General features: G+C 67.4%; 104 protein-coding genes and 2 pseudogenes (2 of these 106 running past the window's edge). 68 read left to right on the top strand and 38 right to left on the bottom strand.

Annotated elements, in window-relative coordinates; all coding sequences use genetic code 11:
• The 27 genes from AACL56_RS21750 to AACL56_RS21620 all read left to right on the top strand — a co-directional run.
• Positions 1 to 305 carry the 3' end of a phage portal protein gene (locus AACL56_RS21750; protein ID WP_339091880.1) on the top strand. 1,132 nt of this gene lie to the left of the window's left edge, so only the last 305 of its 1,437 coding nucleotides appear in the window; its start codon lies off the left edge, out of view; it ends in the stop codon at positions 303 to 305.
• The gene (locus AACL56_RS21745; protein WP_339091879.1) at positions 298 to 1,062 is read left to right on the top strand and encodes a hypothetical protein; all 765 of its coding nucleotides are present in this window, start codon (positions 298 to 300) and stop codon (positions 1,060 to 1,062) included. Before AACL56_RS21750 ends, AACL56_RS21745 begins: the two co-directional genes overlap by 8 nt.
• 1 nt (position 1,063) lies before the next feature.
• Entirely contained in the window at positions 1,064 to 1,459 is a 396-nt protein-coding gene (locus AACL56_RS21740) for a hypothetical protein (RefSeq protein WP_339091878.1), read from the top strand.
• Positions 1,456 to 1,839: a phage head closure protein gene (locus tag AACL56_RS21735; RefSeq protein ID WP_339091877.1), complete on the top strand. Its 384-nt coding sequence runs from the start codon at positions 1,456 to 1,458 to the stop codon at positions 1,837 to 1,839. The genes AACL56_RS21740 and AACL56_RS21735 overlap by 4 nt, the downstream gene beginning before the upstream one ends.
• On the top strand, positions 1,836 to 2,375 hold the full coding sequence (locus AACL56_RS21730; protein WP_339091876.1) for a hypothetical protein: 540 nt from the start codon (positions 1,836 to 1,838) through the stop codon (positions 2,373 to 2,375). The genes AACL56_RS21735 and AACL56_RS21730 overlap by 4 nt, the downstream gene beginning before the upstream one ends.
• Positions 2,338 to 3,015: a hypothetical protein gene (locus AACL56_RS21725; protein ID WP_339091875.1), complete on the top strand. Its 678-nt coding sequence runs from the start codon at positions 2,338 to 2,340 to the stop codon at positions 3,013 to 3,015. Before AACL56_RS21730 ends, AACL56_RS21725 begins: the two co-directional genes overlap by 38 nt.
• Positions 3,003 to 3,836, top strand: coding sequence for a hypothetical protein (locus AACL56_RS21720; RefSeq protein ID WP_339091874.1), 834 nt, complete (start codon positions 3,003 to 3,005; stop codon positions 3,834 to 3,836). Before AACL56_RS21725 ends, AACL56_RS21720 begins: the two co-directional genes overlap by 13 nt.
• Positions 3,815 to 4,606, top strand: a complete 792-nt coding sequence (locus AACL56_RS21715; protein WP_339091873.1) for a hypothetical protein — start codon at positions 3,815 to 3,817, stop codon at positions 4,604 to 4,606. Before AACL56_RS21720 ends, AACL56_RS21715 begins: the two co-directional genes overlap by 22 nt.
• The gene (locus AACL56_RS21710) at positions 4,603 to 5,106 is read left to right on the top strand and encodes a class I SAM-dependent methyltransferase (RefSeq protein ID WP_339091872.1); all 504 of its coding nucleotides are present in this window, start codon (positions 4,603 to 4,605) and stop codon (positions 5,104 to 5,106) included. Before AACL56_RS21715 ends, AACL56_RS21710 begins: the two co-directional genes overlap by 4 nt.
• Before the next feature lies 1 nt (position 5,107).
• Positions 5,108 to 5,773, top strand: a complete 666-nt coding sequence (locus tag AACL56_RS21705) for a glycosyltransferase (protein WP_339091871.1) — start codon at positions 5,108 to 5,110, stop codon at positions 5,771 to 5,773.
• A 25-nt stretch (positions 5,774 to 5,798) separates the two neighbouring features.
• Positions 5,799 to 6,017, top strand: coding sequence for a hypothetical protein (locus AACL56_RS21700; protein ID WP_339091870.1), 219 nt, complete (start codon positions 5,799 to 5,801; stop codon positions 6,015 to 6,017).
• On the top strand, positions 6,010 to 6,510 hold the full coding sequence (locus AACL56_RS21695; protein ID WP_339091869.1) for an HK97-gp10 family putative phage morphogenesis protein: 501 nt from the start codon (positions 6,010 to 6,012) through the stop codon (positions 6,508 to 6,510). Before AACL56_RS21700 ends, AACL56_RS21695 begins: the two co-directional genes overlap by 8 nt.
• The gene (locus AACL56_RS21690; protein ID WP_339091868.1) at positions 6,510 to 6,872 is read left to right on the top strand and encodes a DUF3168 domain-containing protein; all 363 of its coding nucleotides are present in this window, start codon (positions 6,510 to 6,512) and stop codon (positions 6,870 to 6,872) included. Before AACL56_RS21695 ends, AACL56_RS21690 begins: the two co-directional genes overlap by 1 nt.
• 69 nt (positions 6,873 to 6,941) lie before the next feature.
• Positions 6,942 to 7,415 (top strand): phage tail tube protein, encoded by a 474-nt coding sequence (locus tag AACL56_RS21685; RefSeq protein ID WP_339091867.1) that lies wholly within the window; start codon positions 6,942 to 6,944, stop codon positions 7,413 to 7,415.
• The gene (locus AACL56_RS21680) at positions 7,412 to 7,792 is read left to right on the top strand and encodes a phage tail assembly chaperone family protein, TAC (protein WP_339091866.1); all 381 of its coding nucleotides are present in this window, start codon (positions 7,412 to 7,414) and stop codon (positions 7,790 to 7,792) included. Before AACL56_RS21685 ends, AACL56_RS21680 begins: the two co-directional genes overlap by 4 nt.
• Positions 7,793 to 8,036: 244 nt before the next feature.
• Positions 8,037 to 10,439, top strand: a complete 2,403-nt coding sequence (locus AACL56_RS21675; protein ID WP_339091865.1) for a phage tail tape measure protein — start codon at positions 8,037 to 8,039, stop codon at positions 10,437 to 10,439.
• Positions 10,436 to 11,035 carry a hypothetical protein gene (locus AACL56_RS21670; RefSeq protein WP_339091864.1) on the top strand — a complete coding sequence of 200 codons (600 nt, stop codon included), beginning with the start codon at positions 10,436 to 10,438 and terminating at the stop codon, positions 11,033 to 11,035. Before AACL56_RS21675 ends, AACL56_RS21670 begins: the two co-directional genes overlap by 4 nt.
• The gene (locus tag AACL56_RS21665; protein ID WP_339091863.1) at positions 11,032 to 11,607 is read left to right on the top strand and encodes a hypothetical protein; all 576 of its coding nucleotides are present in this window, start codon (positions 11,032 to 11,034) and stop codon (positions 11,605 to 11,607) included. Before AACL56_RS21670 ends, AACL56_RS21665 begins: the two co-directional genes overlap by 4 nt.
• Positions 11,607 to 12,002, top strand: a complete 396-nt coding sequence (locus AACL56_RS21660) for a DUF6950 family protein (protein WP_339091862.1) — start codon at positions 11,607 to 11,609, stop codon at positions 12,000 to 12,002. Before AACL56_RS21665 ends, AACL56_RS21660 begins: the two co-directional genes overlap by 1 nt.
• Before the next feature lie 62 nt (positions 12,003 to 12,064).
• On the top strand, positions 12,065 to 15,049 hold the full coding sequence (locus tag AACL56_RS21655; protein WP_339091861.1) for a phage tail protein: 2,985 nt from the start codon (positions 12,065 to 12,067) through the stop codon (positions 15,047 to 15,049).
• 90 nt (positions 15,050 to 15,139) lie between these two features.
• Positions 15,140 to 15,970 carry a hypothetical protein gene (locus AACL56_RS21650; RefSeq protein ID WP_339091860.1) on the top strand — a complete coding sequence of 277 codons (831 nt, stop codon included), beginning with the start codon at positions 15,140 to 15,142 and terminating at the stop codon, positions 15,968 to 15,970.
• 3 nt (positions 15,971 to 15,973) lie between these two features.
• Positions 15,974 to 16,387 carry a hypothetical protein gene (locus AACL56_RS21645; protein ID WP_339091859.1) on the top strand — a complete coding sequence of 138 codons (414 nt, stop codon included), beginning with the start codon at positions 15,974 to 15,976 and terminating at the stop codon, positions 16,385 to 16,387.
• A 10-nt stretch (positions 16,388 to 16,397) separates the two neighbouring features.
• On the top strand, positions 16,398 to 16,898 hold the full coding sequence (locus tag AACL56_RS21640) for a hypothetical protein (protein ID WP_339091857.1): 501 nt from the start codon (positions 16,398 to 16,400) through the stop codon (positions 16,896 to 16,898).
• Complete coding sequence (locus AACL56_RS21635; protein ID WP_339091856.1) at positions 16,879 to 17,370, top strand: hypothetical protein; 492 nt, start codon at positions 16,879 to 16,881, stop codon at positions 17,368 to 17,370. The genes AACL56_RS21640 and AACL56_RS21635 overlap by 20 nt, the downstream gene beginning before the upstream one ends.
• On the top strand, positions 17,370 to 17,921 hold the full coding sequence (locus AACL56_RS21630; protein ID WP_339091855.1) for a glycoside hydrolase family 19 protein: 552 nt from the start codon (positions 17,370 to 17,372) through the stop codon (positions 17,919 to 17,921). Before AACL56_RS21635 ends, AACL56_RS21630 begins: the two co-directional genes overlap by 1 nt.
• Before the next feature lie 58 nt (positions 17,922 to 17,979).
• Complete coding sequence (locus AACL56_RS21625; protein WP_339091854.1) at positions 17,980 to 18,504, top strand: DUF2514 family protein; 525 nt, start codon at positions 17,980 to 17,982, stop codon at positions 18,502 to 18,504.
• A 78-nt stretch (positions 18,505 to 18,582) separates the two neighbouring features.
• Positions 18,583 to 20,094, top strand: coding sequence for an acyltransferase (locus AACL56_RS21620; protein WP_339091853.1), 1,512 nt, complete (start codon positions 18,583 to 18,585; stop codon positions 20,092 to 20,094).
• Between the two features lie 28 nt (positions 20,095 to 20,122).
• On the opposite strand, the gene AACL56_RS21615 is transcribed toward AACL56_RS21620, so the two are convergent.
• Both AACL56_RS21615 and AACL56_RS21610 read right to left on the bottom strand, forming a co-directional pair.
• Positions 20,123 to 20,467 (bottom strand): hypothetical protein, encoded by a 345-nt coding sequence (locus AACL56_RS21615; protein ID WP_339091852.1) that lies wholly within the window; start codon positions 20,465 to 20,467, stop codon positions 20,123 to 20,125.
• Between the two features lie 151 nt (positions 20,468 to 20,618).
• The gene (locus AACL56_RS21610) at positions 20,619 to 20,951 is read right to left on the bottom strand and encodes a phage protein NinX family protein (protein ID WP_339091851.1); all 333 of its coding nucleotides are present in this window, start codon (positions 20,949 to 20,951) and stop codon (positions 20,619 to 20,621) included.
• A gap of 847 nt (positions 20,952 to 21,798) precedes the next feature.
• Between AACL56_RS21610 and AACL56_RS21605 the strand changes: the two are divergent.
• Positions 21,799 to 22,176: pseudogene (locus AACL56_RS21605) on the top strand (HU family DNA-binding protein); the annotation flags it as partial.
• Between the two features lie 115 nt (positions 22,177 to 22,291).
• Here AACL56_RS21605 and AACL56_RS21600 read toward each other — a convergent pair.
• The 6 genes from AACL56_RS21600 to AACL56_RS21575 all read right to left on the bottom strand — a co-directional run bounded on the left by AACL56_RS21600 (position 22,292) and on the right by AACL56_RS21575 (position 26,493).
• A complete protein-coding gene (locus tag AACL56_RS21600; protein ID WP_339091850.1) occupies positions 22,292 to 22,501 on the bottom strand; it encodes a hypothetical protein in 210 nt (69 codons plus the stop codon).
• A gap of 384 nt (positions 22,502 to 22,885) precedes the next feature.
• Positions 22,886 to 24,136, bottom strand: a complete 1,251-nt coding sequence (locus tag AACL56_RS21595; RefSeq protein WP_339091849.1) for a DUF418 domain-containing protein — start codon at positions 24,134 to 24,136, stop codon at positions 22,886 to 22,888.
• Positions 24,137 to 24,335: 199 nt separating this feature from the next.
• Entirely contained in the window at positions 24,336 to 24,695 is a 360-nt protein-coding gene (locus AACL56_RS21590) for a hypothetical protein (RefSeq protein ID WP_339091848.1), read from the bottom strand.
• Between the two features lie 103 nt (positions 24,696 to 24,798).
• Positions 24,799 to 25,182, bottom strand: coding sequence for a roadblock/LC7 domain-containing protein (locus tag AACL56_RS21585; protein ID WP_339091847.1), 384 nt, complete (start codon positions 25,180 to 25,182; stop codon positions 24,799 to 24,801).
• Between the two features lie 25 nt (positions 25,183 to 25,207).
• The gene (locus AACL56_RS21580) at positions 25,208 to 25,732 is read right to left on the bottom strand and encodes a GTP-binding protein (RefSeq protein ID WP_339091846.1); all 525 of its coding nucleotides are present in this window, start codon (positions 25,730 to 25,732) and stop codon (positions 25,208 to 25,210) included.
• Positions 25,729 to 26,493 carry a hypothetical protein gene (locus tag AACL56_RS21575; protein WP_339091845.1) on the bottom strand — a complete coding sequence of 255 codons (765 nt, stop codon included), beginning with the start codon at positions 26,491 to 26,493 and terminating at the stop codon, positions 25,729 to 25,731. The genes AACL56_RS21580 and AACL56_RS21575 overlap by 4 nt, the downstream gene beginning before the upstream one ends.
• Positions 26,494 to 26,836: 343 nt before the next feature.
• Here AACL56_RS21575 and AACL56_RS21570 point away from each other — a divergent pair, with 343 nt between their 5' ends.
• Complete coding sequence (locus tag AACL56_RS21570) at positions 26,837 to 27,421, top strand: BPSL1445 family SYLF domain-containing lipoprotein (protein ID WP_339091844.1); 585 nt, start codon at positions 26,837 to 26,839, stop codon at positions 27,419 to 27,421.
• Between the two features lie 18 nt (positions 27,422 to 27,439).
• Here AACL56_RS21570 and AACL56_RS21565 read toward each other — a convergent pair whose 3' ends face one another.
• Complete coding sequence (locus tag AACL56_RS21565) at positions 27,440 to 28,273, bottom strand: plasmid replication/partition related protein (RefSeq protein WP_339091843.1); 834 nt, start codon at positions 28,271 to 28,273, stop codon at positions 27,440 to 27,442.
• A 291-nt stretch (positions 28,274 to 28,564) separates the two neighbouring features.
• On the opposite strand from AACL56_RS21565, the gene AACL56_RS21560 reads away from it, so the two are divergent.
• The 7 genes and pseudogenes from AACL56_RS21560 (at position 28,565) to AACL56_RS21530 (ending at position 46,964) form a co-directional block, all read left to right on the top strand.
• Positions 28,565 to 29,089: a sigma-70 family RNA polymerase sigma factor gene (locus AACL56_RS21560; RefSeq protein WP_339091842.1), complete on the top strand. Its 525-nt coding sequence runs from the start codon at positions 28,565 to 28,567 to the stop codon at positions 29,087 to 29,089.
• A 53-nt stretch (positions 29,090 to 29,142) separates the two neighbouring features.
• On the top strand, positions 29,143 to 29,394 hold the full coding sequence (locus AACL56_RS21555) for a DUF4880 domain-containing protein (RefSeq protein ID WP_339091841.1): 252 nt from the start codon (positions 29,143 to 29,145) through the stop codon (positions 29,392 to 29,394).
• 141 nt (positions 29,395 to 29,535) lie between these two features.
• Entirely contained in the window at positions 29,536 to 29,787 is a 252-nt protein-coding gene (locus AACL56_RS21550; protein ID WP_339091840.1) for an MbtH family protein, read from the top strand.
• Positions 29,787 to 30,545: a thioesterase II family protein gene (locus AACL56_RS21545; protein WP_339091839.1), complete on the top strand. Its 759-nt coding sequence runs from the start codon at positions 29,787 to 29,789 to the stop codon at positions 30,543 to 30,545. Before AACL56_RS21550 ends, AACL56_RS21545 begins: the two co-directional genes overlap by 1 nt.
• Positions 30,523 to 31,218, top strand: a complete 696-nt coding sequence (locus tag AACL56_RS21540) for a 4'-phosphopantetheinyl transferase family protein (protein ID WP_339091838.1) — start codon at positions 30,523 to 30,525, stop codon at positions 31,216 to 31,218. The genes AACL56_RS21545 and AACL56_RS21540 overlap by 23 nt, the downstream gene beginning before the upstream one ends.
• 58 nt (positions 31,219 to 31,276) lie before the next feature.
• A pseudogene (locus AACL56_RS21535) lies at positions 31,277 to 45,400 on the top strand (non-ribosomal peptide synthase/polyketide synthase); the annotation flags it as partial.
• 40 nt (positions 45,401 to 45,440) lie between these two features.
• Positions 45,441 to 46,964, top strand: a complete 1,524-nt coding sequence (locus tag AACL56_RS21530; protein ID WP_339092917.1) for a thioesterase domain-containing protein — start codon at positions 45,441 to 45,443, stop codon at positions 46,962 to 46,964.
• Between the two features lie 137 nt (positions 46,965 to 47,101).
• On the opposite strand, the gene AACL56_RS21525 is transcribed toward AACL56_RS21530, so the two are convergent.
• From AACL56_RS21525 to fhuF, 4 genes are all read right to left on the bottom strand, one after another.
• Positions 47,102 to 49,537: a TonB-dependent siderophore receptor gene (locus AACL56_RS21525; protein WP_339091837.1), complete on the bottom strand. Its 2,436-nt coding sequence runs from the start codon at positions 49,535 to 49,537 to the stop codon at positions 47,102 to 47,104.
• A gap of 235 nt (positions 49,538 to 49,772) precedes the next feature.
• Positions 49,773 to 51,077, bottom strand: a complete 1,305-nt coding sequence (locus AACL56_RS21520) for a lysine N(6)-hydroxylase/L-ornithine N(5)-oxygenase family protein (RefSeq protein ID WP_339091836.1) — start codon at positions 51,075 to 51,077, stop codon at positions 49,773 to 49,775.
• 100 nt (positions 51,078 to 51,177) lie between these two features.
• Positions 51,178 to 52,011, bottom strand: a complete 834-nt coding sequence (locus AACL56_RS21515) for a N(5)-hydroxyornithine transformylase PvdF (protein WP_339091835.1) — start codon at positions 52,009 to 52,011, stop codon at positions 51,178 to 51,180.
• 89 nt (positions 52,012 to 52,100) lie between these two features.
• Entirely contained in the window at positions 52,101 to 52,886 is a 786-nt protein-coding gene (gene fhuF / locus AACL56_RS21510; protein ID WP_339091834.1) for a siderophore-iron reductase FhuF, read from the bottom strand.
• A gap of 246 nt (positions 52,887 to 53,132) precedes the next feature.
• Between fhuF and AACL56_RS21505 the strand changes: the two genes are divergently transcribed.
• The 8 genes from AACL56_RS21505 (at position 53,133) to AACL56_RS21470 (ending at position 61,968) form a co-directional block, all read left to right on the top strand.
• The gene (locus AACL56_RS21505; protein ID WP_339091833.1) at positions 53,133 to 54,812 is read left to right on the top strand and encodes a cyclic peptide export ABC transporter; all 1,680 of its coding nucleotides are present in this window, start codon (positions 53,133 to 53,135) and stop codon (positions 54,810 to 54,812) included.
• A complete protein-coding gene (locus AACL56_RS21500; RefSeq protein ID WP_339091832.1) occupies positions 54,809 to 55,405 on the top strand; it encodes a Fur family transcriptional regulator in 597 nt (198 codons plus the stop codon). Before AACL56_RS21505 ends, AACL56_RS21500 begins: the two co-directional genes overlap by 4 nt.
• A 15-nt stretch (positions 55,406 to 55,420) precedes the next feature.
• Entirely contained in the window at positions 55,421 to 56,590 is a 1,170-nt protein-coding gene (locus tag AACL56_RS21495) for an efflux RND transporter periplasmic adaptor subunit (protein WP_339091830.1), read from the top strand.
• Positions 56,587 to 58,608 carry an ABC transporter permease gene (locus tag AACL56_RS21490; protein ID WP_339091829.1) on the top strand — a complete coding sequence of 674 codons (2,022 nt, stop codon included), beginning with the start codon at positions 56,587 to 56,589 and terminating at the stop codon, positions 58,606 to 58,608. Before AACL56_RS21495 ends, AACL56_RS21490 begins: the two co-directional genes overlap by 4 nt.
• Before the next feature lie 2 nt (positions 58,609 to 58,610).
• Positions 58,611 to 60,068 (top strand): efflux transporter outer membrane subunit, encoded by a 1,458-nt coding sequence (locus tag AACL56_RS21485; RefSeq protein ID WP_339091828.1) that lies wholly within the window; start codon positions 58,611 to 58,613, stop codon positions 60,066 to 60,068.
• Positions 60,059 to 61,390 carry a PepSY-associated TM helix domain-containing protein gene (locus tag AACL56_RS21480; RefSeq protein WP_339091827.1) on the top strand — a complete coding sequence of 444 codons (1,332 nt, stop codon included), beginning with the start codon at positions 60,059 to 60,061 and terminating at the stop codon, positions 61,388 to 61,390. The genes AACL56_RS21485 and AACL56_RS21480 overlap by 10 nt, the downstream gene beginning before the upstream one ends.
• Before the next feature lie 111 nt (positions 61,391 to 61,501).
• Positions 61,502 to 61,744, top strand: coding sequence for a hypothetical protein (locus AACL56_RS21475; RefSeq protein ID WP_339091825.1), 243 nt, complete (start codon positions 61,502 to 61,504; stop codon positions 61,742 to 61,744).
• A gap of 11 nt (positions 61,745 to 61,755) precedes the next feature.
• Positions 61,756 to 61,968: a hypothetical protein gene (locus tag AACL56_RS21470; protein WP_339091824.1), complete on the top strand. Its 213-nt coding sequence runs from the start codon at positions 61,756 to 61,758 to the stop codon at positions 61,966 to 61,968.
• A 31-nt stretch (positions 61,969 to 61,999) separates the two neighbouring features.
• Here the strand turns inward: AACL56_RS21470 and AACL56_RS21465 are convergent, their stop codons facing one another.
• Both AACL56_RS21465 and AACL56_RS21460 read right to left on the bottom strand, forming a co-directional pair.
• Positions 62,000 to 63,061: a FecR family protein gene (locus tag AACL56_RS21465; RefSeq protein ID WP_339091823.1), complete on the bottom strand. Its 1,062-nt coding sequence runs from the start codon at positions 63,059 to 63,061 to the stop codon at positions 62,000 to 62,002.
• Positions 63,058 to 63,669: an RNA polymerase sigma factor gene (locus AACL56_RS21460; protein ID WP_339091822.1), complete on the bottom strand. Its 612-nt coding sequence runs from the start codon at positions 63,667 to 63,669 to the stop codon at positions 63,058 to 63,060. Before AACL56_RS21460 ends, AACL56_RS21465 begins: the two co-directional genes overlap by 4 nt.
• A gap of 281 nt (positions 63,670 to 63,950) precedes the next feature.
• Here AACL56_RS21460 and AACL56_RS21455 point away from each other — a divergent pair, with 281 nt between their 5' ends.
• Positions 63,951 to 64,712 (top strand): siderophore-interacting protein, encoded by a 762-nt coding sequence (locus AACL56_RS21455; RefSeq protein ID WP_339091821.1) that lies wholly within the window; start codon positions 63,951 to 63,953, stop codon positions 64,710 to 64,712.
• Positions 64,713 to 64,743: 31 nt separating this feature from the next.
• Here the strand turns inward: AACL56_RS21455 and AACL56_RS21450 are convergent, their stop codons facing one another.
• Entirely contained in the window at positions 64,744 to 65,382 is a 639-nt protein-coding gene (locus AACL56_RS21450) for a TetR/AcrR family transcriptional regulator C-terminal domain-containing protein (RefSeq protein ID WP_339091820.1), read from the bottom strand.
• Between the two features lie 239 nt (positions 65,383 to 65,621).
• Between AACL56_RS21450 and AACL56_RS21445 the strand changes: the two genes are divergently transcribed.
• The gene (locus AACL56_RS21445) at positions 65,622 to 66,803 is read left to right on the top strand and encodes a glutamate carboxypeptidase (protein ID WP_339092916.1); all 1,182 of its coding nucleotides are present in this window, start codon (positions 65,622 to 65,624) and stop codon (positions 66,801 to 66,803) included.
• Positions 66,804 to 66,909: 106 nt separating this feature from the next.
• Here the strand turns inward: AACL56_RS21445 and AACL56_RS21440 are convergent, their stop codons facing one another.
• Both AACL56_RS21440 and AACL56_RS21435 read right to left on the bottom strand, forming a co-directional pair.
• Entirely contained in the window at positions 66,910 to 67,614 is a 705-nt protein-coding gene (locus AACL56_RS21440; protein ID WP_339091819.1) for a glutathione S-transferase N-terminal domain-containing protein, read from the bottom strand.
• 50 nt (positions 67,615 to 67,664) lie between these two features.
• Positions 67,665 to 68,624, bottom strand: a complete 960-nt coding sequence (locus AACL56_RS21435) for a TIGR03571 family LLM class oxidoreductase (RefSeq protein WP_339091818.1) — start codon at positions 68,622 to 68,624, stop codon at positions 67,665 to 67,667.
• 149 nt (positions 68,625 to 68,773) lie between these two features.
• On the opposite strand from AACL56_RS21435, the gene AACL56_RS21430 reads away from it, so the two are divergent.
• The 4 genes from AACL56_RS21430 (at position 68,774) to AACL56_RS21415 (ending at position 74,388) form a co-directional block, all read left to right on the top strand.
• The gene (locus AACL56_RS21430) at positions 68,774 to 70,093 is read left to right on the top strand and encodes an MFS transporter (protein WP_339091817.1); all 1,320 of its coding nucleotides are present in this window, start codon (positions 68,774 to 68,776) and stop codon (positions 70,091 to 70,093) included.
• Between the two features lie 95 nt (positions 70,094 to 70,188).
• A complete protein-coding gene (locus AACL56_RS21425) occupies positions 70,189 to 71,628 on the top strand; it encodes an FAD-binding oxidoreductase (RefSeq protein WP_339091816.1) in 1,440 nt (479 codons plus the stop codon).
• A 48-nt stretch (positions 71,629 to 71,676) separates the two neighbouring features.
• Positions 71,677 to 73,317 (top strand): tannase/feruloyl esterase family alpha/beta hydrolase, encoded by a 1,641-nt coding sequence (locus AACL56_RS21420; RefSeq protein WP_339091815.1) that lies wholly within the window; start codon positions 71,677 to 71,679, stop codon positions 73,315 to 73,317.
• A gap of 108 nt (positions 73,318 to 73,425) precedes the next feature.
• The gene (locus AACL56_RS21415; RefSeq protein WP_339091813.1) at positions 73,426 to 74,388 is read left to right on the top strand and encodes a LysR substrate-binding domain-containing protein; all 963 of its coding nucleotides are present in this window, start codon (positions 73,426 to 73,428) and stop codon (positions 74,386 to 74,388) included.
• Here the strand turns inward: AACL56_RS21415 and AACL56_RS21410 are convergent.
• Entirely contained in the window at positions 74,385 to 75,062 is a 678-nt protein-coding gene (locus AACL56_RS21410; protein WP_339091812.1) for a TetR/AcrR family transcriptional regulator, read from the bottom strand. The genes AACL56_RS21415 and AACL56_RS21410 overlap by 4 nt on opposite strands.
• A gap of 202 nt (positions 75,063 to 75,264) precedes the next feature.
• Here AACL56_RS21410 and AACL56_RS21405 point away from each other — a divergent pair, with 202 nt between their 5' ends.
• The 3 genes from AACL56_RS21405 to AACL56_RS21395 are packed head-to-tail and all read left to right on the top strand — an operon-like array spanning position 75,265 to position 78,775.
• Positions 75,265 to 76,068, top strand: a complete 804-nt coding sequence (locus tag AACL56_RS21405) for an SDR family NAD(P)-dependent oxidoreductase (protein ID WP_339091811.1) — start codon at positions 75,265 to 75,267, stop codon at positions 76,066 to 76,068.
• A 26-nt stretch (positions 76,069 to 76,094) separates the two neighbouring features.
• On the top strand, positions 76,095 to 77,228 hold the full coding sequence (locus AACL56_RS21400) for a DUF5938 domain-containing protein (RefSeq protein ID WP_339091810.1): 1,134 nt from the start codon (positions 76,095 to 76,097) through the stop codon (positions 77,226 to 77,228).
• A 14-nt stretch (positions 77,229 to 77,242) separates the two neighbouring features.
• Positions 77,243 to 78,775: an AMP-binding protein gene (locus tag AACL56_RS21395; protein ID WP_339091809.1), complete on the top strand. Its 1,533-nt coding sequence runs from the start codon at positions 77,243 to 77,245 to the stop codon at positions 78,773 to 78,775.
• Positions 78,776 to 78,790: 15 nt separating this feature from the next.
• On the opposite strand, the gene AACL56_RS21390 is transcribed toward AACL56_RS21395, so the two are convergent.
• Together AACL56_RS21390 and AACL56_RS21385 are read right to left on the bottom strand one after the other, a co-directional pair.
• On the bottom strand, positions 78,791 to 80,440 hold the full coding sequence (locus tag AACL56_RS21390) for a class I adenylate-forming enzyme family protein (RefSeq protein ID WP_339091808.1): 1,650 nt from the start codon (positions 80,438 to 80,440) through the stop codon (positions 78,791 to 78,793).
• Between the two features lie 139 nt (positions 80,441 to 80,579).
• Positions 80,580 to 81,416: a hypothetical protein gene (locus AACL56_RS21385; RefSeq protein WP_339091807.1), complete on the bottom strand. Its 837-nt coding sequence runs from the start codon at positions 81,414 to 81,416 to the stop codon at positions 80,580 to 80,582.
• 161 nt (positions 81,417 to 81,577) lie between these two features.
• Between AACL56_RS21385 and AACL56_RS21380 the strand changes: the two genes are divergently transcribed.
• Positions 81,578 to 82,240, top strand: a complete 663-nt coding sequence (locus AACL56_RS21380; RefSeq protein WP_339091806.1) for a DUF1345 domain-containing protein — start codon at positions 81,578 to 81,580, stop codon at positions 82,238 to 82,240.
• A 39-nt stretch (positions 82,241 to 82,279) separates the two neighbouring features.
• Here the strand turns inward: AACL56_RS21380 and AACL56_RS21375 are convergent, their stop codons facing one another.
• From AACL56_RS21375 to AACL56_RS21365, 3 genes are read right to left on the bottom strand one after another with little or no spacing between them, the layout of a single operon-like run.
• Entirely contained in the window at positions 82,280 to 83,254 is a 975-nt protein-coding gene (locus tag AACL56_RS21375; RefSeq protein WP_339091805.1) for a DMT family transporter, read from the bottom strand.
• A gap of 32 nt (positions 83,255 to 83,286) precedes the next feature.
• Positions 83,287 to 83,784 (bottom strand): methylated-DNA--[protein]-cysteine S-methyltransferase, encoded by a 498-nt coding sequence (locus AACL56_RS21370; RefSeq protein WP_339091804.1) that lies wholly within the window; start codon positions 83,782 to 83,784, stop codon positions 83,287 to 83,289.
• A 6-nt stretch (positions 83,785 to 83,790) separates the two neighbouring features.
• Positions 83,791 to 85,404: a DNA-3-methyladenine glycosylase 2 family protein gene (locus tag AACL56_RS21365; RefSeq protein WP_339091803.1), complete on the bottom strand. Its 1,614-nt coding sequence runs from the start codon at positions 85,402 to 85,404 to the stop codon at positions 83,791 to 83,793.
• Positions 85,405 to 85,517: 113 nt separating this feature from the next.
• Here AACL56_RS21365 and AACL56_RS21360 point away from each other — a divergent pair, with 113 nt between their 5' ends.
• Both AACL56_RS21360 and AACL56_RS21355 read left to right on the top strand, forming a co-directional pair.
• A complete protein-coding gene (locus tag AACL56_RS21360) occupies positions 85,518 to 86,900 on the top strand; it encodes a phosphomannomutase/phosphoglucomutase (protein WP_339091802.1) in 1,383 nt (460 codons plus the stop codon).
• Between the two features lie 162 nt (positions 86,901 to 87,062).
• Entirely contained in the window at positions 87,063 to 88,445 is a 1,383-nt protein-coding gene (locus tag AACL56_RS21355; RefSeq protein WP_339091801.1) for a 3-deoxy-D-manno-octulosonic acid transferase, read from the top strand.
• Between the two features lie 131 nt (positions 88,446 to 88,576).
• On the opposite strand, the gene AACL56_RS21350 is transcribed toward AACL56_RS21355, so the two are convergent.
• The 4 genes from AACL56_RS21350 to AACL56_RS21335 form a co-directional block, all read right to left on the bottom strand.
• Positions 88,577 to 90,121, bottom strand: a complete 1,545-nt coding sequence (locus AACL56_RS21350; RefSeq protein WP_339091800.1) for a TolC family outer membrane protein — start codon at positions 90,119 to 90,121, stop codon at positions 88,577 to 88,579.
• Positions 90,122 to 90,309: 188 nt separating this feature from the next.
• Positions 90,310 to 90,645 (bottom strand): rhodanese-like domain-containing protein, encoded by a 336-nt coding sequence (locus AACL56_RS21345; protein WP_339091799.1) that lies wholly within the window; start codon positions 90,643 to 90,645, stop codon positions 90,310 to 90,312.
• A 15-nt stretch (positions 90,646 to 90,660) separates the two neighbouring features.
• On the bottom strand, positions 90,661 to 91,338 hold the full coding sequence (locus AACL56_RS21340) for a protein-L-isoaspartate O-methyltransferase family protein (RefSeq protein WP_339091798.1): 678 nt from the start codon (positions 91,336 to 91,338) through the stop codon (positions 90,661 to 90,663).
• A 21-nt stretch (positions 91,339 to 91,359) separates the two neighbouring features.
• Positions 91,360 to 92,082 (bottom strand): TetR/AcrR family transcriptional regulator, encoded by a 723-nt coding sequence (locus tag AACL56_RS21335; protein WP_339091797.1) that lies wholly within the window; start codon positions 92,080 to 92,082, stop codon positions 91,360 to 91,362.
• 148 nt (positions 92,083 to 92,230) lie between these two features.
• Between AACL56_RS21335 and AACL56_RS21330 the strand changes: the two genes are divergently transcribed.
• The 3 genes from AACL56_RS21330 to AACL56_RS21320 all read left to right on the top strand — a co-directional run bounded on the left by AACL56_RS21330 (position 92,231) and on the right by AACL56_RS21320 (position 95,896).
• Positions 92,231 to 92,611, top strand: a complete 381-nt coding sequence (locus AACL56_RS21330) for a hypothetical protein (RefSeq protein WP_339091796.1) — start codon at positions 92,231 to 92,233, stop codon at positions 92,609 to 92,611.
• Between the two features lie 78 nt (positions 92,612 to 92,689).
• Positions 92,690 to 94,783 carry a TonB-dependent receptor gene (locus AACL56_RS21325; RefSeq protein ID WP_339091795.1) on the top strand — a complete coding sequence of 698 codons (2,094 nt, stop codon included), beginning with the start codon at positions 92,690 to 92,692 and terminating at the stop codon, positions 94,781 to 94,783.
• A gap of 162 nt (positions 94,784 to 94,945) precedes the next feature.
• Positions 94,946 to 95,896: an AEC family transporter gene (locus AACL56_RS21320; RefSeq protein WP_339091794.1), complete on the top strand. Its 951-nt coding sequence runs from the start codon at positions 94,946 to 94,948 to the stop codon at positions 95,894 to 95,896.
• A gap of 12 nt (positions 95,897 to 95,908) precedes the next feature.
• Here AACL56_RS21320 and pdxH read toward each other — a convergent pair whose 3' ends face one another.
• The gene (gene pdxH / locus AACL56_RS21315) at positions 95,909 to 96,562 is read right to left on the bottom strand and encodes a pyridoxamine 5'-phosphate oxidase (protein ID WP_339091793.1); all 654 of its coding nucleotides are present in this window, start codon (positions 96,560 to 96,562) and stop codon (positions 95,909 to 95,911) included.
• Positions 96,563 to 96,591: 29 nt separating this feature from the next.
• Here pdxH and AACL56_RS21310 point away from each other — a divergent pair, with 29 nt between their 5' ends.
• Entirely contained in the window at positions 96,592 to 97,179 is a 588-nt protein-coding gene (locus AACL56_RS21310) for a nucleotidyltransferase family protein (protein WP_339091792.1), read from the top strand.
• Positions 97,180 to 97,196: 17 nt separating this feature from the next.
• On the opposite strand, the gene AACL56_RS21305 is transcribed toward AACL56_RS21310, so the two are convergent.
• Both AACL56_RS21305 and AACL56_RS21300 read right to left on the bottom strand, forming a co-directional pair.
• Positions 97,197 to 97,736, bottom strand: coding sequence for a superoxide dismutase family protein (locus tag AACL56_RS21305; protein WP_339091791.1), 540 nt, complete (start codon positions 97,734 to 97,736; stop codon positions 97,197 to 97,199).
• Positions 97,733 to 98,455, bottom strand: coding sequence for a gamma-glutamylcyclotransferase (locus AACL56_RS21300; RefSeq protein ID WP_339091790.1), 723 nt, complete (start codon positions 98,453 to 98,455; stop codon positions 97,733 to 97,735). Before AACL56_RS21300 ends, AACL56_RS21305 begins: the two co-directional genes overlap by 4 nt.
• Positions 98,456 to 98,590: 135 nt before the next feature.
• Between AACL56_RS21300 and AACL56_RS21295 the strand changes: the two genes are divergently transcribed.
• From AACL56_RS21295 to AACL56_RS21280, 4 genes are all read left to right on the top strand, one after another.
• Positions 98,591 to 99,154, top strand: a complete 564-nt coding sequence (locus tag AACL56_RS21295) for an OmpA family protein (RefSeq protein WP_339091789.1) — start codon at positions 98,591 to 98,593, stop codon at positions 99,152 to 99,154.
• Positions 99,155 to 99,351: 197 nt separating this feature from the next.
• Positions 99,352 to 101,283, top strand: coding sequence for a dihydroxy-acid dehydratase (locus AACL56_RS21290; RefSeq protein WP_339091788.1), 1,932 nt, complete (start codon positions 99,352 to 99,354; stop codon positions 101,281 to 101,283).
• A gap of 163 nt (positions 101,284 to 101,446) precedes the next feature.
• Positions 101,447 to 102,082, top strand: a complete 636-nt coding sequence (eda, locus tag AACL56_RS21285) for a bifunctional 4-hydroxy-2-oxoglutarate aldolase/2-dehydro-3-deoxy-phosphogluconate aldolase (RefSeq protein ID WP_339091787.1) — start codon at positions 101,447 to 101,449, stop codon at positions 102,080 to 102,082.
• Positions 102,083 to 102,084: 2 nt separating this feature from the next.
• Positions 102,085 to 102,813 carry a haloacid dehalogenase type II gene (locus AACL56_RS21280; RefSeq protein ID WP_339091786.1) on the top strand — a complete coding sequence of 243 codons (729 nt, stop codon included), beginning with the start codon at positions 102,085 to 102,087 and terminating at the stop codon, positions 102,811 to 102,813.
• Here the strand turns inward: AACL56_RS21280 and AACL56_RS21275 are convergent, their stop codons facing one another.
• The 7 genes from AACL56_RS21275 to AACL56_RS21245 form a co-directional block, all read right to left on the bottom strand.
• Positions 102,814 to 103,347, bottom strand: coding sequence for a DUF1697 domain-containing protein (locus tag AACL56_RS21275; protein WP_339091785.1), 534 nt, complete (start codon positions 103,345 to 103,347; stop codon positions 102,814 to 102,816).
• Position 103,348: 1 nt separating this feature from the next.
• Positions 103,349 to 103,762 (bottom strand): lactoylglutathione lyase, encoded by a 414-nt coding sequence (gloA, locus tag AACL56_RS21270; RefSeq protein WP_339091784.1) that lies wholly within the window; start codon positions 103,760 to 103,762, stop codon positions 103,349 to 103,351.
• Positions 103,763 to 103,824: 62 nt separating this feature from the next.
• Positions 103,825 to 104,514, bottom strand: coding sequence for a glutathione S-transferase family protein (locus AACL56_RS21265; protein WP_339091783.1), 690 nt, complete (start codon positions 104,512 to 104,514; stop codon positions 103,825 to 103,827).
• 109 nt (positions 104,515 to 104,623) lie between these two features.
• Positions 104,624 to 105,307 carry an ABC transporter ATP-binding protein gene (locus tag AACL56_RS21260; protein ID WP_339091782.1) on the bottom strand — a complete coding sequence of 228 codons (684 nt, stop codon included), beginning with the start codon at positions 105,305 to 105,307 and terminating at the stop codon, positions 104,624 to 104,626.
• Positions 105,304 to 106,965 carry an iron ABC transporter permease gene (locus tag AACL56_RS21255; protein WP_339091781.1) on the bottom strand — a complete coding sequence of 554 codons (1,662 nt, stop codon included), beginning with the start codon at positions 106,963 to 106,965 and terminating at the stop codon, positions 105,304 to 105,306. Before AACL56_RS21255 ends, AACL56_RS21260 begins: the two co-directional genes overlap by 4 nt.
• 140 nt (positions 106,966 to 107,105) lie before the next feature.
• On the bottom strand, positions 107,106 to 108,179 hold the full coding sequence (locus tag AACL56_RS21250; RefSeq protein WP_339091780.1) for a Fe(3+) ABC transporter substrate-binding protein: 1,074 nt from the start codon (positions 108,177 to 108,179) through the stop codon (positions 107,106 to 107,108).
• A gap of 144 nt (positions 108,180 to 108,323) precedes the next feature.
• Positions 108,324 to 108,869 carry a PaaI family thioesterase gene (locus AACL56_RS21245; protein ID WP_339091779.1) on the bottom strand — a complete coding sequence of 182 codons (546 nt, stop codon included), beginning with the start codon at positions 108,867 to 108,869 and terminating at the stop codon, positions 108,324 to 108,326.
• Positions 108,870 to 108,944: 75 nt separating this feature from the next.
• On the opposite strand from AACL56_RS21245, the gene AACL56_RS21240 reads away from it, so the two are divergent.
• From AACL56_RS21240 to AACL56_RS21225, 4 genes are all read left to right on the top strand, one after another.
• Positions 108,945 to 109,400: a MarR family winged helix-turn-helix transcriptional regulator gene (locus AACL56_RS21240; RefSeq protein ID WP_339091778.1), complete on the top strand. Its 456-nt coding sequence runs from the start codon at positions 108,945 to 108,947 to the stop codon at positions 109,398 to 109,400.
• Between the two features lie 123 nt (positions 109,401 to 109,523).
• Positions 109,524 to 110,837, top strand: coding sequence for an MFS transporter (locus AACL56_RS21235; RefSeq protein ID WP_339091777.1), 1,314 nt, complete (start codon positions 109,524 to 109,526; stop codon positions 110,835 to 110,837).
• A gap of 21 nt (positions 110,838 to 110,858) precedes the next feature.
• Positions 110,859 to 112,277 carry an MATE family efflux transporter gene (locus tag AACL56_RS21230; protein ID WP_339091776.1) on the top strand — a complete coding sequence of 473 codons (1,419 nt, stop codon included), beginning with the start codon at positions 110,859 to 110,861 and terminating at the stop codon, positions 112,275 to 112,277.
• 37 nt (positions 112,278 to 112,314) lie between these two features.
• Positions 112,315 to 112,733, top strand: the 5' portion of a protein-coding gene (locus AACL56_RS21225; RefSeq protein WP_339091775.1) for an SDR family oxidoreductase. It continues 295 nt past the right edge of the window; 419 of the gene's 714 nt are visible here — the first part of the coding sequence; the start codon lies at positions 112,315 to 112,317; its stop codon lies off the right edge, out of view.

Here is a 112,733-nt window from a genome sequence, read left to right as displayed (position 1 = left end):
AGCTGCCGGACGAAAGCCGCCAGCGCTTCAACCTGGCTCCGACACCAGGCGGAGACACGTTGTGGGGTCAGCAGCAGGATTACCCGCTGGGCATGCTGAAGGATCGCAAGGACTGGGACCCGAACATGCAACCGCCGGCTCCACCGCCTCCGAATCCTCCTGCGCCGGCTCCTGCCCCCGATGCGCCGCCTCCGGACCAAGCCAGTGAGGCCGAGAAAAAGCTGAAGTCCGAGATCGAGATGCACCGGGCGATCCGCGCCGCACAGCAACGGCGCAAGCACCACGAAAGGAACGCCCATGTTTGACCCGGAAGCCTTTGGTGCGGCAATGGCCGACCTCATCGAAGAGGCAGTAGCGCCACTGCAGAAGCGCATCAGCGAGCTCGAGGCACAGATTGCCAAACCTGTCGACGTCTCTGCACAGGTCGAGCGCGCTGTTGCTTTGGCTGTCGCTTCGCTTCCGCCGCCAAGAGACGGAAGAGACGGGTTAGACGCCACCCCAGTCGTTGTCGACGACGTTGTCGCCGAGGTTTTGCGTCAAATGCCCGTTCCGGCCAATGGCACTGACGGTCGCGATGGAATTGATGGAGCCGATGGCGTCAATGGCGCTGACGGCCTCGGTCTCGCTGGCGCCATGATCGATCGCACTGGCGCTCTCCTGATCACGCTGACGAATGGCGATGTGAAGAACCTCGGCCCGGTGGTGGGTAAGGACGGAGTCGACGGGAAAGATGGCCTGAGCCTGGATGGTTTCGAACTCGAATACGTCCCGGAGACCCACGAGATCGCTCTGAAGGCAACTGCTGCCGGCCGGGTGAAGGAATTGCGCTATCCCGCCGGCGGCATCCGTCCTGCTGGCTACTGGCGCGAAGGCACCAAGGCCAAGGCTGGGGAGGCATGGGTTCACGATGGCTCGACCTTCTATGCCAAGACCGACACAGCCGCGAAGCCTGAATCGAAGTCCGACGACTGGATCATCGGCGCGCGCCGCGGTCGCGATGGCGAGACCACGTTCAAAACCGTGAACGCCGGTCCGGCGCCGGCAATCAAGTTGGGGTCGTGAGATGGAAGGCCTGGTCACCCTTGACGAGGTGAAGTCGCAGCTGATGATGGACAACGATGCAGCCGACGGCTGGATCAACCTGATGATTCAGGCCATCAGCGGCGCGGTGATGACCTGGCTGAAGGAAGAGTGGCGTGCCTACGTGGTAGTGCTCGGTGCCGACGGCAAGCCAGTGCTCGACAGCAACGGTGATCCGATCGTGTCGCTGGATTCGAACGGCGATCCGATCGTCAAGCCGGTGGTCAAGGCTGCAACGCTGGTCGAGATCGCTTCGCAGTTCCGTTTCAGGGACGGCGACGGTGCGGCTGCGGTGCCTTCCACATCCGGCCACGGCTACGTGCTGGGCGCCGGCGCAACGAATCTGCTTTCGGGGCTTCGCCGCTCCACCTTGAAATGACGCTCGCAGCCGGTCGCCTCCGCCATAGGGTGCTGATCGAACGCAAGGATCTGGCGCGCGACAGCAGCGGGGAAGTGATTCAAGATCCGGAGACTGGCGATACACAAGAGGTCTGGGTTTCTGTGGCGGAGGTCTATGCAGCGATCGAGCCGCTCAGCGCGCGCGAGTTTCTGGCAGCGCAGGCAGTTCAATCCCAGGTGACGGCGCGAATCGTCATCCGGCATCGGCCGGGCATGGTCGGTGCGCTGCGACTGGTGCACATGGTGAATGGAGCTCGAGGCACGGTCTACAACCCGGCCGGGTTTTTGCCGGACAAGGAATCTGGCCTCGAATATTTGACTTCGCCGGTGAGCGCCGGCGTGAGCGATACCGGCCAATGATCTTTGCGGTGCTGGCGACGGGGCCGAGCATGTGCCAGTCGTTCGCCGACCAGGTGCTCGGCCGCGCTAGGGTGATTGCGGTCTCAGATTCCTACCGCCTCGCGCCGTGGGCTGATGCTCTGGCGTCGACGGATTTTTCGTGGTGGCGTCAGCATCCAGAGGCTGCGCGCTTCAGAGGTCGCAAGTTCAGCGGCATGGTTGACTACCAGAACGTGGAGGGAGTGGAGAAACTCGCCGGCGAGAGCGCTACGAACTCCGGCCTACTGGGAGTCAAGGTGGCAGTACTCATGGGCGCTACGACGGTCCTTTTGTGCGGATTCGACCTGCACAGCCCGGGCGAGCATTTCTTTGGCCGACACGGCGGTTCGCTGAGGTCGACGACGGCGCAACGTATGGAAGCCTTCAAGCGCCAGTTCGAGCGGTATCAGCCGCGTGGCGTGGAGATCATCAACTGCACGCCCGGGTCAGCGCTGCGCGTGTACCCGACGGCAAGTCTCAATGCGTGCCTTGCTGAACCTGCGCTACACGGTTCCTGAGCGCCGGGCGGCCTTTGAGAAAGGTCTGAAGAGGATCGGCGATCCGGAGGTGTTCTGCACCTGGAATCGAATTGGCGCCGCTGACCAGGTCGCCAAACAATACGAGGCGCGCGGACTTCCGGTCATCGTGGCCGAAAACGCGGCATGGGGGAATGAGTTTGCTGGGCGGCAGTGGTACTCGTTGGCTCGAGGGATGCACAACACGGCGGGGCGCTTCCCGATCGGCGGGCCTGAGCGGTTCGACAGTCTGAATGTGCGGCTTGATGCATGGAGAACTGCAGGCGAGCGGGTCGTACTCCCGCAGCGCGGCATCGGCCCTGCTGGTGTGGCGATGCCCAGAGACTGGGCGGCGCACCAAGCCGGTCGTGTTCGGGCGCATCCCGGCGCACGATCATGCGTGCCGCTCGAGCAGGACTTGTCCGCGGCTGGCGAAGTGGTGACATGGGGCAGCGGTGCGGCAATCAAGGCGCTGATGTGGGGCATCCGGGTTGAATCACACATGCCCGGCTGGATCGGCGAGCAGGACAACACAGACCCCGGGCGGCTGGCAATGTTCCACCGGTTGGCTTGGGCTCAATGGACTCTCAAGGAAATCGAGAGCGGCGAGCCATTCGAGAGGCTGATTCGATGCGATTGCTGATGACGGGGCGCGGCACCAGCGGAAGCTGGCAGATCCGCGGCATCCAACTGGCACAGGCCATGGGAGCGACCGCTGAACCTCACGCGCGCACCTTCGACGGTTACGACATGGCGGTGCTGGTGAAGCGTCCGACGGAGGACCTACTGCAGCGCCTGCGCCGGGCAAACGTGCCGTTGATCTGGGATGTGGTCGATGCGTGGCCCCAGCCAGCAGGGAATGAATGGAACCGGGAGCGCTGCCTTGAATGGCTGAAGGAGATGGTTCGAACGGTACGGCCTGCAGGGATCGTCGCAGCGACGCACGAGATGGCTGCTGACTGCGCCCACGTCGGCGTTCCAGTGCTGGTGCTGCCGCACCATGCGCGACCTGGTCTTCGGGTGAATCCCATTCGGCCGCTCAAGGTGGTGGGCTACGAGGGTGCGCTTCACTACCTGGGGCGCTGGTTGCCGGTCATAGAACAAGAGTGCGCGGCGCGCGGTTGGTCTTTCGTGGTCAACCCGGCGGAGCTTGCCGACGTCGACGTCGTGCTGGCGCTCAGGGATTGCGATGGCTACGCGCCGAGGAACTGGAAGAGCAATGTGAAGCTGGCGAATGCCCAGGGGAGCGGAACGCCAGTGATCTGCAATAGGGAGGCGGGGTATCTGGAGACGCAATCCGGCGCAGAGCACTGGGCCGACAGTGCAGACGAACTGGCCGCGGCCTTCGACGCGCTGACGCCGACGGCTGAACGGCTCGCAGCCTCTCGACGCTTGGTGAAGGCCGCGCCGGCCGTCGACTCTGTGGCTGCGACATACCTGCAATGGCTTCGGTCGAGCTTCTGAGCGCGGCGCGGCCGACGAGTACCGCCAGACGGTTGCTCAAGCGCTTCGCCTGCGCAGTCAGGGCCGCCGGCGATTCGCTCATTGAGACAAGTCGCTACCGCGGTGGGTGCGATTGGCTGGTGCTCTTCGGGATCGGTGATTCGCGGCACGACGCAGCAAGGCGGCATCAGATCGCTCAAGGCGGAAGGGTTCTGCACTGGGATCTCGGATACACAGGACTGCGAAAGGGCGAGGGTCATCTGCGGATGTGCATAGACAGCGATCACCCGCAGGATTGGCTCAACCGGACGCCACTGGAGCCGAGCCGGTGGGATGCCTTAGGCCTTTCGATGAGGGATGACGGAGACGCAAGCGGCCCGGTCATCCTGGTTGGGCTCGGAAAGAAGTCGCGCAGCTACTTGAACGCTGCGCAGTGGGAAGCACGAAAGCTCAAGGCGCTGCAGAAGCGGTTCCCCAGCCGGCGGATCGTGTTCCGTCCGAAGGGCGACGAAAAGCTGCAACTGCCATGCGAGAGCGATTCGCGGGAGCTGATTGCAGAGGTGCTTCAGGGCGCATCGCTTGTGGTCTGCCGACACAGCAATGTCGCGGTCGACGCAACGATTGCCGGAGTTCCGTTCGAAGCGGAGGACGGCGCTGCGATGTGGCTGCAGGCTCGAGAGTTCAGCGCAGCCAACAGACTGGAATTTCTACAGCGTCTTGCCTGGTGGCAGTGGCGCGCGGATGAGGCTGCGGAGGCGTGGGCCTTCGCTAAAAGGATGGCGAGTACATGAAGCTGAACATCGGATGCGGCGGCCGGCGGATCGAGGGCTATACGGGCGTCGATGCTGTCGAGCGGACGGCGGCTGACATCGTGGCGCGCGCTGACTCGATCCCGCTGGAGGATGACAGTGTCGACGAGATCATGGCGATCCATCTTTGGGAGCATTTCTACAGGTGGGAGTGCGACGAGGTCATAGCCGAGTGGTCACGCCTGCTGAAGCCGGGCGGCGTCCTGGTGCTCGAGCTGCCCAACCTGCGCAAATGCTGCGAGAACATCCTAAGCATCCGGATGCGCGGCGGCAAGGAGCCCGACCAGCTGAGCTACTGGGGGTTGTACGGCGATCCGCGCCAGGGCGACCAGTTCATGGCTCACCGGTGGGGATGGATGCCCGAGACCCTCAAGCCATTCCTGGAGGCGCACGGTTTCGTCAAGGTGGTGGAGCGACCGACGAAGTTTCACCCGGCCGGCCGGGACCATCGAGACTTCCGTCTCGAGGCTAGAAAGGCCTGACGTGATCGATCTGTTCTGCGGGTTCGATGAAAGAGAGGCTGCTGGGTATCACACCTTCTGCGCCAGCGTCATCAAGCGTGCATCCAAGCCGGTCCGAATCACGCCGTTGGCCGCGATGGGACTGCCGCAGGGCTCGAATACCTTCACCCTGTCTAGGTTCCTGGTGCCTTACCTCATGGGCTTCAAAGGGCGGGCCATCTTCATGGATGCGTGCGACATGCTCATGCTGGCCGACGTGGCGGAGCTCGACGCGCTATTCGACAAGCGGTTCGCCGTGCAAGTTGTGAAGCATGGCGACTACGAAAGCGAGCACCAACGCAAGTACGTCGGGACCGAAATGGAGTGTTTTCAGAGCAACTACAGCAGGAAGAACTGGGCGAGCGCCATGCTGATCAACTGCGAGCACGCGGCATGGTTCGCGATGACGCCAAAGATGCTTTCGCTGGCCGAGCCGATCGACCTGCTGCAGTTCAAGCACTTCGAAAACAAGGAAATTGGGGCGTTGCCCGCAGAGTGGAACGTCCTGATCGACGAGGGCCAGGCGCGGGAAGGAGCGAAAGTCCTGCATTGGACCGCCGGTCTGCCCACCTTCCGGCACTACCGGAACGCGCGCGGCTCGGCCGACTGGTTCGCCGAGCACGAAATCATGAACAGGGGAATGCAATGACGCACTCCCAAACTCGGTCACGAACATGCTGAAAATCTCGATGCATCGCGGTACTGGCGCAGATCTACGTGACCTGCTCATCAGAGAATTGAGCATCCCCAATGGTGCGAAGTGGTTCGAGGTGAAATTCCATGCTGACGGGCAGGTGACCGTCGCCTGTGAGTACTTCCCTGACGAACTTCCGCAAGTCGCCGACGAGCCTGATCAGCCCGACCCACCCAGCTATGGGGGTCTGAATGGCTGACACCAGGACCTTGCACGGCCTCGACGGCGTGCTTGCTGCCTTGAAGGCTCTGCCGCCCGAGATCGTCAGCAAGAACGGCGGCCCTGTGAAGGCTGCGCTGCGCAAGGGCGGCGTGGTGATCCAGAAGGCCGCGCAGGAGAACGTCCGGCGAGTGGTGGCCAACACTCAGGCCAACGGCTACGCGAGCACCAAGACGCTCGAGAAGGCTGTAGTGGTACGGCGCGACCCCAACCCACAGCGCAGCAATGCAAGCGAGCGCTACCGTGTTCTGATCGCGCGCGGCCGCAAGTATGAGGAGCGCACCAACAAGGGCAAGCCGCTGACCGCGGTCATGACCGGACGGTGGCTTGAGTTTGGCGATGAGCATCAGCCCGCCGAACCCTGGATGACACCGGCGTTCATGAGCAGCAAGGAGCGCGCGCTGTCTACAGTCGTCGATGAACTGCGCAAGGGTGTCGAACGGGCAATCCGGAAGGTTTCGAAGGGATTGTGATGCTGCCTGCCGTCTACCCGTTGCTCGCTGCCTCGCCAGCGGTGCTCGCGCTTATCGGCGACGACCCGGCGCGGGTCTACCGCCATGGCAGCGCGCCGCAGGACGTGCTGAAGCCCTATGTCACCTGGAGCGTGCCTGGCGGCTCTGCCGAGATCACGCTTGAGCAACCAGATGCGGACACGTTCCGCGTGCAGGTCGACTGCTGGTCCGAAGACAAGGACCAGATCGACGTATTGGCCGGCGCCGTTCGCGCTGCGGTTGAGAAGGGATCGCAGCTGGTCGCATACATCGCCGACGAACGCGACTTCGAGACGAAGCGCTTTCGCATCGGCTTCACGTTCGATTTCATAAAGCCGCGCTGAGCGGTTCTCTTTTCCTCCACCAGGCCGCCTTCCGCGGCCTTTTTTTCGTACCAAAGAAAGGCCATCACCATGGGCACCGTCATCAAATCGCAGGGCACCGACCTGTACTGGGCATCGCTGAATGGCGACGTCAACCGCGTGGTTTGCGCCACCAACATCTCCGGCCTGGGTGGCGCGCGGGACCAGATCGAGACCTCGTGCCTCGACAACACGACCGACAAAACCTTCGTTGGCGGTCTCGGCACTCCGGGGCAGGTCACGGTGGGCTTCAACGTCCACAAGAACGAGATCAGCCACGAGGAGCTTCTGGCGCTGAAGGAATCGGGCGATGTCGTTTCGTGGGGCATCTACTCCTCGGACGGCACGACTGTTCCTGTTGCTGACAGCAACGCGGTACTTCAGCCCGTGCCGGATCGCGCCTCGGCGATCTTCCAGGGCTACGTGTCCGACATCAACATCGACATCGCCGGCAACGACATCTGGAAGGGCACGATCACCATCCAGCGCAGCGGCAGCGTCGACTTCGACATGACCACGGCATGAGCAAGTACGACGCCTTCCTCGTGTCGCCGGAGGTGCACGAGCGCACGGTGGAGCTCGCCGATGGCAGCACACATATCCTGCACTTCCGCGAGCTCCCCGTGTCGGTTTACCGCAAGTTTCAGATCGCAGAGCAGTCGGCCGACGAGGATGTGCGCGCGGGCAGCATGGCAAGACTGATCGCGGCAAGCCTGTGCGAGCCCGACGGGAAGCCGGCTTTGACCTACGACCAGGCGCTGCAGCTCAAGCCCGGCCCTTGCAATGCGCTCTTCGCCGCGATCCTTTCGCTGCATGGAGTCGGCGACAAGGGAAAAGCCTCGCCGAGCGCGGAGACGAATGGTTCTGGCACGTCCTCGCCCTCGCCCTCGGCAAAACAGTAGGCGAGCTGCAGAGCACGATCACCATCAGCGAGTACGAACGATGGATCGAGTTCTACAGGCTCAACCCCTTCGATGACATGCACCGATTCCACAGGCCTGCTGTCCTGATCGCCAAGAGCATGGCGGGCGGAGACGAGAGGGCAATGCTGGATTGGCTCCAGCCTCCGCCCATCACTGGCCACACCAGCGCCGACCTTGACTTGTTCCGCGCCGCCGGCGTGCAACCGCCTCCGAAAAGAACCTCATGACCATCGGCACCATCACAGTCGACCTGCTCGCGCGCACCGGCTCGTTCGAAGCGGACATGAACCGTTCGGCGAAGCTGGCGGAGAAGCGCGCCAAGGAGATTGAAGCCGCTGTCACGAAGGCAGGAGCCGCTGTCGGGGCGGCGCTTGGCTTGCTGGCTGTCGGGACGGCAGCGGTGGTCAGTAGAAACGTAGAAGCGATCGCCAGCTTCAAGGACCTGTCCGACAAGATTGGCGATTCGGCCGAGCAGATCGCCACCTTGCAGATGGCGCTGACGCTGTCTGGCACCAGCGCAGACACCTTCGCCGCGGCATCCATCAAGCTCACGTCGTCGCTCGCCAAGACCGACGACGAATCGAAGGCGGTGGGGACGGCACTGAAGGACATTGGCCTCGAGTTCGACTCGTTCAAGAAGCTGTCCCCGGTGGAGCAGATGGACGCCGTGGCCAAAGCCCTGGACAACTTCGCTGACGGCGCTGGGAAGACGGCAATCGCTGTCTCCCTGTTCGGCAAGGCCGGTGCGGAACTGCTTCCGTTCCTCCACGACCTGGCGGAAGGCGGCGAGCGGCAAGTCAAACTGACTGCTGACCAAATCGCCGCTGCCGACGACTTCTCGAAGGCGACAGCGCGTCTCCGAGGAGAGTTCACTGCGTTCACGCAACAACAGGTCGCAGGGCTGATCCCTTCTTTGCAGGCCGCTCTAGAACTCTTCTCGGACCTCGCGAAGAATCAAGCAACGGTGGAAGTGGTGACCGATGTTCTGAGCGGCACAGTGAAGGCTGCGACCGTCGTGTTTCAGACGCTCGCTGTCGTTGGCTCTGATGTGGGCTTCGTTTTCCTAGGTGTAGCACGAGAAATCGCATCTGTGATTGCTCAGCTTGATGCGCTGATTCGAATGGATTTCAGCGGCTATACGGCCATCAGCGAAGCGGTAAAGGAGGACGGGAAGAGAGCTCGGAAAGAACTCGACGCGTTTCAGGCGAGAGTGATGTCAGTAGGGCAGAACGTGGCGGCCGTGGACCCGGCTGGACTTGGCGGGATGCTCAATTTTGCCGGCGCCATCACCGGCATCAAGCCTGTGCTGACCGCCACGGCGCCTCCGAAAACCGGTTCCGGAAAGAAGGACAACAGCGCCGAGCAAGAGGCCAAGGCTCAACTTGCCGCTGACCTCGAGGACATCAAGAAGGGCACGGCTGCGCTCACGAATGCCTACGACAACCGCGAGAAGATCCTTTCGGCGCAGCGCTCGGCAAACCTGATCAGCGAGGCTGACTACTTCGAGGAGCGGCGCAAGCTGCAGGTCGAAGGCGACCGGCTAGAGCAGGAGAGCTTGCAGAAGGCCGTCGACCGACTCCAACAAGAGCAGGGCCGGCTGACCGGCAAGGACGCGATCGACAACCAGCGAAAGCTGAAGGACGCCATCGCAGACCTCGACAAGGCCCGCGCGAATTCCGCGGCGAACCTGAAGGTGTTGGACATCCAGGCGACCGATTCGGCAAGCAAGATCGCCAAGGCCTTCGTCGATGCGCGAGAGGCGGCACAGTCGTTCCTCGACGTGACGAACCGGGCGCGCGAACTCGAGGTCACTGGTATGGGGCAGGGCACGAAGAGCCGTGACCTGGCATCCGCGCTGAACCAGATCGAACAGACCTACGACCAGAAGCGCCAGGACCTCGAGCGGGACAACAGGAACGGGAAGTTTGCCGGCCGCCAGGCCGACTACGAGCGTGAGCTTGCGCTGATTCAGGAGTTCCAGAAAAAGTCGATCGACAGCTACAAGGACTACTACGCTCAAATCGAACTGAGACAGAAGTCGTTCGCGCTAGGGATCTCGGAGGGCGCACGCAACTACTTCGACGAGTCGCAGAATGTTTTCAAGCAGACCGAGGAGGCCGTCACGCGCGCTTTCGGCGGGATGGAAGATGCACTGGTCAATTTCGTGAAGACCGGCAAACTGGACTTCAAGAGCCTGGTGGATTCGATCCTGAGCGACATAGCCCGCATCGTCATCAAGCAGCAGATCACCGGCCCGCTGGCCGGCTTGCTCAGCAGCCGGCTCGGCGGCGGCAGCAGCGGACCGAGTTCCGCGGAAATGGGCGTCTTCGACACATTCATCCAGGGGCTTGCAGGCACTCGCGCCACTGGCGGCCCTGTTGGTGCCGGCGGCACGTACCTTGTGGGTGAGCGAGGGCCTGAACTCTTCACGCCGAACACGGCGGGAAAGATCATCCCGAACCATGCGCTCGGTGATCCATCCTCCGGCGGCACCACCGTCTACAACTTCACTGTCGGCGACGTGGCCAGCGTCAGCATGGTCAAGCAAGCCATTGCCGCGTCACAAGCACAGACCGCATCGCGGATCGGCCGCAGCCAGCGATTCGCAGGGAGTCTGTCGCAATGAGCCTGATTGCACTCCCGGCCGGCTTCTGCCCGAACTCGTTCAGCATGCGCCTGCAGACGAATCAGCGCGCCTTCGCATCTCCATTCGGCGGCAGTGAGCAGGTCATCGACATGGGGAACGACCGGTGGTTGGTCTCTCTGAGCCTGCCGAACCGTAAGTTTGCTGATGCGGCGCGAGTCGAGGCATTCATTGCGTCGCTTCGAGGCATGACGAACACGGTGGCGCTTTTCCACTGGATCCGCAAGGTGCCGCGGGGAACGATGCGTGGCAGTCCAGTCGTTGCAGTAGGGGCACCCTTGTTCGTCGGCGATCCGAACATCCAAGTGACGACGACGGCGGGGGCGACGCTGCTTGCCGGTGACATGGTTGGCGTTGGTGGCCAGCTATTCCAAGTGGCGAAAGACGTAGTCGCCAATGGCTCTGGAGCAATGAACATCGACGTGGTCAACCGTTCAAGAGTAGCGGCAGCCAGTGGCTCGCAGGTTGTCTGGGACAAGCCGACAGCGCTTTTTCGCCAGTCCTCGCAATCTGCTGTGCAGTACATCCCGGGGTACGCGACCGAAGTGTCAATTGATTTCGTGGAGGCGGTCTCGTGAGAATCATCGCGGGACCGGCGCTGGCGGCTATGAGTGCTGCCCAGTTGGCCATTGCGCAGCTGGTTTACATGGGGTTCCCAGGTCTGCCCATTGCTCTCAACAACTGGAATTTGCCGCTTGTTTATGGCGGGGTGACCTACATGGGCGCGGCGGGGCTCGGCTCGATCAGCCCCATCGAAGACTCCCCTGGGGAGATCAAGGGGCTGCAGTTCGAGATGTCGGGCGTTCCGATAGAGAACCTTGCTCTCGCCCTTGCAGATTCCACCATCGTTCAGGGCACCCCGATTTCGATTCGCCTCGCCATCGTCTCGGGCGCCCAGGTGCTCGATGCACCGCTCGATTGGACCGGACTTATCGACACGATGAGCATTCAGGAAGACGGGAATACGTGCTCCATTGCGGTGACGGCAGAGAGCACGGCTGTTGATCTTCTGCGCGGGACCTCGCTGACCACCAGCGATGCTGACCAGCGGTTTCTCTACCCCGGTGACAGGGCCTTCGAATACATCGTCTCTCAGGCGAACGTGCCCATCGTCTGGCCCACCAAGCAGTACTACATCGATAGCCGCTGATGAAGCTACCCGACTGGCAAAAGCGCTTTTCCGAGTTCGGCAAGGCGCGCGCAAGGATGCCCTTTGCATGGGGCTCGAACGACTGCTGCACCTTCGCCGCAGCCGGTGTTGAGGCGATCACGGGCGTGAACCCCATGGCATCGGTTGAGCCCTACGACAGCGAGTTCGGGGCGATGCGGAGGGTTGCTGAGGCCGGCGGCCTGCAGGCGCTGGCGTCCGAATACCTTGGCACATCCGTTTCCCCTTTGCTGGCAAGCGTCGGGGATGTCGTTCTGGTGCTGAACGAAGACCGGGAAATGCTGGGCATCTGCAATGGCGTGAACGTCATGGCGCCGGGAGAACTTGGCATGGTCGCCTTGGGCATGGAAGCCGCACTTGCGGCCTGGAAGATCTAATGCCACAAGCAATTGCATACGGGTTGGCAGCGGTTTTCACTGGCGGAACGATTACGGCCGCAGTGACTTTCGCTGCCTATGCCATCTCGATCGTAGGTACGTTGGCGCTGAGCAGCTACCAGAAGCGCAAGGCAGAGCGCGTGGCAAGGGCTCAGTTCGATGCGGCTCAGGTCGACCGCCTGGCCAACGTGCCGGGCACCGTGGTGCAGCGCGAACTGGTGCTGGGCCGGGTTCGGAAAGGTGGTCACGTCTTCTTCAAGACCAGCGTCGGTCAGTACAAAGAGCTGTTCATCATGTGCATCGCCGTGGCCGAGCACGAGATCGACGGCATCGAGCAGGTCTATCTGAACGACCAGCCAGTCGACATCAACAGCGGCGGGCAGGTGACGACGGCGCCCTACGGCCGGGCAGCCACGCTGAGTGCGGACAAGGACGTGCCATTCGGCATGCTGACCGTGACGCTCGACTACGATCCAGTTCCCGGCTCCGTCTCGGCCAGCGAAGTTGCTCCTGGCGGAGTCGGCAGCCACGCACTGGATTGCACGGTCAGCGGACGTGTCGTGACCATCAAGGAGCCACTGCCAGGCTGGACCGCCCGCGTTCACTACCAGTACTCGGGGTTCAATTCCTTCGTCAACATCCGCTGGCACCTCGGCGCTCCGGGGCAGCAGGCAGATCCTGCGCTGGTGGCAATGCTGCCGGGAGTGTGGACGCCAGACCACCGTGTGTCCGGCGTCGCCTACCTGGTTTGCCAGTTCGCATACAACGACACGGCTTTGCCGTCTGGTATTCCGACGGTGACGGTTCAGCTTCGCGGCGCAAAGGTGCTCGACACCCGCACGGGTCTGACGGAGTTCTCGGAGAATCCCGCGCTCCTGATGCGGCATGTGCTGCAGCATCCCCAATTCGGCAAGCGCACTGGGTTCACGCCAGCAGAGGACACGCGCATCATCGCCGCGGCCAACGCATGCGACGACACGATCGACTACATCCCTGGCACCGTGGTCCGCTTGTACCGGGGCGCCTCAGTGTTTCCGTTTGGCACCGCCACGCGCGACGTGCTCGACGACCTGGCGCAGGCCATGGGCGGGGAATGGGCCTACGCTGCCGGCGAGTTCTTCGTGCGTGCCGGGGTGTACCAGCTGCCGGTGATGAGCCTGACCGACCGAGACTTGGCCGTCGTGCAGCGAAGCAATGACGGTTCGGAAAGCCAAAGCGGCATCACGATCAGCCCCCACCAGCCGCGCAACGAGAAGTTCAATACGGTGGCGATCCGGATCTGGGACCAGGCGGCCAACTACGTCGAAACTCCGATCACGCCATTCCGCGCTGATGCACTGGTCGCGGCCGACGGCGCAGAGCTGTCGCAGGAAGTCACGATGCCTGCGGTGTTCTATGCCGGGCAGGCGTATCACATCGCCGGGATCATGCTGCGCGACAGCCGGGACCCGCTGACGGTTTCGCTGCCTTTCAAGATGTCGGCCTACCCGCTCGAGCTCTTCGACGGCGTGACGTTGACTCTTGCCCGATATGGCTGGGTGAACAAAGAGTTTCGCGTCATGGCTCGCACGTTCTCGCCCGAGGGCTTGGTGCAGTTGACGCTGAAGGAAACCACGGCGGCGATCTTCACCTGGGGCGCAGGCTTCCTGCCGGGTGGCTATGCGCCCAACACCGGCTTGCCCAAGCCGTGGGACATCAATCCCCCGACGCTGCTGTCGATCAGCAGCGGCGAAGGTGAGCTGGTCATTCAGAGCGACGGGACGATCGTCAATGGCGTGCGCGTGACCTGGGCGCCCATCGCCGACCAGTCGATCGTGCAGGGCGGCCAGGTCGAACTGCAATACCGTGTTCTGCCTGATGGCGGCTGGATCAGCGTGCTTGCACCGGGGGAAGCGACCGAGGTGAAGTTCACTGGCGTGGAGGACTTGGCGCTGATCCTCGTTCGCCTGCGCACGCGCAACAGCCTCGCGGTGAGCGACTGGGGACAGCAGGTTCAGCACCAGGTCATCGGCAAGACCGAGCCGCCGCCCAACATCGAGAACCTCACGGTCTCAGGCAGCGTGCTCTCTTGGACGATGCCGCGGCGTGTGCCTGACCTGGCCGGCTTCGTCTTCAGATTTCAGTACGGCAACAACACCGACTGGAACAGCGCAGCCCTGCTGCACAACGGGCTGATCACCGAAAGTCCTTACGACTTGGTGACGCGGCCGGGCGGCGTGGTGACCATCATGGGCAAGGCCCAGGACACCAGCGGGAACCAGTCTGCGGCTACGGCCAACATCGTGATGAACCTGGGCGACCCGCCGATCGCCAACATCATCGAGCAGTGGGACTTCGACGCCCTCGGGTGGCCGGCGCAACCGGGAGAGCAAAGCGGATGGACCCTGGTGGGCGGGAAGCCATCGGCCGATGCGCTCGACTCGCTCTACGGCACGGACGACCAGAGCTTCTATGGCGCCGACCTCGATCCCTTCTACGACATCGGCGCGTATGGGCAGATGGTCTACGTGACCACGGAGATTTCGATCTCTTCTGCGCTGGCTGGGTCGATCATGACCCTGAACACGCAGACGCAGGGCACGGACTTGCACATCGATTTCCGGTTGTCAGGCCCGGGCTCTCTCTACGGTGCCGACAACGATCCGATGTACGGGCCGGATGCAGACCCGTTCTACGACGGTCCCGGTGCATGGCAGCCGTGGCCGGGCCAGCTCATTGCTGCGAACGAGGTCTACCAATTCCGCGTGACCATCGGCGCCGGCGTTGACCGCGGCATCCTGGAAGAGATGGTGCTGACGATCGATGCGCCCGATCTGGAAGAAGAGATCCCGGACCTGGCGGTTTCCTCAGGGGGGACAACCATCCCCTACACGAAGAACTTCACTTCGATCAAGACCGTGCAGGCAACCATCCAAGCCAACGGCAGCGGGGCGCGCACCCCAGAGATCACGAAGACTTTGCCGCTGGCGCCAGTCATCCGGCTATTGAATGCGGCCGGCGTCGCCGTATCGGGCGCCACCGCAGATATCACCCTCAAGGGCTACTAGTCCTCATCGCTTCGACCTTCGGGCCGCCTTCGGGCGGCCTTTTTCATTTCCGAAAGGCAAATCATGGCAGCACCTCCCGCAAGAACCGGCTTGGCCGACACCTACCCGAACCCGTCGAATGCCACGTTCCGCACGGCCATCGGTGCACTGTGGGACTACGTCACCGGGCTGTTGGGCGCGACCGGAAACGCAGCGGAGGCGCGCGTCGCCCTCGGCATCGGTCCGGTGATCAGCTTCCGAAATCTGCTGATCAATGGGAATTTCGCCATCAACCAGCGGGCCTACGTTTCGGGTGCGAACACGACTGGCGCGAACCAGTACACGCTGGATCGTTGGCGCATCCCTACGTCGGGGCAAAACGCGACATTCGGGGCGGCCTCGCCTGATCGCACTGTCACCTTCCCAGCAAGCGGGGGTGAGCAGGTCATCGAGGGTGCCAACATTGTGGGCGGCGTCTACACCCTGAGCTGGACCGGCGCCGCAACCGCTACGGTCAATGGCGCTGCCATCACCAATGGCGGGAATACCGCTTCGTTGCCAGCGAACACGAACGTGACCGTGAAATTCGTTGGCGCAGTCGGCCAGGCGCAGTTCGAACTCGGCACTGTTCCCACGCCCTTCGAGCGCCGGCCGGTGTCTTTCGAAGAGTTGCTGTGCCGCCGGTACTTCCAGCTGGTCTACACGGGCGTGCGTTTCTTTGCGACGGGTGCTGGCCAAGGTGCATCGGCTCAAGTGAACCTTCCGGTCGTGATGCGAGCTACACCGACCGTTGCGACGTTCACGGCGGGTTCTGCTGGAAACGCGGCGACGTTTTCATATGTCGCCGCGACTATCCGGGGATTCCGGCTCGAGCTTTCGAGTTCCTCGGCGGGTGACTCTTTCGCCTTTGACTTTCTTACTTCTGCCTCTGCGGAGCTCTGAGCCATGTACATCCTCTACCCCGACTATGTCCTGCGCCAATCCGACGACGCGCGCATTCCGCTGGACCCCGAGAACGCCGACTACTTGGCCTTCGTCGAGTGGGCGGCCGACAACGAACCGGCGTTGCCCGCCGGGCCCACCCTCGAGCAGCGCGCGGCGGTGCTGCTGGCCGGCGTCGATGCGCACCTGAACGCTGCCGCGCGTGCCAAGGGCTACGACAGCATCCTGAGCGCATCGGTGCGCGCAGCGCTACCGGAGAGCCCTTTCCACGCGGACGGAGTCGCATTCGGAACCTGGATGGATCAGGTCTATGCAGCCTGCTACCAGCTGATGGCGGCGGTGCAGGCCGGCAACACCGAGGAACCGACGCTCGAGCAGTTGATCGCGATGCTGCCGGCCGCGCCGGTGTTCGACTGAGGGCCTGCCCATGATTCACACCATCGACGAAGCGCGTGAGTACGCACGGCGGGCCTTCAGCCTTCCTCGTGATCAGGATCGCACCGAGGTGCGCATCTACGCCACCATGCTCACGGTCGGGCTCGCATTGATGCTGTGCGAGCCGATCTTCTACCTGCTGACGGTCCCGGATTCGCTGATCTCGACGGTGTCGAAGCTGGTGCAGCCGTCGCACTGGATCGTCGTCGGTGTCTACGGCTTCTCGCTTCTCGCTGTGTTGCCACACCTGTTCATGCTGTGTGTGATGCCTGGCCGACTTTCGCTTCGCTGGCCGCGCCAGTGCGCAGGGTGGGCGGCATATGCCGCGTGCTGCATGTGGATCTTCCTCGCCTACAAGGCCTACCCGCTCGACTACGGCCTGTTGTGGGCCGCCTACCTCGTGCGCGCACTTTGCTCCGTGTCGCTCGCTTTCGCGTTCGGCTTCTCCGTCAACGCCCAGGACCTCCGCGACTATGCTGCAAAAGAACCCTGAACGCTTCTTCATCGCCTGGCTGTGCTGCTGGAGCGCCATCTGCTATGCGAACACCTCGCTGACGCAGGACATGCTCGCCTACGATTTCGTGTCGTTGGGCATCTCGGCCTTGGCGGGACTCGCCGGCGGCTCCGCGCGCACGCTGCTCTACTTGATGGGCCGCGCGAACTTGGTCGGCAACACGCGGCTTCTGCTGCTGAAGGACCTTGGCGTCTCGCTGATCTGCGGCGTCATCGGTTATGTGGTCGTGCAGGGCTGGAACGAGTTCGCCAGCGTCGAGCGGTTCGGCATCGAGCTCCCGGCCGTGACCAAAGATCTGCGCCTGCTGGTGCTGCTCGTGTGCGGCTACGCGCCGAAGTGGGCCTTCTCGAAGGTCCACAGCCTGGCCGAGGCCGCAGCGAACCGTGCGCAGAAAACCATCCAGGGAAATCCTGACCCGATTACGGACGTCGCTCCGCTGGGAGACAAATGATGGATGCACAGACACTCGCGCGCTGCACCGGCGCGCAACTCGGCCGCGCCCAGATTTTCGCCGACTTTCTGTCGGCCGGCATGGCCTTCTACATGATCGACACGCCGCTGCGCCAGGCGATGTTTCTGGCGAATGTGGGGCACGAGTCCGCCCGGCTGCAGTACACGACCGAGCTCTGGGGGCCGACGGCGGCGCAGAAGGGCTACGAGGGCCGGAAGGATCTCGGCAACACCCAGGCCGGTGATGGCTCGCGCTTCCGCGGTCATGGCCTCATCCAGACCACGGGCCGGGCCAACCATGCTGCGGCTCGGGATCGCCTGCGCGCCCGCTTCCCGATCGTGCCCGACTTCGTGGAGCACCCAGAGCAGCTGGCAGACCCGCAGTGGGCGGCGCTCTCAGCCTGCGACTACATCGACATGCGAGGCCTCAATGCGGTGGCCGACTCGGGCAACTTCCGTGAGTATGTGCGCCGAATCAATGGTGGCTTCAACGGCATGGAAGACCGGGAAGCGCTCTACGCTGGCGCACGCGCCGCGCTGGGGCTCGCATGAACGCCGGCCGCTGGTGTTGCTACTGCGGCGCAGAGGGCCACACCGCGAAGGAATGCCCATGGCTGCAGCGCTGACCTGGGCTGTCGGAAATTGGCGGTTGATCGCTGTCGCCGGCCTGCTGGCGCTGCTGGGCCTGCAGACCGTGCGCCTCGCAGAGCAGCGCAGCGACTCCGCCGCGGCGCGCACTGAGCTGGCCGAATACCGCGCCACTGCGGCCGAGTCCGGCCGCTTGGCCGAGCGCGCGCAGCGCACCCTCGAACATACATGGCGCACTCGCGTCGATGGAGTGATTCAAGATGGTCAAAAACAGATTGCCGCTGCCCGTGTTGATGCTGATCGCGCTGGGGATGCTGCTCGCCAGCTGCAGCAGCAACTCGCCGCCTATCGCGCCGCCGTCCGTGCAGCCAGCGCAGCGCCCGCCGCTGCCGCCGGAGGGCCGCCAGCCGCCGACCCCCTCGATCTGCTTGCCGACCTGTTCGGCCGCGCTGACGCTCGAGCGGGAGAGATGGCGCGAATCGCTGATGAACGCGGGGCCGCCGGCACCATCTGCGAGCGGCACGCCGACGCGGTGACGAGTCCATAAGACCCGCCACGGGTCATTTCTCGTCGTGCTGTTAGATTCCCTCCCAGCCCGCACCAATATGGGCATGGAGGAAGGACATTGACCAGCACGCAAAGCCCGCGAACTCTCGGGGACATGATCGCGAGCAGCGACAACAATTTCAACCTGATCCGACTAATCGCCGCCGCTGCCGTGGTGTTCGGCCATTCGTTTTGGATCTCACGCGCGTGGCAGGGGTTCGCAGACCCCGTCTCACTTGCCTTTCCGTTCCGGGAACTCTCGGGCAATCTCGGCGTGCATGCCTTCTTCCTCATCAGCGGCATTCTCATCGCGCAGAGCTGGTGCCGCACTGAGAACCCAGTGCAGTTCGTGACTCAACGCGTCGCGCGCATCTTCCCTGCGCTGATCGTCTGCCTTGTGTTCTCCGCATACGTTGTTGGTGCCCTCGGCACCACGGCCCCACTGCGCAACTACTTTGCCAGCAAGCCAGTGCACGACTATGTGCTCAACAACCTGTCGCTGACAAACGTGCAGTGGAACATTCCCACGGTCTTCGGCGACGGCCCCTACGTGCAGGGAATGAACGGCTCGCTGTGGTCGCTGATCATCGAGATCCGGATGTACATCTTGGTCCTCGGGTTCGGTCTGCTGGGGTTGATCAGCGTGCAGAAACGCGTGGCAGCGGCGGTGACTGCTGCAATGCTCTTTGCTCTGTTTCTGCTGTACCGCCCGCTTTTCGGCCACCACTTGAGCACCATGTCTGACGGCTTCGTGCCGGTCTTCTACTTCCTGGGGGGCGTTTTCGTGTATGCGCTCCGCGACGTGGTCGCAGTGAGATTGAAGCATGTGGCGTTGTTGTTTCTGGCGATCTTCTTGGTGCCCGCACCGAGTGCTCACATCGTCTTCCATTTCTTCTTCGGAGCCCTGGTGCTCTGGGTTGGCGGTCTTCGTTCGCTCGCCGCGCGGGTGAAGGTTCAGAACGACTTCTCTTACGGGATCTTCCTGTACGGGTTCCCAGTTCAACAACTGCTCGCATTGCGCTTCCCGAGCTTGAACCCCTATGGCCTGTTCGTGGTGGCCATGGCCGTTGTGACAGTGCTGGCCGCGCTGAGCTGGTTCTTCATCGAGCGGCCATTGCTGCGCGCTCCGCGGCTGATATTCGGCAGTGGCCGAAAGCTCGCAGGGGACGACCAAGTGGGGAAAGGCCCGGCCCGGCGGCATGCTGTTGCCGCATTGGCGGTAGTCCTGCTTTGCGTGGCGGTGCCGTTCGGTGCGTCGAAGTTGGCCGAGTCGCGCCAGCGGGCGCGCGTCGATGCGCCCACCTTCACGATCTTCAGGTACGGGCCCACTGCCACGCCCCGTGGCGCGACGTTCAATGTGCAGCCCGACGGTCGGTCGGCGCTCTGGATCGAGGTCGACGCGCCCGTAGACCCGTCGGCTTACGTTGTGCTCAACGGCAGAAAGCTGGAAAGCTCGCCCGGGAAAATGGGTATATCGGCTTTCGTGCCGGCGGACATGGTGAAAGACCCAGGCGTTCTGAAGTTGTCCGTCGAGTGGTTCGAGATCGGCCGCTTTATGAAGAGCAACACAGTGGAAATTCTCGTCCAATAGCTATGGCAGCCCGCCACGCGGCTCGGCCTCAGTCGGGCATGTCGTCATCGTTCACGTCGAAACCGGTGCTGCTGCGCACCTCCATGCGCTGTAGCACCGCATAGCCCGGTTCGGGGTCGACCACACACCACCAGGTCTGCAGCGTCCGGATCGACTTGCTCTTCGCCCCGCGCGAGGTGATCTCGTAGCCCGAGATCAAGATGCCGCCCTCCTTGACCGTCAGCAGTCGCGCGTACTGCAAGGGCAGCAGGATGTCGCGCACCGGGCCATCCAACGGCAACAGCCGGGCCTGCATCGTCCGGCCCCAATAGTTCGGGTCTGCCCTGCGGAACTCGAGGACGCCAGGGGCGCCGGCCTTCCCGATCAGGCGCACGCGCGGCAGCCATTGGCCGTGTGATCGAAGGGTGAGGACATGGCAGAACACTGTATGAATATACAGCTTTCAGCTCCTCGCGCCTTGAATAGATACTTTCCGGCTCTCTCCCTCTGGCGCAGGCCAGGAGGAATGGATTCGTGAATAGATACTAGGCCACCTTGGGCCCGAACTTCGAGTCTACGAAAGCCCGCATGGCGGCAATCAGCGGCGTCGAGCCGCTATGCCAGCACTCGGCGGCGACCCGGCGAAACCCGTCTAGGTTTTCGTCTCCGGCGTCAGACGATGCCTGCCACCCTGCAAACCAGACAGTGGTCGCATCGCCTCGGGTCACCGCTATTCCTTCTCGTTCGATGATCTTCCCGCCGTCCGCCCAGTCGGTGGACGGCATGTAGCGCATCTGCGATTCTTGGCTGGGCGACATTCCCTCGGCTCGTGCAACCCAGTAGTCGAGCATCGCCCCTTCCAGCTTCGATACTTCCATTTTCGGCTCCTGTTTTGTTGGAATGCTACCTCTGAGGTCCGCATAAACACTGGGGCTCGGATTCGCGCTTTGGAATATGCAGAGTAGCTGAAACCCGCGTCTTTGCTGGCTTCTGGTTCCGGCCTGTCACGCCGGGGGTCGCGGGTTCGAGTCCCGTCCACTCCGCCAGTCAGAAGCCCTTGCAGCTCAAACGAGTTGCAAGGGCTTTTCACTTTCTGGTTCAGTCCTTTCTGGCTTGGACACTCTTCCCCTTTCTTTCTTCCCGCCCAGATATTTGTTCGCAGTTGCGCGTGCTTGCGTGCGAGCGTTGAGGTCGTGAGTTCGCAAATAGGTGTTCGATGAAGACATGCAAGGTCTCATCGTCGAGAGCCGTTCCTGCATCCGGGGGTCAAGTTGCTTACGACAGGAAAGATCGAGCGGTACTCGGTGCTTTTGTCAGGAGGCCTTGAGTGCATAGACATGGCGCCTGTTGTCGTGCACACGTGAAATCCGACTTCCTGCGAAGTTCTGGTCGCCGCGCTGAACCAATGAGCGCAGCAGCCGTGGATAGCACCGTCCGCGGCACTTGGACTGACCTCGACGAGCGCCATCTCTGACTGCTATCGAACTTCATCCGTTGAAAGTCGCACGTTGAGGACCGACTTGCGCCGCGCCAAAAAGCTTGCGGCGCAAAGCTGCAACCAACGCAAAAGACTTCCTGGCATGCAACTCGAGCGCATCTCGCTGTAGCTGCGAAGCGACCGCGTTACATCCGGGCTCTCGCAGTCGAATACACTCCGGGCCGCTTGCAGCTTGTATTTGTGCTGCGCCGCCATAGGCAACATGGCGAAATCAAACCTATCAGGAAACTCAGTTGAACCGCATCGAACTCGTCGAAAAAATCGTCACCGCTCACAACCTCAGCAAGGCAGAAGCCGCGCGCATCCTCGAGACTGTCACCAGCTCGATCGTCGCTGCAGTGAAGAAGGGTGACCCCGTGCAGATCGTCGGCTTCGGCACCTTCAAGCAAGTTGCTCGCGCCGCACGTTCGGGCTTTAACCCCAGCGCTGGTACCAAGATCAAGATCGCTGCACAGAAAGTGCCGAAGTTCGTGCCGGGCGCTGCCTTCAAGGCGGCTGTGGACCCCAAGGCTGCGAAGCGCAAGGCCGACAGCAAGGCTGTTGCAGCCAAGCCCGCAGCGAAGAAGGCCGCCCCCGCCAAGAAGGCGGCTGCCAAGAAGAAGTAATAGCTGACAGTGACGACACGTGCCGCGGCCTCGCCGGCCGCGCGTGCACCAAAGCAGAAACGGCCCCTCGGGGCCGTTTTTCTTTGGAGCTGCCGTGACACAGCAGCCGGCAAGCTCAATCGGGTTCGATCACGCCTTCGCTGAGAAAACGCTGGTACTCGGCAATCGGTATCGCCGTCGTCTGTGCGCTGCCGCCGTCACCCCAGCTCAGTACGGCGCTGTCGGGCGCAAGCTGGATCTCGATCGGTCCTCTGGGGATAAGAATCAGGGGGCCGTCGCCGGCTCTGTACTCGACGTCTCCGGTCACTTTCGCATTGGCTGGCATAGGCGTTCCTCGGGGTTCGATGGTCGGGGTGCTGGAATATCGCTCGGTGCCCAGCTTACACGGCCTGCGGCGATGCCGGGTCATCGGGCCGCGACGATGTGTGTAGGTCTGTTTGCTGCTAAGGCCATGAAGACGCATCGGGTCACCCGCGCCCCGGGGGCGCCTTGTGTGATGAGGCTCCAGAGTCCTTGGTAGGCAACGACGCGAGCGTCAACGAAGCGCGGCGACAAGCGACTCCCTGAACAAGCGCAGCGACAACTTCACCCCGACCAGCAGCGCTGTCAGGCGTTCCGCGGCGATGAGAGGACGATGTCAGCACCCGTCGTGCCACACGGCCCACACCTTTCCCTGCGCTTCCCCGATGTCGTCGAGTGCGCGGTCGCCTCAAGCGACCGACACCAGGCGCATCGGCTGCGCCTTGCCGTAAGCCAGGCTGCGCCATACCCACTCTGCTGGCCCGAAGCGAAAGCGCCCCAGCCACCAGCAGCTGAACAGCGCCTGCAGCACGAACATCGCGACTCCGAACAGCAAGACGCCGACAAGTCCGAACTGCGGCCCGAGGCCCAGGCCGACGCCATAGAACAGGCCGAGTCCGAAGAGTGTCTGTGCGATGTAGTTGGTGAGTGCCATGCGGCCCATGGGCGCCAACCTGCGCAGCCAATGGCGCCAGGCGGCTTGCTGGAACAGCAGCACGAAGGCCGACATGTAGAACAGGCCTTGCGCCAGCGGCGCCGCCTCCTGCAGCAGTCGGGCCAGCGGCACGCCTGCACCTTCGCGCAGCCATTCGGCCACCGCGCCGGTGCCGTTGTGGTCCCGGAGCACGAGCAGCACGGCAGCGGCCACGCCCGTGCCGACGCTCGCGCGCAGCATCCGAATCCAGAAGCGCCGATGCACGATCGATTCCTGCAGCACTCCGGCGCGCCCGATCGCCATGCCGATCAGCAGCCCACCGAGCACGAGCAGCGGCAGCGACCACACGGCGACGCGCATGTGCCTGTCGCGCGCCAGATTGCCTTGCAGCATCGTCGCCCAGTCGCCGCTGACGAAGGCGCTCCATGCCGCTGCAGAGGCTTGCATCCGGGTAGCCTGCGTGGGCAGCAGCCCCGGCAGCCACGGCTGAAGCAGCACCGGGAGCACCACGGCAGTGCCGATGCCAAGCACGGCCAGCGTGCGCGGCGACAGCTTCGTGAACGCCAGCAGCATCAGGCCGAGCAACGCGTAGCAGCGCAGGGTGTCGCCCCACCAGAAGAGATAGGCGTGCACCAGGCCGATCGCGAGCAGCACCAGCATGCGTCGGGCGTGCAGGCGCATGACATGAGTGCGTGAACCGAAAGTCGCGTCGCGCCGATTCAGTTGCATAGCGAAGCCGGCCCCGAAGAGCAGGGTGAAGAGGGTGATCGACTTTGCGTCGACCAGCAGTTCCATTGCCAGCGCGATCACGCGGTCCCAAGCCGCGGTGGGCAGCGCGTCGCGCTGCGACGGAGAAATGAACTCGTACAGGGAGAAGCTGCGCAGGTTGACCAGCAGTACGCCGAGCAGTGCGAAACCACGCAACGCGTCGAGCAGTTCAAGGCGCCGTGCGGCGGGCGCTGGCGACGCGATCGCAACGTGCGCAATGGTGTTCAAGGAATTCAACGAGCCGCCTGCAGTCGAATAGCGGGGCAGCCTTGCGGGATCGAGTGTCATCAGGGTGCGCAGGGTCGGGTGCCGAAGGGCGGGCGACCACAGGGCGCCCGCCACGGACCTGCGATGCTATGAATCCGCATTGCACGAACATTGCGACGCGCGACCGGCTCTACGCCTGTCGCCCTCCCGCGCATCGGCGCGTCGGCGCTCAGAGCGTCATGTTCTGCTCGACGTCCAGCGCCTTGCGGCGTGCCAACGCGAGGTTCGACTTGGCCTTGTCGAGCACCAGGTAGACGAACAGGCCTTCCTTCTTCTGCATCGGCCGGATGATGTGGTACTGCCTGCCGAGCGTGATGAGGATGTCCTCGATGACGTCGTTCAGCCCCAGGTCGCGCATGGTGCGCAGCTTGGCGCGCACGACCTCGGTGTTGCCGGCGGCCGCCACTTCGAGGTCGACGCCCGACCCGATCTGGCCCAGGATCATGCCGCTGCTCGAATCCACCAGCGCCGCGCACAACGCACCGTCGCAGGTCATCAGGTCGTCCATGGATTGCTTGATATTTGCCATCGAGATCTTTCGTAGTGCCTCGCCCTTGGAGTCTGCAGCCGCCCGGGCGAAGAGACGAGCGGCTGCCGGTGTCGAGCGGGTGCGGCGCTGCCGGATGGCGGCCTCAGGCGTGCTGCAGCGCGAGCGCTGCCTGCTTCGCGAAGTACAGGACCTGGCCGATGATGGCTTCCTTGCCGGCCACGACGCTCATGATCAGCGTGACCTCCGGATGGCGCGCCTGCAGCATCAGGATGTGGCCGTGCGTGGCCTCGATGGTCACGTTGTCGCAGTCGCCGAGATCGCTTTCTTCCCCGGCGACGGCACCCAGTGCGGCCAGCGAGCTTGCAATGGCCGACAGCCGCGCCACCTGCGCGGTGTTCTCGACGCGGGCAGCGAGCTCGAGGCCGTCTTCGGTCGAGATGACGACAGCTTTCACTCCCTTGATTTCGCGCATCAGCGTGTCGATGGCGGATTCGGCGGCGAGCTTGATCTTGGGGGTGATGTTCATGGGTGCTCGAAATGGACGAAAAAGATCAGGCCTCGAGTTGAAGAAGGAGCAGTTCCAGCAACTGGACGACCTGCTGGGGGTCGGTCACGTTGGCCGGGAGCACCGGACACAGCACGCCCCTGGCCTCGGCACGCCGCGCGTAGGCGTCGATGTCGGGCTGCGGATGTGTTTCCATGCGTCCCACAGCCACGACGCATGCGGTGGTGGCGATGAGCTCCGAGAAGCCGTCGAGGTAGACGTCGAGGTCGGCCAGCGGGTCGGGCCGGCTGTTGTCGACCAGGATCACCAGGCCGAGTGCGCCGCGCGCCAGGATGCGCCACATGAAGTCGAAGCGCATCTGCCCTGGCGTGCCGTACAGCCGCAGCTTCTCTCCGTTGTCGAGCGTGAGCTCGCCGTAGTCGAGCCCGACCGTGGTCGTGGCCTTGGCGACCGAGGTGTCGCTGTTTCGCACGTCGGTGCTCACCGGCGGAATCTCGCTGACGGCGCCGATGGCGGTGGTCTTGCCGGCGCCCATGGTGCCGGTGAAGAGGATCTTGTGTTCGACGGTCATCGGGGACCTGGGGCCAGCAGGCCGAGGCGGTTGCGGATGCGGGCCAGGAGGCCGGGCTGCACGGTTTCGCGCAGTGCCTGGCGCGAAGGCGCGGGGCGACTGTCAGGCCCGGTGCTGCCCGGGAAAAGAGAGTCGGGAAAAAGCGAAGAGGGAAAGATCGAAGTTGCAAAGCCGCCTGCCTGCGCAGGTTCGGCCACGTTCTCGAGCAGGCCGCTGCGGCGCAGGTCGGCGATGAAGTCCAGGCACTCCTGGGTGGCGCGGCCCGAGCGTTGGCGCAGCACGCCCAGCGAGGTCGGCCGGCCGGTCATGAGGGTGGCCAGGCGGATGCGGTGCGGCGCTTCGAGCAGCGCAGCAGGCGGCCAGCGCAGCAGGCGGAACGCGTCGTCCTCGCCCGGCCCAGCCTCGATGGCAACCAGCCCCAGCCCGCGGGCGTGCACGACCATGGCGCCCAGGCGGTTGAGCGTCTGCTCGAGCGCATCGGCATGCAGCGGCAGTGCCAGGAAATGGCCCCCGCGCTGCGGATCGACCTGACCCACCGCCAGCACTGGCACGGCCGGCGCGCCGGTGGGCGGAGGCATTTGCTCGCCGACCACTCGCAGGTCGGCTTCGCCGGCTTTCCAGGCCCAGTGCTGATGGGTGCGGTGATCGAGCAGGCGGACCAGCGACTTGAACAGCAGTTCTTCGCGCGGCGGAAGGCCTTCGACGCTGAAGCTCAGCAAGGCGCGCTGGCCCTTTGGGGCAGGCTGGGCAGCGGTCGTCATGCCGACTCCAATAGCACCAACTTTGGGCGTGAATGCCGTTCGGATTGCAACTCAGGGCTCCCCTGGCTGGACTTCGGGGCATGCTTCAAGGCACGCCCGAAGTTAGTAATACAAGACTATCTGGATCGCTGGCACTAAAAATATAACACTTGTTGCAAATAAAAACACAAGATTACGAACCGAAGTTTGCGGCGTGTTGGCGGACATCTTGTCTTCTCGTAGGCCGAGTTCTCCTGCATGTCGCAGTCCGGTTTTCCGGTCCTAGCATCGATGCATCTGCCGCCGGCGGCAGACAAAGGCAGGTTTTCTTCGCCGATTCACGTTCTTTGCAAAGGATTCCGTCATGAAAGCCACGAACTTTCGAACCCTCGCGCTCTCGGCCGCTGTTGCAGCATGCAGCCTGGCTTTTGTCGGCTGTACGACGACGCGACCGCAGGACCAGGCCAGTGCCGCCACGTCACGAAGCTCCATCGACGCGCAGGTCGATGCCTCGCTGTCCAAGCTCTATGACTCCGTGAAGGGATCGCGCGAACTGGTCGCGCGTTCGAGCGGGGTGCTGGTGTTTCCCGCGGTAGTAGGGGGCAGCCTCGGCGTCGGCGCCGAATACGGCCGCGGCGCCTTGCGCGTGAACGGGCGCACGCAGTCCTACTACAGCACGACGGCCGGATCGGTCGGATTCCAGGCCGGCGCGCAGTCGAAGGCGGTGATCTACCTGTTCACCACGCAAGCAGCGCTGGACAAGTTCCGCAACAGCAAGGGCTGGACTGCCGGCGCCGATGCCACAGTGGCGCTGGCGACCATCGGCGCCAACGGCAGCATCGACACCAATACGCTGCGCCAGCCGGTGGTGGGGTTCGTGATGACGAACATCGGGCTCGAAGCCGGTGTCTCGCTCTCCGGCTCGAAGATCACCGAGATCCAGCTCTAGCCGTTTCGGCCTGACGCTTCACTGGCCGAGCTGCGCTCGCAGCTCGGCCACCTGCTTGCGCAGGGTGTCGTTCTCGGCCGTGAGTTCGGCCACGCGCTGTTCGAGCGCTTTCACCGGGTCGGTTGCTTCCGCCCCCGGCTCGTCATGCGACTCATCGCGCTGCTTCTTCTTCGATTCACGCACGCGCTTGGCAGCCTGCTTGAGTTCGTCCTTGCCGGCGATCGCGGCGGAAACCTGCTGCTCGGCCGGCAGTGTGGCCACCGCGGCTGCGGTGTTGATCGAAATTACGCCCGACTTCACGGCAGCCACCAGTTCCGGCGCGGCCTGCTTCTGGATCCTTTCGATCATTCCTACCTGATTGCTGCTCAGCCGCGCCGCGCGGGCAATGGCTTCACGGCTGTTCAACGGCGCGGGCGGCGGCACGGCGGTGGTGCTGCCGTCGGCGGGAGGATCGACGTCGAAGGGCGGGTCGGACGGATCGTGCGCGGCATCGGAAGACGAGGTCGACTGCGTCGCGGTGCGGGCGCGCTGCTGGTCGACGATGTCCTTCTTGCGCAGCGCCAGCACGCCGCGCAGGAAGTCGGAAATGCTGCGCCGGCCTAGGTGCTGGTCGATCATCCAGAGGTGCACGTCGTCGATCGACTTGAACCGCGTGTTCTGCACCGTCTGGAAAGGCAGTCCGTGCTTCTGGCAGATGCCGTAGCGGTTGTGGCCGTCCACCAGCACCTCGCCCCATAGCACCAGCGCATCGCGGCAGCCCTCGGCCAGGATGCTGCGTTCGAGCGCTTCGTATTCCTCCGGCGTCAGGGGATCGATATAGGCTTTGAGGTCTTCGTTGACGACGATGTTCATGAGGCTGGGGACGAAGGAAGCAGGCAAAGGGGCGGGATTTTAGTTGCCTGTGCCAAGGCAGATACGTCTTGCAACTTCGCTGGCCTTGGTGCGTGTCTCTGTTTGGTGCGGCTGAACGTCTATATGAGCAGAGACATCGCGAAATGGCGGCGTCATCCGTTCTCAAATAGTAATGATTCTTATTTCATATGCAGCCCTCGCCTGATCTGGATGGGCTGCATTCACGCCAATGCGCCTTGTGTGCGCCATTTCGAATTTCGACGCCGGGGCCCCATCTGGAGTTGTTCAAACATGCTGTCATTCACTGCCTCCGAGTCTTCGCTGGGAGATATATTCGTCGCCAACCGCGCCCAGCTCTGGCATGTTGCCCGCCGGATCGTGCGCACCACCGAACTCGCGGACGACGTCGTGCAGGACGCCTACCTTCGCATTGCCGACGGAGCCTGCGACCGCAAGATCGACAAGCCCATGGGCTACTGCTGCCAGGTGGTGCGCAACCTGGCGCTCGACCATTGCCGGCGGCAATCGCTCGAAGCGACCTACCGCACCTTCGACATCGACGTGGAAACGGTCGATGTCCCCGGTCCGCCGGCGCCGGACACTGTGATGCGCGACCGCCAGGTGGTCAGCCTGATCGAGCAGGCTCTGTCGCAGTTGCCCGCGCGAACCCGTGTCGCATTCCAGCTCTATCGCCTCGATGGCCTCACGCAGCGCGATATCGCGGCCCAGCTCGGTTGCGCGCTGGGGCTCGTGAATCGCCTCATCGCCGAAGCTGACGAAGCCATCGGCGCGATGCGCCATCTCATCAAGGACTGACGCGCGGCTGGCGTCCTCGCGCGCATGGGTGTAAGGTAAAAACCCATACACGCATGACCGAAGAGCAGGACGATCCCGTTTGGCGCGCCGCATGGGCGTGGGTGCGACGCGAGCACGACCGCGAAGGCTTCGACGAGGCCGCACGTGTCGAGCTGGTGACGTGGCTGCTTGCCGACCCGCTTCATCGAAAAGCCTACGACAAGGCTGCGCGCCTGTGGTTGCTCGCGGGCCTCGTGCCGCCGGTCGTCGACGTGGAGGCCTGGAAGAAGTCGCAGGCCAGGCCGTCGTCCCAAGAAGACGCCTGATCTCTGCGACAACCCCGCAACGGGGTGAACAGATTCGCGCCTGAACCGTCATGTTGATCAGAAGCGCAGCAATCCGGTAACGGCTGCCTGCCAGCCTCGTTCCCTGAGCGCTTCCCCAGATCAACTGCACAAGGGCTCGCCATGTCTACCAGCTGCTTCGACCGCGAAGACGAAACCTTCATCGTCCTGGTCAATCACGAAGACCAATATTCCATCTGGCCTCACTGGAAGGCCGTGCCCGGCGGCTGGAAGGCCATCGACGGCATCAAGGGCGACAAGAAGACCGCACTCGAATACGTCGAGAAGACCTGGACCGACATGCGCCCCAAGTCGCTTCGCGACTGGATGGCGGCACAGGAGGCCGCGCCTTCCGCAGAAGCCGCAGCCGGCTGATGAGCGTGCCGGAGAGGGTTTCGCTGCTGTGCCTGCCATGCGCGGGCGCCAGCGCAACGATGTACATGCGCTGGCGGCCGTTGCTGCCGCGCTGGATCGAGGTCGTGCCCATCGAGCTGCCGGGTCGCGGTACGCGCATGGGCGAAGCCTTCGTCGAAGACTTCGATGCGCTGGTCGCACGCATCTGCACCGAGCAGGCCGCTGCGCTGCGGGGCCGCTTCATGCTCTTCGGCCACAGCATGGGTGCGCTGCTGGTCTACGGCGTGGCGCAGCGGTTGCGTGCGCGGGGCTTGCCGCTGCCGCTCGCATTGCTTGCCTCGGGCAGTTCGGCGCCCTCGCAGCGCGACCCTGGGCGCCTTCCCGATACGCACGACGACGCTGCGCTGACCGCCGACCTGCGCAAGCAGGGCGGCACGCCCGAAGAGGTCTTCGCCAGTGCGGAGCTCATGCGGATCACCCTCGATACGCTGGGCGCCGACTACCGGGTCTGCGAGAGCTTCTCGTACGACGCGCGCGTGTCCGATGCGCCGCTGCCGCTGCCGATGCCGGTGCATGTCTTTGCAGGCCGCCAGGACGACATCGACGTGCCGCGCATGGAAGCCTGGTCCTCGCATGCCGGCGATGCGTTCACGCTCGACTGGTTCGATGGCGGCCACTTCTTCATCAGGCAGCGCGAGGCCGCGTTCCTCGACGCGCTGGTGCGGCGCGTGGGCCAGGCACTGGCCGGAGGGCGGCATGCATCCCATGCAGTTGCATGAGGCCTTGCCCGCGGGCATGGAGGTCTATCGCCTGGATTTCGACCTGACGCGCGATGCAGACCACGACCGCGACGGCTGGGCCGTGCTCTCGAGCCTCGAGCGCGAACGTGCATGCCGCTTCGCGCGGCGCGCCGATCGGGTGCGCTTCGCGTCCGTTCGCGCCGCCACGCGCCGCCTGCTGGCGCGCCGCCTGGGTTGCGGCCCCTGCGAGGTGCCGTTGCAGTCCGGTGTGCACGGCAAGCCTTTCGTCGATGCAGCCGGCAATGCGCCGCTGTTCAACGTGTCGCATTCGGGCGGGCACGCGCTCATCGTGCTGGCCGACGGCCGCGAGGTGAGCGAGGTGGGTGTCGACATCGAACAGTGCCGCGCCGACATCGATGCCGAGGCCCTGTACGAGCTGGCATTCACCGCGCAGGAGTCGCGCGAGGTGCGCGGCGCGGCCGATCCGTTGCAGGCCCTCTACCTGCGCTGGGTCGGCAAGGAGGCGCTGCTGAAGGCCGTCGGCGTCGGCGTGGCCGAGCACCTGCTGTGCGTCGGAATTCATCCGCTGGCGAGTGGGGCCTTGTCCATCGCTTCCACCGTGCCCGGCTGGTCCGGCTTCACCGCCATCGCGCTGCCTGCACCCGCGGGCTACGCGGCGGCATTGGCCTGGCGCACCCAGGCGTCCGCATGAGTGAACGCCGACGGCCGCAGGCCGGCGGCGACCCGTCAAATTTTCTGGAGTGAGCGAGATGGCACGCACAACGACAACCACAGCTGCGCCGAACCAGGGACACCCCGTGTCCGCGAACTTCGTCGAGCATCTTCGCGTACTGGCGCAGGCGCGGCCCGACGACGTGTGGCTCACCGTGGCTGGAGAAGCGAACGGCGCGTACTTCGAGAAGCAGGTCAGCTACGCCGTCTTCGAGTCGCGCGTGCGTGCGCTCGCGGCATTCCTGCAGCAGCAGTTCGCGAAGGGCGATCGTGCGCTGGTCATGCTGGACAACGACGACCACTACGCCGTGAGCATGCTGGCGTGCTTCTACGCCGGGGTGATCGCCGTGCCCGTGTTCCCGCCGGAATCGATGCGACCCCAGCACCTGTCGCGCCTGACCGGCATTGCCGAAGACTCGCAGGCCGGTTGCGTGCTCACTTCGTCGGCGATGCTGGCCGCGATGGACGGCGCTGCCGCGTCGTTCGCGCAGGCCTCCGTGATCGCCGTCGACGCAGTCGATCTCGCGCTCGCCGACGCTTGGATGCCGTCGTCGCCTGCGCCGGACGACGCCGCGTTTCTGCAATACACGTCGGGTTCCACCTCGGCGCCCAAGGGCGTGATCGTGACGCACGGCAACCTCATGGCCAACGAGCGCGCCATCCGCGACGGCATGGGCATCGGTCCGGACGACAAGTTCATGTCGTGGGCGCCGCTCTATCACGACATGGGCCTCATCGGCGGGCTGATGCAGCCGCTGTACAGCGGCATTCCGCTGGTGCTGACCTCGCCGCGCTACTTCCTCGAAAGCCCGGTGCGCTGGCTCGAGCTCATCTCGCGCCATCGCGCCACCTTGAGCGGCGGCCCCGACTTCGCATACCGCTTGTGCCTCGATAGGGTGAAGGGTTCGCGGCTCGCGGGGCTCGACCTGTCGTCCTGGCGCGTGGCCTACACCGGTGCCGAACCGGTGCGCGCGGACACCGAAACCGAATTCATCGAGCGCTTCGCCGCTGCAGGCTTCGATCCCGGGGCTGCGTACCCGTGCTACGGGCTCGCGGAAGCGACGCTTTTCGTCACTGGCGGCAAGCGCGGCGGCGGGCTGGTCGCGCGCCGCTTCTCAGCCGACGCGCTCGCGCGCGGCGAGGGCATCGAGGCCGAAGAAGGCGCGGAGGGCGCAGACGCCACCCTGCTGGTCGGCTGCGGCGCGGTGCCCGGGAAACACGAAGTGCGGATCACCGATCCGGAATCGCTGGCTGCGCTGGGCGCGGGCAGCGTCGGAGAGATCTGGGTCGCCGGTCCGAGCGTCTGCGCCGGCTACTGGGGCAAGCCCGAGGCCACACGCGAGACCTTCGCCGAGCACGAAGGCCGGCGCTGGCTGCGCACCGGTGACCTTGGATTCCAGCGCGACGGGCAGCTCTACGTCACCGGCCGCATCAAGGACCTGATCATCGTCCGCGGCCACAACATCTACCCGCAGGACATCGAGCGCACCGTCGAAGCCGAGGTCGAAGCCGTGCGCAAGGGGCGCGTCGCCGCGTTCGCGGTGACGGGGCCGCAGGGCGAGGGCATTGGCGTGGCCGCCGAGGTGTCGCGCAGCATGCAGAAACTCGTCGCGCCGCATGTGCTGGTCGAGGCGCTCGGCGCCGCGGTCAGCGAGCTGTTCGGCGAAGCGCCGGCTGCCGTGGTGTTGCTGAACCCGGGCGCGCTGCCCAAGACATCGAGCGGCAAGCTGCAGCGCCAGGCCTGCCGCGCCGGGCTTGCCGCGCGCAGCCTCGACGCCTACGCGATCCATGAGCATGGCACCTTCACGTTCGGCGGTGGCGCAGCCGCGGCGCCGGCCGACGCACCGGTGCTCGACGATGTCGCGCAGGCGGTGGCCGACATCTGGAGTGAAGTGTTGCGCCGGCTCGCCGCGCATGCGCTGGCGCCCGACGCGCATTTCTTCACCTCGGGCGGCAATTCGCTCGCGGCAGTGCAAGTGGCAGCGCGCATCGCGCACCGCTGGAACATCGACTTCAGCATCCGCGACCTGTTCGAGCAACCGCGGCTGAATGCCTGCGCCGACACCGTGCGCGGCCGCATCGCGAACCCGGCGCGTGCGCCTGGTGTGGCGATCGAGCCGCTGTCCGCCGAGCGGCGCCTGCAGCCCCTGCCGCTGTCGCACGCGCAGGAACGCCAGTGGTTCCTCTGGAAGCTCTCGCCGCAGAGCACGGCGTACCACATGAGCGGCGCGCTGCGTCTTTCGGGTGTGCTCGACGCCGCCGCGATGCATGCGGCTTTCGAAGACCTCGCTGCGCGCCATGAATCGCTGCGTACCGTGTTCCTGGCCGGCGCGGACGGCACCGCCGAGCAACTGGTCAGCGCGTCGTGGGCACCGTTGCTGGCCTTGGTGGACCTGCGGCACCTCGCGCCCGGCGAACGCGAAGCGCATGCAGCGGACGAGGCACGGCGCCTTCACGACACGCCTTTCGACCTGACGCAAGGACCGCTGGTGCGCGTCGCGCTGCTGAGGCTCTCGGACACCGAGCACGTGCTCGTGCTGGTGATGCACCACATCATCTCGGACGGCGCCTCGATGCAGGTGCTGCTCGACGAACTTGCGGCCGGCTATGCCGCGCGGCTGCAAGGCAGCACGCAACGCCGTGCCGCCGCGCGCATCCAGTATGTCGACCATGCCGTGTGGCAGCGCGGGTGGCTTGCCGCCGGCGAAGCCGGGCGGCAACTGGCCTGGTGGCGCGCGCAACTCGGCGATGAGCATCCCGTGCTGGCATTGCCGACCGACCGTCCGCGCACCGCGCAGACCGGCCACCGCGCCGCCCGGCACACCGTGGAGCTGCCCGCGACGCTGCTGGCCGATCTGCGCCAGTCCGCCGCGCCGGAGGGCGCGACGCTCTTCATGGTGCTGCTGGCCGGCTTCCAGGCATTGCTGCATCGCCATACGGGGATGAAAGACATCCGTGTCGGTGCGCCGGTCGCCAACCGCGGACGGGTCGAGGCCGAAGGTGTCGTCGGCTTCTTCGTCAACACGCTGGTGCTGCGCAACGTGGTCGGCGCACGCATGCGGCTGTCCGATGTGGTCGCGCAGGCGCGCGAGGCGGTAATGGGGGCGCAGACGCACCAGGACCTGCCGTTCGAGCAACTGGTGGAGGCGCTGCAGCCGCAGCGCAGCCTGAGCCAGACGCCGCTGTTCCAGGTGATGTTCAACCATCTTGTGGAGGACTATCGCGCGATGGCGCAGCTGCCCGGGCTCGAGGTGACGCACTACGCGCTGCCCGACGGCGAGGCGCAGTTCGAGCTGGTGCTGGAAGCGCGCGAGACGCCCGAAGGTCGGGTGACGCTTGGTTTTGTCTATGCGTCGGAGCTGTTCGACCGAGAGACGATCAAGCGGATGGCGGGTCACTACGTGGCGGTGCTGCAGGCGTTGGCGTCGCAACCCGAGCTGGCGGTGGGCGACGTGGCGCTGGTCGGCGAAGCCGAGCGAGCAAAGCTGTCGGCCTGGAGCGAGAACAATCGCGTTCACGAAGACGCCCAGCCTGTACACCGGCAGATCGAAGCGCATGCAAGGCTGAAGCCTTCGGCGCCGGCATTGGTCTTCTGCGACGAGGCCCTGAGTTACTCGGAGCTCAACGCCCGCGCGAACCGCCTGGCCCATCGCCTGATCGCCCTGGGTGTTCGCCCCGACACGCTGGTCGGCATCTGCGTGGAGCGCTCCACCGAGATGATGGTGGGCATCCTGGCGGTGCTCAAGGCGGGTGGCGCTTATGTGCCCCTCGATCCCGAGTACCCCGCAGACCGCCTGTCCTACATGGTCCAGGACAGCGGCATCGAACTGCTGCTCACGCAAAGCCATTTGCGCTCGCTGATTCCCGGCGCCGACTCGCTCCAGATGCTGGCGCTCGACACCCTCGACACAGCCTCCGAACCGGCGCTCGACCCGCAGGTCGCATTGCACGGCGAACACCTCGCCTACGTCATCTACACCTCCGGCTCCACCGGCCGCCCCAAGGGCGCAGCGATCCGGCATGCGGCGCTGTACAGCTGCATGGCCTGGATGCAGTCGTTCTACACCCTCGAAGGTGCGGACACCGTGCTGCACAAGGCCCCGTTCGGCTTCGACGTGTCGGTGTGGGAGATGTTCTGGCCGCTGACCTCCGGAGCCCGGCTGGTCATTGCCAACCCCGGAGACCACCGCGACCCGGTGCGCCTGGTGGAGCTGATCCGCAAGCACCAGGTCACGACGCTGAACTTCGTGCCCTCGATGCTGCAGGCGTTCCTGGCGTACGAGGGCATCGAGGAGACCACGAACCTGAAGCACATCATCTGCGGTGGAGAGGCCATGCCTGCGGCCACGCAGAAGGAGGCACTGCAGCGCCTGAGCGGCGCGACGCTGCAGAACCTGTACGGCCCGACGGAGACGACCATCCACGTGACCCAGTGGACCTGCCGGGACGACGGCAGCACGCAGGTCCCGATCGGACGGCCGATCAGCGACACGCAGGCGTATGTGCTGGACGGCAGCCTGAACGAGGTGCCGGTGGGCGTGGCGGGGGAGCTGTACCTGGGTGGGATCAATCTCGCAAGGGGTTACCTGAAGCGCGCAGGGCTGACGGCCGAGCGCTTCGTTGCCACGGAGAACGGCCAGCGCCTGTACCGCACGGGCGACCTGGTGCGCTGGAGCAACGAAGGGCAGCTGGAGTACCTGGGTCGCATCGACCACCAGGTGAAGGTGCGGGGGTTCCGCATCGAGCTGGGGGAGGTGGAGGCGCAGCTGCAGGGGCAGGCCGAGGTGAGGGAGGCGGTGGTCGTCGCGAACGAGGGCCCGGCAGGTACTCGTCTGGTGGGCTATGTCTCAGGACAAGGCATCGACACAGCGATCCTGAGAGAACGCCTTGGCGAATCACTGCCCGACTACATGGTCCCCAGTGTCATCGTCGTCCTTGATGCACTGCCCCTGAACGCCAACGGCAAGGTGGACCGCAAGGCGCTGCCTGCGCCGGAGTTCACGAGCGACACGGCATATGAAGCACCCGAAGGCGAGGTCGAACAGGCGCTGGCGGCCATCTGGGCCGAAGTTCTGGGTGTGGCCCGCGTGGGCCGCAGCGACAACTTCTTCGAGCTCGGCGGCGATTCCATCCTCAGCCTGAAGGTCACCGCGCGCGCAGCCCGCGCCGGCGTGCAGCTCAATCCCCGCCAGGTGTTCGAACACCAGACCTTGTCGCGCATCGCACGCGCTGCCCGGGGCGATCAGGTCGAGGACAGCTCCTCGATCCCCGCGCTGGCGGCCGCGCAGCGCAACGGCGCGCTGGCCCTGTCCCATGCACAGATGCGCCAGTGGTTCCTGTGGCAGCTCGACCCGCAGAGCACGGCGTACCACATCAGCGGTGCGCTGAAGCTCTCGGGATCGCTCGACGTGAGTGCCGTGCGCGAGAGCTTCGACGCGCTGGTGCAGCGCCACGAATCGCTGCGCACCGTGTTCCGCACCGGCGCGCAAGGCCTGGCCGAACAGGTGATCCGGGATGCCGTCACGCTCGACGTCGCGTCGCTCGATCTCTCGGCGGTGGGCGATTTGCAGCAGCGCGAGGCGCGCAGCAACGAAGAGGTGCTGCGCCTGAGCCGCACGCCCTTCGACCTGTCCGAAGGCTCGCTCGTGCGCGTCGGCCTGATCCGTCTTGCACCCCAGGAGCACCTTCTCGTGGTGGTGATGCATCACATCGTGTCCGACGGCTGGTCGATGCAGGTCATCGTCGACGAGTTCGTGGCGCACTACAGCGCACGCGTGCGGGGCGAGGCGGTGGCGCTGCAGCCGCTGCCGATCCAGTACGCCGACTACGCCGCATGGCAGCGCGACTTGCTCGAAGCCGGCGAGCGCGACCGCCAGCTCGCGTACTGGAAGCAGCACCTGGGCGACGCTCAGCCCGTGCTGCAATTGCCGACCGACCACGCACGCAAGCCCGATGGCCGCTACAGCGCAGTGCGCTACGGCCTCGAGCTGCCGCGCGATCTCGTCCGCAGATTGCACAAGCGGGTGCAGGGCGAGGGTGCCACGTTGTTCATGGGGCTGCTCGCGGCGTTCCAGGTGCTGCTGGGCAGGTACACGGGCGAGAACGACATCCGCATCGGCGTGCCGATTGCGAACCGCCATCGTGCCGAGACCGAAGGCGTCATCGGCTTCTTCGTCAACACGCAGGTGCTGCGCAACGTGCTCGACAGCCGCGACAGCCTGCAGCAGGTGCTCGTGCGCGCCAGGGACGCGGCCCTGGGCGCACAGGCGCACCAGGACCTGCCGTTCGAACAACTCGTGGAGGCCCTGCAGCCCGAGCGCAGCCTGAGCGCGAGCCCGCTCTTCCAGGTCATGTTCAACCACCAGCGTGGCGATCTGAAGGCGTTGAAGGGTCTTCCCGGCCTCGAGCTGACGGAGTGCGACCTGCAAGCGCAATCGGCGCAGTTCGAGTTGACGCTCGAGACCAGCGAGAGCACGGACGGCAGCGTGCGCGCGAGCTTCAGCTATGCGCAGGAGTTGTTCGAGCCTCGCACCATCGCGCGCATGGCCGGGCACTATCTGGCGCTGCTGGAAGCGTTGGCCGACCGGCCGCACCAGGCGGTGCGTGACGTGACGCTGATGGCGCTGTCCGAGCAATATCAATTGCGGACATGGAGCGAGAACCCGCATCGCTACGACGCTATGGAGCCTGTGCACCGCCTGATCGAGCGCCAGGCGCAACATCGCCCGGCTGCCCCCGCGCTGGTGTTCGGCGCGCAGACGCTGAGCTACGGCGAGCTCAACGCACGCGCGAACCGTCTGTCTCGCCGGCTGATCTCTCTGGGCGTGGGCCCCGAGGTGCTGGTGGGCATCGCGGTGGAGCGCTCCATCGAGATGGTGGTGGGCATCCTGGCGATCGTGAAGGCCGGCGGCGCGTACGTGCCGCTGGACCCGGAGTATCCCGCGGAGCGCCTGGCGTACATGCTGGAGGACAGCGGCATCGCGATGCTGCTCACGCAGAGCCATTTGCGCGCGCTGATTCCCGGCGTCGATTCGCTCCGGATGCTGGAGCTCGACACCCTCGACACGGCAGCCGAATCCGATGCGGATCCACAGGTCGCGCTGCACGGCGAGAACCTGGCCTACGTCATCTACACCTCCGGCTCCACGGGCCGTCCCAAGGGCGCAGCCAACCGCCACCGCTCGCTGTTCAACCGCCTGGCCTGGATGCAGGAGGCGTACCGTCTCGGCGAGGCGGACACCGTGCTGCAGAAGACCCCGTTCAGCTTCGACGTGTCGGTGTGGGAGTTCTTCTGGCCGCTGATGCACGGCGCGAGGCTGGTGGTGGCCGACCCGGGAGACCACCGGGACCCGGCGCGACTGGTGGCGCTGATCACGCAGCAGCAGGTGAACACGCTGCACTTCGTGCCCTCGATGCTGCAGGCGTTCCTGGCCTATGAGGACGCAAGGGCGTGCACGAGCCTGAAGCGCATCGTGTGCAGCGGCGAGGCCCTGCCGGCGGAGGCGCGCGACAAGGTGTTCGCCTGCCTGCCGCAGGCAGCGCTCTACAACCTGTACGGCCCGACGGAGGCGGCCATCGACGTGACGCACTGGACGTGCCGGGACGACGGCAGCACGCAGGTCCCGATCGGACGGCCGATCAGCGACACGCAGGCGTATGTGCTGGACGGCAGCCTGAACGAGGTGCCGGTGGGCGTGGCGGGGGAGCTGTACCTGGGCGGGATCAATCTGGCGCGGGGTTACCTGAAGCGGGCGGGCCTGACAGCCGAGCGCTTCATCGCAACGGAGAACGGCAACAGGCTGTACCGCACGGGCGACCTGGTGCGCTGGAGCAACGAAGGGCAGCTGGAGTACCTGGGTCGCATCGACCACCAGGTGAAGGTGCGGGGGTTCCGCATCGAGCTGGGGGAGGTGGAGGCGCAGCTGCAGGGGCAGCCCGAGGTGCGAGAGGCGGTGGTTGTCGCCAATGATGGCCCGGCAGGCAACCGATTGGTGGGCTATGTGTCCCCCCATGCAGGCCAAACCATCGACACCGCCACATTGCGCGAACGCCTGGGCGAATCGTTGCCCGACTACATGGTCCCCAGTGTCATCGTCGTCCTTGATGCGCTGCCCCTGAACGCCAACGGCAAGGTGGACCGCAAGGCGCTGCCTGCGCCGGAGTTCGCGAGCGACAGGGCATATGAAGCACCTGAAGGCGAGGTCGAGCAGGCGCTGGCGGCCATCTGGGCTGAGGTGCTGGGCGTGGCCCGCGTGGGCCGCAGCGACAACTTCTTCGAGCTGGGCGGCCACTCCCTGCTGGCACTGCGCCTGCTGGAGAGCGTGCGCGCCAGGGGCTGGCGCGTGCAGGTGCGCACCCTGTTCCAGCACCCGCAGCTGGCGGCCTTCGCCCAGGCGCTGGCGCTGGAGCAGGGCCACGTCGAGGTGGTCGTGCCCCCGAACGGCATTCCCGAGGGCTGCGAGGCCATCGAGCCGGAGATGCTGACGCTGATCGAGCTCGATGCGCCGCAGATCGGGCGCATCGAATCGGCCGTTCCCGGCGGTGCCTCGAACATCCAGGACATCTATCCGCTGGCGCCGCTGCAGGAGGGGATGCTGTTCCACCACCTGCTGCAAAGCGAGGGCGATGCGTACATCACCTCGCACGCGCTGGGCTTCGACAGCAAGGAGCGGCTGGAGCGCTTCGTGCAGAGCTTCAACCAGGTGATCGCGCGCCACGACATCCTGCGCACCGCGGTACTGTGGGAGGGGCTGAAGGAGCCCGTGCAGGTGGTGCACCGGCAGGCCGAGCTGAAGCTGCAGTGGCTGGAAGTTGATGGGACGAATGTCTCCGACCAACTGAACGCCTGCGTCGACCCGGCCCACTACCGCATCGACGTGCGCCAGGCGCCGATGATCCGCGCGGTGGCCGCACACGACAAGGAGCGCGGGCGCTGGTTGCTGCAGCTGCCCAGCCACCACATGGTGCTGGACCACACGACGCTGGACTTCCTGGTGGAGGAGATCTCGCTGATCCAACAGGGCCGGCACAACGAACTGCCGCAGCCGGTGCCGTTCAGGAACTATGTTGCGCAGGCTCGCCTGGGCGTGAGCCAGGCGGAGCATGAGGCCTTCTTCAAGCAGATGCTGGGGGACGTGGATGAACCCACCGCACCGTTCAACCTGCTGGACGTGCAGGGGGACGGCACGCGTGTAGGAGAGGCAAGGCTCAGGCTCGAGCCTCAACTCGCACAGCAAATCAGGCGCGAGGCGCAACGCCACGGCGTGAGTGCAGCGACGCTGTTCCACCTGGCATGGGCGTTGGTGCTGGCCAAGGCCACGGGCAAGGACGACGTGGTGTTCGGCACGGTGCTGTTCGGTCGGATGCAGGGCGGAGAGGGCGCGCAGCGGGCGCTGGGGTTGTTCATCAACACCTTGCCGCTGCGGGTGAAGCTCGGTGCGCGGGGTGTGGCGCAGTGCGTGAAGGACACGCACGCCGCGCTCACGCAGCTGCTGCACCATGAGCATGCGAACCTGTCGCTGGCGCAGCGCTGCAGTGCGCTGCCGGGGGGAACGCCGCTGTTCTCGGCGCTGCTGAACTACCGGTACACGCCGGAGGAAGAGCAGAGTCAGGAACAACAGGCGATGCCGAATCTCGCCTGGACTGGCCTGGAGGTGCTTGGCGGTGCGGAGCGAACCAACTACCCCTTCGGCATGTCGGTGGACGACCTGGGCAAGGGCTTCGAGCTGGTGGCGCAGGTCCACGAATCCGTCGACGCGCAGCGCGTGTGCGGCTACATGCTCGCAGCGATCGAGGGCGTGGTGACGGCGCTGGTTCAACGGCCGCAACAGCCCACTTGTGAACTCGGAATCGTGTCCACGCAGGAGATGCATCAGATTGCAGCCTGGAGCGAGAACAATCGCGTTCACGAGGGCGCCCAGCCTGTACGCCGCCAGATCGAAGCGCATGCAAGACTGAAGCCTTCGGCGCCGGCATTGGTCTTCGGCGATGAAGCCCTGAGTTACTCGGAACTCAACACCCGCGCGAACCGCCTGGCCCATCGCCTGATCGCCCTGGGTGTTCGCCCCGACACGCTGGTCGGCATCTGCGTGGAGCGCTCCACCGAGATGATGGTGGGCATCCTGGCGGTGCTCAAGGCGGGTGGTGCCTATGTGCCCCTCGATCCCGAGTACCCCGCGGACCGCCTGTCCTACATGGTCCAGGACAGCGGCATCGAACTGCTGCTCACGCAAAGCCATTTGCGCTCGCTGATTCCCGGCGCCGATTCGCTCCAGATGCTGGCGCTCGACACCCTCGATACAGCCTCCGAATCGACGCTCGACCCGCAGGTCGCACTGCACGGCGAACACCTCGCCTACGTCATCTACACCTCCGGCTCCACCGGCCGCCCCAAGGGCGCAGCGATCCGGCATGCGGCGCTGTACAGCTGCATGGCCTGGATGCAGGCGTTCTACACCCTCGAAGGCGCGGACACCGTGCTGCACAAGGCCCCGTTCGGCTTCGACGTGTCGGTGTGGGAGATGTTCTGGCCGCTGACCTCCGGTGCCCGGCTGGTCATTGCCAACCCCGGAGACCACCGCGACCCGGTGCGCCTGGTGGAGCTGATCCGCAAGCACCAGGTCACGACGCTGAACTTCGTGCCCTCGATGCTGCAGGCGTTCCTGGCGTACGAGGGCATCGAGGAGACCACGAACCTGAAGCACATCATCTGCGGTGGAGAGGCCATGCCTGCGGCCACGCAGAAGGAGGCACTGCAGCGCCTGAGCGGCGCGACGCTGCAGAACCTGTACGGCCCGACGGAGACGACCATCCACGTGACCCAGTGGACCTGCCGGGACGACGGCAGCACGCAGGTCCCGATCGGACGGCCGATCAGCGACACGCAGGCGTACGTGCTGGACGGCAGCCTGAACGAGGTGCCGGTGGGCGTGGCGGGGGAGCTGTACCTGGGTGGGATCAATCTCGCAAGGGGTTACCTGAAGCGCGCAGGGCTGACGGCCGAGCGCTTCGTTGCCACGGAGAACGGCCAGCGCCTGTACCGCACGGGCGACCTGGTGCGCTGGAGCAACGAAGGGCAGCTGGAGTACCTGGGTCGCATCGACCACCAGGTGAAGGTGCGGGGGTTCCGCATCGAGCTGGGGGAGGTGGAGGCGCAGCTGCAGGGGCAGCCCGAGGTGCGAGAGGCGGTGGTTGTCGCCAATGATGGCCCGGCAGGCAACCGATTGGTGGGCTATGTGTCCCCCCATGCAGGCCAAACCATCGACACCGCCACATTGCGCGAACGCCTGGGCGAATCGTTGCCCGACTACATGGTCCCCAGCGTCATCGTGGTGCTCGATGCACTGCCGCTGAACGCCAACGGCAAGGTGGACCGCAAGGCGCTGCCTGCGCCGGAGTTCGCGAGCGACAGGGCATATGAAGCACCCGAAGGCGAGGTCGAGCAGGCGCTGGCGGCCATCTGGGCCGAAGTGCTGGGCGTGGCCCGCGTGGGCCGCAACGACAACTTCTTCGAACTCGGCGGACATTCCCTGCTGGCGCTTCGCCTGCTGGAGAGCGTGCGCGCCAGGGGCTGGCGCGTGCAGGTGCGCACCCTGTTCCAGCACCCGCAGCTGGCGGCCTTCGCCCAGGCCCTGGCGCTGGAGCAGGGTCACGCCGAAGTGGTCGTGCCCCCGAACGGCATTCCCGAGGGCTGCGAGGCCATCGAGCCGGAGATGCTGACGCTGATCGAGCTCGATGCGCCGCAGATCGGGCGCATCGAATCGGCCGTTCCCGGCGGTGCCTCGAACATCCAGGACATCTATCCGCTGGCGCCGCTGCAGGAGGGGATGCTGTTCCACCACCTGCTGCAAAGCGAGGGAGACGCGTACATCACCTCGCACGCGCTGGGCTTCGACAGCAAGGAGCGGCTGGAGCGCTTCGTGCAGAGCTTCAACCAGGTGATTGCCCGCCACGACATCCTGCGCACCGCGGTACTGTGGGAGGGGCTGAAGGAGCCCGTGCAGGTGGTGCACCGGCATGCGGAACTGAAGCTGCAGTGGCTGGAAGTCCAGGCTGACGCGCAGGCGACGAATGTCTCCGACCAACTGAACGCCTGCGTCGACCCGGCCCACTACCGCATCGACGTGCGCCAGGCGCCGATGATCCGCGCGGTGGCCGCACACGACAAGGAGAGCGGGCGCTGGCTGCTGCAGCTGCCCAGCCACCACATGGTGCTGGACCACACGACGCTGGACTTCCTGGTGGAGGAGATCTCGCTGATCCAGCAGGGCCGGCAGAACGAACTGCCGCAGCCGGTGCCGTTCAGAAACTATGTTGCGCAGGCTCGCCTGGGCGTGAGCCAGCAGGAGCATGAGGCCTTCTTCAAGCAGATGCTGTGGGACGTGGACGAGCCGACCGCACCGTTCAACCTGCTGGACGTGCAGGGGGACGGCACTCGGGTGGAAGAGGCAAGGCTCAGGCTCGAGCCTCAACTCGCACAGCAAATCAGGCGCGAGGCGCAACGCCACGGGGTGAGTGCAGCCACGCTGTTCCACCTGGCATGGGCGTTGGTGCTGGCCAAGGCCACGGGCAAGGACGACGTGGTGTTCGGCACGGTGCTGTTCGGTCGGATGCAGGGCGGAGAGGGCGCGCAGCGGGCGTTGGGGTTGTTCATCAACACGCTGCCGCTGCGGGTGAAGCTCGGCGCGCGGGGTGTGGCGCAGTGCGTGAAGGACACGCACGCCGCGCTCACGCAGCTGCTGCACCACGAGCATGCGAACCTGTCGCTGGCGCAGCGCTGCAGTGCGTTGCCGGGGGGGACGCCGCTGTTCTCGGCGCTGCTGAACTACCGATACAGTCCGGAGCCGGCTGCTGCCGAAGGCGAAGAAATCGCCATCGCCTGGCAAGGCATGGACGACTTTGGCGGCCAGGAGCGTACGAACTATCCTTTCGGCATGTCGATCGATGACCTCGGTGAGGACTTCGAACTGGTGGCACAGATCCATGAAGCGGTGGATGCGCGGCGCATCTGCGGTCTGATGCAGCTGGCCGTCGATGGCATCGTGACGTCGCTGGCGACGCATCCTGCACAGCCGATCCGCGAGCTCGAGGTGATCTCTGCAGCGGAGCGTGCACAACTGGGTCAATGGGGGTTGCAGCGCGAGCATGGCCCGAAGGGCGGCGAAGAGGCGATCCACCAGCGGATCGAGCGCCATGCGCACCTGAATCCGCACGCGCCGGCCCTGGCCTTCGGCGACGCGTCGCTGAGCTACGGCGAACTCAACGCGCGCGCCAACCGCCTGGCGCATCGCCTGATCGCCCTGGGCGTGAAGCCCGAGAGCCGGGTGGGCCTGGCGGTGGAGCGCTCCATCGGGATGGTGGTGGGCCTGCTGGCGATCCTGAAGGCCGGCGGCGCGTACGTGCCGCTGGACCCGGAATACCCCGCAGACCGCCTGGCCTACATGGTCCGGGACAGCGGCATCGAGCTGCTGCTCACCCAGAGCCACCTCGGGGCGCTGCCGGGTGCGCAGGCGGTGCAGGTGCTGGCGCTGGACACGCTGGATACGTCCTTCGAGTCCGATGCCGACCCGCGCGTTGCGCTGCACGGCGAGAACCTGGCCTACGTCATCTACACGTCCGGCTCCACGGGCCGGCCCAAGGGCGCGCAGCTGTGCCACCGCAACGTGACGCGGCTGCTGGATGCGACCGGCCCATGGTTCGGCTTCGGCGAGAGCGACGTCTGGACGATGTTCCACTCCTACGCCTTCGACTTCTCGGTGTGGGAGATCTTCGGTGCGCTGTGCACCGGGGGCAAGCTGGTGGTGGTGCCGTTCTGGGTGAGCCGCTCGCCGGAGGACTTCCTGCAGCTGCTGCGCGCGCAGCGGGTGACGGTGCTGAACCAGACGCCTTCGGCGTTCGGACAGCTGGTGGCGCTGCCGCAGGCCTACGAAGGAGAGCTGGCGCTGCGCACGGTGATCTTCGGGGGCGAGGCGCTGGACCCGCAGAGGCTGACGCCCTGGATCGCGCACTTCGGCGACGAGCGCCCGCAACTGATCAACATGTACGGGATCACGGAGACGACGGTGCATGTGACGTACCGGCGGATCACGCAGGCGGACCTGGGTCAACAGCGCAGCCCCGTGGGCATCGCGATCCCGGACCTGGGGATGCAGGTGCTGGACGGGCAGTTGGGCCTGGTGCCGGTGGGCGTGGCGGGGGAGCTGTATGAGTGGGGAGGGGCTGGCGCGGGGGTACCTGAAGCGAGCCGGGCTGACGGCCGAGCGCTTCGTTGCCACCGAGAACGGCAACAGGCTGTACCGCACGGGCGACTTGGTGCGCTGGAGCAACGAGGGTCAGCTGGAATACCTGGGTCGCATCGACCACCAGGTGAAGGTGCGGGGGTTCCGCATCGAGCTGGGGGAGGTGGAGGCGCAGATTCAAGCGCAGCCGGAAGTGCGCGAAGCCGTGGTCGTTGCCAACGAGGGCCCTGCGGGCACGCGTCTGGTGGGCTATGTCTCAGGAAAGGACATCGACACGGCCACATTGCGCGAACGCCTGGGCGAATCACTGCCCGACTACATGGTCCCCAGTGTCATCGTGGTGCTGGATTTCCTGCCGCTGAACGCCAACGGCAAGGTGGACCGCAAGGTGCTGCCCGCGCCGGAGTTCGCGAGCGACAGGGCGTACGAGGCACCCGAAGGCGAGGTCGAGCAGGGGCTGGCGGCCATCTGGGCCGAAGTGCTGGGCGTGGCCCGCGTGGGCCGCAACGACAACTTCTTCGAACTCGGCGGCGATTCCATCATCAGCCTCAAGCTCGTTGCGCGCATTCGCGACAGGGTTCCTGGCGGGAGCGGCCTGTCGCTCGTCGACATCCTGCAGAGTGCGTCGCTCAAGGACCTGGCCACGCGCCTGCGACGCAGTTTCGAGCAGGCCCACAACGCGGTCTGTCTCAATGCGTCCGGCGCCGGCACGCCGCTCTATTGCCTGCCGGGCCTGATGGTCAATTCGCGCGAGTTCCTGCCGCTGGCCGAGGCACTGCGGGAAGACAGGCCGGTGTACGGCTTCGCCTGCCATGTCTTCACGAAGAATCGCTGGCGCGGCTTCGACGTCCGGGCCATCGCCGCCGAATACGTCGACTTCATCGCCGCGACCGCGCCGGAAGGCCGCTGTTCGCTGCTTGGCTGGTCATCGGGCGGAGACCTTGCATTCGAGGTCATGCGCCAGCTGCAGGGCCGCGGCGTCGAGATCGAATTCGTGGGAATGGTCGACGTCTTCGAGAACGATCCCCTGAAGCCGGCTCGCGTCCTGACCGACGCGCAACGGGCGCAGGCGGGGCAGGCGCTGGACGCATGGCTGGCCCGTTCGAAAATGGCCGGGCACTGGCGCGAGCTCCTGGCACGCACGGACCCGGCCGAGCACGACTTCGTGCGCGAACAGATGCTGTTCGCCGAGCGCGAATTTCCGCTCGACGGTCCGGGCGAGGAAGCACTCGAATGCGAGATGTGGATCCGCCTCGACAAGCGCATGCGTGCGCGGCACTGCCGCTACGAACGCATCGACACGCCCGTGCACGTCTTCCTGGCCGACGCCTCACTCAAGGAAGCCGGTGTGCTGCGGAACTGGTCGGACTGCGCCCCGGTGCTGTCGACGGAGATCGTTGCCGATGCGGATCACCTGAGCATCATCCGTCACCCGCGAATGATCGGCAGCCTGAAGCGGCACCTGGCACAGGCAGAAGCGGTCGCCTAGGCGGAAGGAGGGCGCGGGCGAAGACCCGCGTGCAGCGCTGAAAGAAAAGCGGCCTTCAGGAATGAAGGCCGCTTTTTCGTGAAGCAATGGCAGGAGATTTGCCGGGTGTCGAGCACCTCCCGGCCGGTGCAGCGCCGTCAGAAGCGGTAGGTCGCCGTCGCCACGACCTTGCGCAGGTCGCCATAGCGGCAGATGCCCGAGCCGCAGCTGCTGATGTAGGTCTTGTTGGTCAGGTTGCGCAGGTTCAGCGCCAGGCTCCAGCGCTGGAAGTCGTAGCCCACGAGGGCGTCGATCAGCGTGTACGACGGCACCTTGGCCGATGCGGCTTCCTGGTAGCCGTGGTTCGCGCCCATGAAGCGCGCGCCCACGCCGACCTTGATGCCGGAGTCGAAGCGGTAGTCCGTCCACACCGACAGCTGGTTGCGCGACACGGGGTTCAGCTGCTTGCCGATCTCGCTCTCCGTGCTGCTGGCCGTGACGATGGCCTTGGGCGTGTAGGTGTACGCCGCGACGACGTTCATGTTCTTCACCGGCTGGAAGCTCGCTTCCAGCTCGAGGCCTCGCACCAGGATCTCGCCGGTCTGCTTCGGCATGAATTCGGCGTCGTAGGTGATGTAGTTCTTGCGGCGCAGGTCGAAGATCGCGGCGCTGTACTTGCTCTTGCTGTCGGCGGGCTGGTAGCGCACGCCGGCCTCGTACTGGCGCCCGGTCTCGGGCTTCAGCGGCTGGTTGGTGACGGGGTCGAGCGTCGTTGTCGGCGAGAAGGACTCGGAGTAGCTGAGGTACGGCGCCCATCCGCTCGGATGGAGGTAGACCAGGCCGGCCCGGCTCGTGAACTTGTGGTCCTTGAAGCGCGTGGTCGATCCGTCGATGTTGCTGTAGAAGTCCGTGGTGGCGCTGTCGTAGCGGCCGCCCACGGTGGCCACCCAGTTGCCCCACTTGACCTGGTCCTGCACGTAGACGCCGGTCTGCGCCAGAGTGGTCCTGCCGTCGAACCACGGGTCGGCGGTGGTCACGTCGTTCGTGTAGACCGGGTAGTAGGCGTCGATGGTCGAGATCGTGCCGCTGTTCGACGTGCGCTGGTTGTTGCGCGAGCGCTGGTGGTCCAGGCCGAACAGGACGGTGTGCTGCCAGTCGCCGAGCTTGAACTTGGCCTGCGCCTGGTTGTCGATGGTGAAGAGCCGCGCGTTTTCCTTGCTGACGAACGGATAGCGGCTCAGCGAGCGGAAGTTGGCCGGGTCGTCGGGCAGGTCGGGGTTGACGACGGCGAAGGCGCTCTCGTTGTAGACCTGCCCGTAGTCGACCTTGATCGAGCCGTAGCGCGCGTTCTGGCGCAGCGTCCAGGTGTCGTTCACGCGGTGGTCGAGCATGTAGCCCACCATCCACTGGTCCTGGTTGAAGCGATCGAAGCCGGGTTCGCCCGTGTAGGTCTTCGGCGAGATGCGGCCGTTCGGATTGGCGGTCAGCGTGCCGGCTTCCGGGAAGCCGCCATAGGAGCTGCCGTCGCGGATGCGCAGGTAGTGCGACAGCAGCGTGAGCGAGGTGTCGCTGCTCGGGCGCCATGTGAGCGACGGTGCGATGTAGGTGCGGTCGTTCGGCAGGCCGCTGCCTTCGAGCTTGGCGTCGCGGATCAGGCCGGTGATGCGGTACAGCACCTTGCCCTGCTCGTCGAGCGGGCCCGAGAAGTCGCCGGCGATCTGGCGGCGCGAGTTGTCGCCGAACTGCACCTGCAGTTCGCGCACCGGCTCCTCGGTCGGGCGCTTGCTGACCACGTTGATCATGCCGCCCGGACCGGTCTGCCCGTAAAGCACCGACGACGGGCCGCGCAGGACCTCGATGCGCTCCGTGCCGTAGGTCTCGGTCTGCCAGACGGCCCAGCTGTTGTTGTTGCGCAGTTGCAGTCCGTCGAGGTAATAGCCCGGCGCCTGTGCGTCGAAGCCGCGAATCATGGTCCAGTCGAAGCGCGAGTCGGCGCCGTAGGGCGACACGTTGATGCCGGGCGTGTAGGCCAGCGCATCCTTCAGGCGCAGCGCGCCGGTCGCTTCGATGAAGTCGGAGGTCACGACCGAGATCGACTGGGGCGTCTCGATGATCGGCGTGTCGGTCTTGGTGCCGGTGGCGTTGCGCTTAGCGATGTAGCCCTTGAGCGGGCCCGAGGCCGATTCGGCTTCGCCTTCGGCCACCACGGTGACCGTCGGCAGCGCCGAGGACGAGGCTGGCAGGTCGGACGCGCGGCGGATGGCGTAGCCGCCGTTCTGGGTGCGGGTAGCGCGCAGCGACGTGCCGGCGAGCATGGCTTCCAGGGCCTGTGCCACCGTGAGCCGGCCGGCCACCGCCTGCGAGCCGACGCCGGCAACGACTTCACCTGCCGCGAACACCTGCACGCCGGTCTGGCGCGACAGCTCGTTCAACGCGGTTGCCACAGGCTGCGCCGGCACCTTGACCTCGAACACCTGAACGGCCGCCTGTGCCTGCGTCTGCGCCACGGCGGCAGGACTCGACAGGCCGAGTGCGGTCCCGAAGGCGGTGACCAGTGCGGCATTCAGTAGATGTTGGCGAGGCAGAGGACGCATGAGACGAAAACTCCAGGATGAATGAAAGCAGGACGTATTGACGGTCGAGCGCGTGAGCCGGCCTTGTTCCGGTCCATGGCGCTGCTATGAGTAAGACGTTCGAACTCATCAAACAGAGACATGTCGTCGTCAAATTTTTCCTGTAGCGATATGCCGGCCCAGGAAAACAATGGCTTCAGGGGTGCGCGAAGGCCGCCAGCCCGTCGCTTGGGCACGGGCGGTTCGAGCTTGCCCCTCAGGTCTGGACCGCCGCGTCGCGCCGCAGGTGCGCGGGGTTGGCGATGCCGGGCGGCGTCGCCAGCAGTGCGCTGCCGATCTCGCCGGTCCGCACCGAGGTGACCGAGAGCAGCGTGTCGCTCAGGCCGTGCGAATCCTCGCAGGCGCCCTGCAGGTAGATGGCGGGGTGGAAGTCGGGCGTGGCCTGCAGCCGGTAGTGCCGGTCGACGGCGTAGTCGCCCAGGTAGGACGCCAGCGGCGAGAGAAGCGTCTTGTGATGCTCGCGTGCATAGCCCGTGGCAAGCACGACCGCGTCGTAGCGCACGGTGTTCTCGCGCAGCGCGTTCTGGTCCCACAGCGTGAGGTGCACACCATTGCTGTCGGCGACGACGTTGCGGATGTCGTGCTGGCGCAGGAAGCGAAGGCGGTTGCCGCCGGTCATGCGCTGCTGGTAGAACGCCTTGTAGATCTGCTGGATCAGCTCGAGGTCGGCGACCGCGTAGTTGGTGTGCCAGAACTCGTCGAGCAGCGCAGCGCGCTCCTCGGCGGAACGGCTGAAGGTGTAGTCGGTGAAGTCGGCGTTGAAGATCTCGTTCACGAAGGGACTGTCGTCCGCCGGGCGGATCGAGCGGGCGCGGGTGACGAGGTCGACCTGCGGCGCGCCGGGGCGGCCCTGCAGGTCCATGAAGATCTCGGCGGCGCTCTGGCCGGCGCCGATGACGGCCACCCGGTGCGGGTCGCCGAGCTGCGCGATGTCCTGCAGATAGCTGCTCGAATGGAAGACGCGCGGATCATTCCGCAGTGCGCGGAAGCTCTCGGGAATGTTCGCCATGCCGCCGATGCTCACCACCAGGTTGCGCGCGAGCCGCTCCACCAGCTTGCCCGTGTGGTTGCGCGAGCGCACGCGCAGCAGCGCCACCTCGCCGCCCTGTTCCTCGGGCAGCACCTCGAACACTTCCTCGCCATAGGCGCAGGCGTCGTCGAACTGCTCCGCGGCCCACGACAGGTAGTCGTTGAACTCGTGGCGGCTCGGGAAGAAGCTCTTGAGGTTGACGAAGTCGGTCAGCCGGCCTTTTTCATACAGGTAGTTGATGAAGGTGAAGCGACTGGTCGGGTTGCGCAGCGTCGCCAGGTCCTTCAGGAACGAGATCTGCATGTGCGCCTGGTCCAGCAGCATGTGCGGGTGCCAGGCGAAGCTCAGCTGCCGCTCGATGAACAGCGCGTCGAGCGGACGGCTGGTGTGGCGCTTTTCCTCGAGCGCGATGGCCAGGGCGATGTTGGACGGACCGAACCCGATCCCGATCAGGTCATGGACATGTTGCATTGAAGATCGACTCCTGTTGTTGAAGAAGACTCGCATGCGCGAGTGCGGCCATCGGCCGGGGCCCTGTCCGACATGACGGTCGGCGCGGGCGTATGTTCATTCATGCCTCGACTGTCTCTGCCAGCAGGGCCAGGCCCTGGTGCAGCGCGGGGAAGAGGCTGTTGTTGAAGTTGTTCCAGCGCAGTTCGAGGATCGACTCGCCGGGTTCGATCTTCGTGGCGAGCACGTCGAAGATGACCTCGCCGGAATCGATGCCGTTGTCCACGTAGTGGAACGACGCGCCGGTCATGGTGACGGGTGCGATGTCGATCTTCTCCATCGTCTGCCAGTCGACGACCCGCTTGCCCTGCGCGCCGTACAGCGCGTCGAGCGTGGCGTGCGCGCCGCGGCGTTCATACGGCGACTCGATGCGAGTGATGCCGGGGTGGATGTTCGCGATGCGGCGGTGGAAGGGGGCGCCGGGGCGCACCAGTTCGTCGAGGATCACCAGCAGGCCGTCGAGCACGACGATGTCGGCTTCGAGCTCCACCAGCTTGTCGTGCAGTCGCCGTTCGAAGTCGCTCTTGCCCTTTGCGCGCCCCGGTGCGTCCAGCGGCAGTTGCCGGTAGGTCGAAGCGATGGGATGCAGCATGTCGTTCAGCCGCCTGCCCTGCGTGCGGAGGCCCTCGGGGAAGATCCATTTCTTGCCGGGCTCGCAGGCGAAGCCGTAGTCCTGCAGCGATGCGCGGTCGCGCGGCGACGTGCTGTCGTCGTCGTAGATCACGCCTTCGAGCGAGTAGGCGTCACCGAGCGGCGTGCGGTCCAGCGCCTCGGCCAGGTACTCGAGCGGCGACTTCATGTAGCGCCGCTCTCCCTTGTAGTCGATGGTCTGGCCGGCCTGGTCGGCGGCCGCGTTGCGCAGGGACAGGATGTAGACGATCTTGGTCTTGGACATGGCGTGTGGTGAAAGGCTGCCGAAACGACGGCGATGTGCCGCCCCGAGAAAAGGACGAGGCGGCTGCGAATCTGTTCATGCGGCGAAGCTCAGGCGTCCTGCGCCAGGGCCTCCGTGCGTTCCTTGCGGTCTTTGCGGTGGGCCGGCGCGAGCGGGCACCTGCCGCAGTGCGTTTCCTCCGGCAGCAGATGGTTCAGGCAGCAATGGCGGTGCAGCTCGACCGTTTCGCGTCCGCCGGCCTTGGGGTGCGCCACGCGCCGCAGCGGGGCATACAGGGGATGAATCCGCTTCTGCGGCCAGGTGGCGTCGCGCAGCAGCCTGTCGCGGTCATGCGCGACCGGCGCGGCGCCACCCGTCAGGGAGAGCGCCTCGTCCAGGATGGTTTCGAGGTGCCGCGCCGCGTTGCTCCAGAGGATCTTCGGCGCGAGCCTCGTGAGCCTGCGAAGGGTCTCGAAGAGCGGCTCGAGATGCTGCCAGAACATCGGCCCGTAGCGCTGCGCGACGCTGGTGCCGTGCATCGGCCGGCCCAGCTCGCGGATGTGGAAGCCGAGCGGGTCGCCGTGCTCGTCGAAGCGCACCCAGACCTCGTCCGGCGCGGCCGGAAACGCATGCTGCAGCACGCTGGCGCCGGCCACCATCGGCGGCAGCCACATGCCCAGGTACTCCAGGCTCCACGCGGACGCCACGGGCCGAAGGTCCGAGGTGCCGGCCCCGAGGTGCCGGGCCTGCCGATGCAGCAGGTCGAGCAGGCGTGCCGGGTGCTGCAGCAGTTCGGCCACGCCGATCGCGTCGGAAGGCGGCTGCGGCGCGCACTGCAGGGCCTCGCCGTGTCGCGCGTGTTCGCCCTGGAACAGGGGTTCCAGCAGCGCGATCATGGTCGTGCCTGGCGGCCTGAAGGCGGACGGAATTCGGCGTGCATGGAGCTAGGACGGATGGAGGGCGCCGGTGTTCACGGGCCGCCCATGAACATTTCGCGGGCCCGACCGTTGAATGGGGAGCGGCCCAGGCTGCCGGCGACCATGGCGCGCGCAGCGCGGTCGTCTTCCACTCGTTATCCGTCCGGTTGCAGGGAGGTCCATGCTGCCGGTCCGCAGTCGCCCACGGGGCGGAAAGACCTTCGCATGACATCTTCGAATGGCAATGCCGCCGAGATCCGGCGCCTGCTGAAGCCCTTTCTTCCGTGGATGGTGTTGTCGGCCGTCACCGGCATCGGCGCCGGCATGGCCACGGTGTCGCTGCTGGCCACCATCAACAAGGTGCTGAACACGCCCGGCGGACTGGCCGGCGGGCTGCTGCTGACCTTTGTCTCGTTGTGCGCGGTCGCGCTGCTCGGCCGGGTCGTCTCGGACGTCTCGACCAACCTCGTGGGCCAACGGCTGGTGTCGCAGGTGCGCAAGAGCCTGGCCCAGAAGATCCTGTCGGCGCCGATCGACGCGCTGGAGCGCTACCGCACGCACCGGCTCATGCCGGTGCTGTCGCAGGACGTGGACATGATCAGCGACGTGGCCTTCGCGCTTTCCGAGACGCTGATTGCGCTGGCCATCGCCCTGGGATGCCTCGCCTACCTGGCGGTGCTGTCGCCACCGCTGTTCGGCATCCTGCTGGTGGCGCTGGTCGCAGGCGCCTCGATCCAGGTGATGGCGCAGTCGCGCGGCGTGGCGGGCTTCTGGAAGGCGCGCGACTACGAGGAGCAGCTGCACAAGGCCTACCGCGGCATCAGCGAGGGCGCCAAGGAACTGCGCATGCACCGGGCACGCCGTGCGCTGGTGTTCGGCTCGCAGATCGAACGCATCGTCGACAACATCCGCACCGTCAACAGCCGCGCGATCAACACCTACGTGGTCGCCACCGCCTTCGGCTCGGCATTGTTCTTCCTGCTGATCGCGCTCATCCTCGGATGGGCGGCGTTCCGCGACACCGACCCCGTGGTGCTGAGCGGCTTCGTGCTGGTGCTGCTGTTCCTCAAGGGCCCGATGGACCAGATCGCCGGCGCGCTGCCGGGCGTGGGCCGCGCCAAGGTGGCGTTCCAGCGCATCGCCGACCTGTCGACCCGCTTCGCCAGCCCCGAGCCGCACCTGCACCTGGACCGCGCGCCCAGCGACGTGCGGCTGGGCGGTGCCATCGAGATGCGCGGCGTGCGCTACGCCTTCGAGGCGGCCGAGGGCAGCGACGCCTTCGTGCTCGGACCGATCGACCTGCGGCTGCACAAGGGCGAACTGGTGTTCGTGGTGGGCGACAACGGTTCCGGCAAGACCACGATGATCAAGCTGCTGTTGGGCCTGTACGCGCCGCAGGGCGGCGAGATCCTGGTCGACGGCAAGGCCGTGGCGCCGGAGGGCCGCGACGACTACCGGCAGCTGTTCACCACGGTGTTCTCCGACTTCTACCTGTTCGAGGATCTCGTCGCCGACGCTCCGGGCGGCGCGACCACCGGCCTGCCCGAAGCGGCGCTGCCGTACCTCGAGCGCCTGGAGATCGCCCACAAGGTCTCCGTGAAGGACGGCTCCTTCACCACCACCGACCTGTCGACCGGCCAGCGCAAGCGCCTGGCGCTGGTGCATGCCTACCTCGAGGGCCGGCCCGTGCTGGTGTTCGACGAATGGGCCGCCGACCAGGACCCGACCTTCCGCCACCTGTTCTACACCGAGCTGCTGCCCGAGCTGCGTGCCAAGGGGCATCTGCTGGTGGTGATCTCGCACGACGACCGCTACTTCCACCTGGCCGACCGCGTGATCACCATGCGCGCGGGCCGCATCGCGGAAGACCGGGCGCATGTCCAGCTGGAGAGCCTTGCCGCATGAACGACGAGTCGCAAGCACGGGAGGCCGGTCCGCGGCCCGCCTTCATGTCGCAACTGCGGGCGGCGGGGTTGCGTCCGTCGGTGGTCCGCCTTTGCGTGCTCCAGACGCTGGCAGATGCCGGCACGGAATGGCAGCGCGGCGAAGAGGTGTTCCGCCGCATGCTGCTGCGGGGCACATCGGTGAGCCTGACCACCGTGTACCGCATCCTCAAGGAGTTCGAGCGCTGCGGTCTCATCGTGCGGGAATGGGTGCGCAGCCGCGGCGGTGCGCTGGCGGTGTTCCGCTACCAGGCGCCGGACGCGGGTTCGGACGCGGTGCGCATGCGCTGCGGCGACTGCGGCGTGGTTGCCGAGGTGCACGACCGCGATCTCCATGAAGTGCTCGCGCGCGTGGCGTTGAGCCGCGGACTGCCGTCCGTGGGCGCATTCGACGTGCAGATCCATGGACCGTGCACGACATGCCGCAATCCGGGCGATGCTGCGCGCAGCGCGCGCGGGCTCGGCGAGGCGGGCGGCGGTGGCGGCAGTGGCGGTGCCATGCTGCCGATGGCCGGTTTCCATGCGCGGCCGCGCACGCATCGCCTCTCGGCCTAACGGGGTGTCTGCTTGATGGGTGCAAGAAAAGGCGCCGGGCGCCGCCATGTGGTGGCCCTGGTGCTGGGCTCCCTCGCGGCCGCCGCGGGTGCGGGCCTGTTGTGGGGGCGCGGCGGTACCGAAGGTTTCGACTCGGTGCCGCTGGCGCACGCCACGATCGAGTCGAGCGTCACCGCGCTGGGCGTGCTGCAGCCGCGACACTACGTCGACGTGGGCGCGCAGGTCTCCGGCCAGATCATGGCACTGCGCGTGCAGCCCGGCGACGTCGTCGCCAAGGGGCAGCTGCTGGTCGAGATCGATCCGAGCGTGCAGCAGGCCACGGTGGACGCGGGCCGTGCGTCGCTGGCCGGCCTGCGGGCCCAGCGCGACGATCAGCAGGCTCAGCACCGCCTGGCCTTGCAGCAGCAGGCGCGCCAGCGGCAGATGGCGGCGGACGGCGCCACGCGCGACGAGGACGTGCAGGCCGCCGAGGCGACGCTCGCCTCGGCCGCTGCGCGCGTGCGCAACCTCGAGGCACAGATCGCGCAGACCCAGGCCACGCTGAAGGCCGACGAGGCGCGCCTGGGCTACACCCGCATCTATGCGCCGATGGCCGGCACCATCGTGTCGGTGGAGGCGCGCGAAGGCCAGACGCTCAATGCCACCTACCAGACGCCGAACGTGCTGCGCATCGCCGACCTTTCGGCGATGACGGTGTGGTCCGAGGTGTCGGAGGCCGATGTGCGGCGCATCAAGGCGGGCATGCCCGTGTACTTCACCACCCTCGGCGAGAACCGGCGCCAGTGGCAGAGCAAGGTGCGCCAGCTGCTGCCCGCGCCGCCGGTGCCGGAAAACAAGCAGGGCGGCAGCGACAGCAGTGCGCGCCAGTCGGCGGCGGCCAGCAAGGTCGTCGTCTATACGGCGCTGTTCGACGTGGACAACGCCGACGGCGAGCTGATGCCGCAGATGACCGCCAAGGTGTCGTTCGTCGAGCATGCGCAGCGGGACGCGCTGTCCGTGCCGCTGGCCGCGCTGACGCCCGTGGCCGGCAGCCATGACCGCTTCACCGCGCGGGTGCTGCGCCCCGACGGCAAGGTGGAGCCGCGCGAGTTGCGCATCGGCGTGCGCAACCGGCTGGCCGGGCAGGTGCTCGAGGGCGCACAGGCCGGCGAACGCATCGTGCTGGGCAAGGCGTCCACGAAATGACGCCGGTCACGAGCGAGAGCGCGAACGGGCGCGGCGAGGCGCGCCGTCCGCTGATCGAACTGCAGGACATCCGCAAGTCCTACGGCGGCACGCGCGAAGGCAAGGCGGGCGATGCGGATGGCGTCGAGGGCAGCCCCGCAGTGACGGTGCTGCACGGCATTTCGCTGCGGCTGTACGCGGGGGAGTTCGTTGCCATCGTCGGCGCGTCGGGATCGGGCAAGTCGACGCTGATGCACATCCTCGGCTGCCTCGACCGGGCAAGCGCCGGGCATTACCTGTTCGATGGACGCGACGTGTCCACGCTCGACGCCGACGCGCTGGCCTGGCTGCGCCGCGAGGCCTTCGGTTTCGTGTTCCAGGGCTACCACCTGGTGCCCAGCGAATCGGTGCTCGAGAACACCGAAATCCCCGCGCTCTACGCCGACATGCCCGAGGCCGAGCGCCACGCGCGCGCGGTGGCGCTGCTGGAGCGGCTCGGCATGGGCGCCCGGCTGCACCACCGGCCGCACCAGCTCTCCGGCGGACAGCAACAGCGCGTGGCGATCGCTCGCGCGCTGATGAACGGCGGGCGCATCATCCTGGCCGACGAGCCCACCGGCGCCCTCGACAGCAGGAGCGGCGCCGAGGTGATGGCGCTGCTGCACGAGCTGGCGGACGCGGGCCACACCATCATCCTCATCACGCACGATCGCTCGGTGGCCGCGCAGGCGCGGCGCATCATCGAGATCCGCGACGGGCGGATCGTCGAGGACTCCGGCGCCGCCAGCGCGCCGGCAGACACCGTGCCGCCCCGGTCGATCGACCTGCAGGACGCCCGCGGCGGCGGTGCCTCCGTGGCCGCGGACATGCGGGAGGCCACGCGCACCGCCTGGCGCGTGATGTGGAGCAACCGGTTCCGCACAGGGCTCACCCTGCTGGGCATCGTGATCGGCGTGGCGTCGGTCATCGTGATGCTCGCGGTCGGCGGCGGTTCGCAGCAGAAGGTGATGGCGCAGTTCGAGACCTTCGGAACGCGCACCATGTTCGTCTCGGCCCAGGTCGCGAGTTCGCGCAACCCCGGCGCGCCGCTGACGCTGGACGACGCGGACGCCATCCGCCTGCTGCCCAACGTGGAAGGCGTCGCGCCCTACATCGAGGACAAGGTGGTGGTGCGCCGCGGCAACGTCGACCACCTGACCGAGGGCGGCGGCGCCACAGTCGATTTCTCGCCGGTGCTCGGCTGGGGCGTGGCCGAGGGGGTGATGTTCGATGCGGGCGACGAGCGTCGCGTCGCCAAGGTCGCGGTGATCGGCCAGACCGTGCGCAAGCTGCTGTTCGCGGACGGCCAGCATCCGGTCGGGCAGGACATCCTGGTCGACAAGGTGCCGTTCCAGGTCGTCGGCGTGCTGGCCGCCAAGGGCGCCAACGACGGTGAAGACCAGGACGACCGCGTGGTGGTGCCGCTGTCCGCGGCCACCACCCGCATCTACGGCCATCCGAACCCGACGTGGATCGCGGTGAAGGTGCACGACATCGAGCGCGCCCAGGAGACCGCCGAGGCCATCGAGGCCCAGCTGGCGCGCCAGCAGCCCGGCCGCGAGGTGCGCATCTGGAACCGCGTGGAGGCCTTGCGCGTGCAGACCGAGACCGCGCGCGCCATGACGCTGATGCTCGGCCTGATCGCCGTGGTGTCGCTCGTCGTGGGCGGTATCGGCGTGATGAACGTGATGCTGATGACGGTGCGCGAGCGCACGCGCGAGATCGGCATCCGCATGGCGACCGGCGCCCGGCAGCGCGACATTCTTCGCCAGTTCATGACCGAGGCCGTGCTCGTGACGTCGGTGGGCGGCACGGCCGGCGTGGCCGCGGGGGTGTGCATCGTGGTCGGGCTGATGCTGGCCGGCGTGCCCGTGCTCTTCTCGTTGCTGGCGAGCGTCGGCGCCTTCGGCTGCGCGGTGCTGACCGGCCTGATCTTCGGCTTCATGCCGGCGCGCAACGCCGCCCGGCTCGATCCGGTCGTAGCGCTGGCGGGGGAGTGACGATGCCGCACGCGCCGCTTGCATTCCGCCTGGGTCCGGTGCTGTCGTGCGCGGCGTTGCTGGCCGGCTGCGCCTTGCAGGCCGACCGCGCCGACCGCACGATCGCGCTGCCCGCCGCCTGGCAGGCCGCACGGTCCGCGCCGTCAGAGCTTCTTGCGGACAGCGGCCCGGTCGACGCGGACTGGTGGCGCAGCTTCGGCAGCGCGGAACTCGACGCTCTGGTTGCACGCGCGCAGGCGCAAAGCAACGACCTCGCCGCCGCTGCCGCGCGCGTGGCGCAAGCCGATGCACTGGCCGGCATCGCCGGCGCGGCGCTGCGGCCGCAGGTCACCGCCACGCTCGACGCTGCGCGCGAGGGACGGCTGGGCGGCTTGGCGGCGGTCGACGGCAGCACCTACGGCGCCGCCTTTGCCGCGCGCTACGAGCTCGACCTGTGGGGCCGCAACGCCGCGTTGCGCGACGAGGCGCTGCAGGGGTTGCGCGCGAGTGCGTTCGCGCGCGACACCGTGCGGCTCACCGTGACGGCCAGCGTCGCTTCCACATGGCTGCTAGGCCAGGCGCTGCGCGAGCGCACCGGCATCGCACAACGCAATCTCGACAACGCACGCCGCGTGCTGGCACTGGTCGAATCCCGCAGCCGTGCCGGCGCCGTGTCGCCGCTGGACCTGGCGCAACAGCGCGGGCTGGTGGCCGCACAGCAGCGCAGCGTGGCGGCGCTGCAGCAGCAGGCGCGCGACGCCGAGGCTGCGCTCGCGGTGCTGCTTGGCGCAACGTCGCCCGAGATCGGGGCGTCCGGACCGGCCGCGCCCGCGCTCGATGCACTGCGCATTCCCGTCATCGGCGCCGGCACGCCGTCGACCCTGCTGGTGCGTCGTCCGGACATCGCCCGCGCCGAGGCGCAACTGGCCGCCGCCGATGCCGATGTGCTGGCCGCACGCGCCGCGCTGCTGCCGACCGTGTCGCTGGGCGCGTCGGTGGGCAGCGGGCAGGCGCGCTTCGGCAGGCTCTTCGACAACCCGGTCTACAGCCTCGCCGCAGGACTGGCGGCGCCGGTCTTCGACGGCGGACGCCTGGCCGGTGGCGGGCGTCTGGCGCAGGCCCGGCGCGGGGAGTTGCTCGCCGCGTACCGGGGCGCGATCGTCGCTGCGTTCGCCGATGCCGAGACAGCGCTCAATGCCGTGTCGTCCACCGACGCACAGGCCGAGGCGCAGGCGGCCGAACTGGCCGAGGCGCGCCGCGCGGCGGTGCTGTCGGAATCCCGCTACCGCGCAGGCGCCGAGACGCTGCTGACGCTGCTCGACGCCCAGCGCACCCTGTACGTGGCGCAGGATCTGTCGGTGCAACTGCGCATGGCGCGGCTGCAGGCACGTGTCTCGCTCTACCGCGCGATGGGCGGCGGCTGGACGAACGACCGCCGCACGACGCGCGCCGCCGATGACGGAACGAGCCGATGCGCCTGATCCTCGTGACCCTTCACAAATGGGCCGGCCTGCTGATCGCGGGCTTCCTCTTCATCTCCGGCTTGACCGGCGCGGTGATCTCGTGGGACCACGAAATCGACGAGTGGCTCAATCCGCACCTGACGGATGCACGCGCCACCGGCCCGGCGCTGCCGCCGCTGGCGCTCGCGCAGCAGATCGAGGCGCGCCATCCGCAGGTGATGGTGATCGCACTGCCCATGGCCGCCGAACCGGGGCACTCGCTGTCGTTCGGCGTCGAGCCGCGCGTCGACCGCGCGACCGGCAAGCTCTTCAAACCCGGCTTCAACCAGGTCTTCGTCGATCCGGCCTCGGGCGAGGAACTCGGCCGGCGCGAGTGGGGCGCGGTCTGGCCGCTGGGCAAGGAGAACTTCGTCTCCTTCCTCTACGTGCTGCACTACAGCCTGCACCTGCCGAAGATGTGGGGTATCGATCGCTGGGGTGTCTGGCTGCTGGGCGCCGTCGCGCTGGTCTGGACCATCGACTGCTTCACCGGCTTCTGGCTGACGCTGCCGGTGCGCCGTGCGCGCCAGACGGAGAAGACGGAGAAGACGGCGGCGAGCGCGCCCGCGGCAGGCAAGGGCTGGTGGCAGCGCTGGAAGCCCTCGTGGAAGATCCGGTGGGGCGGCGGTCCGTACAGGCTCAACTTCGATCTGCACCGCGCCGGCGGGCTGTGGACATGGGCGCTGCTGTTCGTCATCGCGTTCACGGCGTTCTCGCTGAACCTGTACCGCGAGGTGTTCTTTCCGGCGATGTCGCTGGTGTCGAACGCCACGCCGACGCCCTTCGAGCAGCGCGCGCCGACCGCGGAGGAAAAGCCCGTGGTGCCGGTGCTCGGTTATGCCGACGTGCTCGCCAGCGCCACGCAGGAGGCACGGCGCCGGGGCTGGGACGAACCCGTAGGCCAGCTCTTCTATGCGCAGCTGTTCGGCATCTACGGTGCGCAGTTCTATGCGCCGGAGGACGAACACGGTGCCGGCGGCGTGGGGCACCGCGTGCTGTACCTGGACGCGCTCGACGGCCGCTTCGTCGGCAGCAGCGAACCCTGGAAGGGCACGGCCGCCGACATCTTCGTGCAGGCGCAGTTCCCGGTCCATTCGGGGCGCATCCTGGGCTTGCCGGGGCGTATCCTGATCTCGGTCATGGGCCTCGTGGTGGCCATGCTCAGCGTGACCGGCGTGGTGATCTGGCTGCGCAAGCGCCGCGCCCAGGCCCGGAGCCGGCTGCAGCAGGATGGCGCAGGCGCTGCTTCGGTAGGGCTGCCTTCGACGGCGCCGGTGGTGCATGCCGGTGCACGCGGCTGAACATTCGCAGCAGTGGATCGTCACTTTCATCAGAGGCCGCGCGCCCGCTTGCAGACCGCAGCGCGCGCGGCGAACATCCACCCGAACCCACACAGCGCCGGAGTAGCAGCAGTGGCCCCGCAAATCGCGCCGGAGGCGCCGTCCGCCGACGAGACGGCATGGCGTCTCTACATGGAGCTCAGGGAGCGCCCGTGCCGCACGCGCGCGCTGAAGCTCACGCACTGGCTGCGCGAGGACCACGTTGTGCATCCGAAGGCGCTCGAGCGTGCCCTGCGGCTCTGGGCGCTCGCGGGCGCCGCCATGGTGGTCTCGCGCCGACGCAACCTGCATCCCCCCACGGGCGGGATCGAATGACGCGCAGCGCCGTGACCCTGCGTTCCCTCATGCCCGACGAATGCATCCGTACCGCGACATCGCTCTTCGAATGCATGCATGCTTCGCCGACGCTGGAGAACAGCGAGCGGCTGGCGCACTGGCTGGGAACAAATCCGCGGCACGTGCGTGCGCTCGAGATCGCCTTGACGCAGTGGGGATTGGCGCAGTCCGGTCATCCCGTCGCGCCGGCGCACGACGCCTGAGGCCTGAGGCCTGAGGCCTGAAGCCAGGTCTTCAGCGCAGCCGCAGCGCCACGCTGCCGTCGGTGCGCTGCTCGGTCGCAAGCGGCAGGATCGTCGGCAGCACGGCCACGAGGCCGTCGGAATCGTTGGTGCGAAAACGCCCGGAGAGCCGCATGGCGTCGATGCGGGTGTTGGTGGTCACGATCGGCTGGGCGCGGTAGCTGTTGATCGCGCCCAATGCGTCGCCGAGCGGCGTGTTCTCGAAGACCAGCCAGCCGCCGCGCCACGCGGACAGCGCAGCGGTGTCGGTCTGGCGCACCGTGCCGGCGTGGCCGTCGCTGCCGATCTCGAGCAGTTCGCCCTTGCGCAGGTCGATCACCTCGCCCTGTGTGTCCGCGGACCCGGGGCGCACCGGCAGGCGCACCCGCACATGGCCGTGCTCGACGCCCACGGTGACCGGACCACCGCGGTCGCGCACCGTGAAGGCGGTGCCCACCACCTCGACGGTGGCGCTGCGCGTGCGTACTTCGAACGGGCGGTCGCTGTCCGGCGATACCTCGAAGCGCACTTCGCCGCGCGCCATGTCTACGAAGCGGCGCTGCCGATAGAGGGTGACGTCGATCGCGCTCTGCGGTGCCAGGTCGAGCTGGCTGCCCGCAGCACCGCTGCGGCCGTCGGCGAGCGTCACCTTGAGCATCTGCGAGGTGCGCGTGGCATAGGCTGCGCGCCATAGCGGCTGCTGGCGGTACCACTGCACGCCGCGGCCGGCGACCAGGCCCGCGCCGAGCAGGCCGATCGCCGAGAAGAGCATCTTGCGGCGCTGCTGCCGCTGGGTGGACGAAGCCGCCGCTGCAGCCGCGCTGGCCATCAACGCGCCTTCGGGTTCGTCGAAGTGGGCGCGCAGGTCGTTGGCCATGCCGCCGAGGGCGTCCCAGCGCTGCCGCGCTTCCTGTGCGGCCGCCGCATGTTCGGCCGACTTCACGCGCCACTGGTTGAATGCCGTGCGCGCTTGGCCCGCGGCGTCGCCTGGCGCCATCTCGCCTTCGAGGATCAGCGCCAGCGCGCGCTTGACGAGTCGTTCGCGCGGCGCGCCGATCGCCATGCCGCCGCTCACGAGAAGTCTTCGGCCAGGGCCGCGTCGAAGCCGGGGCGGTTCGCCAGGACCTGCGGCTCGATCAGGTCGGCGCGCAGTTCGGCGAACACGCGCGAACAGTCGATGGTGGCGCGCAGCAGGTGCTTGGCCACGGCCATCTCGGTGATGCCGAGCCGCTGCGCGATCTCGGCGCGCGAATGGCCGTACGCACGAAAGAGCAGGAACACCTCGCGGCGGCGCGGCGGGAGCTTTTCCATGGTCTCGACCACGCGCGCGAGCACGCGCTTCTGCGCGACGATGTATTCGCTCGACTGCGCCGTCTGGTGCATGCCGGTGTCGACGTGCGCACCGGCCCACTCCTGCGCCACCTTGCGGCGGCGCGCGTCGTCGATGCACAGGTTGCGCGCGACGCGGAAGAGCAGGGCGCGCGGCGATTCGATGGTCGTGTCCGCAACGTCGAGCGTGCCACCGGCGCGCGGTGCGCCGCGGGCCTTGAGCGCCGACTCGTAGACGCGCTCGAAGCTGGATTGCGCGATGTCCGCGGCGTAGTGCGGATCCCTCAGGTCGCGAGTGAGCTGCCGGCGCAAATCCGCGTAGTGAGCTACCAGTTCCTGAACGAGGTCGCGCATTCTGCCGCCTTCTCGCAAGCTTCGATGGTGAGCCCCGACGCCTTTGCCCGCACGCGATGCAAGCGGGTGCCAGAAAACTTTCGGGGGACTTGAATAAGAACTATTCTTATTGGAGTGTATCACCGAATTGTGACGAGACGACCCTCGGGAAGCGCTCCGGAAAACCGTTCTGCCTTCGCGGTGGATGGCAAAAACTAACGATGTTAGTTTAAGATTTACGGTCAATCTAACGACGTTAGATTTGCGTCGTCTTCAATCCAGCGAGTTCACAGGAAGTTCTCATGTCTTCTTTCAATATCGGCTCCAGCGACACGGCTGGCATCGCCCGCCAGGGCCTGGTAGGGCGCACGCTCGAGCGCCTGTTCCTGCGGTCGGTGCGTGTCGTTGCGGTCCACAGCGTGTCTGCGCGCTTCCGGTTCATCGACCTCGAGTGCGTGGCCTTCGAAGGCCGGCGCTGGTCTCCCGGCCAGAAGCTACAGGTCAAGACCGGCGGCACGCTGGAAACGCGCACCTACACGCCGCTGCGCTGGGATGCCGCGCGCGGCGTGACGCGCATCCTGGCCTTCGCGCACGGCGAAGGGCCCGGCAGCGAATGGGTGCGCCGTGCACGCACGGGCGACCAATGCCAGGTGTTCGGGCCGCGCCGCTCGCTCGATCTCGAAACGCAGCCGGCTTCAACGGTGCTCTTCGGCGACGAGACTTCGTTCGGCCTCGCGGCATCGCTGTGCGGCAGGAACGCAGCAGGGCAGGGCGTGCAGGCCGTGTTCGAGGTCGGCGCCATCGCCGAATCGCGGCAGGTGCTGGACGCGCTCGGCATCCAGTCGCTGGCATTGATGGAGCGCCGCACCGACGACTCGCACCTCGCCGAACTCCAGTCGGCGATGACCGGCGCGGGCACGCCGAACGAGAACGCGCACTACGTGCTGACGGGCAAGGCGTCGTCGATCCGCCAGATGAGCCACGCGCTCAAGGCGCAAGGCGTGCAGGCGAAGCGCATCCAGGCCAAGGCCTACTGGGCCGCGGGCAAGCGCGGGCTCGACTGAACCGGCTCGGCTTGTGCCGAGCGCTGAAGCGTTAGGCGCGCTTCTTCGCCTTGATCCTGTCGGCCAGCCCGGCGATGAAGATGTCGAGGCCGAGCGCGAAGCGCTCTTCGAAATCGGTGTGGAACAGCGCTTCGGCGCAGGCGAAGACCGACGGAAAGCGGTCCTTCGTCATCGCGAGAAGGCTGGGCTGGTTGTCCACCGCGTCGATGGCCTCGTCGGGTTCCAGCGCCTGCTCTTCCATCACGAAGCCGAGCACGTAGTACATCATGCTGAACGAACCCCAGGCAGCCAGTTGGGGGCTGGCGCCGGCGCGCAACAGCGGGGCGGTCATGGCCTCGCCCATGCGCAGCGTGTTGTCGGAAGCCACGTAGGTGCCCGCGTACACGCGCGCGCCGTCGCGGTGCGCCAGCAGGCCTTGCCGCAACTCCTGCCCCACCGTGCGGATCGCCTCCTGCCATGGCACGTCGGTGGCCGGCGCGCGCGCCACGCCCTCGACCAGCGCGTCGGCCATGCCGTCGATCAGCGCCTTCTTGTTCGGAAAGTGCCAGTACAGCGACGGCGCCTGAACCCGCAGGACCTGCGCCAGTGCGCGCATCGTGAGGCCCTCAAGGCCGGTCTCGTCAAGCAGCACCAGGGCCGTTGCAATGATCTGGTCGCGCTGGATTCGCATCGTGGGCTTCTTGATTCTTCTGCGGGAGCAAGGCTGAGGCCGTGAGTGTAGTCAGCGGCTTGACCCGCGCGCGAAGCGGGTGATAGCCTGCCGCCGCCGGAACCGAGGCAAGACCAAAGAACAGAACGGACAACATGACGACTCGCATGCGCCACTCAACCCCGACCTCTTCCACGCCAGCCCATGCCCGCCGATGGGCGCGCACGGCCTGCCATGGCATCCTGTGCGCCTGCGCACTGATGCTCGCGGGCCACGCCGCCGCGCAGAAGCCCCACCAGGGCGCGCTCGATGCGGCCACGCAGAGCAAGGACGAGGCGCTGAAGCTGCTGGAGCGCATGGTGAACATCGACTCCGGTTCCACCACCATCGAAGGGCTCGACAAGGTGCGCGAGATCGCGGTGGACGAACTGCGCAAGCTCGGCGCGCGCATCGAGACGTTTCCGGCCGAGCCGCATCCGGGCACCAACGTGGTCGCCACGCTGACCGGGCAGGGCAAGAAGAAGATCCTGATCCTTGCGCACATGGACACCGTCTTCAAGGACGGCACCGCCGCCGCCAAGCCCTTCTACATCAAGGACGGCCGCGCCTACGGCCCCGGCGTGATGGACGACAAGGGCGGCGTGGTCGCCGGGCTGTACGCGCTGAAGATACTGCAGCAGATCGGCTTCAAGGACTACGGGCAGATCACCTTCCTGCTCGACACCAACGAGGAAACAGGCTCGGTCGGAACCAGCGCGCTGATCGAGCGCGTGGCCAAGCAGCACGACGTGGCGCTCAACCTGGAGCCGGGCCGCCCGGCCGACGGCCTCGTGGTCGAGCGCAAGGGCTCGGCCACCGCGCTGCTGGAGGTGAAGGGCCTGGCCGCGCATGCGGGTGTCGCGCCCGAGGCGGGCCGCAATGCGGCCATGGAACTCGCGCACCAGGTGCTGCAACTGTCGAAGACGGCCGACGCCGCGAAGAAGACCACGGTCAACTTCACCGTGCTGACCGCCAACGGCCCGACCAACGTGATCCCTGCCGCGGCCAGCGCCAAGGCCGACGTGCGCGTGGCCACACCCGAGGAGTTCGACCGCGTCGAGAAGGACATGGTGCGCATCGCGCAGAACAAGCTCATTCCCGAGACCGAAGTGCGCGTGCGCCTGAGCCGCGGGCTGCCGCCGATGCCGCGCCTGCCTTCGTCCGAGAAGCTGGTGAAGATGGCCGAGGGCATCTACGCGGAGATCGGCAAGAAGCTCACCATCGAGAGCAGCGGCGGCGCGGCCGATGCCAGCCTGGTGGCGGGCGTCGGCGTTCCGGTGCTCGACGGCTTCGGCATCGTGGGCGGTGGCATCCACACGCCGGAAGAGTATGCGGAGGTCGAGAGCGTGGTGCCGCGCCTTTACCTGCTCTCGCGGATGCTGATGGACCTTTCGGCGAACTAGGCGCACCCCCAGGCTTCGCGCACTTCGTGTCGCTTCGCCTTGTCCCTTGCAGGGGGCGGCATCCGCGGCCCGGCAAAGCCGGTTCCGCGGTGCCCCATGAACCGGGTCAGCCCCGCTTGGGGATGTTCAGGCCGCGTGCCACTGCGGGGCGCGCCACGAAGGCCTCGAGCACACGGGCCACGTTCTTGAAGTCCTTGAAGCCCACCAGATCGCCTGCTTCGTAGAAGCCGACGAGGTTGCGGATCCACGGGAAGGTGGCGATGTCGGCAATGCTGTAGTCATTGCCCAGGATCCACTTGCGGCCGTCCAGGTGCTTGTCGAGCACGCCGAGCAGGCGCTTCGATTCGGCGACGTAGCGGTCGCGCGGACGCTTGTCCTCGTAGTCCTTGCCGACGAACTTGTTGAAGAAGCCGAGCTGGCCGAACATCGGGCCGATGCCGCCCATCTGGAACATCACCCACTGCAGGGCTTCGTAGCGGCCCGCGGTGTCCTGCGGCATGAGCTTGCCGGTCTTCGACGCCAGGTACACCAGGATGGCGCCCGACTCGAACAGCGGCAGCGGCTTGCCGTCGGGACCGTTCGGGTCGAGGATGGCCGGGATCTTGTTGTTCGGGTTGAGCGACAGGAACTCCGGCGACATCTGGTCCTGCGTCTCGAAGCTCACGAGGTGCACTTCGTAGGGCAGGCCGGTTTCCTCCAGCATTATCGACACCTTCACGCCGTTGGGCGTGGGCAGCGAGTAGAGCTGCAGGCGGTCGGGATGCTGCGCGGGCCATTTCTTGGTGATGGGGAAGCTCGAGAGATCGGTCATTTTTCAAGGTCCTTGAGAAGGGGAACGGCAAGCGCCGGATTCTGCCCGCGTCAGCGCGGCGGCGTGCGCACGTGGCCTTGCAGGCGCGGCAGCACGTCGCGCCCGAGTTCGTCGATCACGTCCATGGCGGGGCGGTGCCCGCGCACGAGGTTCAGCAGCACGTGCGCAACGCCGGCGTCCTCGAGGCGGTCGAGGTAGCCGACGAGCGCGCGGCGCCCGGTGCGCAGGCCGAGTTCGATAGGCTCGGCTGGCGCATCCGCGTCGTCGAGCAGGTCGAGCTGCAGCGACTGCACGAAGGGCTTGGCCTCGCCGCCGGCACGCTCGCGCAACGCGCCCTGCCACAGGCCGATGCGCCCCTGCTGGCGCGCCTCGTCGCAGTGGTAGGTGGCCCAGCCGTCGGCATGCGCGGCAGTCCATTGCAGCGACTGGCGCGCCGAGCCCACCACCAGCATGCCGATGCGCGCTGGGGGCGGCGTCATCAGGTCGTGTCCACCGGTGGCCTCGAGCAAGGCAGCGCGCTCCGCGGCCTCGGGCGAGAGCGCGGAACGCAACAGCGTCCAGCGTTCGCGAAAGGCCTCGCCGCGGCGTTCGATGTCCTGCCCGAAGATCGCGAACTCGGCCTCGCGGTCGCCCGAGCCGAGGCCCAGGACGAGCCGCTCGCCCGACAGCCTGTTCAGCGACAGCGCCGACTTGGCCACGTGCAGCGGATGACGCAGCGGCAGCACCGCCGCAGCCGTGCCGAGCGCGATGCGCTGCGTGGCCGCGGCCAGTGTGGCGAGCCACACAAAGGGCTCGTCGAGCACCGAAATCTCGTCGCCCTGCGGAACCATCACCGGCACATCGCGCGTCCACAGCGCGGCAAACCCGAGTTCGTCGGCGAGCCTGGCGGCGCGCAGCTCGAGTGCAGGGTCGCACATGGAACCGTTGGGCCGCGCCACCGGTGTCATCAGGCCCAAGGTGAGCCGGCCGGCGAGCAGCGTCTGCCGGTAGGCGATGTTGAAAGGGGGCATGACGGAAATGATGGCATGGCAATCTCGTTCGGAGATGCGTCGATCTTTAATCCATATGAATCCTGCGCGTAAACCCGCTGCGGCGATGCGGGCGGCGGCCGCGACCATCGGCTGCACCCCAGAGACGAACGAAAGCGAGAGGCGTCCCCATGACCACCACCACCGCCGCGGCCGGGCCCTACAAGGGCCGGTTCGACACCACTTCCGACGCCGTCTACCGCAAGGTCGGCTGGCGCCTGATCCCGCTGCTGTTTCTCTGCTACATCGTGGCTTACCTCGATCGCGTGAACGTCGGCTTCGCCAAGCTGCAGATGCAGGGCGACCTGCAATTCAGCGAGGCGGTGTACGGGCTGGGCGCGGGCATCTTCTTCATCGGCTACTTTCTCTTCGAAGTGCCGAGCAACGTGGTGCTGCACCGCGTGGGCGCGCGCCGCTGGATCGCGCGGATCATGATCACCTGGGGCCTGCTCTCCGCCGCCACCATGTTCGTGAGTTCGCCGACCTCGTTCTACGTGATCCGGTTCCTGCTGGGCGCGGCCGAGGCGGGCTTCTTCCCCGGCATCATCCTGTACCTCACCTACTGGTACCCGGCTGCGCGCCGCAGCAAGGCCACGTCGCTGTTCCTCGCGGCGATCCCGTTCGCGGGCATCCTGGGCGGCCCGATCTCCGGATGGATCCTGCAGGGCATGGGCGGCATCAACGGCTGGGCCGGCTGGCAGTGGCTGTTCCTGCTTCAGGGCCTGCCGACCGTGGCGCTGGGCATGGTGGTGTGGCGCTGCCTCGACGACCGCGTGAAGGATGCGCAATGGCTCACGCCCGCCGAGCGCGAGCTCATTGCCCGCGACATCGCCGCCGACGGCGCGGGCAAGGCCGAGCCGCGCATCCTCAACGTGCTCGGCAACGGCCGCGTGTGGCTGCTGGCGCTGGTGTACTTCGCCTACACGTCGGGGCTGTACGGCATCTCGTTCTGGTTGCCCAGCATCATCAAGGCGATCGGCGTTAAGGGCGCGCTCGACATCGGCCTGCTCAGCGCCATCCCCTGGACATTCGGCGTCGTCGCGATGTACCTCATGGCGCGCAGCGCCGACCGCCGGCTCGAGTACCGCTGGCACAGTGCGCTGGCGGCCGTGGTCGGCGCCGTGGGCCTGGTGCTGAGCGTGGCCTTCCACGGCAACGCGACGCTTGCGATGGCCGGCCTCACGCTCGCGACCATGGGCATCATGTCGACGCTGCCCATCTTCTGGGGCATGCCGACCGCGTTCCTCGGTGGTGCGGCGGCGGCTGCGGGCATCGCGCTCATCAACTCCTTCGGCAATCTCTCGGGCTTCAGCGCACCGTTTCTCATCGGCTTGATCAAGGACGCGACGCAAAGCACCGACGCGGGCCTGCACATGCTCGCAGGGCTCCTGGTGCTCGGCGCCGTGCTGGTGCTGTTCGTCAGGCCCGAGCGTGCCGCGCCGAACCGTTGATGCCTGACGCATTGATGCACTGAAGCTCCGGCCGATTCGGTCCCCGTGCCGCGGCGTTCGCCGCTGTGCCTTTCCCCGCCTTTTGAAAGAACCCCATGGATGCGGTTGTGAGTACCCCTGCGCGTTCGAACGCGCCCGCCGTGGCCCGGCGATCCCCGTCGCCCGAACTGGTCGCGCTGCTGCAGCGCAGGTTCGCAGAGCGCTTTTCCACCAGCCAGGCCGTGCTGCTGCAGCACGGCACCGACGAGTCGGCCTACCGGCCGCAGCCGCCCGACGCGGTGGTGTTCGTGCGCAGCACCGACGAGGTCGCCTTCGTGGTGCGCGCCTGCGCCCGCGAGCGCGTGCCGCTCATCGGCTTCGGCGTGGGCTCCTCGGTCGAGGGGCACCTGCTGGCCGTCGAGGGCGGCGTGTGCATCGACTTCTCGCAGATGAACAAGGTGCTGGCCATCCGCGCCGGCGACCTCACGGCCACGGTCGAGGCCGGCGTGACGCGGGGCCAGCTCAATGCCGCACTGTCGGAGTCGGGCTTCTTCTTCTCGGTCGACCCCGGCGCGGACGCATCCATCGGCGGCATGGTCGCCACGGCCGCATCGGGCACCAACACCGTCCGCTACGGCACCATGCGCGACAACCTCGTGAGCCTCACCGTGGTCACCGCCAGCGGCGACGTCGTGCGCACGGCATCGCATGCGCGCAAGAGCTCGGCGGGCTACAACCTCACGCAGCTCTACTGCGGCTCCGAGGGCACGCTGGGGTTGATCACCGAGGCCACGGTGCGGCTGCATCCGCACCCCGAGGCGTATGCGGCGGCGGTGGTGCATTTCCCCACCGTGCGCGCGGCGGTCGACTGCGTGATCGAGTCGATCCAGATGGGCGTGCCGCTCGCGCGCGCCGAGATGCTCGATGCGTTGACCATCCGCGCCGTGAACGCGCACAGCCGCACCGCGCTGAGCGAGAACCCGACGCTGTTCCTCGAGTTCGGCGCGAGCAAGGCGCAGATCGACGAGCAGGCGGACATCGTGCGCGAGATCGCAGGCAACCATGGCGGCGGTGCCTTCCAGTGGGCCAACCGGCCCGAGGAGCGCTCGCGCCTGTGGACGCCGCGCCATCACGCCTACTTCGCGTGCCTGCAGCTGAAGGCGGGCAGCCGCAGCCTGACCACCGACGCCTGCGTGCCGCTGTCCGCACTTGCGCAATGCATCGACGAGACGCAGGCCGACATCGCCGCACACGGCCTGCTCGCACCGGTGTTCGGCCACGTCGGCGACGGCAACTTCCATTGCCTGGTGCTGGTGGACCCGGCCAGCGCCATCGAGAACGAGGCCGCGGAGGCCTTCAGCCATCGGCTGGTGCAGCGCGCGATCCGCCATGGCGGCACCTCGACCGGCGAGCACGGCGTGGGACTGCACAAGATGAAGTACCTGGCCGAGGAGCACGGCGAGCACACCGTGGCGCTGATGCGCGCCGTGAAGCAGGCGCTGGACCCGCACGACATCTTCAACCCCGGCAAGGTCGTCGGGCCGGCCGGCGCCTGAGCGAATCCAGCACCCCATCAAGGAGACAGAAGAATGAGGAACGTCCCGATGAATTCGATCGCCCGCCGTGCGCTGGTCGCCGTGGCCGTCGCCGCGCTCGCAGCCGGATGCGGCGGCGGTGGCGGCAGCGGAAGCGGCTTTCTTCCGCTGTTGCCTTCCGCGCCCCCGCCGTCCAGTCCGCCGCCCGCCGCACCGCCGCCACCGGCGATGTCGCTCGGTGACAAGTGCCCCACGCTCAAGGGCGGGAGTTTCGGCGCAGGCGCGGTCGTCATCGACGATGCCAGGGTGATGTCCGCGGCGGCGCCGCAGCCGGAGTACTGCGTGGTCACCGCCAGCTTCAAGGGCTCGAGCCTTCGCTTCGAAGCGCGCCTGCCCACGTCGGGCTGGAACGGCAAGCTCGCCTTCATCGGCGGCGGCGGCTTCGACGGGCAGCTGCCCAAGGCGAGCGATCCGCAGTTCAGCCCTTCGATCTTCAGCGAGCGCTACGCCACCATCGGCACCAATGGCGGCTACGACTACGGCGGTCCGGCCGACGCGGGCTACTTTGCGGCGCGCTTCGCTGCCGATCCGGCCAAGCTGCTCGACTTCACCCAGCAGTCGGAACACCGCGCGCTGCCGCCGGGCAAGGAACTGATCGCGGCCTTCTTCGGCAGCGCGCCCGCGCGCAGCTACTTCGAAGGCTGCTCGATGGGCGGGCACGATGCGCTGATGCAGGCGCAGCGCTTTCCCGACGACTTCGACGGCATCGTGGCGCGCGCACCGGCGGGCAACATCATGGGACTGTTCATGCAGTTCAACCGCATCTCGAAGCAGGTGCGCACGCCGGCCCACACGCTCAACCCGGCCAAGCAGACCCTGCTGGCCAACGCGGTGCTCGCGCAGTGCGACGCACTCGACGGTGTGGCCGACGGCATCGTTTCGAAGCCCGCGGCCTGCAACTACGACCCCACGCCGCTGCGCTGCGCGGGCGGTGGCGACACCGGCGACACCTGCCTGTCGGACGCGCAGCTCGCCACGGTGAACACCATCACCTCGGCGGTGGCCACTTCGGACAACACCTGGTCGCACCCGGGCTACAACTTCGGGCTGGAGAACACCGCGGAAGGCTGGGGCTCCTACATCTGGCCGCAGGCGGCGCTGGGCGGCAACTCGATCCAGGGCATGTTCTCCGATGGCTTCGTGCGCTCCTTCATCACGCAGGACCCGACGTTCGACACGCTCGCCTGGAACCCCGACCAATGGCTGGCGCGCATGGGCGTCATCGGCGGCCTGTTCAGCGCGGCCGACCCCGACCTGAACCGGCTGCATGCGCGCAGCGCGAAGCTGATCATGTGGAACGGCACCAACGACACCTCGGTGAGTGCGCGCGACACTTCGCGCTACTACGACCAGGTGGTGGGAACGTTGGGGCGGCAGAAGGCCGACGAGACGGTGGAACTGTTCCTGGCGCCCGGCGTGGGCCACTGCTACGGCGGGCCCGGAGCCGACAAGGTCGACCTGCTGAAGGCGATGTCGACGTGGGTGGAGCAGGGCGTGCCTGCGTCGGCGCAGAAGCTGGTGCAGCGCAAGGTCGACGCGGCCAGCGGCGCCACGGTGCTTTCCCGGCCGATGTGCAAGTACCCTGCCTACCCGCGCTACAAGGGCGCGGGCGACGTGAACGATGCCGCCAGCTTCGACTGCGTGAACTGAGGCTTCCAGGGGCCTTGCGCGGCATTGTCCGACCCTGCGCCTGCCAGGGCCCCACCTAGAATGACCGGCCGCCGCCACGCCCCGTGGTGCGCGGCCGGAGACCTGCCGATGGAACTGCGCCAGTTCAAGTATTTCGTTGCCATCGTGGATTGCGGCAGCCTGTCGCGCGCGGCGCAGCAACTGTTCATTGCACAGTCGGCCCTGAGCAAGCAGATGACGGAGCTCGAGTCGGAGCTCGGCTCGCAGCTGCTGCTGCGCAGCCGCAACGGCGTGGCCATGACGGAGGCCGGCAAGGTCTTCTACGAATATGCGCAAGGCATCACCAAGCAGGTGAGCGACGCCAAGGCGGCGGTGCTGGTGGCGGCCGATTCGGTGTCCGGCTCGGTGGTGGCGGCGCTGCCGCAGAGCGTGTCGCCCATGATCGCGCTGCCGCTGATGCGCGCCGCGGCGCGTCGATATCCCGACGTGGTGCTGCACCTGAACGAGGAACTCACCGGCAACATGGCCGACCAGCTGCTGCGCGGCCGTGTCGACGTGGCGGTGTTCTCGCCCACCATGCCCGCGGAAGACATCGCGTTCACACCGCTGGTGGAGGAGGACTTCGTGTTTCTCGAGTCGCCGCAGAGCGCGCATGCGCTGCCGGCCGGCGACGTGAGCATCGCGCAGGCCACCGCGCGTCCGCTGGTGTGGCCTGCCAATGCGCACGGGCACTGCACGCGGTGGCTGGTGGATGCGGTGCTCGAAGGCGCAGGGCATTCTGCGGCGCAGGTGGCCGCGGAAATCAATTCCGTCTATACGCTGAAGGCAGCGGTGGAAGCGGGCCTCGGGCCGACCATCATGCCGTTCGGTCTCGCGCAGCGCGAGGTGGAGGAAGGCCGCATGGCGGCGCACCGCATCGATTCGCCTTCGATGTTCCGCACGCTGGGGCTGTGCGTGTCGGTCCACCTGCCGACCACCAACGCGAAGCGCGCGGTGTGCGCGCTGATCGGCGAGGTCATGCGCGACCTGTGCGAGAGCGGGCAGTGGGCAGGCGCGCGTGCCGTCGCTGCGCCGAAGAAAGCGAAAGCCTAGACGGCCTTCGCCTTTCGCGAAGGCGTGGCTGCGGCCGGGGCAGCGAACAGATGCGAGATGGCCTGGCGCACATGGGCCTGCATGTCGGGCACGGCCTGGGCGTCGCCCGAGAGATGCTTCAGCAGCGCCTGCTGGAAGAGCCCGTCGAAGAGCGCGTAGGTGGCCGAAGGCGGCATGCCGGCCGGGCGGCCCGAGAGCTCGGCGAAGCGGCTCATGATGCGCCAGATCATGTCTTCGAGGCTCTTGTCGATCTGCACCACGTCGGCGCGGAAGGCTTCCTCGAACAGCGCCTGCGAACGCAGGTCGTACCAGAGCCGGTGCACGTGGCCTTCGGCGCGCAGCGTGTCGCCCAGGCTCTGCAGGAAGCCTTCCATGAGTTCGTCGTAGGTGGCGGCGTTTTCCACGGCATGGTCGTAGCGCGTGACGCAGCGGGCCTTGTACTGCTTGACGCTGCAGATGATCAGGTCGACCTTGTCGCTGAAGTAGTAGTGCAGGACGCCGTGCGAGAACTCGGAGTTCTGCGCGATCTCGCGCAGGCTGGTGCGTGCGTAGCCGAGCGCGGCCAGCGTGGTGAGCGCCGCTTCGCCGAGTTCGGCGCGGCGCTCCGAGAACTTGTCGACCCGTGCCTTGGGCACCCGTTCCGCGTGTTTCTTGACCCGTTGATGTGTCGTCATTGAAAGCCGGGCCGCTGCGTGCCGGCCAATGTGTTCTTCGTGATTCGAAACCATAGCACGCAAGCGGGAGAACCCGCATCCGGCGTGCCACCGATACCTTTCCGGAAAGTCTTGACGCACGTCAAACAAAAACTTGACACGCGTCAAGTCGATTTCTAGCATGGCCTTTCCATCTCATAACCAGATCCACAGGAGACAAGTGATGGCCAAGTTCGACTTGAAAGGGCGCAGGGCGCTCGTGACGGGTGGCGCGCGCGGCATCGGCGCCAGCATCGCCGAAGCACTGGCCGCCGCCGGCGCTTCGGTGATGATCGGCGACGTGCTCGCCGACCTCGGGCGGGAAACCGCCTCGAGGCTGTCGGCGTCGGGAGCGAAGGTGGGCTTCGTTCCGCTCGACGTCACGAAGGACGCCGACTGGGCCTCCGCCGCCGAGACCACGGTGAAGGAACTCGGCGGCTTCGACATCCTCGTGAACAACGCAGGCATAGAGATCACCTCGCTGGTGGTCGACGTCGACGGCGACGACCTGCGCCGCATGCTCGACGTGAACGTGGCCGGCACGCTGCTCGGCATGAAGCACGCGTTCCGCACGATGCGTCCCGGCGGCAGTGCGGGCGGCGGCGGGGCGGTCGTCAACATCGCATCGGTCGCGGCCACCATCGCGTTCCCGGCCATCGCGGGCTACTCCGCCACCAAGTCCGCCGTGGATCGCGCCACGCGCGTGGCGGCCATGGAGTCCGGCAAGCTGGGCTACGGCGTGCGCGTGAACTGCATCTACCCCGGGCTGGTGCCCACCGACATGGGCATGAAGCTGGCCAACGACATCGTGGCCGCCGGGCTCGCCCCCAGCGTGGAAGCGGCCGTGGGCGACGTGGTCGGCCAGACGCCGCTCGGGCGCCTTGGCGAGGTCGGCGACATGGCCGACGTGGTGGTCTTCCTCTGCAGCGACGCGGCCCGGTTCATCACCGGCGCCGGTGTGGCGGTGGACGGCGGCATGGGCATGTGATCGCACGGCATCAAGGAGACAAGCACATGAGCAGCAAGAAGAAACCCGTCGTCGTCTACGGCGCCTCCGGCTACACCGGCCGCCTGGTCTGCGAGTACCTGCGCGAGTACAACATCCCCTTCGTTGCCGCTGGCCGCAGCGCGCAGAAGGTGGGAGAGGCCATGAAGTCCAACGTGCCCGGCATCGAGACTGCCAGCTACGAGGTGGTGGAGGTCGGGCATTCGGTGGCGGCACTCACCGAGCTCTTCACCGGTGCGTCGGTCGTGCTCAACACTGTCGGGCCGTTCGCCAGGTTCGGCCCCGAGGTGGTCGAGGCCTGCCTGGCCGCCGGCTGCCACTACACCGACACCACCGGCGAGCAGGACTGGCTCATCACGCTCGAACGGGAGTGGGGCCGCAAGTTCGCGGCTGCCAGCCTGCTGCTGTCGCCCGGACTGGCGCACATGTACACCACCGGCGAGATCGCGGCGCAGCTGTGCCTGGAGACACCGGGGCTCGACACGCTGGACATCGGCGTGTTCTGGGGCGGCAGCCCGACCATCGCATCCACCCAGACCATCCTGGTCAATGCCGCCACCTCGAAGGCCTACTACCTGGAGCAGAACGAGTACGTCGAATGGCAGCCCGACGCGGGCCTCTACCACCTGTCGATTCCCGGGCAGCACGAAGCGGCGCTGGCATTGCCCTGGGGCGGCACCTCGCACCCGGTGTGGTTCAAGCGCGACCCGCGCGTGGCCAACGTGAAGGTGCTCGGCGGCGTCTTCAACAAGGCGCTGATGCAGGGCGTGCCGCAGATCGTGGCTGCCGCGCTCAAGGCCACCGAGGGCATGAACGACGATGACCGCTATGCGGCGCTGGCGCAGACCGCGTCCGGTGTGATGAACACCATGCCGCCGCGCGAGAACCCGCGCATCAACAAGTCCGTCGATTCGGTGCATGCCTCCGGGCCCCTGGGCCGCGTGCACTGCGTGATCTACGGCAACTGCAACTACAAGCAGACCGGCCTGCTGCAGGCCTATGCGGCGGTCTCGCTGCTGCAGCAGGCGCCCAAGTGCGTCGGCTTCGCATCGGGCTGCCAGGCCTTCGGCCACCGCGAACTGCTGGGCGTGCTGAGAAGCTTCGGCCTCGTGATGGAGCCGGTGCTGACGGCGCACCGCTGACACCGGAGGCCGCCATGCGCTTGATCGACTACCTGGACAAGGGCGCATCGCTGGGGCCCGGCGCGCCCTGCCTGCGCATGGGGGCCGTGCAGCTCTCGTACGGCGACGTGCAGCGCTTCAGCTGCCGCGTCGCGCGCGGGCTGCAGCGCCGCGGCATCGCGCCGGGCAGCAAGGTGGCGGTGCTGTCGGGCAACGACCCGATCGCCTTCGGCTGCGTCTTCGGCCTGTCGCGCGCCGCGGCGGTGTGGTGCCCGGTGAATCCGCGCAACGAGGCCGCCGAGAACCGCCATGTGCTCGACGCCTTCGATTGCAGCTGCCTCATCTTCCACAGCAACTACGCACCGCTGGTCGAGCAGATGCGCGGCGACCTGCCGAAGCTGAAGACGCTCGTTTGCCTCGACCGCGAGGTGCCTTTCGCGCCTTCGCTGGCGCAATGGCTGGCCGGCGAGAGCGACGCGCCGATCGACGTGGCGCCCATCGACGACGTGGCCATGATCGCCGGCACCGGCGGCACCACCGGGCAGCCCAAGGGCGTGATGCTGTCGGGTCGAAACCTCGAGGCGATGTCGGCTCTGACGCTGATGGGCTATCCGTTCGAAGGCCGACCGTCCTACCTCGCGCTGGCGCCGCTCACGCACGCGGCCGGCGTGCTGTGCCTGCCGGTGATGGCGCTCGGCGGGCAGATCGTGATCATGCCCAAGCCCGACCTGGGCGAGTTCCTCGAACTCATCGAAGAACACCGCATCACGCACACCTTCCTGCCGCCTACGCTGATCTACATGCTGCTGCAGCATCCGCAACTGGCCGCCACCCGCCTCGATTCGCTGCAGTGCTTCTGGTACGGCGCGGCACCGATGTCGGTCGCGCGGCTCGAGGAAGCGTTGCAGAAGATCGGTCCCGTCATGGCACAGCTCTTTGGCCAGACCGAGGCACCGATGATGATCTCGATGATGTCGCCGCGCGAGCATTTCAACGCCGACGGCAGCGTGGCGGTGCATCGGCTGTCGTCGGCCGGGCGGCCGGGCGCGCTGGTGCAGGTGGGCGTGATGAACGCCGAGGGCGAACTGCTGCCCACCGGCGAGAGCGGCGAGATCGTGGTGCGCGGCTCGCTCGTGATGATGGGCTACTACAAGGACCCGCGCGCCACCGAGGAGGCCTCGCGCTTCGGCTGGCATCACACCGGCGACATCGGGCGGCTCGATGCCGACGGCTTCCTCTACATCGTGGACCGCGCCAAGGACATGATCATCTCGGGCGGCTTCAACGTCTATTCCGCCGAAGTGGAGCAGGCCCTGATGCAGCACCCCGACGTGCAGGACAGCGCGGTGGTCGGCCTGCCCGACGAGAAATGGGGCGAGCGCGTGGTGGCGGTGCTGCAGCTGCATGCCGGGCGCCAGGTCGACCTGGAGGACATCAAGAGCTTCGTGAAGGCCCGCATCGGCAGCGTCAAGGCGCCCAAGCAGGTCGAGGTCTGGCTCGACCTGCCGCGCTCCAAGGTCGGCAAGGTGCTGAAGAAGGAAGTGCGATCGACGCTGATGGCGGGGTAGCACCCGCCTTGCGGGTCAGGCGGACCGGTACAGATCCTGGTGCGCCTTGCGCAGCTCGAATTTCTGGATCTTGCCCGTCGAGGTCATCGGCAGCGCGGCCAGGAACACGATGTTCTTCGGCACCTCGAATCCGCCGAGGTGCTCCTTGCAGTGGGCGGTGAGCATGGCCTCGGTGACATCGGCCGGCGCGTCGGGACGCCGCGTGACGAAGGCGGTGATGGCCTCGCCCCAGTGCGCATGCGGAAGTCCGACCACCGCGGCGTTCATCACGGCGGGGTGGCGCAGCAGCACCTCTTCCACCTTGATCGACGGCACGTTCTCGCCGCCCGACTTCACCATGTCCTTCAGGCGGTCGAGAAAGATCAGCTGGCCGTCACCATCCATCCTGCCGAGGTCGCCGGAGTGGTGCCAGCCGAACCGCTGCGCCTGCGCGGTGGCTTCCGGGTCCTTGTAGTAGCCGAGCATCACGTTGGGTCCGCGAAACACGATCTCGCCGACCTCGTCCGGCCCGAGCAGGTCGCCTTCCTCGCCCATCACCGCGACCTCGTTCACCAGCGTCCCCACGCCCCAATAGGAGCCGAAGCGCCTGCGCTGCTCATGCGCCTCGAAGATGGTGGCGCCCGGGTACATCTCGGTCTGCCCGGACACCAGCGCGAAGCTGGGGCAGAACTCGTCGAGCAGCCGCATCAGCAGCGTGCGCGACATCGGCGCCATCGCGTAAACGCACAGCCGCAGGCTCGAGAGATCGCGCGAGGCGCGCTGCGGATGGGCGAGGAGGGCGCCGTACATCATCGGCAGGCCGACCATCACGCTGATCCGGTGGCGCTCGATGGCATCGAGCACCGCGCCGGGGTCGAAGCCGCGCAGGATCACCAGCGCGCCGCCCACCGCGAGCGCCGACATCAGCACGGTGTGCTGCCCGCAGTGGAAGAGCGGCAGCACACTGCTCCACACGTCGGCGCGCTCGGGGCTGCTGCCCCATTCGACCATGTTGCTCAGCAGCACCGAATGCACCGAGGCGTGCGAATGCATCACGCCCTTCTGGCGGCCGGTGGTGCCGCTGGTGTACATGATGAGCGCGAGCTGCGTGCTGTCGATGGGCACGTCGGGCAAGGTGGCCAGGCCGTGCGAGCTGGCCGCCGCCACGGTGGGAGCGTTGTCGGGCGGCGTGTCGCCGTCGAGCACGCACAGGATCGGCGCGATGCCCTGGCCTTCGACCAGGGCGCGCAGTTCGGGCCGCGCATGCAGCGCGGTGTCGATCACCAGGTGACGGACCTCGGCATGCGCGAGGATGTAGCCGACGGCATCGACCGCCAGCGCGGTGTTGATCGGCACCCACACCAGCCCCGCCTTCTGGATGCCCAACAGCGCGACCACCATCTGGATGGAGTTGTTGCACAGCATGCCCACGCGCGCGCCGCTCTCGAGGCCGAGCCCCAGCAGGTGGTGGGCGAAGCGGTTCGACGCCGCGTCGAGCTCGCGGTAGGACATGCGGTGCCCGCCTTCGACGAGCGCGAGGCGGTCGCCGAAGCGGCGCGCACTGCGGTGGATCACATCGCCGAGCGCGATGCGGGCGATGCGCGAAGCCTGGGAACCAGGCGGTGTGCGTGGCGGAAAGACTGGATCGGACTGCGACGGCGCGAGGCCGTGGGCTGCTGCTGGCATGCGGTGTCTCCGTGCTTCGTTGGTGGGGCGCAGCCTAAGGCTGGCGCCACCCACGGTCTTGCGAAGACTGGCTACACGCCGGGCGCGATGGCCCCGCATGGCTGGCAGTGCCCGGCAGACGGCCGGGCTCCGGCGTCGGCTAGAAGCGTGCCTTGAGGAAAGCCGAAGGGCCTTGCAGGCGCACCTTCAGGCGTGCATCGCCGAAGTCCGCCGAGCGCGTCAGGTCGATGTTCGTCACGCCGTACGCGAGCACGAGGCCCACGTTCTTGACGGGGAACCACTCGACGCCGGCGGAGGCGTTGTAGATGTTGCCGTGGAAGCGGCCGCTGCTCTTCCACACGCCCGAGGCGTCGGCGAACAGGCGCAGGTCGGGCGAAATGGCATGACGAACGCCGATTTCGAGCAGCGGCGCCACCGCGTTGTCGCTGGAGCTGTCGCTGAGCGTGCCGACCTGGCCATTGACTGCCGCAAGGGCCGTCACGCCGAGGGTGGCGCGGTAGTAGGCCGCACCGGCGCCCAGGCCGAGCACCGTGTTGCCCGAGCCGATCCACCACTTGTAGGACAGCTTGGCGAAGTCGAGCTTGGTGTTGACGGTGGCGTTGCCGAAGGTGTTGAGCGTGCCGAAGTTGCCCAGCGACGTGCTGTTCGCGACGCCGCCCGAGTAGTCGCGCTTGTACTGGTAGTAGTCGAACGAGATGCCCTGGCTGTCGCCGAGCAGCACGTCGGCCGTGACGCGCGGCATGGTCACGCGGCCCGGCTTGATGTCGCCCGACTGCAGTGCGCCGTAGGGCGTGCTCACCGAGGCATTGAACTTGGGGTCGGCGTTGAACGCCCCGACGGAGAAACTGAAGCGGTCGAGCGCGGGCGACGGATCGGCGAGAGCAGGCGTCGCGGCGAGCAGGAGTCCGGTGCCGAACAGGGCGCCGACGGCGCCGAGACGTGCGGTCCAGTCGAGGGGGCGGGTGCGTGTCTGCATGCAGGATGTCCTTGGGTGTTGGGCTGGGGGTAAAGAAGAGTGGCTGCAACGATAGAGGCACCCCGCCGCCCGCCGGATGCGCGGATTGCCGTTGTACGTGTAGGACTCGGTCGACGGACGAATGCGACATCGGGTGGCAGGCGGCGGCGCTACAGTGCCGCATGCGCAGACACCTCTCCACCACCACCGGCCCACAGCGGCTTTTCTACGGCGCCATCGCCGGCCTTGCGACCGCCGCGGCGCTGATGCCGGTGCCGATGAGCGGCATGGCACGCGGCCTCGCCGGATGGTGCGCGGGCGTGCTGGTGTACCAGGTGCTCACCTGGTGGCTGGCCGAGACTTTCGATGCCGCGCAGACGCGCGCGCGGGCGCAGTCGCTCGACCAGCCCAATGCGGTGATCCTGGTGTCGATGCTGGTGGTGGTGGGCGTCAGCGTGGTGGCCATCGCCATGCTGCTGCAGCAGGTCCGCCAGCTCAGCGGCTGGGAGCGCGCCGCGCACGTGGTGCTCGGGCTGGTGGCGCTCGCAGGTTCGTGGCTGATGATGCATTCGATCTACGCGTTCCATTACGCGCACCGCTACTACATCGACCAGCGCGACGGCACGCCCGACGGCGGCCTCGACTTCCCGGGCAAGAACGACGCGCCCGACTACTTCGACTTCATCTACTACTCGTACGTGATCGGCATGACCTCGCAGGTCTCCGACGTGCAGGCAACCTCGAAGGACATGCGGCGCCTCACGCTGCTGCACAGCGTGCTGGCCTTCGCCTTCAACATGCTGGTACTGGCGCTCTCGGTGAACGTGGTGGCAGGTGCCATCTAGGACACACCCTGGGCGCCGCTGCAGGCAGCTTCGGCAGGATCAGGCCGTCGGCCTGCGCGGCAGGCCGAGCTTGACGATGCCGGTCGACAGCGCCACGCCGCACACGATGACGGCAGCGCAGATCAGCATCCACTGCGTGATGCCCTCGCCGAGGAACACGGCACCGTAGAACAGCGCGAACACCGGCACCAGGAAGGTCACGGTGAGCGCGCGTGCCGGGCCGGCGCGTTCGATCAGGCGGAAGAACAGGATGTAGGCCACGCCCGTGCAGGCGATGCCCAGCGCCACCAATGCGAGCCAGGCGCGCGGGCTCGGCATCTGCGCCGGCCAGAGCCAGATGGCAGGAACCGCGAGGAACAGCGTGGCGCCGATCTGGCTGCCGGTGGCCGTGGTCAGCGCGGGCACGCCGCCGAGGTGCGCGCGCGTGGCGCTGGCCGAGATGCCGTAGCACAGGCAGGCGCCCAGGCAGGCCAGCACGGCCCACAGTGCTGCATTGCCGCTGGCGCCCGCATGCAGGCCGGCGCTGCGGCTGGCCAGCATGGCCACGCCGGCAAAGCCGATCACCAGGCCCACGATGCGCGAGCCCGCCGGCCGTTCGCGGAACCAGGCCCATGCGACCAGCGCGCCGAACATGGGCACGGTGGCGTTGAGCACGGCGGCCAGGCCGGTGTTGATGGTGAGCAGCGCGAAGCAGAACAATGCGAACGGCATGCCCGAATTGAAGACGCCCACCGCGAAGCTGGCTTTCCAGTGCTTTGCGAGCGACGGCCCCTGGCCGCGCAGCAGCGCGATGGGCAGCAGGAACAGCGCGGCGATGCCCACCCGCACCGCAGCCGTGGGCAGCGCGCCGAACTCGGCGGCGCCGATGCGCATGAACAAAAAGGACGAGCCCCACAGTGCACCCAGCAGCACCAGGTCGACCAGCCATGCGGGCGAGGCGGCGCGGACGACGGGGGCCGCCGGTCCGGCGGGCTGGGCTGCGATGCTGCCGTTGTTGTTGTTCGTTGTGGTCATGCGTCTGTGGTTCTACTTCTTTGCGTGAGGGTTCAGAGCGACTTCTCGAGTTCGAGCAGGGCGGTCTTGCGTTCGAGCCCGCCAGCGTAACCGGTCAGCGAGCCATCGGCACCGAGCACGCGGTGGCACGGCACGATCACGCTGATCGGATTGCGTCCGACTGCCGCGCCGACCGCGCGCACCGCCGCCGGGTTGCCCACGTTCGCGCTCAGCGCACCGTAGCTGGTGGTGGCGCCGGCCGGGATGGCCAGAAGCTGCTGCCACACGCTCTGCTGGAACGCGGTGCCGTGCGACAGGTCGAGCTTCATGTCGAAGCGGTCGCGCCTGCCGGCGAAGTAGTCGTGCAGCTGGGCCGCCGCCTCCACGAGCGCGGGATGGTCGTCCTTCGCGATCCAGCCCGCGGTGTCGGGCCAGTGGCGCTGCTGGTCGAACCAGACGCCGGCCAGGCCCTGGTCGGTCGCGGCCATGGTGATGCCGCCGAGCGGCGTGTCGATGTGCGACGTGTAGATGACTTTGCTCTTGAACTTCATGACATTTCAGGCGGCGAGGCCTGCCGTGGTGATCAGGGGAGATGGGGTGGCGTCGCCGCCCTTGGCCGGCATGGGCGTGGTGGGCGCGGTGGGCGCGTGCCATGCACGCAGCACCGCATAGCTGCGCCATGGTCGCCAGGCCTGGGAGGCTTCGCTCGCCGCGCGCGCGGTGGTCACGCCCAGCGCCTTCTGCAGCGCGACGTCGCCGGCCGGAAAGGCGTCGGGCCACCGCAGGGCGCGCATCGCGATGTACTGCGCGGTCCAGGCGCCGATGCCGGGCAGCTCCTGCAGCGCGGCGATGGTGGAAGGCACGTCGGCGCCCGCGTGCAGCGCCAGCCTGCCGTCCGCGACCTCGCGGGCAATCGCATGCAGCGCGGTCTGCCGCTGCCGCACGATGCCGAGCTGCCCCAGCGCGTCGCCGCTGGCGGCGGCAATGGCCGCGGGCGTGGGAAAGAGCCTGTCGAGCCCGTCGATGGGCGTGGCGAGCGGCTCGCCGAAGGCCTCGACCAGCCGCGAGCCCAGCGTTCGCGCCGCCGCGACCGTGATCTGCTGGCCCAGCACCGCGCGAACCGCGAGCTCGAAGCCGTCGACCGCGCCAGGTACGCGCAGGCCGTCGCCGTGCGGAAAGGCCGCATGCAGCGCGGCATTGATGGCCATCGGCTCGGCGTCGAGGTCGAACAGCGCACGCACGCGGCTGATGACGATCGGCAGCACCGGGGCCAGCGAGTCGCTGACCGACAGCAGCACCTGTTCGCGGTCGAGGTCGAAGCCCAGCTGCAGCCAGCCCGCATGCGCCTGTCCGCCTTGCTGGACGCGCAGGGTGCGCGCCAGCTTCGCATAGGTGGGCGTGCTGCCCTTTGCCGGCGCCTTGCCGTCGGCTGTCGACATAGCCTCGATGCCGCGCAATGCGCGGCGCGCGAAGAAGCCGAGCATGGCGCTGGCGTCGTAGGGTGGGCGGAAGCCCAGCCGCACCTGGATCGCGTGGCCGCGGCTGTCCGCTTCGCCTTCGGCCGCGGCACCGCCGGCGCGGCGCATGGCGCTGGGGTTGAGGCCGTAGTGCGCGAGGAAGGCGGCATTGAAGCGGCGCACGCTCGCGAAACCGCTGGCCAGCGCCACCTGCGTCATCGGCAAGCGGGTGTCGGCGATGAGCTGCTTGGCAGCCAGCAGCCGGCGCGTCTGCAGGTACTGCAGCGGCGAGACGCCGAACTGCACCTCGAAGATGCGCCGCAGGTGGCGGTCGCTCACGCCGAGGCGCGCGGCGATCTGCGCGGCGCCGGGGCCGTCTTCCGACCAGGCGTCGGGCTCGTCGATCAGCCGCGCGGCCTGCAGCGCCAGGATGCGCGAGGCGTCCTCGGTCGACCAGCTGGCTGCGCGTGGCGCCAGTTCGGGCCGGCAGCGCAGGCAGGGGCGAAAGCCCGCGGCCTCGGCCTGCGCCGCATGGCGGAAGAACCGGCAGTTCTCGCGCCGCGGCAGCTTCACGCGGCACACCGGCCGGCAATAGATGCCGGTGGAGGTCACGGCGGTGAAGAACGAGCCGTCGAAGCGCGCGTCGTGCGTCTTCATCGCCAGGTAGCAGGCGTCGCTCTCGAGTGCTTCGGTGGGGCTGTGGCTGGTAGGCATGGAAGAAATGATAAGGTTTCGAGTCGTTTCAACTGGCCGTTTTCGGACATGTGGGTCACCGGTGCCTTGCCTACAATGCCTCGTTCCAAAAACCAACAGGGAAACGCCTTTCCATGCAGCTCAGCGCGTCGATCTTCAAGGCCTATGACATCCGTGGCATCGTGCCTTCCACACTCGATGCCGATGTGGCGGAGGCACTCGGCCGCGCCTTCGGCAGCGCCGCGCGCGCAGCCGGCGAGAAGTCGGTGGCCGTGGGCCGCGACGGCCGCCTGTCGGGCCCCGTGCTTGCAGAGGCGCTGATCAGGGGCCTGGTGGCCACCGGCGTCGATGTCATCGACGTGGGCGCGGTCACCACGCCGATGCTCTACTTCGCGGCGCACACGCTCTGCACCAGCGGCATCCAGGTCACTGGCAGCCACAACCCCAAGGACTACAACGGCTTCAAGATGGTGCTGGCCGGCCGCGCGATCTACGGCGACGAGATCCAGGGCCTGCGACGCACCATCGAATCCGGCAGCGCGCAGCTGGCCCCGGGCGGCAGCGTGCGCAACGTGGATGTGACCGAGGCCTATGTGCAGCGCATCGCCGGCGACATCAAACTGGCCCGTCCGCTGAAGATCGTGGTCGATTCGGGCAACGGCATCGCTGGCGCGTCGGCGCCGGCCATCTTCCGCGCCATCGGCTGCGAAGTGACCGAGCTGTACAGCGAGGTCGACGGCAACTTCCCGAACCACCATCCCGATCCCAGCAAGCCGGAGAACCTCAAGGACCTGATGGCGGCGCTTGCCAGCGGCGACGCCGAACTGGGTCTTGCCTTCGACGGCGACGGCGACCGCCTGGGCATCGTCACCAAGGACGGCCAGAACATCTTCCCGGACCGCCAGATGCAGCTCTTCGCGCAGGACGTGCTGTCGCGCGTGCCGGGCGGCACCATCGTGTACGACGTGAAGTGCTCGCAACGCCTCGCACCGGCCATCGAAGCCGCGGGCGGCGTGCCGATGATCTTCAAGACCGGCCATTCGCTGATCAAGGCGAAGATGAAGGAAATCGATTCGCCGCTGGGCGGCGAGATGAGTGGCCACATCTTCTTCAAGGAGCGCTGGTTCGGCTTCGACGACGGCACCTATGCGGGCTGCCGCCTGCTCGAGATCCTGAGCAAGAGCCCGAACGCGAGCGATGTACTCAACGCGCTGCCCACCAGCTTCTCGACGCCGGAACTCAATGTGGCCTGTGCCGAGGGCGAGCCGCACGCGGTGGTCGACACGCTCGTGAGGGGCGCCAGCTTCGCGGCACCCGCCAAGGTCTCGACCATCGACGGCCTGCGCGTGGACTGGCCCGACGGTTTCGGCCTGATCCGCGCATCGAACACCACGCCGGTGCTGGTGCTGCGCTTCGAAGGCCAGACCGATGCAGCGCTGAAGCGCATCGAGGCCGAGATGCTGGCCTTGCTGCGAACCGTCAAGCCCGATGCGAAGCTGGCCGAAGCCGCGCACTAGGATGACCCCCAGTCTTCGCGCACTTCGTGTCGCTGCGCCAACCCCCTTCCATGGGGCGATGCCTGTGGCCCGGCGAAGCCGGTTCCACGGCATCTCTGGCATGACGGGTCACGCAGGTCTGATGCGTTCTGAATTCCATCGCCGCGCGGGGGAGCGCTAGACGTGCGTTCCTTGCTGCTTCGCCTCTATGGCGTCTTCACCACCGCCGTGCAACCGCTGGTGCGCCGCAAGCTGCGGCGCCGCGCGGAGGCCGAGCCCGGCTACGGCGTGGCCGTGGAAGAACGCTTCGGTCGCTATGACGCGAGCATCACCGGGCAGGCCCAATGCTGGGTGCATGCCGTGTCGCTCGGCGAGACGCGCGCCGCCGCCATCCTGATCGCCGAGCTTCGCCGACAGTACCCCGGCGTGCCGATCCTGCTGACGCATGGCACGGCCACCGGTCGCGAGGAGGGCGCCAAGCTGCTCGAGCCCGGCGACACGCAGGTGTGGCAGCCCTGGGACACGCCGGGCGCCGTGGCGCGCTTTCTCGACAAGTTCGAACCGCGCATCGGCGTGCTGATGGAAACCGAGGTCTGGCCCGTCATGGCCGCCGCCTGCGCCGAGCGACGCATTCCGCTGGTGCTGGCCAATGCGCGGCTCAACGAGAAATCGCTTGCAGCCGCGGAGCGGCTGTCCTGGCTCGCGCGCCCGGCGTATTCCGCGCTGACCGCCGTGTGGGCGCAGACCGAGGCCGACGCGCACCGGCTGGTGTCGCTGGGCGCCAAGGTCGCCGGCGTGTACGGCAACCTGAAGTTCGACGCCACGCCCGACGCACGCCAGCTCACTGCGGCCACGTCGCTGCGCGAGCGCCTGCCCAAGCCGATGGTGGTGCTCGCCAGCTCGCGCGACGGCGAGGAGCGGATGCTGCTCGAGGTGCTCAAGCGCTTCGGCGCGACCTCGCCGGTGCCGCCGGAGCAGGGTGCGATCCGCTCGATTGCCAAGCGGGTGCACGACGTGCAATGGATGATCGTTCCGCGCCATCCGCAGCGCTTCGACGAAGTGGCTGCGCTGATCGAGGCCGAAGGCTTCGCCGTGGCGCGACGCAGCGCCGCGGGCCAGCCGGCCGAGGCCGAGATCTGGCTGGGCGACTCGCTGGGCGAAATGGCGCTGTACTACGGCCTGGCCGACGTGGCGCTGCTCGGCGGCAGCTTCGAGCCGCTGGGCGGACAGAACCTCATCGAGCCTGCAGCCTGCGGTTGCCCGGTGGTGATGGGGCCGTCGACTTTCAATTTCGCCGAGGCCGCGCAGCTTTCGCTGGCGGCGGGGGCGTCGTTGCGTGTCGAGGGCATGGAGCAGGCTGTCACGGCCGCGCTGAAGCTGGTCGAGAACCCCGAGCGCCGCGCGGCCATGGCGCAGGCTGCCCAGGCCTTCTCGTCGTCGAACCGCGGCGCGGCCGAGCGCACGGCGGCTGCGGTGCTGGCGATCGCGCAGGACGCGGAGCCGATGGCAACCGCGAACGCCCCGCTGGACAGCGAACCGCCGCGCGCGGAACCCACGCTCGACTGAGTCCTGTAGTCGCTCCTTCCTCCTCTGGGGGAAGATTGGGATGGGGGCAAGCGCCCCACGAGCGCTGCAAAGGGTTCAAGCCGTCATGTCCCCACCCCGACCCTCCCCCAGCGGGGGAGGGAGAAAACACCTCAGCGCACCGGCGGATTCAGGATGACCGGCGGCACAGGTGCCGTCGGCATCGTCGGCGCCGGCGGATTGAACGGCTGCACCGGCACCGGCGGAATCACCGGAATGCTCGGCGGCGCGACCGGCACCGCCGGTGCCGGATTGCCGCGGTCCGGCGCAGTGGCCGGCGGCACGGCGGGCACGCTGCCATTGCTTGCCAGCGTCGCGTTGATGGCGTTCATGTCGTCGGTCGTCAGCGTGCCGTTGGCCTGGCGCAGCTTCAGGTTGCCCAGCAGCACGTTGTAGCGCGCCTGCGCGAGGTCGCGCTTGGTCTGGAACAGCTGGCTCTGCGAGTTCAGCACGTCGATGTTGATGCGCACGCCCACTTGGTAGCCCAGGCGGTTGGCGTCCAGCGCGCTCTGGCTCGAAGCCTCGGCCGCTTCCAGCGCCTTGACCTGGCCCGCGCCCGACACCAGCCCGAGGTAGGCCGCGCGCGTGGCCTGCGCGACGTTGCGGCGCGTGCCTTCGAGCACGCTGCGCGACTGGTCTTCGAGCGCCAGCGTTTCCTTGATTCGGTTCTCGGTGGCGAAGCCGGCGAACAGCGGCATGTTGAAGACGACGCCGACCGTGGTCGCGTTGACCCGCGTGCCCACCGTGCTGGTGGTGGTGCCGGTCGGGTTGCGCGTGACGTTGTAGCCCAGGTTGGCGTCGAGCGTGGGCTTGTGGCCGGCCTTGGCCTTCTCCACTTCGAGCCCGGCCACGTCGACGCCCAGGCGTGCCTGCTGGATGGCGGGGTGCACGGTGTCGGCCTGGGCCACCCAGGCATTGATGTCGGCGGGCAACGCCGTGGGCAGCACCACCGGCACCGCCAGCGGCACCGGCACGCTGCCGGGGCGTCCGACCAGCTGGTCGAGCACCACCTTCTTGACCTGCAGGTCGTTCTCGGCGGCGATCTCCTGCGCGATCACGAGGTCGTAGCGCGCCTGCGCCTCGCGCGAGTCGGTGATGGTCGACGTGCCGACCTCGAAGTTGCGCTTGGCCGAGGCCAGCTGCTCGGCCACGGCGACCTTCTGCGCGCGCACCAGCGCCAGGCTGTCCTGGCTGGCGAGCACGTCGAAGTACGCCTGGCTCACGCGCACGATCAGATCCTGCTCGGCCACGGTGAACACTGCCTGCGCGATCTCTGCCTGGCGCTTGCCTTGCTCGTACGTGGCCCAGTTGGCGGGACGGTACAGCGGCTGCGTGGCGTTGATGCCGACGTTCTGCGTGTTGAAGTCGCGCGGCGTGGTGGTGCCGCGGCCGGCACCCGTGAGGGTGTCGATGTCGATGTCGCTGCGCGTCACGCCCGCCGTGAGGCCGACGGCCGGCAGGATGCCCGCCTTGGCCTGCGCGGCGCGTGCCACGCTGGCGTCGTACTGGGCCCGTGCGCCCTGGTAGGTGGCGTCGAAGCCACGCGCGGAGTCGTAGAGTTCGTTCAGTGTCTGGCCCTGGGCCGGCAGTGCGAGCAGTGCTGCGAAGAGGCTTGCGAGCGCTGCGGAAAGAGGCGAAAGCCGGGGCCTGGGAGGCATTGAACGTCCTTGAGGAAAGAGAAAGTCTTTGGCGCCGTGCTACGCGCCGGTCACACCGCGCGAACCTGCCAGGCAAGTCGGTGCCCCTTCCAGGAACGCCACGGAACCGGCTTTGCCGGGTCGTCGGCACTGCCCCCTGCAAAGGGGAGGGAGAAGCGACACGAAGTGCGCAAAGCCTGGTGGTGTCATCAGTACCTGGGGACCGAAGGGTCGTGCGACGACCAGGCGTCGATGCCGCCGGCCACATTGGCCAGCTCCGCAAAGCCGTTCTGGTTCAGGAAGGCCGCCACGCGCTGGCTGCGTGCGCCGTGGTGGCACAGGCATGCGATGCGGTGGCCGTCATTGAGCTCGGCCAGCCGCCCGGGGATCTCGTTCATCGGAATCGCCACCAGGGTGAAGCCCTGTGGCACGACGCTCGCCGTCTGCAGCTCCCAGGGTTCGCGCACATCGAGCAGCACGGGGGGCGCGTCGGCGTTCTGTGCGAACCAGGCAGCGAGGTCGGCGGGGCGGACTTGGTCGATCATTCGGTGGACCGCCGCTCAGAAGGAGAAGCGCGAGGGCTCGGGGAAGTTCAGCAGGCGCGGCGCCACGATGTCCCAGGGCTGGATGGTGTCCCACTTGCTTTCGCTGGTGCGGGTGACGAAGTGGGCGCGCATCATCGGCTCTTCGCCCACGATGGCAGAGAGGCGGCCGCCGACCTTGAGCGAACCCAGCAGGTTCTGCGGAATGCGTGCGACCGAGCCGCTGAGCACGATCACGTCGAAGCTCGGGCCGCTGGCCAGCGGCACGGAGCCGTCGGCATGGCGAACTTCGACGTTGGTCACGCCGTTCTGGCGCAGCGTCTCGGCGGCACGGGCGGCCAGCACGGGGTTGATCTCGAGCGACAGCACCTGGGCGGCGCGGGCGCCGAGCAGGGCGGCCATGAAGCCGGAGCCGGTGCCGATCTCGAGCACCGATTCGTGCTTCTGGATGTGCAGGTCCTGCAGCGTGCGGGCCTCGACCTTGGGCGACAGCATGAATTCGCCGGGCACCGAGCCGTCGAGAAGCGGCAGTTCCATGTCGAAGAACGACAGGGTGCGGTGCGCATCGGGCACATAGTCCTCGCGGTGGATCTGGGCCAGCAGTTCGAGGATGTCCGTTTCCAGCACATCCCAGGGGCGGATCTGCTGTTCGATCATGTTGAAGCGCAAGCGCTCGAGGGTGGGGGTGGGATTCATGGCGTGGTTTTCCTAGTGGGCTCAGGACAAACCTTCAATTTTAGGTGGCACCGGTGACACGGGTGCCGCACTCGGCCTTCCGGGGCGCGCCGCCAGCCCGTTGATCACCACGTCGGCCTGGGTCGCGAGGTACTTTTCGGGGTCGAGCGTGGCGGCGCCGTCGACACAGACCATGGCCGAATGCTTCCAGAGCATGAGGAAGACCATGGGCGCCACCACCGCGTAGATGGCGTGGTCGACGTCCATCGGCGCGAACTCGCCGCTGTCGATGCCGCGCTGGAAGATGCGCCGCAGGAGGTCATGGCCGGGGCGCACCACCTCGCGGCGGTAGAACTCGGCCAGCTCGGGAAAGTTGGCGCCTTCGCTCATCATCAGCTTGGTGAGGCCGGAGGCCTGGGTCATGCCGACCCGTTCCCACCATACGTTCATGCAGTAGCGCAGCATCTCGGACGTGGTGCCCTCGAAGGCCTCGAACTCGGCATTCCACTCGGTGAAGCGGCCGCCGAGGCTCTCCATGACCACGGCCTTGAAGAGCTCTTCCTTGCTCGGGAAGTAGAGAAACAGGGTGCCCTTGGACACGCCGGCGCGCACGGCGACTTCTTCCGAGCGAGTGGCGGCGAAGCCTTTTTCGACGAACAGGTCGAGCGCGGCGGCCAGCAGTTCGCCGGGGCGCGCCTCTTTCCGGCGTTCGCGCTTGGAGCGGACCGGGCAGATCTTGTCGACGAGGGAGCGGGGCGTTGGCATGGGTGTTAATGACTCGCGGGTTAGTAATGTAGTGACCGGCATTCGCCTCGTCAAGCCGCGACAATATCGGGCTTGCCTTTTTCCGGCCCGCCCCGTCGGGCATGGCCTTTTCCCAGTCGATTCCCTGTTTCCGCGTTCCCTGAGCCCCGTGCACCTTTCCCTGCGTCAACCCCGAACCCGTTCGACCCGCGCGCTCGTCATCGCGCTGATGGTCGCGGTGTGGTTCGCCGGCACGCTGGGGCTGATGCACCGTTCGCTGCACGTGCCCGGCCTGCCGGCCGCGGCGGAACATTCGTTGCAGGCGCCCCACAAGCATGCGGGCAATCAGCTCGCGAGCCTGTTCGGCGAGCACAGCGATGCCGAATGCCGGCTGTACGACCAGCTGGCGCACGGCGCCAGCGCGCCCGGCGTGCCGCTGGTGGTGCTGCCGATGCTGCTGCCGGCAGCCACCTTTGCATTTCTCGAGGGCGAAGCCGTCGCCCGATGGGTCGCGCTGTTCGACGCGCGCGGCCCGCCTTCCATTCGCTGAATCCCCCCGAGTGCCGGTTGCTGCACCCGCCTTGCGCGGGGGCGGCCGGTCGTCCCCTGATTCAACGAATGTCCTTTCATGACCCCCAATTTCCGTCGCAACGCCGTGGGCGCTGCCGTTCTTTCGTTCGCTTCCCTTGCGACCCTGGCCCAGGCACAGGACGCAGCCCAGGCCCAACCTGCCGACGCTTCGAGCCTGCGCGAAGTCACCGTCACCGGCAACCCGCTCGGCGCCTCCGATCTCATCGCGCCCACCACCTCGCTGTCGGGCGACAAGCTGTTGCTGCGTTCGCAGTCCACCCTCGGCGAGACCCTCGACAACCTGCCCGGCGTGAGCAGCAGCTACTTCGGTCCCAATGCGAGCCGCCCGATCATTCGCGGCCAGGACGGCGACCGCATCCGCATCCTGCAGAACGGCGGCGGCGCACCCGACGCCTCGGCGCTGAGCTACGACCATGCGGTGCCGGTCGATGCGCTGGTCACCGAGCGCGTCGAGGTGCTGCGCGGCCCTTCGGCGCTGCAGTACGGCGGCAGCGCTGTGGGCGGCGTGGTCAACGTGATCGACAACCGCATTCCCAGTGAACCGATCAACGGCTTCGGCGGCCGTGCCGACCTGGGTTACGCCACCGGCAACAAGGAAAAGAACGGCGGCGTGGTGCTGGAGGGCGGCAACGACCGCGTCGCGGTGCACGTCGACGCCTTCAACCGCGACTCGAAGGACGTCTCGGTGCCGATCACGCTCGAATGCAGCAAGCCCGGCTCGCCCTGGGCGGCACGCAAGATCTGCAACTCGGCCAACGAGGCGCACGGCGGCGCCATCGGCGGAACAGTGTTCTTCGACCAGGGCTACCTCGGCGCCTCGGTCAGCACCTACCGCAGCAACTACGGCACCGTGGCCGAGGACGACGTGACCATCGGCATGAAATCCGACCGCTACGCGCTGGAAGGCGAATGGCGTCCGGGCGGCTTCATCAGCAGCATCCACGCCAAGCTGAGCCACACCGACTACCGCCACACCGAGTTCGAGGGCGGCGAGGCCGGCACCACGTTCTCGAACATGAGCAACGACCTGCGCATCGAGGCGCGCCACCAGAAGATCGGCAACTTCGAAGGCCTGGTCGGCTTCAGCAGCGAGACCAACCGCTTCGCCGCCGATGGCGAGGAGGCCTTCGCGCCGCACAGCCGCACGCGCTCCACCGCGCTGTTCCTGCACGAAGAACTCAGCACCTCGTGGGGCCGCCTGAGCTTCGGCGCACGCACCGAGCGCGTGCGCATCCGCTCGCTGGGCTATCCGGACGATCCGAGCGTGACGCGCTTCGCGGTCGGCGAACGCACCTTCAACCCGCACAGCGCGGCGCTCGGTGCGCTGGTCAATCTCGCGCCGCAGTGGCAGCTGACCTCGAACCTCGCCTACACCGAACGCGCACCGAAGGACTACGAACTGCTGGCCAACGGCCCGCACGTGGCCACCGCCGCGTGGGAAGTGGGCGACCCGAACCTGAAGAAGGAGAAGTCGACCGGCCTCGACCTGGGCGCACAGTGGAAGTCGGGCCCGAACACGGCCCGCGTCAATGCGTACGTGACGCGATTCCAGAACTACATCGGCCTCACCGCGTCGGGTCGCAACCTCGACGAAGAGGGCAATGTGGCGGAGCCCGGTGCCACCGACACGCTGGCCGAGTACGTCTACGGCGGCGTGCGCGCGCGCTTCACCGGCATCGAGGCCAACGGCAACCTGCGCCTGCTGGGCGCCGACGGCTTCGGCCGGCTGCCGAACGCCGACACGCTCGACCTCGAGTGGCGCGGCGACATCGTGCGTGCGAAGAACCTCGACACCGGCGAGCCGCTGCCGCGCATCGCACCGCTGCGCCTGGGCGCGACGCTGGTGTACGGCAGCGGCCCATGGAGCGCGCGCGTCGGCTTCGACTACAACGCGGCGCAGCACCGCATTCCGAGCGTGGGCGCACGCGAGACCGATGCGTACACCCTGTGGAACGCCGCCATCAGCTACCGCATGAAGGTGCAGCGTGCCAACCTCACCTGGTACGCGCGTGTGGACAACATCGGCAACAAGCTGGCCTACAGCCCGACGTCGATCCTGACCACGACGGTGTACCCGAACGCGCCGCTGCCGGGGCGCACGTTGAAGGTCGGGCTGCGCGTCACGTTCTGAGCGTTGTCCTTCTCCCTCCCCCGCTGGGGGAGGGCAGGGGTGGGGGCTCGGTGCCTTCGACGAGGCAGCGGCTTTCGTGCAAGCCACGCTTGCCCCCATCCCCAGCCTTCCCCCAGAGGCGGAAGGCGCAAAAAGCGAAACACCCTCGGCTATCCTCGCCGCGTGAATTCCTTCGTCATCTCCTCGCTTCTTCCCGTCGTCCTCCTCATCGCCGCGGGCTATCTCGCCGGACGGCGCCGCTGGATCGGCGGCAACGCGGTGAAGGACCTGTCGAACCTCATCTTCCTGCTGCTGGCGCCCGCACTGCTGTTCCGTGCCATGAGCACGGTGCACGTCGAGGAGCTCAGCCTCAAGCCTGTCGCGGCCTACTTCATCGCCTCGGGCCTGCTGTTCGCCGGCACGATGGCGCTGCGCGGCTTCAATCGCACGGCGGCCGTGATCGCGCTGGCCAACACCTACAGCAACACGGTGATGATCGGCATCGTGCTGGTCGACCTGGCCTACGGCGATGCCGGCATGGTGGTGCTGCTCACGCTGATCTCGCTGCACTCGCTGGTGCTGCTGACCAGCGCCACCGTGGTGCTCGAACTGGCCGTGGCGCGGGAGCACGCGGTGGTCTCCGGCGCGGAGAAACGCTCGATGGGCCGCACCGTGTTGCGCGCGCTGCGAAACGCCATCATCCATCCGGTGCCGCTGCCGATCATGGCGGGCCTGCTGTTCGCGCAGACGGGCTGGACGATGCCCGAGGTCGTCGACAAGCCGATCCAGCTGCTGGGCCAGGCTTTCGGTCCGGTGGCGCTGGTGATGGTGGGCATCACGCTGGCGCTCACGCCCATCGGACGGCATTGGCGCGGCGCGCTGGTGCAGGCGCTCGTGAAGAACCTGCTGCATCCGCTGCTGGTGGCGGTCATCGGCTGGCTGCTGGGCGTGCGCGGTATTCCACTCACGGTGATGGTGGTGGCTGCGGCCCTGCCGATCGGCGCCAACGTGTTCCTGTTCTCGCAGCGCTACCGCACGGCCGAGGACCTGGTGACGGCCAGCGTCGCGGTATCGACGGTGCTGGCCCTGGGCACGCTCACGCTGGTGATGGTGTGCGTGCGCTGGCTGCCCTGATCGATACGGCTTTCAGGGCGCGAGCCGTTCGCGCACCCAGTCCGCGCCTTCGAGCCGGTAGCGCAGCCGGTCGTGCAGGCGGCTCTTGCGGCCCTGCCAGAACTCCCAGCGGTCGGGCACCAGCCGGTAGCCGCCCCAGTGCGGCGGCCTCGGCGGCGACAGCAGGTGCTTCGCGGCAAACACGGCGGCGTTCTTCACGAGCACGTCGCGCCCGCTGATCACTTCGCTCTGCGGGCTGGCCCAGGCGCCGATGCGCGAATCGAGCGGGCGGCTCGCAAAGTAGGCGTCGCTCTCGTCGGCGCCGGCCTTCTCGACGCGGCCCTCGATGCGCACCACGCGCTCCAGCTCGACCCAGTGGAATTGCAGCGACGCATACGGGTTGCCCGAGAGTTCGCGGCCCTTGCGGCTTTCGTAGTTGGTGTACCAGACGATGCCGCGAGCGTCGTAGCCCTTGATGAGCACGATGCGGCTGGACGGCCGCAGGTCGCTGCCCACGGTGCACAGCGTCATCGCGTTGGGCTCGGGCACCTGCGCGTCGATGGCTTCGGTGAGCCAGCGTTCGAACTGCTTCAGCGGATCGCCGGCGCTGTGCGCCTCGCCGAGCTCGGCGCGCTCGTAGCTCTTGCGCAGCGCGGCCAGCGCGTCATTGGAGAGTGGGGAGGTCATGGCCGGATTGTTGCGCACATACTCGGCCCATGACGATGCAGGGCAACTCCAAGGCTTCCAGGGCGGACTCCCCGGTGGTGATCGTGCTGGCCTCGGGCCGCGGCGAGCGCTTCGTCGCGGCCGGCGGCGCCGGCTCGAAGCTGAAGGCGCTGCTCGCGGGCCGGCCGGTGCTCGATCGCACGCTCGACGCGGTGCGCGCGAGCGGTCTGCCGTGGCACCTGGAAGACGCAGGGCATCCGGGCATGGGCGACTCGATCGCTGCCGCCGTGCGCGCCACGCCGGACGCGCCGGGCTGGCTGATCCTGCCGGGCGACCTGCCGCTGGTGCAGCCGGCCACGTTGCGTGCCGTGGCCGCCGCGCTGCAAGGGCGTGTCGATGCGGTGCAGCCGCATTACCGGGGCGAGCGCGGCCACCCGGTGGGCTTCGCCGCGGGATGCGGTACCCAGCTGGCGAACCTGGAGGGAAACCTGGGTGCATCGCCCGTACTGCGTGCGATGCGAGCTATCGATTCGGTAGCGGACCTGGACGTGGACGACGCCGGCGTGGTGACCGACATCGACACGCCCGAGGCCCTGGCGCGCGCCGAAGCGCTCTGGCTGGCGCGCGCGGCGGGTTAGCTTTCAGGGCGCCCCGGTCACGACTTCGGGATCACCGCGCAAGCGATGCGCGGACCCGAGTTGCCCGAAGGCTGCGTCGTGAAGTCGTCGCGGTCGCGGTGCACCACCAGCGCGCGACCCACCACGTTGTTGACGGCGCCGTCGGTCAGGGAGATCGAGTGGTCGTCCACGCTGAAACGTGCCACGCCGCCGGCGTCGGCAACGAGGCTCGGCAGTTCGCCGGCATGGCTGCCCGCAGCGGCGAACTTGCCGTGGGTGCCGCCGGTCGGGTTGAAGTGGCCGCCCGAGGCGTCGCCGTTGTTGCCGCAGTCGCCCTTCTCGTGGATGTGGAAACCGTGTTCGCTGCCCGGCACCAGGCCGCGCACTTCGCCCGAGACGCGCACGCCGTGGTCGAGCGCCACGAATTTCACCGTGCCGCGCGTCGGGTTGGGCGTGATGGCGCCGGTCGGCACGAGCTCGACGGCGGTGCTCGGCTTGCCGCCCATGCTGCCACATGCGGCGAGGATGGTGCTGGCGATGAGGGCGGCGCCGGTGGCGGCGAGACGACGATGGTTCATTTGTTTTCCTTGGACGGTCCGCAGGGTGGTGAAGAAGACGGATCGGAAGAAGAAGCGCCTGCGGACCCCGGAACATATACCGGAGGCTGCGGCGCATCGCAATCGGCGGTGGCCTCGCCGAGCTGCTGTCGCTGCTGTTCCTGCACCGCGACCAGCGCCACCAGGCGGGCGAGCGCGGCGTCGTGGATCGAATGGCGCTGCAGTTCGAGCAGCGTCTGGCGGGCGTAGTCGAGCGAAGTGCCGTAGCGGCCCACCGCGTTGGCAAAGATGTGGCGGTAGCGCTCGTCGGTGAGCTCGCCGGTGAAGTTGGGGCTGCGCCGCGAGAGCGTGAAGGCCAGAGCGCGCACCGGGCCTTCGGCCGTGCCGCAGCGCAGCCACTTCGGGTCGTACACGCCCGTGGGCATTTCGCGCAGCCAGAGCCGGCGCAGCGTCTCGAGGCCTTCGGCCTTCGGCACGCGGAACACCATGCCGCGGCAGCTGCCGCCTGAAAGCAAGCCGAACACGAGGCCCGGCACCTGCACGCTGCCGCGGTTCACGCGGCTCCACATCTTCAGCGCACGATGCCAGCCGCGCACCGACGCATGGCGCCGCTCGATGAAATCGAACTCGGGCCGCCAGATCAGCGAGCCGTAGCCGAAGAGCCAGAGGTCCTCGTGCCCGCCCCACTCGGCGATCGCGCGCTCGAGCATCGGCTGTGGATCGCGCAGCGGCGCGGGCATGGGGTCGAGTCCCGGCGGACCGGGATCCGGCGCGGGGTCTGACACGGGAGTGCCGGAACCGACGCCTACAATTTCCTGATCATGGTTCACCGCACCATTATTTACCGGCCTCTTTCCTACGGAGCAAGACCCCCGATGAGCGACGACGACAGCCAGCAGAATTTCATCCTCGGTTTCGTCATGGCGCTGATTGCCCTGGTGATCTTCTTCGTGATCGGCATCGCGCTCTGGCACAAGGGCCACAGCCCGGCCGCCGTGGCGGCGCAGCCCGCCGCCGCCGCGCCGGCCGTTGTGATCTCGGCACCGCCTCCTGGTGCCGAGCCCAAGGTGGCGGAGGTGACCGAGACGGTCACGGTCACCATCCCCGACGGCGCGAGCATCCGCGTGGCCAATGGCGTGGTCAACTTCTACTTCGCCACCGGCAGCGCCGACCTGGCACCCGGGGCCGCCGAGGCGCTGGCCGCAGTCATTAAGGGCGTCGAGAGCGGCCGCAAGGCGGTCGTCTCGGGCTACCACGACACCACGGGCGACGCCGCCGTCAACGAGCAGCTCGCCAAGAAACGCGCCGAGATGGTGCGTGACGTGCTGGTTGGTCTGGGGGTGCCGGCTGCGAAGATCGATCTGCAGCGGCCCGAAGTCACGGCCGGCTCGGGCAACAACGCCGAAGCGCGTCGTGTCGAGGTGAAGCTGGTCGACTGAGACGCGGGCAGCTCCGTGCATGCAAGACAAGCCCGGCATGCCGGGCTTTTTTGCGCCTGCCGCGCGGACCGGCGCGGATGGGTAAATTCGTATTGCCACGCGGCCGGATTTCATCGGCCTTTTGCGCATGGCTTGGTACCATGGGCCTCCAGGCCCACAGTCGCCCTGGCGACATGCAGCAAGAGCCCACGATCCCCATGAGCAGCACACACCCCACCGTACGCGACGTCACCGCTCGCATCCGCGAGCGCAGCCTGGGGCTGCGCAGCGCCTACCTCGCGCGCCTCGCCGAGATCCGCAACCGCGACCGCGGGTCCGACCGCATGGGCTGCGCCAACGTGGCGCACGCCGTGGCCGGCATCCCGGCCAACGACAAGTTCCGCGTCGTGACCGAACGCGCACCCAACATCGGCATCGTCACTGCCTACAACGACATGCTCTCCGCCCACGCGCCGTACCAGGGCTATCCGGACATCATCAAGCACGAGGCCCGCCGCCTCGGCGCCACCGCGCAGGTGGCAGGCGGCGTGCCCGCGATGTGCGACGGCGTGACGCAGGGCACGCCCGGCATGGAGCTCAGCCTCTTCAGCCGCGACGTCATCGCGATGAGCACCGCGGTGGCGCTCACGCACGACATGTTCGACAGCGCCCTGATGCTCGGCGTGTGCGACAAGATCGTGCCCGGCCTGCTGATCGGCGCGCTGCATTTCGGCCACCTGCCCACCGTGTTCGTGCCTGCGGGGCCGATGCCCTCGGGCCTGTCGAACGGCGCGAAGTCGAAGGTGCGCGAGCAGGCCGCGCAGGGCCTCGTGGGCCGCCAGGGCCTTCTCGACGCCGAGATGGCCGCGTACCACACGCAAGGCACCTGCACCTTCTACGGCACGGCCAACAGCAACCAGATGCTGCTCGAGGCCATGGGCCTGCACGTGCCCGGCACGGCGTTCATCCAGCCCGGCGATGCAATGCGCGAGACGCTCACGCGCGAAGCCGTGCGTACGGTGTTGGGCAAGGCGGGCGAGGCCGCGTCGAGTGCCGCGCCGGGCCGCCCCGGGCAAGCGAGCGGCGCCCTTGAGGGGCAGCGAAGCCCAGAAGTGACGAGCGTGGGGGACTGGTCCTGCCCGCCGATCGGCGAGATGGTCGACGAGCGCTGCATCGTCAACGCCATGGCCGCGCTGCTGGCCACCGGCGGCTCCACCAACCACCTGATCCACTGGGTGGCCGTGGCGCGCGCCGCCGGCATCCTGATCGACTGGGACGATTTCTCGAAGCTCTCCGACGTGGTGCCGCTGCTGACGCGCGTGTACCCGAACGGGAGCGCCGACGTCAACGAGTTCCAGGCCGCAGGCGGCCCCGGGCTCGTGATCGGCGAGCTGGTCGAGGCCGGCCTGATGCACGCCGACGTGCTGACCGTGCGCCAGGGCGGCATCCGCGAATTCGCCAACGTTCCCGCGCTGGCGGGCAACACAAACGATGCGGGTGCCCAGCGCCTGCAATGGACCCCGGCCGCCGCGTTGAAGAACGAGGCCATCACGCGCACCGTGGGCAGCCCGTTCAGCGCCACCGGCGGCCTGAAGCTCCTCAGCGGCAACCTCGGCCGCAGCGTGATCAAGGTGTCTTCCGTGCCCGACGACCGCCATGTCATCGAGGCGCCTGCGCGCGTCTTCGACTCGCAGGCCGCACTGCAGAAGGCCTTCACCGCCGGCGAACTCGAGCGCGACGTGGTCTGCGTGGTGCGCTGGCAAGGCCCGCAGGCCAACGGCATGCCCGAGCTGCACAAGCTCACGCCACCGCTGTCGGTGCTGCAGGGCAAGGGCTTCCGCGTGGCGCTGGTCACCGACGGCCGCATGAGCGGCGCTTCGGGCAAGATCCCGGCCGCGATCCACGTGTCGCCCGAAGCGGCGGCCGGCGGTCCGCTCGCCAAGGTGCGCGACGGGGACCTGATCCGCCTCGACGCGGTAGCGGGTACGCTCGCCGTGTTGCTGCCCGAGGACGAATGGGACGCGCGCGAAACCGCGACGCTGTCCGAAGCCCAGCGCATCGCCGATGGGCACGGCCTCGGCCGGGAGCTGTTCGCCGGCATGCGGCGCAATGCGCTGACTGCGGAAGAGGGCGCCTGCTCGTGGTTGTAGCCGGGCTCGCCCCCAAGGCTTCGCGCACTTCGCGTCGCTGCGCCACCCCTCTTTCGGGGCAACAGCAGAGGCCCGGCAGAGCCCGGTTCCACGGTGTTTCTGGAATCGAGCGCTGCTGCGGCTGTCTTTGCCGTGGACTGCGCGTAATTGATGGAGATATGAAATGACAGACAGACTCACCCCCCTCGACGTGATGCGCGACGCGCCGGTCATCCCGGTCATCGTGCTGAACGACGTGAAGGACGCCATCCCGCTCGCGCGCGCACTGGTGGCCGGCGGCATCCGCATGCTTGAGGTCACGCTGCGCACGCCGCAGGCGCTGCAGTGCATCGAGGCCATCGCCAAGGAAGTGCCGGAGGCAGTGGCCGGCGCGGGCACCATCCGCAGCGCGGCCGATGCCCAGGCCTCGGCGCTGGCCGGCGCGAAGTTCGGCGTGAGCCCCGGCTACACGCGCGCCGTGGGCAAGGCCTGTCACGACCTCGGCCTGCCGCTTCTGCCCGGCGTGGCCACCGGCAGCGAGATCATGACGGCGCAGGAAGACGGCTACACGCAACTGAAGTTCTTCCCCGCGCTGCAGGCCGGCGGCTTGCCGATGCTCAAGGCATGGCAAGGGCCGTTCGGCGACGTCACCTTCTGCCCGACGGGCGGCATCCACGCGGGCAACGCGGGCGAATTCCTTGCGCTGTCGAACGTGGCCTGTGTTGGCGGCTCGTGGATCGTGCCGAGCGACGCGATCCGCGACGGCGACTGGGCCCGCATCGAGCAACTGGCACGCGCCGCGAGCCAGCTGCCGCGCTGAATATGCGCGCGGCTTTCGACGCAAGCGATCTCAGGGTCATCGCGTTCGACGTTTTCGGCACGGTGGTCGACTGGCACAGCGGGATTGCGGCCGAGGCCGAGAGCGCGCTGCCGGGCGTGGACGGCAAGGCCTTCGCGCTGGCCTGGCGCGCCGGCTACCAGCCCGCCATGAAGGCCGTGATGGAGCGCATTGCCGCGGGCGAGGGCGGCTTCACGCTGCTCGACGAACTGCACCTGAGCATGCTCGACCAGGTGCTGCGCGACTTCGGGTTGTCCGACAGGCTCGACGCCGCCGCCAGGCGCGACCTGAGCCGCGCATGGCACCGCCTGCCGGCCTGGCCCGACGCGGTGGTGGGCCTCGCGCGGCTCAAGAAGAAGTTCACCATCTGCACGCTGTCGAACGGCAACATCGGCCTGCTCACCGAGATGGCCAAGCGCGCCGGCCTGCCCTGGGACTGCGTGCTGTCCGCCGAGGTGTTCAAGGCCTACAAGCCCGATCCCCGCACCTACCTCGGCGTGGCCGGCGTGTTCGATGCGACGCCCGGGCAGGTGATGCTGGCCGCCGCGCACCATGACGACCTGGCCGCTGCGCGCGTGTGCGGCCTGAAGACCGCCTACATCGAGCGCCCGCACGAATTCGGCCGCGACCAGCCGAAAGACGTGTCGCCGCTGCCGGACAACAACCTGCACGCGCGCGACATCGGCGAACTCGCCGACCTGCTGGGTTGCTGATCAGCCGTCGATGAGCTTTTCCACCGTGCGCAGGTTGCGCGTGGTGGTGCTCGACCTGTAGCGCGTCTTCGCGAGCAGCTTGGCCACCGGCGTGTCGAGGCTCTCGCCGCGCGGGCACTGCCAGTACAGCACGCCCTTGCCGCGCTTCAGCTGCTCCACATCGGCGTCGCCGCTGCCGGACTTTTCCATGACTTCGTCGAGCATCGCGGCGTCCGATCCGAACACGATGTACGGATGGCGCTCGTCGTCGATGCGTTCGAACGGATAGGCTTTCGCCATGGCGGCCACCTGCTTCTGGGTGAGCAGCACGATCCACGCGTCGTACCCGAAGCGCTTGCGCAGCGCCTGTTCGATGCGCTTGCGAAGCGCCGGTGCATCGGCCTCGTCCGTGTCGAACAGCACATTGCCGCTGGCGAGCAGCGTGCGCACGGCGCCGATGCCGAGTTCGTCGGCGAACAGCGCCTTCAGGTCGGCGCTCTTGATGGCGATGCCGTTGACGTTCACGCCACGCAGCAGGGCGACGTGGCGAACCATGTCAGCGCAGCCCGCCGCCAGCGGCGTTCTCGTCGCGCTGGATGAGTTCGATCTTGTATCCGTCGGGGTCCGTGACGAACGCGATCACCGTCGTGCCGCCCTTGACCGGACCGGCTTCGCGCGTCACGTTGCCGCCCGCGGCCTTGATCTTGTCGCAGGCCGCATAGGCGTCGGGCACACCGAGCGCGATGTGGCCGTAGGCGGTGCCCAGGTCGTAGCTTTCGGTGCCCCAGTTGTAGGTGAGCTCGATCTCGGCCTGGTCGGGGTTGCCCTTGTCGAAGCCGAGGAAGGCCAGGCTGTACTTGTACTCGGGGTTCTCCGAGGTGCGCAGCAGGTTCATGCCGAGCACCTGGGTGTAGAAATCGATGGAGCGCTGGAGGTTGCCGACGCGCAGCATGGTGTGGAGGAATCGCATCTCGTGGTGCCGTGTAGTTATGGGAAAGAGGAGCCGCTATTGTCGGCCTCCCGGCGCGGCGATCAACTTGCCAGGGTCAGCAGGTGCGCCTGGTGGCGCTTCAGGAATTCCATCAGGTGCTGCGGGTACTCCGGCACGACCGCGTCGCGCACGCTCGGGCGGGCCGCCAGTGCCTTGCGCCATGCGTCGACCCTGGGCAGGTCGTCGAAGATGTGCGAGTCGCTGATCGTGTCGAACACCTCGAAGTAGCGGAACACCGGCGCGAAGACGGCGTCGACGAGGCTGAAGCTCTTTCCCGCGAAGTAGGGGCCGTCGCCCGAGGCTGCGAGCGCGGCTTCGACGCGCTCGAACTTCGCCGTCAGGGCAAGCCGCTTCTGCTCGAACACGGCCGCGTCCTGCGTGGTCTCGTAGCCCCACAGGTCGGCGAGGATGGCCGAGCCGAACTCCATCCAGGCGCGGTGTTGCGCACGGGCCAACGGGTCTTCGGGGTGCAGGCGCGCACCGGGCTGCGTCTCTTCGAGGTACTCGCAGATCACGTTGCTCTCGAACAGCACGGCTTCGCTGCCGTCCGGCTCTTGAACCTTCAGCAGTGGCACCTTGCCGAGCGGCGAGACGTCGAGGAACCACTGGGGCTTGTTGGCGAGGTCGATGACGACGCGCTCGAAGGGCACGCCTTTTTCATGCAGCGCGATGGCGGCGCGCTGCACGTACGGGCACAGCAGGTGGCTGACGAGGGTGAGAGCTTGCGTCATGAGGCTTTCCGTTCTCGGTGGTGGAATGTGCGGGTGCGGGACGCCGCGATTCTTCCGAGCCTGAACAACCTTTTCCCGGAAAGCCCATTCGGGAAACGGACGCCGTGTGCTATGCCGCGGTATCGAGCCAGTGCGTGATCCGTCCGCCGTGCATCGCGCCTATGCGGTCCGCCATGGCATGCCCCTCGGCCTCGTTGTGCGTGACGAGGATCGCGGTCTGGCCGGCCTGCTTGAGGATGCCGCGCACCTCCGCCGTGAGGCGTTCGCGCGTGCTGCCGTCGAGGTTGGAGAACGGCTCGTCGAGCAGCAGAAGGGCGGGCGAGGGTGCGAGCGCGCGGGCCAGCGCGATGCGCTGCTGCTGGCCACCCGACAGCTCGTGCGGATAACGCTCGCCCGCATCGACCAGGCCGACCAGCGCGAGCATCTCGGCCACGCGAGATCGCTGCGCGGCGCGGTCGAGGCGGCGCAGCCCGAAGGCCACGTTCTTCGCGGCGGACAGGTGGGGGAACAGCGCGTACTCCTGGAACATCATGCCCACGCGCCGCTGCTCGGGCGCCAGATGCACCTGCGTGGACGAAAGCAGCACGTCGCCGAGACGCACCGTGCCGGCGCGCAATGGCTCGAAGCCCGCGACGGCACGCAGCACCGTGGTCTTGCCGCAGCCCGACGGGCCGAACAGGCAGGCAATGTCGCCTGCGTCGAGCGCGAGCGAGAAGCCGTCGACGACCGTGTGCGGACCGCGCGGCGTGTCGTACGCCAGCCGGATCGTCTCGATGTGAAGGGGAGCACTCATGTGTTGTCGGGCGATGGTGTGCCGAACTGGTTGCGCGCGAGCAGGACCACGGGCAGCAGCCCGGCCGCCACGATGGCCAGCGCGGCAATCGCGCCTTCCTCGTAGGTGCCGCGCGCGGCCTCGGCGTAGAGCCAGGTGGCGAGGGTGTCGAAATTGGCGGGCCGCAGCAGCAGCGTGGCCGGCAGCTCCTTCATGGCGTCGACGAACACCAGCAGCGCGCCCGCAGCCAGCGCAGGATGCAGCAGCGGCAGGTGCACGCGTCGCAGCGTGCCGGCGGTGGTCTCGCCGAGCAGGCGCGAGGCCTGCTCGATGGCTGGTGGAATGCGCGCCAGCCCTGCCTCGATGCCGCCGACCGGCATGGCGAGAAAGCGGATGGCGCAGGCCACGACCAGCACCACGCCCGCGCCCATCAGCGGCAGGCCCTGCCAGCCGAAGGCCGTGGCCAGTGCCGAGTCGAATGCCAGCGCCGGCGTGAGCAGCCCGATGGCCAGCACGGTGCCGGGCACCGCGTAGCCCAGCGAGGCGACGCGGGCCTGCCAGCGCGCACCGTTCGGTCGCGAGCCCTGGCTGCGTGCAGCCCAGGCCACCACCAGTCCCGCCGCCACGGTGACCACCGTGACGCCGGCGGCCAGCGCGAGCGTGTTGCCGAGGCTGGCGACCAGGCCTTGCGAAACGCCGCCGCCCTGGTGCAGCCGCTTGGCGCTTTCCCAGACCAGGTAGAGCGCGGGCGCGACGAAGCCGATCAGCACCGGCAGCGAAGCCGTCACGGTCGCGGCCCATCCCATGGCGCCACGCAGGCGCCGGGGCTGCACCGCGCGCATGCGCTGCGCCGAGCCGAAGCGCTGGTGCCGGCGCCCGTTGCGCTCGAGCCAGACCAGCGCAACCACCACGAACAGCATCGCGCATGCGATCTGCGCGGCGCCTGCGAGATCGGAGCGGGTGATCCACGTCGTGTAGACGGCCACCGTCAATGTGTTCACACCGAGGAATTCGGAGGCGCCGATGTCGTTGAGCGTTTCCAGCAGCGCAAGGCTCAGGCCCACGGCCAGTGCGGGCCGTGCGAGCGGCAACGCCACACGAAAGAACGCACCGCGCCGGTTTTCGCCGAGCATGCGCGCGGCTTCCATCAGGTGCGCGGGCTGCGTCATGAACATCGCGCGCGCCGTCATGTACACGTACGGATAGAGCACGAAGCCCAGCACGAAGATGGCGCCGGGCAGCGAGCGCAGGTCGGGCAAACGGAACTGCCGCGGGCTGTCGAAGCCCAGCATCCAGCGGACCGCGCCCTGCACGGGGCCGATCGGATGCAGCAGATCGAGGTAGGCGAAGGCGACGATGTAGGTCGGCATTGCCATCGGCAACAGCAGCGCCCAATGCAGCGTGCCGCGCCCGGGGAAGTCATGCGCCGTCACAAGCCATGCGCATCCGGTGCCGATCAGCAGCACCAGCGCACCGACACCCGCGAGCAGCAAGGCGGTGTTGAGCGCCGCCTGCGGGAGCACATGCGCGAAGAGTGGCCCCCAGTGCCTGATGCCCGAACCGAGCGCGAGCCATGCCAGCGTGAGCACCGGCGCGAGCACGCCGATGGCGATCAGGAACGATGCGCAGCGCCACACGGGCCCTGCTGCGCGCAGGCCGCTATATCGGGCGAAATTCATGGAGCATCAAGCGCGCGCGCAGCGCGCTGCTGTTTCCAGAAACACCGTGGAACCGGCTTTGCCGGGCCACAGGTGTTGCCCCCGGGAGGGAGAAGGAGAAGGCGACACGCAGTGCGCCGCAGCCTGGAGGCGAGCCAAGGCTACTGGTCGAAGCCGACCTTGTCGACCAGCGCGCTGGCCTGCTTGCGGTGCTTGGCGATCTCGGTCAGTGGCAGCGGATCGACCTTCAGTTCGCCGATGGTCTGGCCGATGATCGGGTCGAGTGCCACGCCCTTGCGCACCGGGTATTCGTAGTTGGCCTGCGCATAGAGCGCCTGCGCCGGCTCCGACACCAGGAACTCGAGCAGCTTGACCGCATTGGCACGCTGCGGCGCGTTCTTTGCCACGGCCGCGCCGCTGATGTTGACGTGCGTGCCGCCGCCCGCACCGCCCGTCCTGGCATTGGCGAAGGTCGGGCGCAGCACCTTGATGCCGTCGCCCCACTTGCGCGCGTCGGTGCCTTCCTTGGCGCTCTTCATCTGGCCGACGTAGTACGAGTTGGCCAGGCCCACGTCGCAGATGCCGCCGAGGATGTCGCGCGCCACGTCGCGGTCGCCCCCCGTGGCCTTGCGCGCCAGGTTGGCCTTGACGCCGCGCAGCCATTGCTCGGCCTTGGCCTCGCCGTCGTGTGCGATGAGCGAGGCGACCAGCGCGGTGTTGTACGGATGCTGGCCCGCGCGGATGCAGACCTTGCCCTTGTACTTCGGGTTGGCGAGGTCTTCATAGCGGAAGCTGGTGAGGGGCAGGCTCTTGTCGGCGTAGAGCACGCGCGCGCGCATCGACAGCGAGAACCACTGGCCGTCGGCGCCCCGCAGGTTGGCCGGAATGGCGGACTCGAGCGCGGCCGACTTCACCGGCTGCGTGACGCCGCCGTCGACCAGGTCCATGAGGTTGCCGATGTCCACCGTCATCAGCAGGTCGGCGGGCGAGCGTGCGCCTTCGGCCTTGACGCGCTCGAGCAGCCCGTCCTTCACGAACACGGTGTTGACCTTGATGTTGCTCTGCGCGCTGAAGGCGGAGATCAGCGGCTGGATCAGCGCGGGCTCGCGCGTGGTGTAGAGCGTGAGTTCGTCGGCGGCGGCCTGCGCGGGCAGGGCGGCGGCGGCCAGCCAGGCGGCGCTGGCGCCCAGCAGCGCGCGCACGGCGCGTCCTTGCGCACGGGTGTGTTCGGTCATGAAGATCCTCCGGGAGGTCAGTGAGATGTCTGAGTCGCCGGCGCCTGTTGTTGTCGTACTGGCCGAGATGCGAATAATTATCACTGGGCGTCCCGAGGGCCAGGCCTTTGGACTTATGCGCCGAAGGCCTACTTGCCGCGCGTGTCAGCGCATTTCGAACACCAGGCAGGTGGTGGTGGCATGCGCGTACAGCGTGCCGTCGGGGCCGACGAGGCGTGCCTCGGCGGTGGCCAGCTGGCGGCCGCAATGGATCACCTTGCCCTCGGCGCGCACGCGCTGCACTTTCGGCGTGAGTCCTTTCACGTAATTCACGCTGAGCTCGGCGGTCGTGTAGGCGCGGCCGGCCGGCATCATGGTGTGGACCGAGCAGCCCAGGGCGGAGTCGAGCATGGTCGCGACCCAGCCGCCGTGAATGGTGCCCAGCGGGTTCAAGTGCTGCGGCAGCGGCGTGCCCTGGAACACAGCCACGCCCGCGCTCACTTCGACGATCGTGAAGTCGAGCGTCTTGGCGATGGCGGCATAGGGAATGTCGCCGGCCAGCATGGCCTGCATCACCTCCAGCCCGGTCTTGCCTGCGATCTGGTCGGGTCGGGCCAAGCCGGGGCCCGGGCCGGCATCGAGGCGTTCGGTGATCTTCTGCTCTTCGGCGATCCATGCGGCGAGCTGGCTCTGGCTGGGGGACTGCGTCATGTCGGTGCTTCCTGTCGGGGTATTCGGAGGAGGGGTGAATTGCATATGCAATAGTTGCAGCTACAATAATATCCCATGAACACGCTCACCAAGCCGCGCGGCTGCACCAGTTTCAAGACGCGCCAGCTGTCGCGCCGCCTTTCGCAGTTCTACGACGCGGAGGTCTCCAAGAGCGGCCTGAAGACCACGCAGTACTCGCTGCTGTCGAACCTCGCGCGGCTGGGTCCGTCGCGGCCTGTCGACCTTGCGGGCGAACTCAAGATGACCGCGTCGACCCTGAGCCGCAACCTGCAGCCGCTGATTGCCGCCGGCTGGATCTCGCTCGGCGCCGGCGCCGATGCGCGCAGCCGCCTGGTCGAGCTCACCGAAGCGGGCGAAGCCAAGCGGCGCGAAGCGCAGTCGCACTGGAAGACGGCGCAGCTCAAGCTCAACGCATTGCTGGGCGTGGAGCGCGTCATCGCGCTGCACGAAATCATCGACGAGGCCATGGCGCTGCTGGGCGGCGACGAAGAGCCCGACATCGAAGACTGACCGCCTCCCGGAGTTCCGACACCACGCACCTTCCATCGCGCGCATCGCATTGCGGTGTTGCGCGCGGGCAATGCCTTCGCCCCTTTTTACTTCCTCCCATTCCATTCCAACAGCAGAGGTCCCATGTTCGCCAACCAAGTCTCCGCATGGCTCCAGCGCCGCGGCATCCATTACGGATGGATCGTCGCCGCCATCACCTTCCTGACCATGCTGACCATGTCGGCCGCGCTGGGCCTGCCGGGCGCCATGCTGCAGCCGCTCGGCAAGGAGTTCGGCTGGAGTACCGAGCAGATTTCCTCGGCGCTCGCCTTGCGCTTCGCTCTGTTCGGCCTGATGGGCCCGTTCGCCGCCGTGCTGATGGAACGCTACGGCCTGCGCGCGGTGATCTGCACCGGCCTCGCGCTCGTCGGCCTCGGCATGGCGCTCGTCACCATGGCCTCGCAGCTGTGGCAGCTCTTCGTGCTGTGGAGCCTGATGCTGGGCCTGGGCACCGGCATGACCGCGCTGGTGCTCGGCGCGGTGGTGGCCAACCGCTGGTTCGTGGCGCGGCGCGGCCTCGTCATCGGCATGCTCACCGCAAGCTCGGCCACCGGTCAGCTGGCCTTCCTGCCGCTCGCGGCCTGGATGATCGAGCACTGGGGCTGGCGCTCGGCCATCGCGCCGATCGTTGCGGGCAGCATCCTCATCGGCGTGCTGGCGCTGTGCCTCATGCGCAACCGTCCTTCGGACATCGGCCTGCTGCCTTACGGCGAGAAGCCCGGGGCGCAGCCCGCCGTGCCTGCAGCGGCCGCGCCGGCGATGAACTTCGCCACGCCGTTTCGAGTGCTCAAAGAGGTCTCAGGCAACCGCACCTTCTGGATCCTGGCCGGCACCTTCTTCATCTGCGGCCTGAGCACCAACGGCCTGGTGCAGACGCACTTCATCTCGCTGTGCGGCGACTACGGCATGGGCGCGGTGCCCGCCGCCTCGGTGCTCGCGATGATGGGCGCGTTCGACTTCGTCGGCACCATCCTGTCGGGCTGGCTCTCGGACCGCTATGACAACCGCAAGCTGCTCTTCTGGTACTACGGCCTGCGCGGGCTGTCGCTGTTCTGGCTGCCGCATTCGGAGTTCACCATCTACGGCCTGGGCATCTTTGCGATGTTCTACGGCCTCGACTGGATCGCCACCGTGCCTCCGACCGTGAAGCTCGCGGGCGCCGCCTTCGGCCCCGCCAAGGTCGGTCTGGTGTTCGGCTGGGTGTTCGCCGCGCACCAGCTGGGCGCCGCCACGGCCGCCTACGGCGCGGGTTTCGCGCGCACGCTGCTGCTCACCTACACCCCGGCGCTGTACGCCGCCGGTGCGGCCTGCCTGGTGGCGGCGCTGATCGTGATGATGATCCGCCGCCCGGCGGCCAAGGCCGGCACGCCATCCACCGCGGCCGCGGCCCGTGCCTGAACGCACCGAGGTGTTCCCCGCATGACCGCCCCACACGACACCGAACTCGACCCGCGTACCCGCCGCCTTCTCGAGGCGCCCATCGTGCCCACGCTGCTGCGTCTGGCAGCGCCCAACGTGCTGGTGATGGTGGCGCAAGCCTCCGCCGGCCTCATCGAGACCTACTTCGTCGGCAAGCTCGGCACCGATGCGCTGGCCGGTATGGCGCTGGTGTTTCCGATCGTCATGCTGATGCAGATGACCTCCAGCGGCGCGATGGGCGGCGGCATCGCCTCGTCGATCGCGCGCGCGCTCGGTGCACGCCGGCGCGGCGACGCCGACGCGCTGGTATGGCACGCCATCGTCATCGCGCTGGGCTTCGGCCTGTGCTTCACGCTGGCGCTGCTGCTCGGCGGGCGCTGGCTCTACGGGATCATGGGCGGCACCGGGGCCGCGCTCGACGCGGCGCTGACCTATTCGAACTGGGTGTTCGCAGGCGCGACGCTGGTGTGGCTGTTCAACTCGCTGTCGGCCATCATCCGCGGCACCGGCAACATGTCGGTGCCGGCCAACGTGACGGTGGTGGGGGTTGTGTTCCTCATTCCCGCGTCGCCGCTGCTGATCTTCGGTTTCGGGCCGTTGCCGGGCATGGGCATCGCCGGCGGCGCGATGGCGCTGCTCCTGTACTACCTGCTTGGATCGATCGCGCTCATCGCATACCTGCGCTCGCCGCGCAGCCTGCTGAAGTTCACGTTCGACGCATTCAAGCTGCGCTGGCCGATGTTCCGCGACATCCTGCGCATCGGGCTGGTGGGCGCGGTATCGACGGTGGCAACCAACCTGTCGATCGGGATCGCCACCGCGCTGGCGGGCCACTTCGGTTCCGGGGCGCTGGCCGGCTACGGCACGGCCTCGCGGCTCGAGTACCTGCTGGTGCCGCTGGTGTTCGGCCTGGGTGCGCCGCTGGTCGCCATGGTGGGTACCTGCATGGGTGCGGGGCAGCGCGAGCGCGCGCTGCGCGCCACCTGGGCCGGCGCGGCGCTGGCCTTTGCGCTCACCGAGGCCATCGGGCTCGCCGCGGCGCTGTTTCCGCGACCGTGGCTGTTGCTGTTCGGGCACGACCCTGCGATGCTGGAGACCGGTGCCCACTACCTTCGCGTCGTCGGGCCGCTCTACGGGTTCTTCGGCGTCGGGCTGGTGCTGTACTTCGCGTCGCAGGGTGCGGGGCGGCTGCTGTGGCCGGTGCTCGGCAATATTGCGCGGCTCGCGGTGGCCGGCACGGGCGGCTGGCTGGCTCTGCGCTGGGGTGGCGGGCTCACCGGCGTGTTCGCCGCGCAGGGCGTGGCACTGGTGGTGTACGGCATCGTGATCGCCTCCGCGATCGCCGGCGGTGCCTGGTTCGGCCGGGTCGGCTGGCCGCGCACACCCAGCGGCTTGCTGCGCCGCGTGGCACAGGCATGACGCAATCTCTTTCCAATCCATCATCGAAAGGTCGGCCATGAAGATCAAGGACTCCGTCGTTTTCATCACAGGCGCCAACCGCGGCCTCGGACTGGCATTCGCCAAGGCGGCGCTGGCGGCCGGCGCGCGCAAGGTCTACGGCGCGGCGCGCGACCCGAAGAGCGTCACGTTGCCTGGCGTGACGCCGGTGGCGCTCGACGTGACGCAGCCGGCGCAGATCGAAGCGGCGGTGCGCGCCTGCGGCGACGTCACGCTGCTCATCAACAACGCAGGCATCTCGCGCGGGTCGAGCTTCCTCGGATCGCCTGACGCGGTGGCCGCCGCACGCGCCGAGTTCGAGACCAATTTCTTCGGCCCCTGGGCGCTGACGCAAGCCTTCGCGCCCGTGCTGGCCGCCAACGGCGGCGGTGCCGTCATCAATGCGCTGTCGGCCCTGAGCTGGACCACGTTCCCGGG

Source organism: Variovorax paradoxus (genome assembly GCF_902712855.1).
GTDB lineage: Bacteria > Pseudomonadota > Gammaproteobacteria > Burkholderiales > Burkholderiaceae_C > Variovorax > Variovorax paradoxus_Q.
The sequence above is the reverse complement of the archived record's forward strand: the minus strand, read 5'-3'. Positions and strand labels throughout refer to the sequence as shown.

Coding starts and splice junctions, on each gene's coding strand:
- AACL56_RS21745 (WP_339091879.1), top strand. CDS start 298: ATGTTTGACCCGGAAGCCTTTGGTGCGGCAATGGCCGACCTCATCGAA.
- AACL56_RS21740 (WP_339091878.1), top strand. CDS start 1,064: ATGGAAGGCCTGGTCACCCTTGACGAGGTGAAGTCGCAGCTGATGATG.
- AACL56_RS21735 (WP_339091877.1), top strand. CDS start 1,456: ATGACGCTCGCAGCCGGTCGCCTCCGCCATAGGGTGCTGATCGAACGC.
- AACL56_RS21730 (WP_339091876.1), top strand. CDS start 1,836: ATGATCTTTGCGGTGCTGGCGACGGGGCCGAGCATGTGCCAGTCGTTC.
- AACL56_RS21725 (WP_339091875.1), top strand. CDS start 2,338: ATGCGTGCCTTGCTGAACCTGCGCTACACGGTTCCTGAGCGCCGGGCG.
- AACL56_RS21720 (WP_339091874.1), top strand. CDS start 3,003: ATGCGATTGCTGATGACGGGGCGCGGCACCAGCGGAAGCTGGCAGATC.
- AACL56_RS21715 (WP_339091873.1), top strand. CDS start 3,815: ATGGCTTCGGTCGAGCTTCTGAGCGCGGCGCGGCCGACGAGTACCGCC.
- AACL56_RS21710 (WP_339091872.1), top strand. CDS start 4,603: ATGAAGCTGAACATCGGATGCGGCGGCCGGCGGATCGAGGGCTATACG.
- AACL56_RS21700 (WP_339091870.1), top strand. CDS start 5,799: ATGCTGAAAATCTCGATGCATCGCGGTACTGGCGCAGATCTACGTGAC.
- AACL56_RS21695 (WP_339091869.1), top strand. CDS start 6,010: ATGGCTGACACCAGGACCTTGCACGGCCTCGACGGCGTGCTTGCTGCC.
- AACL56_RS21690 (WP_339091868.1), top strand. CDS start 6,510: ATGCTGCCTGCCGTCTACCCGTTGCTCGCTGCCTCGCCAGCGGTGCTC.
- AACL56_RS21685 (WP_339091867.1), top strand. CDS start 6,942: ATGGGCACCGTCATCAAATCGCAGGGCACCGACCTGTACTGGGCATCG.
- AACL56_RS21680 (WP_339091866.1), top strand. CDS start 7,412: ATGAGCAAGTACGACGCCTTCCTCGTGTCGCCGGAGGTGCACGAGCGC.
- AACL56_RS21675 (WP_339091865.1), top strand. CDS start 8,037: ATGACCATCGGCACCATCACAGTCGACCTGCTCGCGCGCACCGGCTCG.
- AACL56_RS21670 (WP_339091864.1), top strand. CDS start 10,436: ATGAGCCTGATTGCACTCCCGGCCGGCTTCTGCCCGAACTCGTTCAGC.
- AACL56_RS21660 (WP_339091862.1), top strand. CDS start 11,607: ATGAAGCTACCCGACTGGCAAAAGCGCTTTTCCGAGTTCGGCAAGGCG.
- AACL56_RS21645 (WP_339091859.1), top strand. CDS start 15,974: ATGTACATCCTCTACCCCGACTATGTCCTGCGCCAATCCGACGACGCG.
- AACL56_RS21640 (WP_339091857.1), top strand. CDS start 16,398: ATGATTCACACCATCGACGAAGCGCGTGAGTACGCACGGCGGGCCTTC.
- AACL56_RS21635 (WP_339091856.1), top strand. CDS start 16,879: ATGCTGCAAAAGAACCCTGAACGCTTCTTCATCGCCTGGCTGTGCTGC.
- AACL56_RS21630 (WP_339091855.1), top strand. CDS start 17,370: ATGGATGCACAGACACTCGCGCGCTGCACCGGCGCGCAACTCGGCCGC.
- AACL56_RS21625 (WP_339091854.1), top strand. CDS start 17,980: ATGGCTGCAGCGCTGACCTGGGCTGTCGGAAATTGGCGGTTGATCGCT.
- AACL56_RS21610 (WP_339091851.1), bottom strand. CDS start 20,951: ATGGAAGTATCGAAGCTGGAAGGGGCGATGCTCGACTACTGGGTTGCA.
- AACL56_RS21600 (WP_339091850.1), bottom strand. CDS start 22,501: ATGCCAGCCAATGCGAAAGTGACCGGAGACGTCGAGTACAGAGCCGGC.
- AACL56_RS21590 (WP_339091848.1), bottom strand. CDS start 24,695: ATGGCAAATATCAAGCAATCCATGGACGACCTGATGACCTGCGACGGT.
- AACL56_RS21585 (WP_339091847.1), bottom strand. CDS start 25,182: ATGAACATCACCCCCAAGATCAAGCTCGCCGCCGAATCCGCCATCGAC.
- AACL56_RS21580 (WP_339091846.1), bottom strand. CDS start 25,732: ATGACCGTCGAACACAAGATCCTCTTCACCGGCACCATGGGCGCCGGC.
- AACL56_RS21575 (WP_339091845.1), bottom strand. CDS start 26,493: ATGACGACCGCTGCCCAGCCTGCCCCAAAGGGCCAGCGCGCCTTGCTG.
- AACL56_RS21570 (WP_339091844.1), top strand. CDS start 26,837: ATGAAAGCCACGAACTTTCGAACCCTCGCGCTCTCGGCCGCTGTTGCA.
- AACL56_RS21565 (WP_339091843.1), bottom strand. CDS start 28,273: ATGAACATCGTCGTCAACGAAGACCTCAAAGCCTATATCGATCCCCTG.
- AACL56_RS21560 (WP_339091842.1), top strand. CDS start 28,565: ATGCTGTCATTCACTGCCTCCGAGTCTTCGCTGGGAGATATATTCGTC.
- AACL56_RS21555 (WP_339091841.1), top strand. CDS start 29,143: ATGACCGAAGAGCAGGACGATCCCGTTTGGCGCGCCGCATGGGCGTGG.
- AACL56_RS21550 (WP_339091840.1), top strand. CDS start 29,536: ATGTCTACCAGCTGCTTCGACCGCGAAGACGAAACCTTCATCGTCCTG.
- AACL56_RS21545 (WP_339091839.1), top strand. CDS start 29,787: ATGAGCGTGCCGGAGAGGGTTTCGCTGCTGTGCCTGCCATGCGCGGGC.
- AACL56_RS21540 (WP_339091838.1), top strand. CDS start 30,523: ATGCATCCCATGCAGTTGCATGAGGCCTTGCCCGCGGGCATGGAGGTC.
- AACL56_RS21530 (WP_339092917.1), top strand. CDS start 45,441: ATGAGTGGGGAGGGGCTGGCGCGGGGGTACCTGAAGCGAGCCGGGCTG.
- AACL56_RS21525 (WP_339091837.1), bottom strand. CDS start 49,537: ATGCGTCCTCTGCCTCGCCAACATCTACTGAATGCCGCACTGGTCACC.
- AACL56_RS21520 (WP_339091836.1), bottom strand. CDS start 51,077: ATGCAACATGTCCATGACCTGATCGGGATCGGGTTCGGTCCGTCCAAC.
- AACL56_RS21515 (WP_339091835.1), bottom strand. CDS start 52,011: ATGTCCAAGACCAAGATCGTCTACATCCTGTCCCTGCGCAACGCGGCC.
- fhuF (WP_339091834.1), bottom strand. CDS start 52,886: ATGATCGCGCTGCTGGAACCCCTGTTCCAGGGCGAACACGCGCGACAC.
- AACL56_RS21505 (WP_339091833.1), top strand. CDS start 53,133: ATGACATCTTCGAATGGCAATGCCGCCGAGATCCGGCGCCTGCTGAAG.
- AACL56_RS21500 (WP_339091832.1), top strand. CDS start 54,809: ATGAACGACGAGTCGCAAGCACGGGAGGCCGGTCCGCGGCCCGCCTTC.
- AACL56_RS21495 (WP_339091830.1), top strand. CDS start 55,421: ATGGGTGCAAGAAAAGGCGCCGGGCGCCGCCATGTGGTGGCCCTGGTG.
- AACL56_RS21490 (WP_339091829.1), top strand. CDS start 56,587: ATGACGCCGGTCACGAGCGAGAGCGCGAACGGGCGCGGCGAGGCGCGC.
- AACL56_RS21485 (WP_339091828.1), top strand. CDS start 58,611: ATGCCGCACGCGCCGCTTGCATTCCGCCTGGGTCCGGTGCTGTCGTGC.
- AACL56_RS21480 (WP_339091827.1), top strand. CDS start 60,059: ATGCGCCTGATCCTCGTGACCCTTCACAAATGGGCCGGCCTGCTGATC.
- AACL56_RS21460 (WP_339091822.1), bottom strand. CDS start 63,669: ATGCGCGACCTCGTTCAGGAACTGGTAGCTCACTACGCGGATTTGCGC.
- AACL56_RS21455 (WP_339091821.1), top strand. CDS start 63,951: ATGTCTTCTTTCAATATCGGCTCCAGCGACACGGCTGGCATCGCCCGC.
- AACL56_RS21450 (WP_339091820.1), bottom strand. CDS start 65,382: ATGCGAATCCAGCGCGACCAGATCATTGCAACGGCCCTGGTGCTGCTT.
- AACL56_RS21445 (WP_339092916.1), top strand. CDS start 65,622: ATGCTCGCGGGCCACGCCGCCGCGCAGAAGCCCCACCAGGGCGCGCTC.
- AACL56_RS21440 (WP_339091819.1), bottom strand. CDS start 67,614: ATGACCGATCTCTCGAGCTTCCCCATCACCAAGAAATGGCCCGCGCAG.
- AACL56_RS21435 (WP_339091818.1), bottom strand. CDS start 68,624: ATGCCCCCTTTCAACATCGCCTACCGGCAGACGCTGCTCGCCGGCCGG.
- AACL56_RS21430 (WP_339091817.1), top strand. CDS start 68,774: ATGACCACCACCACCGCCGCGGCCGGGCCCTACAAGGGCCGGTTCGAC.
- AACL56_RS21425 (WP_339091816.1), top strand. CDS start 70,189: ATGGATGCGGTTGTGAGTACCCCTGCGCGTTCGAACGCGCCCGCCGTG.
- AACL56_RS21420 (WP_339091815.1), top strand. CDS start 71,677: ATGAATTCGATCGCCCGCCGTGCGCTGGTCGCCGTGGCCGTCGCCGCG.
- AACL56_RS21415 (WP_339091813.1), top strand. CDS start 73,426: ATGGAACTGCGCCAGTTCAAGTATTTCGTTGCCATCGTGGATTGCGGC.
- AACL56_RS21410 (WP_339091812.1), bottom strand. CDS start 75,062: ATGACGACACATCAACGGGTCAAGAAACACGCGGAACGGGTGCCCAAG.
- AACL56_RS21405 (WP_339091811.1), top strand. CDS start 75,265: ATGGCCAAGTTCGACTTGAAAGGGCGCAGGGCGCTCGTGACGGGTGGC.
- AACL56_RS21400 (WP_339091810.1), top strand. CDS start 76,095: ATGAGCAGCAAGAAGAAACCCGTCGTCGTCTACGGCGCCTCCGGCTAC.
- AACL56_RS21395 (WP_339091809.1), top strand. CDS start 77,243: ATGCGCTTGATCGACTACCTGGACAAGGGCGCATCGCTGGGGCCCGGC.
- AACL56_RS21390 (WP_339091808.1), bottom strand. CDS start 80,440: ATGCCAGCAGCAGCCCACGGCCTCGCGCCGTCGCAGTCCGATCCAGTC.
- AACL56_RS21385 (WP_339091807.1), bottom strand. CDS start 81,416: ATGCAGACACGCACCCGCCCCCTCGACTGGACCGCACGTCTCGGCGCC.
- AACL56_RS21380 (WP_339091806.1), top strand. CDS start 81,578: ATGCGCAGACACCTCTCCACCACCACCGGCCCACAGCGGCTTTTCTAC.
- AACL56_RS21375 (WP_339091805.1), bottom strand. CDS start 83,254: ATGACCACAACGAACAACAACAACGGCAGCATCGCAGCCCAGCCCGCC.
- AACL56_RS21370 (WP_339091804.1), bottom strand. CDS start 83,784: ATGAAGTTCAAGAGCAAAGTCATCTACACGTCGCACATCGACACGCCG.
- AACL56_RS21365 (WP_339091803.1), bottom strand. CDS start 85,404: ATGCCTACCAGCCACAGCCCCACCGAAGCACTCGAGAGCGACGCCTGC.
- AACL56_RS21360 (WP_339091802.1), top strand. CDS start 85,518: ATGCAGCTCAGCGCGTCGATCTTCAAGGCCTATGACATCCGTGGCATC.
- AACL56_RS21350 (WP_339091800.1), bottom strand. CDS start 90,121: ATGCCTCCCAGGCCCCGGCTTTCGCCTCTTTCCGCAGCGCTCGCAAGC.
- AACL56_RS21345 (WP_339091799.1), bottom strand. CDS start 90,645: ATGATCGACCAAGTCCGCCCCGCCGACCTCGCTGCCTGGTTCGCACAG.
- AACL56_RS21340 (WP_339091798.1), bottom strand. CDS start 91,338: ATGAATCCCACCCCCACCCTCGAGCGCTTGCGCTTCAACATGATCGAA.
- AACL56_RS21335 (WP_339091797.1), bottom strand. CDS start 92,082: ATGCCAACGCCCCGCTCCCTCGTCGACAAGATCTGCCCGGTCCGCTCC.
- AACL56_RS21325 (WP_339091795.1), top strand. CDS start 92,690: ATGACCCCCAATTTCCGTCGCAACGCCGTGGGCGCTGCCGTTCTTTCG.
- pdxH (WP_339091793.1), bottom strand. CDS start 96,562: ATGACCTCCCCACTCTCCAATGACGCGCTGGCCGCGCTGCGCAAGAGC.
- AACL56_RS21310 (WP_339091792.1), top strand. CDS start 96,592: ATGACGATGCAGGGCAACTCCAAGGCTTCCAGGGCGGACTCCCCGGTG.
- AACL56_RS21305 (WP_339091791.1), bottom strand. CDS start 97,736: ATGAACCATCGTCGTCTCGCCGCCACCGGCGCCGCCCTCATCGCCAGC.
- AACL56_RS21300 (WP_339091790.1), bottom strand. CDS start 98,455: ATGCCCGCGCCGCTGCGCGATCCACAGCCGATGCTCGAGCGCGCGATC.
- AACL56_RS21295 (WP_339091789.1), top strand. CDS start 98,591: ATGAGCGACGACGACAGCCAGCAGAATTTCATCCTCGGTTTCGTCATG.
- AACL56_RS21290 (WP_339091788.1), top strand. CDS start 99,352: ATGAGCAGCACACACCCCACCGTACGCGACGTCACCGCTCGCATCCGC.
- eda (WP_339091787.1), top strand. CDS start 101,447: ATGACAGACAGACTCACCCCCCTCGACGTGATGCGCGACGCGCCGGTC.
- AACL56_RS21280 (WP_339091786.1), top strand. CDS start 102,085: ATGCGCGCGGCTTTCGACGCAAGCGATCTCAGGGTCATCGCGTTCGAC.
- AACL56_RS21275 (WP_339091785.1), bottom strand. CDS start 103,347: ATGGTTCGCCACGTCGCCCTGCTGCGTGGCGTGAACGTCAACGGCATC.
- gloA (WP_339091784.1), bottom strand. CDS start 103,762: ATGCGATTCCTCCACACCATGCTGCGCGTCGGCAACCTCCAGCGCTCC.
- AACL56_RS21265 (WP_339091783.1), bottom strand. CDS start 104,514: ATGACGCAAGCTCTCACCCTCGTCAGCCACCTGCTGTGCCCGTACGTG.
- AACL56_RS21260 (WP_339091782.1), bottom strand. CDS start 105,307: ATGAGTGCTCCCCTTCACATCGAGACGATCCGGCTGGCGTACGACACG.
- AACL56_RS21255 (WP_339091781.1), bottom strand. CDS start 106,965: ATGAATTTCGCCCGATATAGCGGCCTGCGCGCAGCAGGGCCCGTGTGG.
- AACL56_RS21250 (WP_339091780.1), bottom strand. CDS start 108,179: ATGACCGAACACACCCGTGCGCAAGGACGCGCCGTGCGCGCGCTGCTG.
- AACL56_RS21245 (WP_339091779.1), bottom strand. CDS start 108,869: ATGACGCAGTCCCCCAGCCAGAGCCAGCTCGCCGCATGGATCGCCGAA.
- AACL56_RS21240 (WP_339091778.1), top strand. CDS start 108,945: ATGAACACGCTCACCAAGCCGCGCGGCTGCACCAGTTTCAAGACGCGC.
- AACL56_RS21235 (WP_339091777.1), top strand. CDS start 109,524: ATGTTCGCCAACCAAGTCTCCGCATGGCTCCAGCGCCGCGGCATCCAT.
- AACL56_RS21230 (WP_339091776.1), top strand. CDS start 110,859: ATGACCGCCCCACACGACACCGAACTCGACCCGCGTACCCGCCGCCTT.